We start from the raw sequence: 94,512 nt of genomic DNA, 5'->3' as shown, positions 1-94,512 counted from the left end.
GCAGCAGTCCGCGATGTCCGCATCCGTTTCGACCGGTTGCGGCGCGGGGGCGAGCGCATCCGCCACGGTCTGGAAAATGCGGACGGGAAGGCCCTGCTTGTTCGCCTCGCTCTGGTCCAGCGCATCCAGATTGTCGGCGGTCAGCACGATGTCCGGCGGGGTGGGCGTGCCGGCGCAATAGCCGATGCGCAGGCGGACCACATAAGGCGCGCGGATGACGCTGAGATCGCGGATGATGGTCTGCGTCTGGTCGTCGGGCGGGCCGACCGTGTGGACGCTGACGCGCGCCTCGCCATAATCGCCGCCGACCAGCCGGGCGCGGATCCAGCGGTTCTTGCGCCCGCCCACCTCCGTTTCCTGAAGGTCGGCGGGGACACGGAAATAGACGCCGCCGTCGACCAGCAGATTGCCGGTGCGGTCGAGAAAATTCGACGCCACGCTGTCGAGCGCCCACCAGGAGGAGCCGTTCCAATATTCCCACGACAAGGCGGGATTGGCCGGCTCGTCGGGGCCGAGCGTGGACCAGGCGGTCTGCGGCAAGGCGAGGGTGATGAGCGCGCCGGCGACCTCGTCATGGTCGATGGCGATGGCGGAGACGCCGTTGAACAGTTCGATCGCGGTGACGGGCCGGTCGCCATAATAGGTGCTGAGCGGGCCGGCGGCGAGGCGGGCGTCGAGACGCAGAAGGTCAGCGCTGTCGGGCGCGAAATAGTCGAGCGCGGGGATGGTCGCGAGGCTGCCGTCCGGGGCGTAGCGCAGAAGGGTGAAGGCCGTGGCTGCGGCGGGCAGGGCGGGCGAGCCGGGCGGAAGCGTCCAGCCATTGGCGGCGGTGTAATCGAGCGCCCACAGGCCGAGCGGCTGGCGGTTGGCGTTCGCCAGCGCGAGGATGACGGACCGTTCGACATCGGAGGCCTGGCCCGTCATGACGGCCAGGCTGATGGTTCCGGCGACTTGCCTGATCGAGCCGGTGACGTTCGTGGGCGCAAGGAAGCGGCCGCGCAGGCGGCCCTGCGAAGTGGGGGGGCTGATGTCGCCGATGAGGGGCAGGAGCAGGGCGTTTCCGCCGGCGCTGACGGCGAGGACGAAGCCTTCGCCATTGGCGCCATTGGCCGCGATGAACCATGTCGCGCCGGTCGGGATGTCCGCGGCGGCGACGGCGGTGCGCTTGACCCCGTGGAAGCGATCGACGGCGAGCAGGCCGCCGGCCGGGCTACTGCGGTAGAGAAGGCCCTGATCGGCGTCCTGCACGACCGTCCAGCCCGCGTCGAGAAAGCGGCGCTGGCCGTTCGCGCTGGCGCCGATGCCGGTGACGCCGCCGGCGCGGGTGTATCGGCTTCCGCGCGCGAGGAAGCGGATCGGCTCCGCATCGGCGATGAGGATGGTGGGCAGCGTCCCTACGCCGGCCTCGAAGGAGATCGGCAGCGGCGGGGCGTCGCTGTCGTCCACGGTCGGCCGCGATGCGGGCGCTTCGGCGTCGATGCGGCGGACGGCGAGATGCGTGCTGGCGTCGGTGCGCTTCTCATAGCCGGCGACGACGATCTCCGCCCGCGTCAGGTCGCTCTGCGAGGCCCAGGCGGCGCGCTGGAGGCTGGGGAGCGCATTGGCTTCGAGCGAGCCGAGCGGGTGGAGCGCCGTGACGGAGGCGATCTTGGCCTCCACGGTCAAGGAGCCGTCCTTCGCCGCGCTGATGAGGAGGGCGGCGTCTGCTCCCGGTCCCTGAAGCGGGAGGAGGTCGACGGCGTTCGGGATCGGCGGCCGCGCGGTCAGTTCGCCCCGCGGCCCACGCGTCCAGATGAGGATGCGGTCGCCGACCAGGGCGTGGACGCTGCCCGCGTCGTCCGTGCTGACGAACAGGGCGCGGACCGGCTTGGCGGCGTCGGCCTCCTCCAGCGCGAGGCTGCGCCATGGGATGAGGCCGTCGGTGAAGGGGCCGGCGAAGGGAAATTCGGCGACATGGATCGCGCCGTCGCCCGCGACTGCGAGGCGGACCATGCCGTCGAAGGTCGCGCTGGCGGAGAGCGGGGCCTGCGAGGCGAGGAAGACGGGTTGGCCGGCGAGCTTCGGCCCGGGCATCGGTGCGAAGCTGGGACGATAGGGCGTGAAGCGGGCGAGGTAGAGCTGGCGGTCGGTGCCCACCCCGAAGACGAGCGCGCTGCGGCCGGCGAACACCGCGGTGAGCGCGCCGAGCGAGGCGCCGCCGATGGTGAAGCACAGGCTCGCCTCCGCCCCCGCCTTGCCGAACGCCTCCGCGCAGCCGATGTAGAAGGCGTCGAACAGCCGGGGTTCGCGGCCGAAGGGATAATAAGGCTTGTTGGGCACGACCGGCGTGGTGACGGCGACCGCCTCATAGTCGATCGCGTCGACCTTCGCTGCCTCGCAGCGGTCGTGATGATCGACTTTGCAGACCTCGCTCGCGACCGCCAGGGTGATCTGGCCGACGCTTTCGGTCCGGGCGGGAAGGGAGGTGAGGCGGCCGCGCAGCCAGAGGCCATTGCGCGCGTTGACGTCGGTCTTTTCCGGCTTGCCCTTCGCCTTGGTGAGGCGCCACGCGCCGGCCACAAATTCGGATTTGTCGAAATCCTGCCAGTCGGGCGCGGATCCTTCGGGATCGGTGGCCTTGCGGCCGAACCAGCGCCAGTCGATCGTCTGCGTGCTGGCGACGCCGCCGACGCTGATGGTGAGCGCGGCGGGGACGTCGAGCAGGGTCGGGTGGCTGAGATAGAGGCTGTGCGACTGGCGATCGCGGGCGCCGGGCGCGAAGGGCGCGAAGCTGGCGACTTCGGTGACGGGCGCGCGTTCGGCCACCGCAGCCTCCAGCGCGGGGGTGATGGTGACGACGTCGTTCTCGACCTTTGTGACGTCATATTCGGGCGAGGCCGGATCGGAACCGAAACGCAGGGTCATGCCGGGAGCGAGACCCTGCGCCGGGTCGATCTGGAGCATCGTCGCGCCCGCGCCGGCGGCGCTGCGCACGAAGCGGGAGACGGCGACGGGGCGGGGCAGGACGGGCGTGACGACCGCGCCGGCCGCGAGGAAGATGCGGTCCCCGGTCAGATCGGCGGCGGTCAGCGCCGTCACCTTGCCGCGCGCGAGGGCGATCCCGGCCTGCGTCTCGAAGATCGCCGGATCGCCGCCGACATCGGCGGTCAGCTTCGTGCCGGCCTCCGCGACCAGACCGTCCGGCGCATTGTCCGAAAGCGCGATGGCGACGGGGACGCCGGCCGGCTGCGCAGGGTCGCGGCCGAGGCCCATGGCGGTGTAGAAATTGTCCGCCTGCTTGTCCGGCGCGCGGTCGAGGCGGCGCGTCACCTCCTCGAACAGGCGCGCGGCGCTGGCGATGATCGCGCCGCCGATGCGGCCCGGCTCCACCGGCTCGCCATTGTGGCCAAGAAGCGCGGCGGCGTCGCGCAGCAGCCGCTGCGCGATGTCCGCCTGCGAGCGTCCGTCGAGCTTCGGCGTCATGGCGCTCCGCTCTCCTTGAAATAGAAGGGGTAGACGAGATTGTCGGTCTGGTTGGTGCGCCGGACGCGATAGTCGAGGACGATCAGCAGCACGCCGTCGAGCGCGCCGATCGGGTCCACCGCGACGCTGATGAGGTCGATGCGCGGTTCATAGACAGTGAGCGCGTCGCGCACGGCCGCCTCCACCGCGAACAGCACGGTGGAGCTCATCTCCTCGAACACCAGATCATGTATCCCGCAGCCGAAGCGGGGCCGCATGACGCGCTCGCCGGGCGCGGTCAGGAGGATGATGCGGAGCGCCTCCTTGATGTCGCGCGCATAAGCGGACAGCGCGATGTCGCCCGTGGCGGGGGCGGTCGCCACCGGAAAGCGCCAGCCGACGCCGAGGAAGTCGCGCTGTCCCTGCCGGTCCATCCTCATCCTCCGATCAGCACGGTTGGGGCGCCCATGGCGATGGGATTGGGCGCGCCAGCCTCCACGATCATGTCGCCCTGCCGCGCCGCCGGCAGCCCGGCGATCAGTACGGTCGCGCTCCCCTTCGCCACCACGCCGCCGACATGCGGCTTCACCCCGTCGACCAGCGGGCAGACATGCACATCCGCCGCCGCGCGCCAGGCGGGCATGCCGGCGATCAGCACCGTGGGCGCGCCGGGGCCGGGGCCGAGCGGCGTGCCATGGCCGGTGGTGTCGCCGACGCGGGCTGCGGGCTGGCCCATCAGTTGATCCTCGCCATCAGTTTATCCTCACCACGCCGGCGGACGCGCTGAGGCTCGACCCGCCCTTGAGGTCGAGCGTGCCGGACGCCTCGATGCTGATCTGCGGAGCCTTGAGCGACAGCGAGGTCTGCGCGCTGACGTTGATCGACCCGCCCTTGGTGTCGATGGTGATGCTGTTGCTCTTGTCGGTGATGCGGATGCCGTCGTCATCCACCTCGATCTTCTTGCCGTCGCTCAGCTGGATGGTGATGACGCCCTTCGCGTCGGCGTCGTCGAAGCGCAGCATATGGCCCTTGCGCGACTTGATGACGCGAATGTCGTTCTTCTTGCTCGAATTGGCCTCGGGCGGTTTGTCCGCGTCGCTCCACAGCGCGCCCAGCACATAGGGGTAGCGTATGTCGTCGCGGTCGAAGGCGACGAGCACCTCATCCCCAACTTCGGGCAGGAAATAGGCGCCGCGATCCTTGCCGCCCATGGGGGCGAGGACGCGCGCCCAGTCCGAGGTGAAGCTCTTGTCGCGCCACGGGAAGCTCAGCTTCACCCGGCCAAGCCCCTGCGGATCGTCATTGGCGGTGACGGTGGCGACCGCGACGCCGGCAACCGCGCCGCCGGACTCGCGGTTGACCTCCAGCTCGAAGGCGAGTGCGCTCATGCGACCGGCCTTTCGACGGAGAAGCGCGTGCGATAGCCCGTGGTGTCGTAGCGGTGCACGGTCTTGGCGACATAATAGCAGGTCGAGAATTGCTGGCCGATGCCGGTCAGTTCGATGCAGCTGTCGGGCAGCAGGTCGGGCCGGCCGAAGGTCTCCCCTTCGCCCTTCAGCAGATCGTTGGAGCGGTTGGCGAAGGCGGCGGCGGCGCGCTGGTCCGCCTCCTGCTGGGTCTTCACCGGCAGGCGCAGTTCCAGCACCGCGTCGCGGCCGAAGGCGCTGCGCAGGATGTCGCCGCCGGAGGGTTCGCTTTTCGGACCCGACGCGGTGGGCGCCGTCCCGATGATCTCCTTCTTCTTCACCTCGTCCCAGCCATAGACTTTCACGCTCTGGACCTGATTGCCGAGGTTGATCTCCGGCTTGAAGCTGATGAGGTCGCCGCCCCAGACGAGGGTGAGCAGCGGGCGTTCGAGCGCGGTGCGGGGGCGGACGACGAGCATGTCCCGCCCGAAGGAAGAGCGCGCGAAAAACTCCCATTTCGCGCCCGATTTGGAGAAGATCTCCACCACCTTGCGCAGGAAGTCGAGGTCCGACTGGAGGTTGGAGTCGAGCGTGATGTTGGCGGGTGCATTGCCGGAGAAGTCGAGCGAAAGGCCGTTCTTCTGCGCGACCTCCTGCACCGCGTCCTGCACCGTGCGGTTTTCCAGCCGATGCTCGCTGGTGCCCAGCGTCATCACGAAGGTGGCGTCCATGCCCGTCACCTCTATGTCGGGCGCGCCGCCCTCCGCGAAGCCGGTGGAGACGGCGGTGATGTAGCCGGAGATGAGCGGCGTCGTAGCGCGCAGATCGCCATAGCCCATGCGGATCCAGACCCGCGCGCCCAGCTTGATGAGCGGCATCAGCGGATCGCCCGAGGGGGTGGAGAAGTCGCTGCGTTCATTGTCGAAGGCGCGCGGGATGGTGAAGCGGAAGGTGCCCTGCACGCTCACTTGCAGGTCCACCTCCACCTGCGTGAAATGCATGCCATAGCGTTCCCGCATGTTCGCGCCGTCCATGCCGATGCAGATCGACGCGCCGGGGACGTAGAAGTCGCCGGGGGCGCTATTGCGTTCGGTTAAGAGCATTGCTCACCTCCAGCGGGGGGACGCGCAGCCAGTCGCCCGGGCGCAGCGATCGCGGATCGTCCACGTCGCTGGCGGCGGCTATGACGCGCCAGCGGCGCGGATCGCCGAACTCCTTGTCGGCGATGGTCCAGATGGATTCGGACACGTCGATCTGGCGGCGCTTGGTCTTGTCCGGCGATTCCAGGCGGATGTCGAAGGCGGCGCGAAATTCCTTGAAGGAAATCGAGAGAGAAGCGCGCGCCGGCGTGCCGTCCGGACGGAACAGGCTGGTCTTGCGGCCGATCTTCTCGATCACCGCCTCGAAGCGCAGCGGCCCCCAGACGAAGCGCACCGGCGGCGGCGCGTGCAGCGTCCGGTCGATGTCGAGCAGCGCGATGATCTCGTCTATGCGGTCCTTGACGCTCTTGGCCCCGTCGGCGCCGCCGAGGAGCGGGATGTCGCTGGGCGGGCCGTTGGGATCGGTCCAGTCGTCGAGGAACAGGTCCATCGACAGGGTGGCGGCGTCGCCGTTGACGAACTGGATGAGCGGGCTGCCAAGGCCGGGAAGGGCGGTCGCCTTATAGGCGTTGGCGCGTTCGAGGCTATATTCGGCGGGGTTGAACAGCACCTTGATGCGCGTTCCCTGCCGGACGCCCGCCAGCACCTCTATATAGGCTTTTTCAAGGGATCTTCCGAACATCTAAAGACCCCTTCTCAGCTTTTCGGTGCGGCCATGGCGTTCGATGCGGCGCCAGCGAAGCAGGATGCCCCGGCGCGGCTGGGGTGCAGCGCGGCCGTCCGGCAGGGGCATGACCGGGGTCAGCGGGCGGACGAGGCCGAGGGGCGGGCGCGGCGTCATCAAAAGGCGCTCGTCAGGCTGCCGAGGCCGGGCCGCAGTAGATAGCCATGATGCGCGAACTCTACCGATTCCGCCGCGACCTGCCCCGAATTGGCGTCAAAATCCGCCACCGACCATTTGACCGGATAGGCGTTCAGGATGTTCCAGCTCCAGGCGTCCTTGCCCTGCGGATCCTTGAGCGTGACGGTGATGATCGCGCGCTTGATGACGCCCTCCACCACCGCCTGATGCCAGATGTAGAGAAAGGGGTCGGCGAGGCCGCGCTCCAGCACCAAATTGCCATAGCTGGTGAGCGAGGCGAGCTTGTGCTCATGGTCGTTGACGCCGCCCTCGCGGAAGCTCTCCACCTTCGTCTCGCGGGTCAGGCCGCGCACCTTGGTGAAGCCGCCCTTGACGATCTGGTCCACCAGAACCGTGAAGCGGAAGCCCGCATAGGGATCGTGCAGCGCCATTGCCTACAGCCCCGCGAACGGATCGTCGGGCGCGCCGCCGAGCCGGCGGTTGATGCCGGAAATCTCCCGGCACCAGCGGCGGCGCTCGCCATGCTCCATGGTCATCAGCGTCTCGCTGCTCCAGTGGAAATGCGCGGCGATGAACGCCATTTCCCCGTAAAGTTCGGCCACGGGGTAGGCCATCAGGCTTCCCCCAGCACGGGCATCCCGCCGACGGTGCGGCCATTGGAGGATGCTGCGGCGACGGGCGCGGCGGGGACGCCATCGGGTTCCTCGGCCGAATTGATGTCCTCGTAGAGCTGGCGCAGATATTCGATGTCGCAGGCGAACAGCCCCTCGACCAGCGCGGTGTCGACATGCGGCATATTGCCGAGCCGGGTGATGACGCGCGCGAGGATGATGACGGTGAGATAGGCCGGGTTCGACTGCACGCGCGGATCGCGCAGCGGCAGGATCTCGTCCGCCGCCGTGGCGAGGCGCATGACGCCGCGTTTGTGGAGAAGGCCGGTCTCGTCGATATAGCCCTTGGGCAAAGTGAACTCGACTTCGGTGCGGAAGCCGGCGGCGGATATGCGGTCCATGTCTGCTCTCCTCTCGCGGCCGTCAGCGGGTCCGCTCGATGCCTTCGTTCACCAGCTCGAGAAGCTCGATGAACACCTCATTGCCCTTGGCGTTGAGGTCGCTGGGATCGTATTTGGTGGGCCAGGCCTCCGAGACGAGGAAGCTCGCCTTGTCCGTGCCGGATTCGTCGATGACGATGATCTTCACGGACTTGCGGCCTTCCTTGATGCCGCCGCCGACGATCTTCTTGTGCCACTCGTAGAGTTCCTGCGAGTCCGTCACGCCCCATTTGAGGGTGATGTTGCCGTACTTGGTCAGGCCCGGCAGCTTGCGGACATGGGTGGGGTCGATGCCCTCGCGATAGTCGATCGCCTCGTTGGTGGTCTCGCCGATCATCACCTCGCTGAAATAGGCCTGGGTGATCTGGTCGATCTCCACCCGGAAGCGCATGTTCCGGATCGGGTCGTTGCGTGCCATGCTGCGTCTCCTTGCGCGCCGGTCAGCTCTGGGCTTCGGCGGTGTTCTGGAAGATGCGGAAGATCACGAATTCGGCGGGGCGCACGGGCGCGATGCCGATCTCGCAGATCAGGCGGCCGTTCAGGATGTCGTCCTGCGTCATCGTCGAGCGGTCGCAGGCGATGGTGAAGGCCTGCTCCTCCGTCACGCCCATCAGCGCGCCGGCGCGCCACTGGGTGCGCAGGAACAGGCGGATGGTGTCCTTCACCCGCTCCCACAGGCGTTCGTCATTCGGTTCGAACACCACCCATTGCGTGCCCTCGTAGATCGAGCGTTCGAGGAAGATGAACAGGCGCCGGACGCTGACATATTTCCACAGGCTGTTGGACGACAGCGTGCGGGCGCCCCAGACGCGGATGCCGCGGCCGGGAAAGCGACGGATGGCGTTGACGCCGCGCGGGTTCAGAACCTCCTGCACATTGTCGTCGACCAGATATTCAAGGTCGAAGACGCCGCGCAGCGTGTCGTTGGCGGGCGCTTTCCAGACGCCGCGGTCGGTGTCCGTGCGGGCGTAGAGGCCGAGCGTGTGGCCGCCGGGGGGGACGAGCTTGCGCTGGCCGCTCTGCAGATCGGACACCCAGATCCACGGATAATAGAAGGCCGCATATTGCGTGTCCCACTTGCTGCGCGGATCGACCGAATTGGGGTCACCCATATTCTTGGCGGTGTCGACGACGGCGAAGCGGAACTGGCTCTTTTCGCAATGGGTGATGACGGCGGCGACGACGTCGTCGGGCGCGGCGGGCGCCTGCACCAGCGCGACATCGCGATAATCGTCGAGGTCGAGCGCCGAGAGGCCGGTGCGCAGATTGCTGTCGGCGTCCTCGCCCTTGAACTGGTTGACGCCGGGCGCGGCGCTGGCGTCCGCGCCGCCGGTCAGCTTGTCGAAGCCGGCGGAAGGCAGCGTGGTGAGCGGTGCCGGCGCGGTGACGGTGACGAGCGCGCTGTTGTCCTGAAGCCGTTTCTCGAAATAATCGGGCGAGGTGCGGTCGTCCCAGACGAGATTGTCGAAATCCTCCGCGAGCGTGGGCAGCGGCAGGCGCGGCGGCTGGGTGCGGTCGAACGGATCGGCGTAATTGCCGTCGGGCGAGGGCGTCTGCCAATAGGCGACCTGCAGGCGGAAGCCGATCGGCGTGTCGCCCTTCTTGGTGCTGCTCTCCACGATTTTCACGAACACCCGGTTGCCCCAGGCGCCGGGACCGATCGCGTCGATCTGCAGCCCGCCCGCGGTCCGCGTGGAGACGGTCGCGTCGGGACCGAGGATGCGGCAGATGAAGGCGCGGCGGCCGCCATTCTCGAAGAAGCCGGAGACGGCGTCCGGCATATATTTGCCGTCCGCGAAGACCGAGCCGAAATGCCGGCGATACTCGTTGAAGCTGGTCACGAGCCGGGGCTTGGTCCGCCCGCGCTCCGTCTCGCCCAGAAAGGCGGAGGTGCTGGTCGCGACGCCCTCTATGGGGCGGGGACCACGCTCGATTTCCTCGATAAAGACGCCGGGCGCCAGATATTCTGCCATGTCAGCCTCCGTTCAATCTCAGGATGCGGGAGTGAGCGACGCCTTGGCGTCCTTGATCCAGACGTCGCCTTTCAGCTTGTCCCACGCGGCCTTGAGCGTCGCGAGGTCGTCAGGGTCGAGCTTGAAGTCATAGTCGGCGGCGGCCTGCGTCTCGGCGGCTGCCTTCCAGCCGACGAAGACGTCCTTGCGCTGCTGGTCGAGCGCGTCCGGGTCGATCAGATGGACCGCGCCATTGGCCTGGCTCTTGGCGGGGTCGAGCCAGTCGGCGAGATCAGCATAGCCGGCGGTCTTGAGCGCGCCCGTCACCTTGTCGAGCGCAGCCTTGGCGTTGGCGCTCAAGGTTCCGTCGCTGATCTGAAGATGCTTGGGCGCGACCTCCATCCAGAAGCTGAGGATCGGGGCGTCCACATTGTCCGCAGTGTTGATGGCGGCGCTGAGCGTGTTGATCTGCGGCAGATAGCCGTCGACGATCTTGCCGATCGCGGCTTCGGGCGCGGACCAGTCGGCATGGCGCGCCGCCCAGTCCTTGGTCGCCTGCTGCGCGTCGGCGCGGGCCTTTTCCTTCGCGCCGACGAAGGTGGCCATTTTCGTCGCCAGCGCGGCGCGCGCCTTGAGCAGCTTGCCCAGCGGCTTGGTCGCGTCGCCGATCAGCGGCGTCCAGTTGTTGAGCGCGGCGAGCATGTCGGCCGCCGCGCGGTCGAACTCCTTGTCCGCCTGCTTCATCTTGACGCCAAGCGCGCCGTCGGTCGCACAAGCCGTGCGATAGGATTTGACGATGGCGTCGCGCGCGGCCTGCTTCTCCGGCGCGAACAGGTCCGTCGCCGCCGTTTCGATGGGCTTCATCAGATCGGCGAGCGCGCGGCTGATCGCGATGTCGCGAACATAGTCAGGCGGAGGCGGAGGGGCGGGCGCCGCAGCAGCGCCTCCCCCGGCCGCTCCGGGGGGCGTAACGGCCTGATCGCCGCCCGCAGGGTCGGCGGTCGTTGCGGAGTCGATGGTGTCAGTGTCGCCGGTCATGCGAATTCTCCTCATCGCCTCACGGTGCCGGAGGCAGGGTTGGCTCGGTGGCGGAAAGGGCGGCCCAGCCGAAGGGCGTCGGGGCGCGGAAAAGCTGGTTGCGGCGCATTGGCAGCAGGGCCGAAAAGCGGGGCGCGCCGGCGCGCTCCACGCTGATCCAGCCGATGATCGCGCCGTCCGCGACGCGAGGGTCGGCGGTCGTGGGGACGCGCGGCATCGGCGCGTCGTCGCCCAGCGATCCGACCATCGCGACGAAGCCGCCGCGGACGTCGGTGACGCCGGTATAGGCGCCGTCGAGCGGGCCGGCGTCGCTGGCGGACTGGAGCATGATCTTCACCTTGGCGTCGGCGACGGGGACGGGCGGATCGACGGCCGCATCCTCCACCAGCATGCCCGCCACGCCGAGCCGGCCGGCCGGCGGCTCGTAAAGGCCGGTGGGCGTCAGCGTGGCGCGCTGGACGAGGACGGGAGTCTGCGGCGCGCGCATCGGCACCGCGACGGTGGCGCTATAGGGGGCGAACTGGCCGCGCGTCGCAACCGCCTCTATCGTCACGGTCCGGTTGGCGGGTGGCTCCGGATCGATCCAGACGAACTGGCCGAGTTTCGTGATGGTGGGCGGCCGGAAGCCCGGCGCCGTGACCGTCATCTGCTCGCCGGCCAGCTGGCCGGTGACGGGATCGACCAGTTCCAGCGCGAGCAGCACGCGCCGCTTGACGCGGTCCGCATGCGCGAGGGGGAAGAGCGCGGTCATGCGCTTTCCATCCGGGCGTGGCGCATGTCGCCGTCCGTGACCGGCGCGGCGGACGGGGCCGGCGCGCGCGGGTCAATCCAGACCGGGCTGGCGCGAAAAGCAATGGAGGAGCGGCAATTTTCATTGGGGAACAGGCCCCAGATGCGCGCCATCTCGTCCGAATTAAGCGGGAGGAGCGACAGCCACACTGCCTCCTGAAAGGCGGCGGGCACGGCGAGGGGCGATCCCGTCTCGATCGCGCGCACCGCGTCGGCCAGACGGCCAAGGCCGTCCGCGCCCGCCGGCGCGCCAGCGCCGACGGTGAGCAGATAATGCAGCTCCAGCGGCACGGCGGGTTCGAGCAGCACCGGGTTGTCATTGGCGGTGGGCCAGGGGCGGATGCGCTGCGCGTTGCGCAGGTCGGCGGCGGGCGTCACCAGATAGAGGAACAGCACGAGGTCGGCGTCCGCCGCGCCTTCATTGGGTGAGGCGAGGCTGATCTTATAGGCGCTGGGCGGCACGCCCGGCTGATTGGCGAGCGACAGCCGCAGCATGTCGATGATCGCGGCGGTGACGAGGTCGAGCGCCATCACACCGCCTCCCTGCCGCACGCCGCCTCTACGGCGTCGACGCGGGCGAGATCGGCGAAGCGGCCGAGCCGCACGAGCTGGCTGCGCGCGCCGGCCAGCACGTCCTCCATGCGGATTAGTCGATCCGCCTCGGCGGCGAGCATGGCGGCGTGCAGCGCCATCTGGCGAATGACGCCGCCGGTGACGTCGAGGGCGAGGGCGAGTGGGCGCAGGGCGAGCGGCTTGGCGCGCAGGGGAACGGGGATCGACTGTTCCCAGATCAGCAGCCGGTCGCCGGCCGAGGGCCGCGGAAACTCCACCTTGAAACGCAGGCGGCGGGTGAAGGCGGCGTCGATTGATTCCGCATGGTTGCTGGTGAGGATGGCGAGGCCCGTGAAGCGCTGAATGCGCTGGAGGAGATAGGCGACCTCGATATTGGCGTAGCGGTCGTGCGCGTCGGTGATGCTGCTGCGCTTGCCGAACAGGGCGTCGGCCTCGTCGAACAGCAGCACGGCGCCGGCGTCCTGCGCATCGCCGAAGATGAGGTCGAGATTTTTCTCCGTCTCGCCGATATACTTGCTGACCACCTGGGCCAGTTCGATGACGTAGAGGTCGGCGCCGAGTTCGGTCGCGACGGCGTGGGCGGCGGTGGTCTTGCCGGTGCCGCTTTCGCCGGAAAACAGCGCCGCGACGCCGCGCCCGTCGGTGAGATCGGCGAAACCCCAGTCCTCCAGCACTTCGCGTGTGTGGCGAACATGGCTGACCAGTTCGCGAAGCTGGCCGCGCTGGATGGCGGGCAGGACGACCGCCTCGATTGCCGGCGGGGCGCCCGCGACGCGGGGCGCAGGCTCGACGCGGCGAGCGAGGCTGGGCAGGCGCGCGCCCGCCATGCGGCGGAAGCCGCCGAGCCAGTCATCCGCCTCCGGTCTGCTGGGCCGGCCATTGGCAGCCGCCAGCGTCTGCGCGAGCGCAATCGCCTGGGGAATGCGATCGAGTGCGATGGGGAAGGCGTCAGCAATATGTTCGGCCAGCGCGTCGTCTTCGACATTGTGACTCGACAAGGCGTTGGCGATGACTTCCTGCCGATCATGACGCGTCACCACAGGGAGGTCCGCGGAGACGATGTGGGATTCGGCCATGCCAGCGAGCCGCTCGGTCGCATTGGCGGCGATGAGATAGGGCGGCTGCGCGAACTGCGGCCAGGTAGCATTCAGCGTGCTCCACAACGCATCGCTTTCCGGACTTTTTCCGCCCAGATCGAAGATCAAGGTCCATCCCGCCAGTCGCGCGGCGCTGGCGAGCTCGGCAAGAGTCTCTGCGAGTATTTCGGGCGCGAACGGGCTCGCGGGCGGCGCCAGGACGAGTGGCTTATCGGCGATGGCGGCCGCTTCGACCACTGTCCAGCCGGGCGACGATCCGGTCAGGAAAATCGCGGATACCAGATCGCGGCCGATCAGCGCATGGCGCACGGCCGCACGGATCCGCCGTTTGCGGTCGGCAGAGAGCAAAGCAGCGGCGTCTTCGGGCGCGGGCCGATACAGCCGCCGGATCTCAGCGCCCAGCAGGGCATCGGAATCGCCGGTTACTAGCCAGTCGGCCAAGGCCGGCGGCAGGCGCAGCGGCATGTCGCCCGCCAAAGTGGCCGGCCCGGCACGCGGAACGATGCCGAGCCGGCGCAGCGGGTCGTTCAGCGCAAATGCGCCGCGAATGCTCGCAGGCGTCGTCTTGCGAATGCCCGCGGCGATGATCGCACAGGCCAGCCCGACTGACGGATAACGCCGCGAGAGATCGTCGTGTAGCGTGCCGAACAGGCGGTGGAAGCGAATGTCGAAATCGCTCGCGCCTGCGAGCAGCAAGAATTTGAGCGCCTGCTGATCATCATCGATCTTGCGGAACAGGATAGCGAGCGGCGCTTGAGCGTTCTCGGGGGCACGCAGCGACGCGACCAGCTTACGGAACAGCTTTTCGGGCCGCTCCGGCGCTTCGCCGAACAGGCTGACGAAGCCCTCGAGAAGCCGTTCCATCAGTTCCAGGCCTGGGACAAAGCCGGGTGCCTCATCCTTCCGGGGCGACCAGACATCAAGCAGCACGCGCGTCGCCGCTTCAACCCAGTCGAGCGACTGATCAATCAGGTCCGCGATCCGCCCGTCCACTTCGACGGCTAGTGGGGCCGGGTGATAGGCGGCCGGCGCGGCCTCTTCCGCTTGTTCGGCATCGTTCGGTTCGGTGCGCAGATGAAAGCGAAGGACACGCCCTTCGTTCGCGGGAGCCGCGGGGCGGGCCAGCATGTGAATGATGCGGCGGAGTTGATCGAAACTGAGATTGCGCATCGACAGGTTGGTGATGCCGGTCTCGATGGAAACGGCTAGCATGTGAACGTCGCTACGGGCCGCACGGATGGCCGACGCGATCGCCGGAATGGCGGATTCCTGCCCGATGATGAGGATTACGGCGATCTCGGGCTGCTCCCAGATCATGACGACGGCCTGCTCCACGCTGACGGGGGCCTCGCTCGCCAGGGTGACATTGGGATCGAGCGCAAGTCGTTGCCCGATAGCGTCGAACGGATCTTGCGGCCCATCTTTCACGAGAAGAATGTTGCAGGTCTCCAAGAGCGCGGCCTCCCTGGTCAAGGCTGTCAGGGTAGCGCTCCGGTGCCCAGACGATATGGCTCACGACGGATCAGACCATTCCGGCCCATCCTGCATGGCTGGGCCTCCATCGAAAGGATCAGGACGTAGGCTTGAGGGATGGATCGAAGACAGACCTTTTGGTTCAGAAAAGGTCTGTCCACTGCCTTGCGAGGATCAGCTTGCAGACCGTCAAGACGCTGCTCGCCCGGCTCGTTAACAAGGGCGTTCGCCCATGAGGTGGAGGGGCGGCGCTATCTCTATCGGTCCCTGGTGGCGCGAGGCCTATGTCGCGGGAGAATCCCGGCTGGTCGAAACCCATATGAGCCGACTGCGCACCAAGTTGAACGAGGGTGGACGTGGGGATGCGATCCGCACGGTCCGGGGATCGGGCTATATGGTGTTGAGTAGCGGCACGGCGCAGGGGATCATCGAAGGCGACTATGTCCGCCGGATGCCGGTCGTTGAACGGGCAGCGAGTTCGACCGGATATCGACCATCCTCAACCAGATGCTCGGCCGGCCTTCGACGATGATGGTCGCGGTCTGACAGTGGACCTGCAGGCGGTAGAGGTGCGGGGCGATGCGCAATCGCTCAAGCACCCAGTCGCCAATCTGCTGGAAAACATCCTGGCCCATGCCGGTAAAGGCATGGCTGCGAAATGCCCTTCTTGCTTGGGTTGTCGCGGCAGCCCCTTGATGATCGCGCGCATGGGTGCTTCAGTCTGGCGATAGTCCGACGCATATGTCCAATGGAGAACAGTGCCGATGCGTTGCCGGACCCGTCGCGCCGTCTCGGGCTTGGCGAGCCTGATATCCGCCAGCGCGTTGCGGATCATGGGCCCTGTAATCTCATTGGCCCGCACATGGCCGATGTGCGGGAACACATAGGCCTCGAGCGTCTGGAGCCACTGTTTCTCGTGCTTCTGGTTCCGCCTGTCTTGCTGTGGGCCGCGATCACCTTGGCAGCCGCCTGGCGAAATGTGGGGATGTCCTGTGCCTTGCGCCGCTCGAAGATTGGATCCAGCCCTAGCTCCACCCAGGTTCGGATTTCTCGCGCCCGCTCCCGAGCGGTTGCCAGCGAGACTTTCGACGCGCTCCCCAAACCAAAATCGCCTCGATTCCCATCCTTCTGCGCCCGGCACATCCAGCTTTTCCCACCGCCGGGTTTGATGAAGAGGAACAGGCCATCGCCATCGCTAAGCCGCCCAGGTCATGTTGCTGCTTTCACAGCGGTTGCGGAAAGTTTTCCCATGCCACCAAATCTCCCACATTTCCAATCGGTCACCGGTGGACTGGCAGGGATGAACGTGGATGCGAAGCACGCTGAAAGCCGCAGAAAAGCTGGGCTTTTCTGATTCGAAACGGATGTGAAATAACAGGATGATGGCGGAGCGGGAGGGATTCGAACCCTCGATACGCTTTTGACGTATACTCACTTTCCAGGCGAGCGCCTTCGACCACTCGGCCACCGCTCCGCAGGAACCCCATCGTCGCTGTAAGCGGCGTGAATCGGGTTCATATTCCATCGCACTGGAGGCGGCTCCCTATCGCGCGACAACGCACTAGGCAAGGGGTGCTTTACTTTCTTGCGCAGCAATTGTTTGATCGCGTCATGACCCTTCGCCGCCGTGCCGCGCTGCTTGCGCCCTTCATCGCCATCCTGCCCCTTGCCGCTGCCGATGCGGCCGATCCGCCGGCCACGCCCAGCGCGGTCGTGGCGCAGGCGCCGGCCAGTGCCTGGCGTGCCGTCCCGGCGCAGGATCTGCTGGTGATGACGATCAAGGGGGGCAAGCGCGTGCTGATCCAGCTGGCGCCGCAATTCGGTCCGCGCCATGTCGCCAATATCCGCGCGCTCGCCGCCGCCCATTGGTGGGATGGCACCAGCATCAATCGGGTGCAGGACAATTATGTCGTCCAATGGGGCGACGCGACCGAGAAGAAGCCGCTGCCCGCCGGCCTCGCGCCGACCAGTCCGGCCGACTATGTCCAGCCGCTTGGGGGCATGAAGGCGAAGCTGACGCCGCTGCCCTATCCCGATCCCTATGCGCGCGCGACCGGCTTCATCGATGGCTGGCCGGTGGCGATCGATGGGGACGCCGCCTGGCTGCCGCACTGCTATGGCATGATCGGCGTCGGCCGCAACATGTCGCCCGACGCCGGCACGGGGGCGGAACTCTATACCGTCATCGGTCAGGCACCGCGCCAGCTTGATCGCAACATCGCCGTGGTCGGCCGCGTCGTCGAGGGGATGACCGCGCTCACCAGCCTGCCGCGCGGCAGTGGTGAACTGGGCTTCTATACCGATGCCGAGCGCAAGCTGCCGATCGTCTCGGTGCGCCTCGCAAGCGATCTGCCGCAGGCGGAACAGCCACATGTCCAGGTGATGGATACCGGCTCGGCCGGCTTCGCCGACTATCTGCGGCTGCGCGCCAACCGGAAGGACGATTTCTACGACCGGCCGGCGGGTGGCGTCGATCTGTGCAATGCGCCGGTGCCGGTGCGATTGGCGCCTTAAAGAGGAAGATCGCGCAGCCGATAGCCGCGCCAGTCGCGGATGCGGCGGATGGCGAAGCTGGTGCGGATCGCCGACACGCCCGGCAGGCGGGCGAGGCAGTCGCGATGGACCGCGTCGAAGCCCTTGAGGTCGGCGGCGGCGACCCGCAGCAGATAGTCGGCCTGGCCCGCCATCAGATGGCATTCCAATATTTCCGGGAAGCCCGCGACCGCCGTCTCGAACCGCTCCATCGCCTCGCGGCTCTGGCTGGTCAGCGAAATCTCGACAAAGGCCTGGAGCGTCAGGCCCAGCGCCGCCGGATCGAGCCGGGCGGCATAGCCCTCGATCATGCCGGCATCCTCCAGCGCGCGGATGCGGCGATGGCAGGCGGAGGAGGAGAGGCCGATCTGCTCGCCCAGCTCGTTCATCGACCGGCGGGAATCGCTCTGCAGCGCCTCCAGCAACGCGATGTCGAACCGATCCATGCAATGTCATCCCGATGAAATAAGATTTTGCGATATATCGTCCTGCATGCGGGCGATCGCAAGCGCAAATCAGGGAACAATCGCCACCTGCTTGGCGATATGATGGGGCCACAACCGGCGGGGCTGCGTTGTCCTTTCAGGATGGGCCATCCCGCTGCAAAATGGAGAGCGTCTCATGATCGTCGGCACCGTCAAGGAAATCAAGAATCACGAATATCGCGTCGGCCTGACCCCCGAGAGCGTCCATGAACTGACGGCCCATGGCCATGAGGTTCTGGTCGAGACCGGCGCGGGTGAGGGCATCGGCGCGCATGACGCGCTCTATGAACGGGCCGGCGCCACCATCATCGCTACCGCGGCCGAAGTGTTCGCACGCGTCGAGATGATCGTCAAGGTGAAGGAGCCCCAGGCTGTCGAGCGCGCGATGCTGCGCCCCGGCCAGATCCTCTACACCTATCTCCACCTCGCGCCCGATCCGGAACAGACCCGCGACCTGATCGCCTCAGGTGCGACCTGCATCGCCTATGAAACCGTGACCGATGCCAGCGGCGGCCTGCCGCTGCTGAAGCCCATGAGCCAGGTGGCTGGCCGCATGTCGATCCAGGCCGGTGCCACAGCCCTTGAAAAGGCGCATGGCGGCCGCGGCGTGCTGCTGGGCGGCGTGCCGGGCGTGCTGCCGGCCAAGGTCGTCGTGATCGGCGGCGGCGTCGTCGGCTTCAACGCGGCGCAGATGGCGGCCGGCCTTGGCGCCGACGTCACCATTCTCGACCGCAATCCCGAAGTGCTCGAAAAGCTCGGCATGTATTTCGAGGCGCGCGCCAAGACCCGTTTCTCGAACCGCGCGAACCTGGCCGAATGCGTGGCCGAAGCGGATCTGGTGATCGGTGCGGTGCTGATTCCGGGCGCCGCCGCGCCCAAGCTGGTCAGCGCCGACATGCTCAAGACCATGAAGAAGGGCGCGGTGCTGGTCGACGTCGCGATCGACCAGGGCGGCTGCTTCGAAACCAGCCATGCCACGACCCATGCCGACCCGACCTACATCATCGACGGCATCGTCCATTATTGCGTCGCCAACATGCCCGGCGCGGTCGCCCGCACCAGCACCTATGCGCTCAACAATGTGACCCTGCCGCATGCGCTGCGCATCGCCGAACTGGGCTGGAAGAACGCCCTGCGCCGCGATCCGCACCTGCTCGCGGGCCTCAATGTCTGGGACGGCAAGGTCACCTACAAGGCCGTCGCCGACGATCTGGGCCTGCCCTACACCCCGGCGGAAGACGCGATCGCCTGATCGCGCCGCCCCTGTTTCCCGGCGTCCCCGACAGGCGCCGGGCAAAAGGACGCCAGCCCTCCCTTGCGGGGCTGGCGTCCTTTTATTTTGCGCCGTTTTTCGTCTGGCGCGACGTCGCGTCGCCCGGCTTTGTTTCCCGATTGTCAAATAAACGCCATGGATTCTCTTGCGGGTTCCAAGATCTCGTTCGTCTAGTCGGGCAGGGGGACATGACCACATGCCCCCCATGCATCCTGGTTCCGCCGAAGAGAGGCATGGTTTAACATCATGGTCGATTTCCCCACATTCGCCGCCTTGATCCAAAAAGGCGATCGCTCCATCATGCGCGCCGGTCGCGCACTGCAGAAAGGGGCGTGCTGATGTCCGGTGATATCATGACCTGGCTCGTGCCGCTGGTTGCCATGCTGGCCGCCGGTCTGCTCGCCGGCTTTGCCGCCGGCATCTTCGGCATCGGCGGCGGCTTCGTCGTCGTGCCGGCGCTGCTGGTCGTGCTGCCGCTGCTGGGCGGGACGAAGGACGGCATCGCCCATGTCGCGATCGGCACGTCGGCTGCGACGATCATCCTGACCTCGATCCGATCGCTGCTGGCGCATTCCAAGCGCGGGGCGGTGGAGTTCGACGTCCTCAAGACATGGGCGCCCTGGATCATTTTGGGCTGTGGCGCGGGCGTCGTGCTGGCGGGCCATGTCGATGGCCGCACGCTTAAGATGATCTTTGGCGCAGGCGTCATCCTGATGTCGCTCAACTTCCTGATCCCGGTGCTGAACGGCAAGGTGATCAGCGACCAGATGCCGTCGGGGCTGGCGCGCATCGGCATTGCAGGCGGGTTGGGCACCTTTTCCTCGCTGCTGGGCATCGGCGGCGGCACCATTGCCATCATGACGATGACGCTGTGCGGCCGCACCATCCACCGCGCCATCGCCACCGCATCGGGCATCGGCACGCTGATCGCCATCCCGACCACCATCGGCTTTGCCATCATCGGCTTCCGCGAAGGCGGCCTGCCCTGGGGTTCGCTGGGCTATATCAACATCCCCGCGACGATAGCGATCGCATCGATGTCGATGCTGACCGCGCCGCTGGGCGTGGCCGCCGCCCACAGCCTGCCCGCCGGGCCGCTGAAGAAGATTTTCGGCGTCTATCTGCTGATCATCGGTGCGCTGATGCTGCGCGCGGGGCTCAAGATCTGATAATGATCTGATAATCCGGCTGTTTGAGAAAGCCGGTACCAGCCCGCTCCCCCGCCCAACCGCCCGACAGGATGACACTGGATCGGGTGGTTGGGCGGGGGAGCGGGCTGGTACCGTACCGAAAAATCGCTCTTTCGCGATTTTTCAAACAGGCTCTTAACGGCCGCCAGTGACCGCCTTAACAGGCTTTGTCACTGGCGGCCGTTCGCGCTATCTGACAGGCGGTGAAGATGGCGCAAACCGACCCGATTTCCGTGCTGCTGGTGGAAGATGACCCGGCGGCCCGCGCCAATATTGCCGAAATCCTCGTCCGCGCCGGCATGGTCGTCGACCTGGCCGAGGATGGCGCCGAAGGGCTCAAGCGCGCCGCATCGGGCCGCTATCATGTCATCATCCTCGATCGCACCCTGCCGCATCTTTCGGGCATCGACGTGGTGACGCGCATGCGCGTCGCCGGGATCGAGGCGCCGGTGCTGATGCTGTCCGCGCTCGGCCGCAGCGAGCATCGCGTCGAGGGGCTGGAAAGCGTCGTCGATGACTATATGGCCAAGCCCTTCGAGCCGGACGAACTGATCGCCCGCGTGCGCGCTTTGTGGCGCCGGGCGGGGCGGTTGCAGCAGGATTCGGTGCTGCTGTTCGGCGACCTGGAATGCCATGTAAAGGCGCGCACGGCCCATCGCGCGGGCCGCCATGTGCCGCTGTCGCCCAAGGAATTTGCGCTGTTCCGCTACCTCATGGAACATGCCGGCGAAGTGGTCACGCGCGAGATGCTGCTGCGCCATGTGTGGAAACTCAGCTTCGATCCCCAGACCAATGTCGTCGACGTCAATGTCGGCCGCCTGCGCCGCAAGCTGGAGGAAGGGTTCGATAGCGCCGTGCTGGAGACGGTCTGGGGCACCGGCTATCGGTTGATCGCCGCCCATGGCTAGGTTCGGCCTGCTGCGCTCGGTCTTTGGCCGGGTCACGCTGTCGGCCCTGCTGGTCAGCCTGGCGTCCACGCTGGTGCTGTTCCTGGTGGTCGAACGGATCGTCGAGACTGACGGGCGCGTGATGCTGGGGCGAGAGGTCGATACCGATCTGGCGGGCCTGGCGGACATCTATGTCAGCAGCGGCGAGGCGGAACTGAGGGCGCGGATCGCCGATCGGCTGGCGATGGAGCGCGGCGACAGCGAAAAGGCCTATTATCTGCTCGCCGATGCGGCCGGGCGCCGGGTGGCGGGCAATATCGATCACTGGCCCGCCCTGGCGTCCGAAGTATCCGAAGCGCGGCTGATCCGCCTGCCCGGCGGCGACCGCATGTTCGCGCGGGCGACGCTGCTTGGCCCCGATACCCGGCTGATCGTGGGGCGCAGCAATGTTCGCGCGCGGGCGCTGCAGACCCGGCTCGCCATCGCCTTTGCCATTGCCGGCGCCATCGTTGCCCTGCTCAGCCTTGCCGCCGGCCATTTCGCCGCGCGCCGCCTGCGCCGCCGGGTCGAACGGATCAACCATGTCTTCGACGCGGTGCGTGCCGGCGATATCGGTGTGCGCGCACGCGCCACCGGGGCGAGCGATGAACTGGCCGAACTGGCCGCCAACACCAATGCGATGCTGGATCAGGTGCAGCGGCTGATGGAGGCCCAGCGCTCCGTGTCGGATCAGACCGCGCACGAGATCCGCACCCCGCTGATGCATCTCGACACGCGTATCCTGAAAGCGATGGAACGGACCGATGATGAGGGGCTGTTGCGTACCCTCGGCCGGTCGCGCGACGAGATACGCAGTGTCGTGCGATTGCTCGATTCCCTGCTCGACATTGCCGGCACCCAGGCGCTGCGCGGCGATCGCCGGGGTCTCGCCGATGTCGATCTCAGCGAGATTGCCGACAATCTGGCGGACCTGTATGGCGCCAGTGCGGAGGATCTGGGCATCGCCTTCAACGCGATGGTGGCGCCGGGCATATCCTTCCGCGCCGATCCGATGCAGATCACCCGGCTCTTGTCCAACCTGCTCGATAATGCGTTCAAATATGTGCCGCGCGGCGGCAGCGTGCTGCTCAGCCTGGCGCCAGGGCCGCTGATCATTGTCCAGGATAATGGCCGGGGCATCCCGGCCGACGCGCGCGAACTGGTCTTCGACCGCTATGTCCGGCTCGATCCGTCGCCCGGCAGCGGCCATGGTCTGGGGCTGGCGCTCGCCCGCGCGATCGCCGAACGCCATGGCCTGACCATCCATGTCGAGGATGCCGCGCCCGGCGCCCGCTTCGTGGTGCAGCCGGAGATGGCGGATGATTAGGCTCTTCCTGCCCCTGCTGATGCTGGGCGTCGGCCCGGTCGCGGTGGTCGAGGAGCCGATGCCGACCGATGCGCTGATGCGCACCCTGGCGGAGGGTGATCTGGCGCAGGCGAGGGGCGATCAAGCCGCACTCGCGGCGGCGGCCGACACTCTCAAGCTGCTCGGCGCGCGCCCGGCCGAGGGGCAGGATGACCTGTCCACCCTCTGGTCGCAGCAGGCGCAGGCCGGCGGTGCCGTCCATGCCGGGCCGGTCTATCGCGGCCGCGCGCTCGGCCCCGCCTATCGCCGCGGGTCTCTGGCGGCGGGCGGGCGGGTGACGCTGCGCCAGCTGTTCCTTGCCGGCCAGCGCGCGCAGATTTCGGTGGCACGCGCCACCGGCATCGCCGCATCCCTGTCGGTCCGGGTGCGCAATGCCGATGGCGGCACGCTCTGCGCCAAGCCGGTGGCCGCGCCGCAGGCCGATTGCGCCTGGCTGCCGCTGTTCACCGAACGCTATGCGATCGAGATAGAAAATGGCGGCAGCGCGCCGGCGACCTTCTATCTGGTGATCCGCTGATCTGATCCCAATCACCTGAAAACAGGGCGGAAAAGCCCGATATTAGGCCCTTTTGGGCGCTGCGGCCCACCGCCGCCGCGCCTCGCTTCGTCCATTCTGCACATCCGTTCAGGCGCAAAATGCCGGTCCCGGTGCGTTATTGCCGCAGGTTCGATGAGGAAAGAGGAGAAACGTCATGAACCGTTCGATGCTTCTGACCGCCATCGCCATGGTCGGCATGACCCCGATCGCCGCCATGGCCCAGCCCCAGGCGCGTGGCCCGGCTCCGGGGGAAGGCCCGGTGAGCTATGAGGAACAGCTGGCGTCGGTCGAGGACCAGCTTGTCTATGAAGCGCCGATCGCCGGCGTAGAGAATAATTACTGGTTCAATTACCAGACCGACCTGGCCGAGGCGCGCAAGGAACTGACCAAGGATCTGCGCCATTCCAGCGATGCGGAGGATAATCGCGACGCCTGGGAGGAATATCGCACCGAACTGGCCGATGCCCGTGGCGACTATGCCAAGGAAATGGCCGAGAAGGGCTATCCGGTCGGCGAAGTCCGGGTGCTGGGCAGCAGCGGCCGCTGATCCGCGCGCGCTGACTCGAATATAAAAAGGGCTGGTCCGGTCATCCGGGCCAGCCCTTTTCGCATTACTGGGTATAGGCCTTGGTCAGGCGATAGAGGAAGGCGCGGCCGTCGAGCAGCGACTTCACCCGGATGCGCTCATTGAGGCCATGGACCCCCTGGCCATCGGGGTCGGCGAACATGCCCGACACGCCATAGGTGGGGATGCCCGCCGCATTGGTGAAGCGCCCGTCGGTCGCCCCGGTGGCGAGCCGCGGGATCACCGGCACGCCCGGCCACATCTCCTTGGTCAGCGCCTCGATCGGCGCCATGATCTGCGGCGTCAGCTGCGGCGCCGACGATTTGGGCTGCGGCGGATCGGCCAGCGTCACCTTGACCTTCTCGTCGCCGCCGACCTGCGCCAGCTTCGCGCGCACGGCCTCGACATCCTCGCCCGGAATGATGCGGCAATTGACGTTCGCGGTCACTGACTGGGGCTGGGCATTGGGGGCATGGCCGCCATTGATCAGCGTCGGAATGCAGGTGGTGCGCAGGGTCGCGTTCCAGCTCGGATTGGCGGCCGAGATCGCGGCATAGTCCGCTTCGGTCGCCTGGCCCGCGCCGACCGCCGCCATCGGCTGCGACAGCTTGGGATAGAGCGGCGCCGACGCGCCGAAATAGGCCTTGGCCGCCGGGGTCAGGTTCACCGGGAAATCATAGGCGTTCACATTGGCCAGCGCTTGCGCCATCCAGCCGATCGCATTGAAATGCGGTTCCTGGCGCGAACTATGACCACCCGGCGCGGTCGCGGTGAAGGTGAAGTCCTGATAGACCTTCTCGCCCGCCTGCACGCCATGGCTGACCGGCTTGCCATTTTCGTCCAGCGACCCGCCGCCGCCTTCGTTGAGCGCCCATCCGGCCGCCATCGCGTCGGGCTTGTTCTTCAGCAGATATTCGACGCCGTTGAGCGCCTTCTCCGTCTCTTCGCCACAGGTCAGCGCCATCTTGATCGTGCGCTTGGGCTTATAGCCTTCCTGCTTGAAGCGGATCATGGCGTCGGCGAAGCTCGCCGCCATCGCCTTGTCGTCCGACGTGCCCCGGCCATAGAAATAGCCGCCTTCCTCGATCAGGGTGAAGGGATCGCGGGTCCAGTCGGCGCGCTTGGCCGCGACCACGTCGATATGGGCGAGCAGCAGCAGCGCGGGCAGCTTGGCATCGGAACCGCGCAGCACGGCGGTCAGATTGCCTTCCTTGGGATGAGCGGGATCGACCACGACAGCGATATCGCCATCGGCATAGCCGGCCGCCTTCAGCCGCGTCGCAATCTGTTCGGCGGCCACGGTGCAGCTGCCATTGGGCCAGCTCGAATCGGTCTCCACCAGTTCCTTGTAGAGGGTGCGGAAGGCGGCCTCGCCGGCGCGGGCCTGCGTATCGGCCGCGGTAGCGGCGTGCAGCGGGCTGAGGCTGGCGGCCAGCAGCGCGGCGGCGGGCAAGGCGGCAACTAAGCGACGGGATGGCATGGGGCGATGTCCTTGTTCTGATTGTGCGACGCTTGGAAATGCGTCTCCCTGGCCCGGCTGGGCGGCGCGACTGTGCAGAAAGCCGGGGGCGGCGGCAAGGGGATGATTGATGCCTGCTGGCCCTGTTAGGTTGTGCATATCATGCACAATGGCTGTGCCTTGGGCTCATATTGTTTCGTCACATGGACAGGCGCATAGAGGGTTTGCCTGAAGCTCCAGCAATGCGCGCCCGATCCGGCGTGGCGAGCCGACGCGTCCGGCTTTCATTCTCCCGACCGGCGTCGCCGCCCTGCCTGGCCCCGCCCGATGATGCTGGATGTGCCGCGTGACGCCTGCCTTGCCTCAAGCGCGCTGGATGGCCGATCGCTACGGCGGCCATGACGCGCTGTTCACGCTCAAGGCCTTTCTCGCGGCGATGCTGGCCTATTATATCGCGCTGCGGATCGGGCTGGACCGGCCCTATTGGGCGATCATCACCGCCTATATCGTTGCCCAGCCGCTCGCCGGCGCGGTGTCGTCGAAGGCAATGTTCCGCCTGCTCGGCACCGTCATCGGCGCGGGCGTGGCGATCCTGCTGGTGCCGTTGCTCGGCAATGCCCCCGAACTTCTCTCGCTCGCGCTGGCGCTGTGGCTCGGGCTCTGCACCTTCGTCGCGCTGCTCGACCGGACCCCGCGCGCCTATACCTTCCTGCTGGCGGGCTATACCGCCGGCATCGTCGCCTTCCCGGCGGTCGAGGCGCAGGCGACGATCTTCACCGCCGCCAGCCTGCGCGCACAGGAAATCGGCATCGGCATCGCCTCGGCCACGCTGGTCCACAGCCTCGTCTTCCCGCGCACCGTGTCGGCTCGGCTCCAGGCGCGGATCGACGCGATCATGATCGACGCCGAACGCTGGTCGCGCGATTCCCTGCGGGTCGACCAGCGCGATGCAGTCGTGACCCGCGATCGCCGGCAATTGGCGACCGACATCCACGAACTGCACCAGCTTGCCACCCATTTGCCGTTCGAAAGCAGCGCGCTGCGGCTGAAGGCCGGGGTGCTGCGCGCGCTGGAGACGCAGCTTTGCCTGCTGCTGCCGCTGGCCAGCGCGGTCGAGGATCGCTGTCGCCAGTTGCAGCGGGCCGATGCCTTGCCGCCGGCCGTCCATGTCCTGCTGGACGATGTCGTCGCCTGGCTGGGCGCGCCGGACGGGGAGGGCGGGGCGGCCGAAGCACTGCGCGCCCGCGCTCGCGCCTGCGAACCCGATTGCCGCTTGCCCTTCGCCTGGCATGCGGCGCTGCAACTGAGCATGCTCGACCGGCTGGCCGAACTGGTCGCCGTCCATGCCATCTGCCGCGAGTTGCAGGCGGCGATGGGCGCCGATCGCATTCCCCTGTCACCGCCCGCGCGGGAAGCGATCCGCAACGCCCGCCGCCGCGTCCTGCACCGCGATTATGGCCTGGCGCTGCGTGGTGCGCTGGCGACCAGCCTCACCGTGCTGATCGGCTGCCTGCTCTGGATCCTGTCGGCCTGGCCGGCCGGGGCAGGGGCGGTCGTCATCGCCAGCATCATCTGCGCCCTGTTCAGCAATATGGACGATCCCGCGCCCGCCGCCTGGAAAGTGTGGCAGGGCACCTGCTGCGCGGTGCTGGTGGCCGCGCCCTATGCCTTTGCCATCCTGCCGCGCGTGTCCGACTTTCCGGTGCTGGTCGCGGTGCTGGCGCCGGCCTTCCTGCTGGTCGGCGGGATGATGGTGCGGCGGCGGCTGGCGGCGATGGCGATCGGCATGATCCTCTCGCTGCCCGGCCTGATGGGCCTCGATGGCTATTATACCGGGCAGTTCGACAGTTTCGCCAATGCCGCCATCGCCCAGATGCTGGGCGCCTTGCTCGCGGTCTGGGCGCTCAAGATGGTCCGCACCGTGGGCGCCGAACAATCCGCGCTGCGCCTGCTCCGGGCGGGCTGGCGCGATCTTGCCCTGCGCACCGATCCGCGGCAGCAGCCTGACACGGTCAAATGGATCAACACAATGCTCGACCGTATCGGCCTGCTGACGCCGCGGCTTGCCGAACTGGGTAGCGACACCACCGCGCCGCTGCTCGATATATTGCGCGACACGCGCGTGGGCATGTCGCTCGACGATCTCCACCGCTTCCGGGTGCGCGCCCATGCCCGCGACGACCGGCTGCTCGACGTCGTGCTGGGGCGCGTGCGCCAGCATTTCGATCGGCTTGGCGCCAGGGGGCAGGGCGATCCCGATCCGGCGCTGGTGCGGGCCATCGACACGGCGCTCGCCACGATCGGCCGGAACGGCGCGGTCGATGATCGGCGGCTGGCGCTGCTGGCGCTCACCAGCCTGCGCCGCAACATCGCGCCCGATACTCCGCTCAGTCCGCGTCGGGATCGCGAAAATTCAGCCGCCGCGTGACGGTATAGTCCAGCACGCCGACCAGCAGATAGCTGATCCACTGCTTGATCAGCGTCAGGCCGGTGCGGCTGGCGCGATAGGTTTCCAGCGAAATCTGCCGGCTCTCGCCCGTCCGCTGGGTGATGAAGCCGCGCATCGCCTCGGCAAAGCCGGCATCCTCCACCCTCAGCATCAGCTCCAGGTTGAGGAACAGGCTGCGCATGTCGAAATTGGCCGATCCGATATAGACCGCATCGTCGATCACGATCAGCTTCATGTGCAGCTTGCAGGGCTGATATTCATATATCTCGACGCCGCGTCGCAGCAGCGGACCATAGAGCAGCCGTGCGGCCGCGATCGTCGCGCCATTGTCCGACAGGGCCGGCAGGATCAGGCGCGCGCCCTTGCGCCGGGCAGCGCGGGCGATCCGCTTCATCATGCCCCGACCGGGCGAGAAATAGGCCTCGACCATGTCCAGCCGCTGCGCCCGGTCCATGTCATGCTTCACCACCTGGGCCCAGGGGCTCAGCCGCCGGGTTGGCCCGCCGATCAGCCAGCGGAACGGATCGGCCGGATCATGGTGCAGCGATGGGTGCCAGTGCCGCACCATCGCCCGCAGGGCGCGGAACCTTTGCCCCTTGCTCGTGACCCAGCGCCATAGCTGGCCATACCAGCGCGCCATCGCCTCGGCCTGCGGCCCTTCCAGCAGCAGCCCCAGGTCGCGCCAGCAATCGTCGGCCGGAATGCCGAAATAGCCATCCTCGACATTGAAGCCGCCGATCATCAGCCTTTTGTCGTCGGCCAGGGCGATCTTCTGATGGTTGCGGATCAGGTAGCGGGTCGACCGGCGCGTCCCGAACCGGCCGAAATGGCCGCCCGCCGCGATCAGCGGGGCGAACAGGCTGTCGGGCGTATCGGACGATCCGAAACCGTCGATCATCAGCGTCACGGCCACGCCGCGCGCCCGCGCCGCCACCAGCCGCTCGCAGATCAACCGGCCGCTGCCATCATCGGCGAAAATATAATAATAGAGTTTCAGGCTCGTGCGCGCACCGTCGATCAGTCTGACCAGCGCATCGCGCAGCGCCGCGCCTTCTTCGATGACGGTCAGTCGGTTGCCGTTCAGCGTGACGCTGATCGGGCTGGTCGGGGCTTGCTGTTGTCGCGACGCCATAGCCCCTTCATGCGCCGCTTTGCCGCGGCGCGCCATGGCTTTATGGGCTTTTCATTGACTCGACAGGCCGCCACTGCTAGGCGCCAAGTTCAAGATTCCCTATTGATTTTTCAGGAGGCCCGATTGGCCCGCGTCACCGTCGAAGATTGCGTCGACAAGGTTACCAACCGTTTCGATCTCGTCCTGCTCGCCGCCCAGCGCGCGCGTGAAATTTCCGGTGGCGCCGAGCTGACGCTTGAGCGTGACCGCGACAAGAATCCGGTCGTCGCCCTGCGCGAGATCGCCGAGGAAACCATTCTGCCCGCCGATCTGCATGATTCGGTCGTTGCGTCGCTGCAGAAGGTCCAGATTGACGACGACGATACGCCCGATGAAATCGGTTCGATCGCCCAGTCGGCGGAGGCCCTGCGCCTGACCGCTGCGGCGCCGCCGCGCAACCAGAATATCGGCGGCGATTACGACGGCTGATTTTCCACTTTCCGGTTTGGAGAGGGAAGGGGTCCGGCCCGCGCAAGCGGGACCGGGCCTCAATGATTCTGGGCACCGGATTCTGGTGCGTTATTTCCAGGCCGTCGCAAGCATGGCGTCGAGCATCTGGGCATAGGACCAGCCATCGGCCCGCGCGGCGATCGCCGACAGGCAATCCTGGTCTGCGCGACCCGGCCGGCCCGCACCGGTCATGTTCGGCTTCATGTTGAGGTCGAACAGCTTGAACTGGCCGCTGGCATCCGCGCGGCAGTCGATGCGGATCACCGCGCGCGATTCCACCAGCTCCGCCGCCTTCACACAGGCATCCAGCATCGCCAGCACCGGGGCTTCCTCCATCCGTTCCGGGCTGATCGCGACGCTGTTCTGCGTCACCGCGACATCGCCATTATAGGGCGCGACACCGTCCTTCTGGTCGAAGCGCAGCACCGGGCGCAGCCCCCTTTCGCCTGACGGGCGCGGCGCGGTGGGCGGCAGGACGGTGATGGTCATTTCCTCGCCGTCCAGAAATTCCTCGACCATCAGCAGCGTGCCGAACTTGCCCTCGTCGATCAGGCTGCGGGCCGCGGCGTTCAGCGCATCACCATCGCGCACCAGCGTCACGCCCTGGCTGCCCCGACCGCGCACGGGCTTCACGATCAGCGGGAAGGGGATGGCCATATCGGCCAGAACCTGCCCGACATCGGCCAGCGCATGCACGCCTTCGCTCGGCCGATCAGCCAGCAAAAAGCCGCGCGCCACCGGCAAGCCGGCCTGTTCCAGCATCCGATTGGTGGCGAACTTGTCGTCATATTTCTGCGTGGCGGCCGGGGTCTGGCCGACGATCGCGACCTGGCCCATCACGGCCTCGATCGGATGCCCCTCGAACAGCACGCTATTGGCCCAGATCGTGTCGGCGCCCGCCGCGATCGCGGCTGTTATGCCGTCCGCCGTGTCGGGGAACACCCATTGCATCGCCTGCGCCGGATCGGGCGCGGGCACCGGCGTTACCACCGTGCGGCCCAGCCCCTTCAATGCAAAGCCGATATCGGCCCCACCGTCGGAATAGCCGCCGGGCTTGGCATCCTTGCGCAGCCCGTCGATCACCGGCGGCGGCAGCGCCTGGTAGAGCAGGGCGACCGCCGGCCCGCTCATGCCACCACCTCCGGCAGGCGCCAGTCGATCGCGCCACGCCCCTTGGCCTCCAGAAAGGCATTGGCCTGTGAGAAATGGCGGCAGCCCAGAAAGCCGTTATGCGCAGACAGCGGCGATGGATGGGCGGCCTTCAGCACCAGATGGCGCCCGGAATCGACGAAGCCGGCCTTGCGCTGGGCATAGGCGCCCCACAGCAGGAACACGACCGGCTCCTCCTTCTGCGCCACCAGCCGGACGATCGCGTCGGTGAATGTCTCCCAGCCCTTGCCCTGGTGCGACGCTGCGCGGCCCATCTCGACCGTCAGCACGCTGTTGAGCAACAGCACGCCCTGCCGCGCCCAATGCTCCAGGAAGCCGTGCCGCGCGCGCGGCAGGCCAAGGTCGCTTTCCAGCTCCTTGTAGATATTGACCAGCGAGGGCGGCGTCCGCACGCCGGGCTGAACCGAAAAGCACAGGCCATGCGCCTGGCCTTCGCCATGATAGGGGTCTTGCCCCAGCACCACCACCTTCACCTGGTCCAGCGGGGTCAGGTCCAGCGCCCGGAAATATTCATTCCCCTTGGGGAAGATGCGCTTGCCCGCCGCCTTTTCCGCTTCGATGAACTGTTTCAGGCCCTGCATATGGGGGCTGGCGAACTGGTCGCGCAGCGGCGCGCGCCAGCTTTCGTGCAGCTTGATGGTGTCGTTCATGGCCGGCGTGATGAACCCCCGGCATGCCTGCGTCAACCGCGGGAAAAGCCGATCAAATATCTTGCCACCCGACCCATGATGGGCGACAGACGGGCCATGCCGTCTCTCCGTCAAATTGGCGCCAGCTGCGCCGCCCTTGGCCTGTTCTTTGCGCCCTTGCCGAGCGCCGATGCTTTCGGTCCGCCGCCCCGGCCACAGGTGCTGCTGACGGCGGAGGCGCATCTTCTGGCCGAATTTGACCGCTTCGCCGCTTTGTCGGACGGCACGGTCGGCGTCGCGGTGCAGGATCTGCAGACCGGTGAGGTCCAGTCGCGCAATGGCGACACGCTCTTCCCTATGGCCAGCGCCTACAAGGTCGCGGTCGCGGGCCGTATCCTCTCGCTGGTCGATGCCGGCAGCCTGAGGCTCGACGACCGGCTCGCGCTCGATCCTGCGCTGGCGAGCGAAGGCGGCATCGCCTGGATGTTCTCGCGTCCCGGCGCGACCCTGCCGGTCAGCCAGTTGCTCGACCTGATGCTGACGCGCAGCGACAATAATGCGACCGACGTGCTGGTCGCCCGTGCCGGCGGGCCGAAGGCGGTCAGCGATTTCGTCGCCGGCCTTGGCATCCATGGCCTGCGCGTCGACAGCGATACCGCGCATCTTCTCTACCGCGCCATGGGCATCAATCCCCAGTCCGGCACCTTCCAGCAGAATGCCGGCGCCGCCCGCCGCGCCGATCCGATGATCCAGCGGCGCGACGTGCGCGACCTGCCGAACATGGACTTCATGCTCGATCCGCGCGACACGGCGACGCCGCTGGCGATGAACCAGCTGCTGGTCGCCTATGAATCGGGCAAGGCATTGAAGCCGGAAAGCACGCAACTGCTCTTCACCATCATGGGCCATTGCCAGACCGGCAAGCTGCGCCTGTCGGGCATGTTGCCGCCCGGCACCCCGGTCGCGCACAAGACCGGGTCGCTCAACGGCGTCGGCAATGATGTCGGCATCATCGGCCTGCCTGATGGCCGCCGCTTCGCCATCACCGTCTTCGTGATGAAGGACAGCCGGGGCCATGTCTCGCGCGACCAGATCATGGCCCAGGCGGCCCGTGCGGCCTATGATTATTTCCTCTTTGCGCCCAAGCGGCGCGTGGCGCTTAACAAGTTGAACGTCCACGTATAAAAGATGGGGCATAACAGAGAGGATGCCCCTTATGACCCAGATCACCCGGTTCCGGGACTTCTGGCCCTATTATCTGCAGGAACATGCCCGGCCCGCGACGCGCGCCATGCATTATGCCGGGACCAGCCTGGTGGTTGGCATCGCGGCCACGGCGGCCATTACGGGGCGATGGTGGCTGGCCGCAGCCCTGCCGGTCGCCGGCTATGGCTTCGCCTGGGTCAGCCATATGCTGATCGAGCGCAATCGCCCGGCCACCTTCCGCTATCCACTCTGGTCGCTGCGCGCCGATTTCGTGATGCTTCAGCGCTTCCTGACCGGCCATATGCGCCGCGATCTGGTCCGTGCCGGCATCCGCGCCGACGGCACGGTCGATCCGCAGCGCCGCATTCGCGGCTGAGAGTCCGTTTGAGAAGGCCGGTCCCAGCCCGCTCCCCCGCCCAGCCACCCGACAGGATGATACTGGATCGGGTGGTTGGGCGGGGGAACAGGCTCTAGTCATCGCAAGCGCTTGATTCCCGCCGCCGCTCTGTCACAAGAGGGGCGCGATGGGGCTCACCGCGACATTCTCCCTGCCGACCGACCGGTCGGCGCTGGCCGCCCGCTGGCAGGCGCTGGAGGCGCGCAGCGATGCGTCCTTCTTCCTGCGCTGGACCTGGGTGGGCGCCTGGCTCGACAGCTATGGCGTGCGTCCCGAACTGCTCGCCGTCATCGATGAACGCGGACAGGATGTCGCGCTGGCGCTCGTCGGCCATGCGATGCGCCCGCGCCTGCTGGGGCTGGTGGCGACGCTCAGCCTCAACCAGTCGGGCGATCCGGCGATCGACCGGCCCTATGTCGAATATAATGGCCTGCTCGCCGCGCATGGGCAGGAGGCGGCGGCCGTCGCTGCCGCGATCGACGCCATCGACCGGCGTCGTGACTGGCGTGTGTTGCGGCTGAGCGGCATCACCCCGGATTCGCCGCTGCTTGGCCTGCCGTCCCGGCGAAAATTGCGGGTCGATGCCGCGCCCGTCTATCAGGTCGATCTCGACGCCGTGCGCGCCGCCGACGGCGACTATCTCTCGCTGCTCAGCAGCAATACGCGCAGCCAGATCCGCCGCGCGATGAAGGATCATGGCGGGCCGCTGCCCGACGTCACGGTCGGCACGCTGGATGACATAGGCCCCTGGCTGGACGAGATGGCCGCGCTCAACATGGGGCGCCACGCCGACAATGCCTGGGACGATCAGGGGTTTCGCCAGTTCGTCGCCACCATCGCGGCGCGTGGCCTGCCGTCGGGCGCGGTCGAACTGCTGCGCTTCACCGATGCCGGCGGCGTGGTCGGCCTGCTGGTCAATTTCGTGCAGGACGGGCAGGCGATGAACTATCAGTCCGCCTTTGCCCAGCCGCGCACGGCCAAGGACAAGCCGGGCCTGCTCTGTCACGCCGCCGCCGTCGGCCATTATGCCACGCAGGATTTCCGGCTCTATTCGCTGCTCGCCGGCAAGGATCGCTACAAGCAGAGCCTCTCCACGCGCGAGGAAGCGCTGGAATGGTGGCATGTCGAGCGTTTCAGTCCCCGGCTGGAGGCAGAGGCGCTGGCGCGCAGGATCCTTAAACGCCCAGCTTCCGCATGACCCGATAGACGAAGCGGCGAATGCCCTGTTGCTCGGGGCGTTCGCTCACCGCGCCGGTCGGCAAGCCGCGCTTGCGCAGCAATGCGTTGAAACTGTGCAGTTCGCCTTCCGCCACGCTGCGTTCGGACCGCCAGGTGATCGACAGGCTGATCGACACGGCCGGGCCATTTTCCACGAAATGCGGCGCCTTGACCGGCACATGCACGGCCTCGCCGGGGCTGAGCGGGAAGGGGGTGCCACGCGCCTTGAACCCGTCCTGCCAGATCAGGTTGCGATGGCCGCCATTGTGGAATTCCTCGCTCTTGCGCGCCGGCACCAGTTCCTCGTCGCGCGCCGGGAACACGGTCATCACCTTGGTCCCCATGATCTGCAGCAGGATATTATGCTCCGGGTCCATGTGGAACGGGGTGACGCTGCCGGGGGAGGTCAGGAAGATGAAGGCCTCGCGGTGCAGCATCGGTCCGGTGCTGCGCGCGACGATCGGCTCCAGCTCCGCCAGCGCCGCGTCCAGCAACGCGCCATAGGCCGGGTCGCGCTCGACATTCTTCAGCACCGCCCAGCTGCCATTGCTCTCGATCGTGCGGATCGTCTCGCCCAGGCTCAGCCCATTGGATGGCGTATCCTCCGGCCGCACGCCCAGCGGCAGCTTGCCGAGATTATATTCGACCGCGCTTGCCGGCATCCGCTCGGCCAGCGTCGCCAGCGCATCCAGCGTCAGCAATTCATGCCCGACCAGTTGATGCGTCAGCTTGGTCGGCTGGTCGGGATAGGCGGCGGCGAAGGCGGCGCGGGCGCTGTCCGAAAAATGCGGCGCGTCGGTGGCGGGCGCCAACGGGCTATGCACGGTCATTCCTGTCCTTTCATGCGGCTGGCGATCCGTTCGACCCCGCCGGCCAATGCAAAGGCCGCTGCCCGGCGCAGGCGCGCCGCGCCCTTGCCCTGCAGGGCGATACGATATTGGACGATGCTGCGGCGCTCGGCCCACAGGCTGTCGATCATCGGATGATCGGCGGCGGCGCAACTGTCCATCCAGCCGATCGCCGGATCATCCTGCACCGCGTGCAGATTGGCGATCTCGATCAGTACGCCGGGCGAAAAGCGCCCCATCTCCTCGTCAAAGGCGATCTTGAAGGAAAAGGCGCCGTCGCCATGGCGGAAATTGACCAGCATCGCGATCGCCCGGCCATCCAGGTCGATGCGCAGGAAATGCAGCCGACCCGCAGCAAAGGCCGCGGCGCAGGCTGCACGGAAGAAGGCGATGTCATCCGGCCTGCTCGCCAGTGCGCTGCCCTCGCGGCCCTTCCACCCGGACGCCTCCAGCGCCAGAAAGTCGCCACACCAGCGCGGCAGGTCGGCGCCATCGTCCAGCAATCGCTGCTCGACCGTCCCCAGTTCCGCCAGTCGCTTCTGCAGGCGGCGGATTTCCTTGCGCTTCTTGGCGCGGACATGGGTTTCCCAATAGGCGTCGGCCGACAGGTCGGATCGCAGCATCGCCCGGTCATGGCGATGCACCTCGCGCCGGCCGCGCCCTTGTTCGACGCACAGCGCTTCCAGCGCGGCGGCATTGGCGCCGGCCGCGTCCAGCCCGCGCAGGTGCAGGAAATGCGGCGCCCATTCGGCCGCGTCCAACTGCGCCAGCAGGCTGCGCCACGCCGCCATCTCCTGGCCGCGCCGGATCAGCGGCGCGCCGAAGAAACAATGGTCGTGCATCCAGTTGGCGACGCAGCCGATCGGCAAGCGGCCATGGCGCGCCTGCACCGTCACCGGCAACAGGCCGATCAGTTCGCCATCCGCCTGCGCCTCGATCAAACGCACGTCACCACTGCCGGCCAGATGGTCGATCGCCGCTGCCAGCAGGTCGGGCGCGTAGAAGGCATTGGGTTCGGCCGCATCCGCCGCCAGCGCTGCCCAGCGCGCGCGCGCGTCCGTCAGCGGCAGGCTGTCGGATGCAAAGGGGGGAGATGGGTGCGCTGCCATGTCCATCGCCTCGCCTTAGCCGGGAAAGATTAGGGAATGCCTAAGTATTCCGCCGCATGGAAGCCTGTATCGAACGGCTTATGAGGGAAAGGGCTTTACATCGCGCGTCGGATTGTCTGTGAACCGCCATGGCTCTGGCGGCGACGCGCCTGTCGGCCCGATCAAGGAGGATGACGCTTTGACGATCCTGGTAACCGGCGCGGCCGGCTTCATCGGCATGGCGGTGGCCGACCGGCTGCTGGCCGACGGGCGCGCCGTGATCGGCATCGACAATCTCAACGACTATTATCAGGTCTCGCTCAAGCGCGATCGGATCGCGGCGCTCGAACAGCGCCATGGCAAGCTGTTCACCTTCGCCGAACTGGACTTTGCCGACATGCCGGCACTTCAGGCGCTGCTCGCCGATCATCCGATCGAGGCGATCGTCCATCTCGGCGCCCAGGCCGGCGTGCGCTATTCGTTGATCAACCCCCATGCCTATGTCCGCTCCAACCTTGCCGGCCATGTGAACATGCTCGAACTGGCGCGGGAACGGCGGGTGCGTCATCTGGTCTACGCCTCCTCCTCGTCCGTCTATGGCGGCAACGAGAGCTTGCCCTTCCGGGTGGAGGATCGCACCGATCATCCGGTCTCCCTCTATGCCGCGACCAAGCGGGCCGACGAGCTGATGAGCGAGACCTATGCCCATCTGTTCCGCGTGCCGATGACGGGGCTGCGCTTCTTCACCGTCTATGGTCCCTGGGGCCGGCCCGACATGGCGATGTGGATCTTCACCCAGAAGATCCTTGCCGGAGAACCGATCCCGGTCTTCAACCATGGCCGGATGCAGCGCGACTTCACCTATATCGACGATATCGTCGCCGGGGTGATCGGCTGCCTTGATTCCCCGCCGGGCGATGACGGCGCGCTCAAGGCGGGCGGCAGCCGGGCGCCGCATCGGCTCTACAATATCGGCAATAATCGGCCCGAGGAACTGATGCACCTGATCGCCGTGCTGGAGGAGGCTGTGGGGCGCAAGGCGCAGCTGGACTTCCAGCCGATGCAGCCGGGCGACGTGCCGGCGACCTTCGCCGACATCAGTGCGATTGCCCAGGATATCGGCTTTGCGCCCACCACCGGGATCGAGTCGGGCGTGCCCCGATTCGTCAACTGGTATCGCGACTATCATCGACTGTGAGTGTTGCGACATATGTCGAGTTGTCGAAAAGTTCCTCGGCTTGTCGATGATTTAGCTCATTTCATCTTGTATTTCTGCCCCATTCCCCCTGCCTTCCGACTTCAGTGCCCCTTGCCGCACTTGCGAAATGGATTGCCATAAGTGCCTGAAACGGCGTAGACAGTTGCAGGGTGCTGATTGCGAAATCGGCCTGGGGTCGCGGAACAAGGGATGGACGCTGCGCTGGCAAGGCGCATCGACACCGCGGGCGTCAGCCGGAGCATGTCGGCGGCGATACGCGGAAAAAAGGGCAAGAAGCGTGTCGACAGTTTCGAAGATCGTTCCTTTCGGCTCGGGTGCGCATATTGTGGAGACGGCGTGCAGCAGTCTCGCCCTGGCAGCCAGGGGGCTCAATACACTCGAAGCCAAATTTTCCGACCGGGAATTTTCCGCCGCCTTCCTGCGGCTCGTCGGTATCATCATCAATGTCCGGGGACGGGTGATCGTCACCGGTATCGGCAAGAGCGGCATCGTCGCGCGCAAGATGACGGCCACGCTCACCTCCACCGGTACGCCGGCGCTGTTCCTGCATCCGGCCGATGCCGGCCATGGCGATCTGGGCATGGTGACGCCGGACGATGTCGTGCTGATGCTGTCCCATTCGGGTGAATCCACCGAACTCGGGCCGATCATCCATTATTGCAAGCGCTTCGGCGTCCCGCTGCTGGCGATGACGGCGCAGGCGCAGAGCACCGTGGCCGAGGCTGCCGATGTCTGCATGCTGATGCCGGCGGTGCGCGAAGCCTGCCCCAATATGCTGGCGCCCACCACATCGACCACCTTGCAGATGGCCTTTGGTGACGCACTGGCGATGTCGCTGATGGAAATGCGCGGCTTTTCGGCCGACGATTTCTACAAATTCCACCCCAATGGCCGTCTTGGGGCGCAGCTCGTCAAGGTGCGCGAACTGATGTCGGCGGGCAGCGACGTGCCGCGGGTGTGCGAGGATTCCTCGCTGCTCGACGCCACGATCGAGATGACCCGTGCGCGCCTTGGCGGCACGGCCATCGTCGACCAGCGTGGCCAGCTGATCGGCGCCTTCACCGATGGCGATCTGCGCCGGGCCGTGACCGGCAAGCAGAATCTGACCGATGCGGTCGGCCGTTTCATGACCGTGACGCCGCAGTCGATCGGTCCCGACGAACTGGCGTCGGAAGCGCTGCGCATCATGCACGATCGCAACATCACCCTGCTGTTCGTGTGCGAGGATGGCGATCTGGTCGGCGCGCTTCACATGCATGATCTGCTGCACGCCGGGGTCGCCTGACCATATTGGTGGTCATTCCGGCGCGGGCGGGGTCGTCCCGCCTGCCGCGCAAGCCGCTGCGCCTCATTGCGGGGCGCAGCCTGCTGCATCGCACGATCGCCATGGCGCGCGCGGCGATCGGCGCGCGCGCCGGCGTCGCTCTGGTCGTCGCCACCGATGATGACGAGATTGCGGCCCATGCGCAGGCCGCCGGCTGCGACGCGGTGATGACCGACAGCGCGATCGCCACCGGCTCCGGCCGCGCGCTCGCCGCTGCCCGCGCGCAGGCCACCCAGCCCGACTTCGTCGTCAATCTCCAGGGGGATTCGCCCTTCCAGCCCAAGGGAGCGCTGGGCGCGGTGATCGAGGCGCTGGATGCCGGCGCGCAGGTCGCGACCCCGGTGATCGGGCTCGACTGGGCCGCGCTCGATGCGCTGCGCGAGCATAAGCAACGCTCGCCCTTCAGCGGCACGACCTGCGCGCGCGGCGCGGATGGCCGGGCGCTCTGGTTCTCCAAGACGATCATTCCCGCCATCCGCGATGAGGACCAGCTCCGTGCCGCCGGTCCCATATCGCCCGTCTGGCGCCATGTCGGCCTTTATGGCTATGCCTATGATGCGCTCGCCCGTTTCGAGGCATCGCCGCCCACGGCGCTCGAAAATCTGGAAGGGCTGGAGCAGTTGCGGCTGCTGGAACTGGGCATCGATATCATGACCGTCCCGGTCGATCCGCCCGTTTTCGACAGCAGCGGCATCGATACCGAGGCCGACATCCAGCGGGTCGAGGCGCTGATCGCCGCCCATGGAGACCCGACGCCGGCCCTGTCATGAGCCGGCACATCTTCGTCATCCGCCACGGCAACACCTTCGCTTCCAGCGCCGATGCGCGTCGGGTCGGGGCCGGCACCGACATTCCGCTGGTCGACAGCGGCATGGCCCAGGCGCAGCGTCTCGCCAGCTATTTCGCGGCCCGGTCGCTGGGGCCCGTGCGCCTCTACAGCGGCCCGTTGCAGCGCGCGCGCCAGACCGCGGCGCCGATCGCGGCCGCGCTCGACCATCCGGTTGACGCCATCCTGCCCTGGCTCGACGAGATCGACCATGGCCCGGACGAGGGGCAGCCGGAGGCGACCGTTTTGGCGCGTCTTGGCGAAGCGGCGATCGCCGCCTGGGACCGGGACGGGATCGTGCCCGATGGCTGGACCGTCGACGCCCCTGCGCGCATCGCTGCCTGGCGCACCTGGTTCGCCGCTGAAGGGGAGGGGACGGAATTGCTGGTCACCAGCAACGGCGCCGCCCGCTTCGCCCTGCTGGCGCTGGGCCTCGCCCATGGCCAGCTCAAGCTGCGTACCGGGGCCTTTGGCGAACTGGTCGTCGATGCGCCGGGCCAGGTGCGGCTGCTGCGCTGGGACGAGCGCCCCTAGGGATTATTCCCGGCCGATCTCCGCAAAGCCCGCGATTGGCCCCCGCTCTTGATCGGGTCATTCTGTCCCCGCGCAGAATGTTCGAAAGGGGAAGGCGCTTGGCCATGCAGACCGGATATCATCGCAAGATCGCCTGGCTCGCAGGCCTGGCCGCCATGGCGCCGCTGCCGGCGATCGCGCAGGATGCGGGATCGTCGGCAGCGCCTGCCATCACCAACGGTCCGCCGCCTGCCGGCGGCAGCGACCAGGATCTGGCGCTGCAATTGTCCAACCCGGTCGCCTCGCTGATCAGCGTGCCGTTCCAGGAAAATCTCGACTTCGGCGCCGGGGATGACGGCATCAAGTCGACGCTGAATATCCAGCCGGTGGTGCCGATCAGCGTCGGCAAGGACTGGAACATGATCGTGCGCACCATCGTGCCGGTCGTCGCGCAGAATAGCTATCAGGGACCGGGCACGGATGCCTTCGGCCTTGGCGATATCACCCAGAGCTTCTTCTTCTCGCCCAAGGAGAATAAGGGCATCATCTGGGGCGTGGGCCCCGCCATCCTCTATCCCTCGGCAACCGATCGCTATCTGGGCGGGGACAAGTGGGGCGCCGGCCCGACCGTCGTGCTGCTCAAGCAGATGGGCCAGAACACGGTCGGTTTCCTCGGCAATCATATCTGGTCGATCGCCGGCAAGGATGACCGTTCCGACGTCAGCGCCAGCTTCATGCAGCCCTTCTTCAGCCACACCACGTCCCACGCCACCACCTATGGCATCAATGCCGAAGCGGCCTATGACTGGAAGGGCAAGGACTGGCTGATCCCGGTCAATCTCACCGTCACGCAACTGACCAAGGTCGGCGATCAGGCGGTGCAGGTGGGCCTTGGCGGCAAATATTATGCCGTCTCGCCCGACGGCGGCCCCGAATGGGGCATCCGCATGATCTTCACCCTGCTGTTCCCGAAGAAATAGCGGATTACGCAGCCGCGCAGCCAAAGGCCAGTGTCCCTGGAGCGGAGCAAGCAACATCCGGGGCCATGGGGCGACTGCCCCGGATATGGGAGGGCATCGGCACGATGCCGGCTAAATGGTCAGGATGGGTGGTTGGCGGAAAGTCCGCTTATGGACGCGACTTGTGAAAAGCTGTCCGCATTGATCTACGTATCAAGCGCATAAGAAATATGGGCCAAGTGAGCGCACTCACGCCCCAGACGGTCATGAATGGATACACCAATATGGGCGCGTGCATGGAATGACCGAATTGAAGCATCGCAAAACAGCAGGCGGCAAACGTCGTAGCTGAAACAGTGAACCACATCGCGAGTGCTTTGATCCCCATGGCGACCGCTTGTGGGTGACAGACCATATTCAGTCAACTTCCGCATTTGGTCGTCAGCGGTCAAAACCCGATCCTCGTCATTGCTTGGCTGCACTCGGAATGACGGGGCGGGCCTGCGTCTCTCAGGCGCCTGCCGGGGTCCGGGTAATGCGCATATGCTGACGCTGACGGGCGTGGGCGGGTTCCTGGTCGCCCAATATCTCTTCGGTCAGCGAGACATGGGCGAGGGTCAGCATCATGTCCATCAGCCGCTGCTCGGCCAGCGGCAGGGCGTCGATCGGGTAGCGGTCGAGATGAGCGAGGGCGGCGTCGAGCAGGGGCGCGGCCGTCGCGAAGAAGGCGGCGCGGTCGGCCGGATCGGCGGCACCGCGTCGGGCGGCACGGGTGATCGAGCCGTCGATCGCCCAGCGATCGGCAAAGGGGGCGAGCGCCTCGAAACCAGTGGGAAGGAGCGTGGTCATGCCATTGCCTCCGCCTGCGAGACGGGCCGGGGCGCAGTGCTGGCCAGGTCGGCACGATAAGCCTGCACCCTTTCGTCGACGGCGTTGAAGAGGTGGCGGCACAGCGCCTCCTGCGCCTGGAAATGGATATGTTTGAGCGCGCCGCTGTTGAGGCCGCGCTGCCCCGCCTCGATCACGTCGCGATCCTCGGCATGGATGTCGCGCGCGCTGGCCATCGCATATTCGCGGGCATAGCGGCGGCTGGCGCAGTCATCCTCGCCCTTCCAGTAGAGGCGGATCACGCCGCGCGAGCGGCGGGCGTCGATCGGCCAGACGGTGTGGGAGAAGGGCTGGGCCGGCGATCCGAGGATGAAGAAATTGGGAAAGAGCGCGAGATAGTCGCGGCTGTGCGGGCCGGCGGTGCCGTCGGCCATGGCGAAGCGGGCGGCGCGGCCGAAGGATTGCGCCTGCACCGGCTTGGGCGCGGGATCGGGATTGGTCCAGATCGTCTGGGTGCGATGGGGGCCGTGAAAGCCCATCTTCACCGGATAGCCGAAGGGGTTGTCCTCGCCCACCGCCGGTGCGCCGGAGCGGGGATGGATGAAGCGGAGATGGTAATTTTCCTGGAAATTGTCGTAGGTCAGCTTCCAGTTGGCGTCGATCTCATAGACATATTCGGAAAAGGTGGCGGCCTGCGCCGCCGGGAAGCCGTCGAGCATGGTCGCATAGGGGCCAAGATCGTCGCGCAGGCCTTTGTCCGGCGTGCCGAGATGGACGAAGATCAGCCCGCCGCAGATGTCGAGCGCGACGCGGGGCAGGGCGCAGTCGGCCTTGTCGACGAAGAAACGATCGAAATCGGGGGCGGCGAGCAATGCGCCATCGGTGCCGAACGACCAGCGATGATAGGGGCAGGAGAAGGTGCCGCGCCTGCCGCTTTCCTCCTCGACCAGCTGGGTGCCGCGATGGGTGCAGACATTGTGGAAGGCACGAATCTCGCCATCGCGGCCGCGCACGATCAGCAGCGACACATTGAGTGCTTCGATCTCGCGGCGGATGAAGCTGCCGCTGTCGGGCAGTTCGCAGATATGGCCGAGCTGCAACCAGGAGCGGCGGAACACCGCTTCCCGTTCCAGCTCGAACCAGGCCGGATCATGATAGGGGGCGGCGGGGATCGGCGCGGTGCCGAGCCAGGCCAGACTGTCGTCGCTCATGCCCTGAAAGCCGGGCCGTTCGCCGTGCATCATCGCTCTCCGCTGTCTGTCTTTTCGACAGCATGAGCGGGGCAATCTTAATTTGCAACACTATTGTTGTAAATTTTGTCAGTCGTCGGCGATGCCATCCCGGCGCAGCACCCGCTGCTGTTCCTGGCGGAAGCGGGCGATGGTGGCTTCTGTGTCGAGATCGGGGGCGACCCGATGGCGAAAGACGCGCGGGCCGATCAGCGCGCCGGTGAGCAGCATCACGCAATAGACTTCGGCGTCGATCGGCTCGTCGGGGAAGGCGGCGGCAAGGCTGGTGCCAATGCCCGATACCAGGGCGTCCCAATGCGGATAGCTGGCGCGGATGTCGCCCGGCGCGATGAAATCCTCGATCCACAGCGACATGATGGCGGGATTGTCGAGCACGAAGCGGGTGACATAGTCGATCCGCGCCTGACGCGGCAGTTCCGGGCGGAAGGCGGCGACGATCTGCTGCGAGGACCAGAGCTTCACCGCCGCGACCAGGGCGTCACGATCGGTGAAATGATAATAGATGGTGGTGCGGTTGACCCCGGCGGCGCGGGCGAGGGCGGACAGGGACAGCGCATCGATGCCGCGATCGGCGATCAGCCCGACCGCCAGCTCGATCAGCATCTGGTGGGTATCCTCGAAGGATTTGTAGCGGCGCTGCTGTGCGGTTTCGTCGGTCACGCCCTTCGCCTAGACCGCGCCGGGCGGGGCGGCAAGCGGTGCGTGGACCAGCGCCCGTGTCGCTTGAAATTTTCCCCCGTTCCGCCTATGTTTTCGCCATGGCCATTCTTCCGATCCTTGAGGCGCCCGATCCGCGCCTGCGTACCATCTCGACCCCCGTAGAGGCGATCGACGACGATCTGCAGCGTCTGATCGACGACATGTTCGAAACCATGTATGACGCGCCGGGCATCGGCCTGGCCGCGATCCAGGTGGGCGTGCCCAAGCGCATCCTGGTGATGGATCTGCAGGAACCGGAATCGGATGAGGAAGGCGCGCCGCCGGTCAAGAAGCCGATGGTGTTCATCAATCCGGAAATCCTGAAGGAATCGGATGAGCAGTCGGTTTATAATGAAGGCTGCCTGTCGGTGCCCGACCAGTTTGCCGAGGTGGAGCGCCCGGCGGTGATCCGCGCCAGCTGGATGGACCGCGACGGCCGCATCCACGAGGAACAACTGGAAGGGCTGCTCGCCACCTGTCTGCAGCATGAGATGGACCATCTCGAAGGCGTGCTGTTCATCGACCATCTGTCGCGCCTGAAGCGCGACATGCTGCTCAAGAAGCTGAACAAGGCGCGCCGCGCGGCCTGATCCCGGCTTGACCGCTGGCTGATGGACAAGAAGCGTCCTGCCGCAAGGTAGGGCGCTTCTTTCCTATGCGCGATCGCCGGTTCAGATGTGCTGCAACAGGGCGGCGCGGGTGGCCTTGTTTGCATCCAGCGCGGCATCCAGCAGGGCTATATGAGTCAGGCATTGTTCCCGATCCTTCCCCTTGTTCTGGAAGGCGGCGCTGACCTGATCGAGCGACAGGCCAGACTGGTCGATCACGCGCTGCACGATCTGGCCGGGGATGGAGAAGCTGCCGCCTGGCGGCGGAAGCACCGGATTGTCGGGCATGGCGATGACCAGGTCGGCGACCAGCGCCCGCGCGGGATCCCGCAGATCGGCGGGGATCAGCTCGGGATCGGCAAAGGCGCCATGCTTGGCGGCCTCGGCGCAGGCGTGCCAATGATCGCCCTTGAGCGCGCGTTCTTCCTTCAGCCGCTGGCGCTGCATCGCGATCAGGCTGTCGCCGCCCTTCTGCCGCGCGAGCAGGGCATAGCGATTGCGGATGATGCCGGTCATCGCCTCGACATAGCGGGCGCGGGTCCACCCCATGCCCATGCCGGCGCGCCAGTTGCTGGCGAAGAGCGCATGGACGAGCGGCGCCTGGGCATTGAGCAGGTCGAGCGGAATATCCTTGCCGAAGGCGGCGCGTACCGCCGCCTGCATGTCGGCCGCCACATCGCCCAGGCCGCCGGGCACGCGCGGGGCGGTGGCGACGGGCATTGCAGGCACGGGCTGTTCCAGCGAGATGCGCGAACTGTTCTCGGCGGGATTATAGATGCTCGTGGCGATCCGCGCGATCAACTGGAGGGCGAAAAAGATGCCGAAGGCGACGGTCCACCAACGGATCGGCCGGGCGCTGTGATCTTCCCACAGCGCGATCCGATGCCAGTTAAGGCGCGATTCAATTTCCGGATGATCCCGACGAATGGTGCCGAGCAACTCGTCTATCTTCGCGCCCTGCCACCATAAGGCGCGGCCTTGCCCCGGCCGGGTCGGCTTGGCCAATTGCTGCCAGGCGCGATGGAGCGGGTGGCCTTTCTGCTGCACCTGCTGGGCGAAGCGGTCGGAGGCGAGGCGCCGGTTGATGAAGTCGACTGCCGGTGGCGCGTCGATCTGGCCGTCCAGCGCGTCCCAGCCGAACAGGCGGGCGGCCGGGGCGAGCAGCGGCTGGGCGCGGGGCCAGGAGCCGGCCAATATGTTGGCAAGCCAGTCGTCGACGCGGGCATGCAGGTCGATCGCGCCCTGCTGCGCTTCGGCATGGATGCGGCTGATCAGGGTGGTGCCGTTGACGATGTCCGCCGGATGCATCGGCCGATCCTGCGACGGCGCGTCCGGATCGGGATAGAGCAGGGCATGGAGCGCATGGTCGGCGCGGCTTAGATCCTGGACCTCTGCGCGCGTCACCGTCGGCACGATCAGCGCGTCGGCCCCGTCGGGCAGGGGCAACGCGATCGCATCGCCCCCATCCGCGGCGATCCGGCAATCCGGCGCGATGGGTGGCATGCGCCAATCCGGGGGCGGCGTTGCGGGCGCGATCGACAAGGGGGCGGATGCGATATCGCAGGTGGCCGGAAGGGAGCCACTGAAGGCCATGTCCGGCGACGGGACGATGACCTCCATCCCGTCGGTCATGATGCCGGGGGGCGGCGCATCGGCCACCTCGCCCGATGCCAGCATCAGGGCCTGGTCGCGAGCGTCGCGCAGCGCGGCAAAGCCATCCCGATCCTGGTCCGGATCGATGGCGCGCAGCCGGGCGGCATAGGCACGGCGGATCGCCTTGCTGTCCGCCGTCGCCTCGATCCCCAGCAATTGCCAGGCGGTCGAAGGGCTCACAGCCCATAATCCTTTTCGACCAGGTCCAGATTCTGGAGCAGGAGCCTGCGCTCCTCGGTTATCAGCCGGCTGTCCTGGGTTTCCAGCACCGACTGGAACTGGGTGATCCAGCGACCAATGGCTTCGCGCCGCTCGCCGATGAAGGATTCGTATCCTTTGCGCGCGCGGGCGAGCGCCGCGACATTTTCCATCGCCTCGAGCGGGTGGAATTTGAGTGCGGCGAGGCGCGCCCGGCTTTCGGCCAGGTCGCGTTCGGCGCGCTGCTCGCTTTCGTCGATGATCACCAGATTGCGGCTCTGGCCCGTTTCCGGCACCACGACGTCGACCTCCAGCAGGCCGCTGCTGTCATAGCTGAAGCGGCAATCGACCAGTATCTCGCCGGCCGGGCGTGGCGGCACCGGGATGCTGATCGACCCCAACAGCACGTTGGAGGAGACTTCGCGCGCCTCACCCTGATAGATGCCGAATTCGATGTAGCGCTGATTGTCGGACACGGTGCGATAGGTTTCGACGCGGCTGACCGGGATGGCGGTGTTGCGTTCGATGATCGGCGAGAAGAGGCCATGATGGAAATGGCCGCGCGCGTCGCGCTCCGAATGGTTGACGCCCAGAGTGAAGGGGCAGACGTCGGTCAGCCGGATCTCGTCGAGGGCGGCATCCCTGGCCAGCAACCCGGCCTGAACCGCCGCGCCGAGCGCCACGGCATGATCGGGATGGACCGTGCTGTTGGGGAAGCGGCCGAACATGCGGGTGATGGCACGGCGGACGATGGGCATGCGCGTCGCCCCGCCGACCAGTACGACTTCGCTGAGGGCGCGGACGTCGATGTTGGAATCCCGCAAGGAGCGGAGCACCGGATCGCGCAGCCGGGTAAGGAGGCCCTGGGCCTGTTCCTCCAGCGCGCGGGTGGTGATGCGGGTGCTGCGCTGGTCGCCGCCGATGACCAGCGTGAAGTCAGCTTCGTCGGAGAGGGACAGGGCCTGTTTCGTGGCTTCTGCCGCGACCTGCAGGCGGGCGTCCAGTCGCTGCGGATCCTTGTCGTCCAGCGGCGTTTCAGCCTCCAGCGCGGCGCGGGCCAGTGCGATGATCGCGCTGTTGAAATCGTCGCCACCCAGATGATTGTCGCCCGATGAAGCGCGTACCTCGATGATGCCGTCGAACATCTCGACGATCGACACGTCGAAGGTTCCACCGCCCAGATCGAAGACCAGAAAGGGTTCATGCTCGTCGCGATCGTGGACGCCAAAGGCGAGCGCCGCCGCCGTCGGTTCGTTGATCAGGCGCCGTACGGTCAGGCCCGCCAGTTCGCCCGCGCGTCGCGTGGCCTTGCGCTGACGATCGTTGAAATAGGCCGGCACCGTGATCACCGCTTCGCTGACCGGCTCGCCGCAAAAGGCCTCCGCATCGGCCTTGAGCGAGCGCAGGATGCAGGCGGACAATTCTTCGGGTGAGTAGCTGTGACCACTCATCGTGGCGCGGCGTTCCGTGCCCATATAGCGTTTGAAGCTGGCGACGGTCCCGTCCGGGTCGGTGGTCAGCCGATCGCGTGCGGCGCGGCCGACATGGATCATGCCCATATTGTCCACGCTGACGATCGACGGTGTCAGCAAGTCGCCCAGCGCATTGGGCACAAGCTGTGCTGCGCCATCCTTCCAGATAGCGGCGGCGCTGTTGGTCGTTCCAAGATCGATACCAAGAATCATGATTTCCCCCCGGCCGGCACCTTATGCAAGGCGGTGGCGAAATCCACAGGGCTTTGTTCCTGGAAGACAAAATGCCGTCCACCTAGCATGCGCCAAAGAAAAACCTCCCCAAGCGGTGTGCCGGAGAGGTTCTTTCTGGTCCGCGATGGCGGCGACGATCAGTTCAGGCCGTCGGTGTCCAGCGCATAGCCGGCCGAGCGGACGGTGCGGATGATGTCGTGGCGGCCATCGACATTGATCGCCTTGCGCAGGCGGCGGATATGGACGTCGACGGTGCGCAGTTCGATGTCGCTGTCCTGGCCCCAGACGCTGTCGAGCAGCCGTTCGCGCGAAAAGACCCAGCCGGGATGCTCCAGGAAATGCTTGAGCAGGCGGAATTCGGTGGGGCCGAGCGGGATGACCTGGCCGCCACGGCGGACCTTGTGGCCGACCGTGTCCATCTCGACATCGGCGAAGGTGAGGGTCTCGCCGGCCAGCGCCGGGCGGACGCGGCGCAGCACCGCGCCGACGCGGGCGACCAGCTCGCGGGGCGAGAAGGGCTTGGTCACATAATCGTCGGCTCCGGTTTCCAGGCCGCGCACGCGATCCTCTTCCTCGCCGCGCGCGGTCAGCATGATGATCGGCACATTGGCGGTGCCGTTCATGCGGCGCAGGCGACGGCAGACCTCGATCCCCGACAGGCTTTCGACCATCCAGTCGAGCAGCACGATGTCGGGCGTGTTTTCCTGCGCCATCAGCAGCGCTTCCTCGCCATCGACGGTATGGGCGACTTCGAAATCCTCACGCTTGAAATGCCAGATGAGCAGTTCGGCGAGCGCCGCGTCATCCTCCACCAACAGCATCTTCGCCCGCGCCATGCCTCAATTCTCCTGCTGCTGGGTGCCGCCGCGTTCGCGTTCGGGCAGGGTCTGGCCCGTTGCGGCATAATAGACCATCTCCGCGACATTGGTCGCATGGTCGCCGATGCGTTCGATATTCTTGGCGATGAACAGCAGGTGCGCGCACTCGCTGATCGTCTTGGGATTTTCGACCATATAGGTCACCAGCGTGCGGAACACGCTGTCATAGAAATCGTCGACCACCTGGTCGCGCTCCACCACCGCCAGCGCCAGTTCGGCGTCGCGCGCGGCGAAGGCGTTGAGCACGTCATGCACCATCTCGGCCGCGACCTGGCCCATGGAGGGCAGCAGCGACACCGGTTCCAGCTTGTGCTGGTTGGCGGCGATCAGCGGCACGCGCTTGGCGATATTCTTGGCATAGTCGCCGATCCGTTCGACCACGCTGACGATCTTCAAGGCGGCGATCACGTCGCGCAGGTCGTTGGCCATGGGCGCGCGCAGGGCGATGATCTGCACCACCAGCTTCTCGACTTCCGCTTCCAGCGCGTCGATGCGCTTGTCGTCGGCGACGACTTCGGCGGCGAGGCGCTGGTCCTGGCGCTGGAGCGCCAGCATCGCATTCTCGATCGCCGCTTCGGCGCGACCGCCCATTTCGGCGATCAGGCCACGCAGCCGGTCGATTTCCTCGTCAAATGCCTTGATCGTATGTTCAGCCATGTCTTGTCTCTCTCCGCGCGGGATCAGCCGTAGCGCCCGGTGATATAGTCCTTGGTCCGCTCCTGGCGCGGGTTGGTGAAGATGTCGCTCGTCACGCCATATTCGACCAGTTCGCCTAGGTGGAAGAAGGCGGTGCGCTGCGACACGCGCGCGGCCTGCTGCATGTTGTGGGTGACGATGACGATGCCATAGCGGCCGCGCAGTTCGTGGATCAGTTCCTCGATCTTGGCGGTGGCGATCGGGTCGAGCGCCGAGCAGGGTTCGTCCATCAGGATGACTTCGGGTTCGACCGCGATGGCGCGGCCGATGCACAGACGCTGCTGCTGACCACCCGACAGGGCGGTGCCGCTGTCATTGAGGCGATCCTTGACCTCGTCCCACAGGCCGGCCCGACGCAGCGACTTTTCGACGATCACGTCCATGTCCGCCTTGCCCGCGGCCAGGCCGTGGATGCGCGGCCCATAGGCGATATTCTCGTAGATCGACTTGGGGAAGGGATTGGGCTTCTGGAACACCATGCCGACCCGCGCGCGCAGCTGCACCACGTCCATCGAGGGGGCGTAGATATCTTCGCCGTCGAGCGTGATCGTGCCTTCGACCCGCGCCGAGGCGACGGTGTCGTTCATGCGGTTGAGGGTCCGCAGGAAGGTCGACTTGCCGCAGCCCGACGGGCCGATGAAGGCGGTGACATGGTCCATGTCGACATCGATCGACACGCCCTTGATCGCCTGTTTCTCGCCATAGAAGACCTTGACGTCACGTGCCGTCATCTTCGGATTGGCCACGGCCAGGCTTTGCTGTTCTTCGGTCATGGGTGTGATTACCACCGTTTTTCAAACTTGTTGCGCAGGTAGATGGCGAGGCCGTTCATCGCGAGCAGGAAGGCCAGCAGGACGATGATGGCGGCCGAGGTCTTTTCGACGAAGCCCTTGGAGACTTCGTCGGACCAGAGGAAGATCTGCACCGGCAGCACGGTGGCCGGATCGACGATGCCGCCGGGCGGCGTGGCGATGAAGGCACGCATGCCGATCATCAGCAGCGGTGCGGTTTCGCCGAGCGCGCGGGCCATGCCGATGATCGTGCCGGTGAGGATGCCGGGCAGGGCCAGCGGCAGCACATGCTGGAACACGACCTGGACCGGCGAGGCGCCGATGCCGAGCGCGGCGTCGCGGATGCTGGGCGGCACCGACTTGATCGCGTTGCGGCCGGCGATGACGATGACAGGCATGGTCATCAGCGCCAGGGTCATGCCGCCGACCAGCGCGGCCGAGCGGGGCAGGTGCAGCAGGTTGAGGAAGATCGACAGGCCGAGCAGGCCGAAGATGATCGAGGGCACGGCCGCCAGATTGTTGATCGACACTTCGATGATGTCGGTCCACCAGCTCTTGCGGGCATATTCCTCCAGATAGAGCGCCGTGGCGACGCCGATCGGGAAGCTGAGCACCAGCGTCACTAACATGGTCAGCAGCGACCCCTTGAACGCGCCCCAGATGCCGACCTGGGTCGGATCAGTGCCGTCGCTGGCGGTCAGGAAGCCCCAGTTGATGCCGGTGGCGAGCAGGCCGGCCTGACGCAGGCGCGCGACCTGGGCCTCGGCTTCGGGCGAGCCCTTGCTCTTGGCGGCGAGGTCGATCGCGGTCGCGGCGGGGATGTCGATCGTCTCCGTGCGGGCGAGGATCTTGGGATCGGCCTTGATCGCGTCGCGGATCGAAATCCAGGCGCTCGGCGAGATCATCGCGTCGGCATCCTTGCCCAATGCCTTCTGCGCGATGGTGCTGGTCACCATCGGCAGATTGGCGTTGGCCAGTGCCTCGTCGGTGATGTTGGCAGGATCGAGCAGCAGCGGCGAGGCCGGGAAATCGACCTTGAGGGCGATTTCCGTGCGGGTGAAACCGCGCATGCCATTGCCGACCATGGTGAAGAGCAGGAAGGCAAGGAAGGCCGCGCTGAGCAGCACGGCGGCCATGCCGGCGGCCTTGAAGCGGCGCTCGGCGGCATAGCGCCGGGCGATCCGCTTGCGCATGGCGTCCGACTTCCAGTCGGTGGGGAGGCGTTCGGCGCTCATTATTCGTAAGCCTCGCGATATTTCTTCACGACCCGCAGGGCCACGATGTTGAGCAGCAGGGTGACGATGAACAGCACCAGGCCGAGCGCGAAGGCGGCAAGCGTCTTGGCGCTGTCAAATTCCTGGTCACCGGTCAGCAACTGGACGATCTGGGTCGTCACCGTGGTCACGCTGGCAAAGGGGTTGAGGGTGAGGTTGGCAGCCAGACCGGCGGCCATCACCACGATCATCGTCTCGCCGATGGCGCGGCTGACGGCGAGCAGCACGCCGCCGACGACGCCGGGCAGGGCGGCGGGGATCAGCACGCGGCTGATCGTCTCGCTGGTGGTGGCGCCCATCGCCAGGCTGCCGTCGCGCATCGACTGCGGCACGGCGGCGATGCTGTCATCGGCCATGGAGGAAACGAACGGGATGATCATCACGCCCATGACGAGGCCGGCGGCCAGCGCGCTTTCCGAAGAAGCGCCATGGATGCCGATCATCACCGCAAAGTCGCGCAGGGCCGGCGCAATGGTGAGCGCTGCGAAATAGCCATAGACGACGGTGGGAACGCCCGCGAGCATCTCCAGCGTCGGCTTCATCCACTTGCGCACCGTGGGGCTGGCATATTGGGTGAGATAGATGGCGCTCATCAGGCCGAGCGGGATGGCGACGATCATGGCGATGATCGCGCCGATGAAGATCGTGCCCCAGAAGAGCGGCACCGCGCCGAACGCATCCTCATTGCCATAGCCCATGGCGGCCGACTGCGGGCTCCATTTGGTGCCGAACAGGAAGTCGATCGGGTTCACCATGGAGAAGAAGCGGAAGCTTTCCCACAAGAGCGAGGCGACGATGCCGAGCGTGGTGATGATCGCGATCAGCGAGGCGATCAGCAGCGTCGCCATGACCAGTCGCTCGACCCGTGTGCGGGCGCGGAAGTCCGGACGGACGCGGGTGAAGGCATAGGCGCCGCCGGCAAAGGCGAGCACCAGCGCCAGCACCGCGCCGGCAATGCCATAATGGCTGAGCGCGGTGCGATAGGGTTCGACCAGCGCATTGGCGGCCGGATTGAAGGCGCCGGCCTGCGCGCCGGTCGCGATCGCCCGTGCCTCGCCCAGGATGGCGGAGCGCGAGAAGCCGTCCATCGGCAGGCTCTGCGCCGCCGGGTCGGCCAGAACCGACTGGGTGACGAGGCCGGGCGAGACATTGGCCCAGACCGCCAGGAAGATGCCGGCGGGGATCAGCGTCCACAGCGCGACATACCAGCCATGATAGCCGGGCAGGCTGTGTACCGCGTCGCGGCGGCCGCTGGCGCGCGCCACGCCGGCAAGGCGCAGCGCACGGGCGCGGGCGCTGACCCAGGCGATCGCGCCCAGGCCCGCCAGCAGCAGGAGGATTGCAGGACCGGTCATGATGCCCTTACTTCAGCTGCGAACCGTCGAGGACGCTCAGCGACTTGACGACTTCGGCGCTCTTCTTGCGCACGTCTTCCGGCGCCGCGACCATGCCGCGCTTGGTCAGCGCGCCGTCGGGGTTCCAGTTGGCGGCGAAGGTGTCGAGGAAGCCCTGCAGGCCACGGATCGCCTGCATATGCGCCTTCTTCACATAGATGTAGAGCGGGCGGGCGCCGGGATATTGGCCGGTCGAGACGGTCTCGTAGCTGGCTTCGATACCGTTGATCGGCACGTCCTTCAGCGTGTCCTTATTCTCTTCCAGGAAGCTGTAGCCAAATACGCCGACGGCGTTCGGGTTGGCGCCCAGCTTCTGGACGATCAGATTGTCATTCTCGCCCGAGTCCACATATTTGCCATCCTCGCGCACGCGGGTGCAGGTGGCCTTGAACTCGTCCTCGCTCTTCTTCTTGAGTTCTTCCATCGCCGGGTCGGTCTCGCAACCCTTGGTCAGGATCAGTTCGGCAAGCGAGTCGCGGGTGCCGCTGGTCGAGGGCGGACCGAATACCGAGATGGCGATCGCGGGCAGGCTGGGGTCGACATCCTTCCAGGTCTGGGCCTTGTTCGGACCCTTGCCATAGGGATTGGCGGCCAGCGCCTCATAGACGATCTTGGGGGTGAGCTTGAGGCCGGGGCCCTGCTTGCTCTCAGCGAAGGCAAGGCCGTCGACACCGACCTGGATCTCGATGATGTCCTTCACGCCATTGCTCTGGCACTGATCGAACTCGGCCTTCTTCATGCGGCGCGAGGCGTCGGCAATGTCGGGATGCTGGGCGCCGACGCCGGCGCAGAACAGCTTCATGCCGCCGCCGGTGCCGGTCGATTCGATGATCGGCGACTTCATGCCGGGATTGCCCTGCACGAACAGTTCGGCGACCGCGGTAGCGAAGGGATAGACGGTGGAGGAACCGACCGCGCGGATCTGGTCACGGGTCGCGCCAGCGCCGCCGCCCGACTGGTCGCCGCAGCCGGCAAGCGAAAGAGCGGCCACAGCGGTCGCGGCGAAAAGGGCGAATTGCTTCACGGAAACCTCCAACTAACAGGCCGCGATTCGCAATGTCGCGCCCCTCAGGGAGGCGCCTAGCCGCGGACCATCGCGCCTTTGTGACAGTCAGATTGCATTTTCATGACATAGGGGCCGGATCGCGTCTTCGGCGTGAAATTTTCTTACGCCCTCGTCTTGGTCGCCGTGTCATCGGCCGGGGCGCCGGGCAGCAAGATGCTGACATTGGTGCCTTTTCCAAGGACGCTGGAAATATCCAGCCGACCACGATGCCGTTCGACAATATGTTTGACGATGGCCAGGCCCAGGCCCGTGCCGCCCATCGCCCGGCTGCGGCCCGAATCGACGCGATAGAATCGCTCGGTCAGGCGGGGGAGGTGATCCGGGCCGATGCCTTCGCCTTCGTCCGCGACCGACAGGCGCACCATGCCGCTGGGCCCTTCGCCCAGGGTGACATGGATCGGCGTGCCGGGGCGGCCATATTTGACCGAATTGCCGACAAGATTGTGGATCAGCTGCGACAGCTGGGCGCGGTCGCCCTGGATCGCGGGCAGGCCGGGGGTGATCTCCATCTCCACCTCGCGGCCGCGATCGCCATTGCTGGTGCGGAACACGCCGACCACTTCGGCGGTCAGTTCCGACAGGTCGACGGCGGCTTCGGGCAGGCGATATTTCTCCGCCTCGATCCGGCTCAATGAGATGAGATCGTCGATCAGCCGCTGCATCCGGCGCGCTTCGCCGTCCATGATCTTGAGGAAGCGCTTGCGGGTTTCGACATCCTTGCCCAGTTCCGGGTCGGCCAGCGTCTCGATGAAGCCCAATATGCCGGCCAGCGGGGTGCGCAGTTCATGGCTGGCATTGGCGACGAAATCGACGCGCATCCGCTCGGCCGCATAGGTGCCGCTATGGTCGACCAGATGGACGAGGCGGCGCATGTCGCCGACTGCGCCCACGGAGGCGATGCGCATCTGCCAGCGCTGTTCGCGGGTGCCCAGGCCCACCAGTTCGATCATCACCGGTTCGGCCAGTGGTGCAACGCTGGCCAGCCGCTCGGCGGCGGCGGGGTGGCGGATGGCGATGCGCGCGTCCTCCCCCTCGATATGGCTGCCGAGCAGGCGTTTGGCGGCCTGGTTGGCATTGACGATCCGGCCCCGTTCGACCAGCATCAGCGGATCGGAAATGGCTTCCAGCAGGCCGGGAAAATCGGGATGGGCGAACAGGTCGGGCGCATCGAGCGCGATCGTCGGCACGTCGCGGCCGACCGGCACGCCTTCGGCCGTGATGACCAGCACGATCAGGCCGGCGAGCACCGGCAGGGCGATGGCGAGCGGCGATCCGCCGAGAATCAGCGCGCCACCGGTACCGAGTAGCAGCACGGCCAGCGAGGCTGTAATCTGAGAAATTGTCAGTCGATTCATGGTTACCGTGCTGGATTTTGCGCGCATTTGCTGCGATGGCTACAGAGAATAGCGCCCAATATTTACGCTTTGGCAAGCGCGATAGCGGAACATTGTGACATGAGCGAGCCCATCCCCGGACCGGAAAGCGTGGAGCCTGAAAAGGCGACGAACGAAGCCGTTGTGCCCGATCTGGCCGTCCCTTCGCGGCGCCAGTTGCTGATGGGCGGCGCGGTCGCGGCATCGGCGATCGTGTCGATCCGCCCGGCGCTGGCCAATACGGCAGCGTCTGTTCTCAACTGCACCATTCCGGTGCCCGATCCGTCGCGGTCGGGCAATTATATCGCCCCCAACGGCCAGATGGTGCCGGCGGGAACGCCGGGCGCCTATCCGGCGAGCGGGCGCACCTATACCGGTGAGCAGGTCAAGCAGGCGCTGCGCGGTCGGCCGCTGCCGGGCACCAGCTATGAGCAGAATCAGGCCTATCTGAACTATATTCGCCGCCTCCAGTCGGGACAGAGCGGCTTTACCTGTTTCGCATCGCTGCAAATGCCGCGTTAAGCCCCAAAGCCGGGGTGAACTGAAAGAACCGATTACGGGTCGCCCGCGTTGACGGCGTCGAAGCATCGACATTTCCGTCGAGCGCAAGGGCGACACCATGTTCCATGCACGCCAGGTGGCGGCACATTCTCCATTCGCGGTCGTCTATCTCTATCGCCCCGGTGACGGGGGGCTCGACCGGGTCGCGATCCAGCTTGCCAATCATCTCCACCGGCGCGGGCTGCGGGTCGAATTGTGGCTGGCGCATCTGGACGGGCCGCTGGCCGGGATGATCGACCCGGCCCTGACGGTTCGCCGTGTCTGTGCGCCGCGCTGGGCCCGGCGGCTGTCGATGATCGCGCAATTCCTGCCACTGGCCGCGATGGTGCGGCGCCATCGGCCCGATGTCGTCTATTCGGCTGGTAACCAGAGCAACATGCTGGTCGCCGCCGCGACGCTGGGCACGCAGACCCGTGCGGTCGGCCGCATTTCCAACCCGATCGTCCGGCCGGGACAGCAGGGCCTGTCTGCCTGGGCGCGCAAGACCCGGTTTCGCGCGATTGCCAGGGCCTGCAGCATGACCATCGTCATGGGTGAGACCGATCGGCAGTTGCTGGCCGAGGAGGGGCCGCTTGGCGGTCGCGACGTGCGGCTGATGCCGCGTCCCACCGTCACCCGGCTGATGGAACAGGCCTGCAACGATCGCGGCACCGCTTGTTGCCCGCAGCGCCCGGCGCAATTGCTGATGGTCGGGCGGCTGGCGCCGCAGAAGGACCAGGCGACCGCGCTGGCCGCGCTGGCGCAATTGCGGGGCCGCGACTGGCGGCTGCGCATCGTCGGGCAGGGACCGCTGCGCGCCCAGCTGGAGGCGCAATGCGCGCGGCTGGGCCTGTCGGACCGGGTCGAGTTTCTGGGCTTCGTCGATTGTCCGCACCGCATGGCCAGCCTGTTTGCCGAGGCGGACCTGCTGTTGCAGCCGTCCTGCTGGGAAGGGCTGGCCGGCACGATGATCGAGGCGCTGGGCTGTGGCGCGGGCGTGGTGGCGACCGATTGCACCCGCAATATTCATCCGCTGCTGGACGCCGCCGGCCAGCATCCGCCGGTGCCGGTCGGCGATGTCGATGGCTTTGCCCGTGCGATCGAATGGGCGCTGGCCCATCCCGCGCCGCCCGAGCAGCTGGCGCAGGCGGTGCGCGAGCATGGGCTGGACCGGGCGCTCGACACCTATATGCGCGCGCTGATGACGGTCGGCGCGCGCGAGCTGCCGGTCGGCGTTGCGCTGCAGGCCTTTCCCTGATGCGTTAGGCACTTGGCTACCCTTTTGGCTTTAGGGCAAGAGGGAGCCATGGAGGTGCCGGACGCGTGGTCAGGGAAGAACTATATCGTCGCGAAGGGGCGGAGGCGATCATCGTCCGGCCGCTGGATGATATCGTCCTGCTCTATCATCGCCCGTCGGGCCAGACCCATATGGTGATCAGCCCGGTGCCCGAGATATTGGACGCCATGGCCGATGGCCTGCCGGCGAGCGCGACGATGCTGCGCGATCGGCTGGCCCTGCTCTATGATCTGGGCGAGGGCGATGCGGTGGGCGAGATCGGCCAGCATCTCGCCTATCTCGATCGGATCGGGCTGGTGCGCCCGGCATGAGGCACAGCCTGACCCTGCGCATCGGCCCGGCGACCTTCCGCATCGGTTCCGCCTGGGCCCAGCCGATCGACCAGTTGAAGCGCCTCTATGCCGATTATCCCGATGTCGATGGCGCGATCGCCGATTTCACCGTGCGGTTGCAGCCGACCAGCGCTGTCCGGCGCTGGATGCGACCGTCCATCTTCATCACTGGCGATCATGGCCTGGCCGACGCGGCGCCGATGAGCCTGGCGCATGGGCTGCTGGCAGCGGAAATGGGGATGAACCTGCAGATGGCGCTGGGCTGGCGCCGGCATCTGCTGCTCCATGCGTCGAGCGTCGAGAAGGACGGGCGGGTGCTGGTGATGACCGGCGAGTCCGGGTCGGGCAAATCGACGCTGGCGGCGCAGCTGGGCGAGCGCGGCTGGCGGCTGATGGGCGACGAGTTTGCGCTGCTTGATCTCGACAGCGGCGCGATCCTGCCCTTTCCCCGGCTGGTGTCGCTCAAGAACAAGGCGATCGACGTGATCGCCGGCGAGGTGCCGGCGGCGCGCATGGGGCCGTTGCTGGGCGCGACGGCCAAGGGCGACATTCGCCATATGGTGCCGCGCGCCGATGCGGTGGCGCGGATGAGCGAGGGTGGGATGCCGGCGCTGTTGCTGTTCCCCCGCTTCGGTTCGGGGCCGGCGGAACGGCCGGTGGGGCAGGGGGAGGTGTTCATGCGCCTGACCCAGGCGTCGACCAATTATGTCGCGCTGGGCGAACCGGCATTCGCCGCGCTGACGCGCTTCGTGGCGCAGGTGCCGGCGCGGGCGATCGACTTCCCCTCGGGGGATGCGGCGATCGCCATGGTCGATCGGCTGTGGAGCGAGATCGCATGAGCGCGGCGCTGCTGGTCGGGGCCCTGCGCGATCCGGCGACGGCGGCGGCGCTGGACGCGGCCGGCTGGAACAGCCTGATCGCGATGGCGCGGGCGGAGCGGCTGATCGGCACGCTCGCCTTCCGGCTGGAGGGGCAGGCTGTACCCGATGCGGTGCGGCCGATCCTGACGGATGCACGGGAGGATGCGGCGCGCGAGGCGCGGCAGGCGATATGGGAGGCGGACCGGGCGCGGGCGGCACTCGCGCCGATCGGCCTGCCGGTGATCCTGCTCAAGGGCACGGCCTATGCGGCGGCGGGCCTGGCGGCGGGGCAGGGGCGCTTCATCGGCGATCTCGACATATTGGTGCCGCGCGACCGGATCGATGCGGCGCCCGATGCGCTGATCGCGGCCGGCTGGGAATGGGTCAAGGAAGACCCCTATGACGACGCCTATTATCGGCAGTGGATGCATGAGCTGCCGCCGATGATCCACACCGAGCGCGACCGGATGATCGACGTGCATCATACCGTGCTGCCGCTGACCGCGCGGCCCACGCCGGACGCGGCCGCGATGATGGCGGATGCCGTGCTGATAACCGATGGATTATATATGCTGTCGGCGGAGGACCGGGTCTGTCATGCGGTCGCCCATCTGCTAGCGGACGGCGATTTGCAGGGCGGCCTGCGCAACCTGTGGGATATTCACTGCCTGCTGGCCGATATTGATCCCCAAGCGTTAGAAGCGCGGGCGGCCCGGCATGGGATATTTCCCCATGTGCGGCAGGCGCAGCGGCTGGCCGCGGCGATCTATGGCGCGGGCGGGCGGCTGACCCTGTGGGACCGGCTGGTGCGGGCGCGGCTGCTGGCGCGCAATGGCTGGGGGCAGGAGACGCGTAAAGCGCTGGTGTTCGCCTTCTTCGTGCGGTCTCACTGGCTGCGCATGCCGCCGCTGATGCTGGCGCGCCATCTGTTCACCAAATGGCGCAAGGGGCATCGGCCGCAATAGGTCAGGGTTGGGCCAGGGCCGCGTCCAGCGCGAGACCGGCCATGTCGGCGATGGCGAGCAATCGCTCGACCGGCTTGCCGTCGCGGGCATCGGACGACAGGCCGGACATGACCGTCACCATATAATCGGCGACCGGCAGCGCCTGCTCGGGATGGCCGGGGGCCAGATAGTCCCGGACCCGATCGACGCTCCTGTCCTTCCAGCAGCGCGCCTGTGCCGCGGCGGTGGCGTCGGCACCCCGTGCGGCCTCCAGCACCATGCAGCCCGGCGCGGCCGGATCGGTGGCATAGATGCGGGCGGCGGTCCGCAGCAGTTCGGTAAGCGCGGCCGCCGGCGGCGCACCGGGCACAAGGATATCGTCCACCGGCAGGGCATTGCGGGCGTAGCGCGCCAGCACCCGGTCGAACAGGGACGCCTTGTCACCGAAAGCGGCATAGAGGCTGGGCGGATTGATCCCCATCGCCTGTGCCAGCGCGGCGACGCCGACACCGTCATAGCCATGGTGATGAAACAGCGCCTGCGCCGCAGAAAGGGCGGCGTCCTCATCGAAGGAACGCGGGCGGCCCCGGCTCTTGGCTTTTTCTTTAATGGTCATTACAAAAATCCTTGACGGGCGCGATCGGTGATTTATATAGCGATCATTACAAATTTAGCAAGGAATTGTCCGATGACCGATTTCACTGCCAAGAAAGTCCTCGTCCTCGGCGGCAGCCGGGGTATCGGTGCCGCGATCGTGCGGCGTTTCGCCGGTGACGGCGCCGATGTCGCCTTCACTTATGCCGGGTCGCAGGATGCCGCCACGGCGCTTGCCGCCGATGTCGGCGCCCGTGCCATCCGCTCCGACGCGGCCGATCGCCAGGCGGTGATCGACGTGGTGGCGGGCGAGGGCGCGCTCGACGTGCTGGTCGTCAATGCGGGGACGCTGGTGTTGGGCGATCCGCTGACGCTGGACGCCGATGCGGTCGACCGGATGATCGATATCAATGTCCGCGCGCCCTATCATGCGGCGGTCGAGGCGGCACGGCAGATGAATGATGGCGGCCGCATCATCGTCATCGGTTCGGTCAATGGCGACCGCATGCCGTTCGAGGGCGGCGCGGCCTATGCGCTGACCAAGTCGGCGCTGCAGGGCATGGCCCGTGGCCTGGCCCGCGACTTCGGTGCGCGCGGCATCACCGTCAATATCATCCAGCCCGGCCCGACCAATACCGACATGAACCCGGCCGATGGCCCGATGAGCGCCACCATGCACGGCTTCATGGCGATCAAGCGCCATGCAACGGGTGAGGAAATTGCCGGGCTGGCCGCCTATCTGGCGGGGCCGGAAGCCGGCATCATCACCGGCGCCATGCACACGATCGACGGCGGTTTCGGCGCCTGATCGTCCGTTCGGGAGGGGTGGCTGAACGGCCGCCCCATCCTGTTGCGCCGCCTCTTTTCTTCGCGGCGCGCGATGCTATGATGAGCGCCAACGGGCCGTGCGGGCGCCCGTTCAGGCGATGATCGTCCAAGTTCCGCTCCATGCGCCGCGCCTGCGGCAGGAGCCGATGACGATGACGACACTGGATGATGGTCCGCCGCCGATCCGCCTGTTCCCGCTGTTCCTCAAATTCCTGCGCTTTGGCTGCCTGGCCTTTGGCGGGCCGGTCGCGCAGATCGCGATGCTGCGCCAGACCCTGGTCGAGGAGGAGCGCTGGCTGTCCGGGCCGCGCTTCAACCGGCTGCTGGCAGTGATGCAGATATTGCCCGGCCCCGAAGCCTATGAACTATGCGTCCATATGGGCATGATGGCGCGCGGCCGGATCGGCGGGCTGCTGGCGGGGCTGGGCTTCATGCTGCCCGGTCTGCTGCTGATGCTGGTCGCCGCCTGGCTCTATCGCGACTGGATCGCCGGCGCGGGCTGGGCGCTACCGGTGCTGTTCGGCATTCAGCTGGTGGTGCTGGCGATCATTGCGCGCGCGGTGCAGCGGATCGGCGGCCATGTGCTGGAGGACCGGTTGCTCTGGGCGCTGGCGGTGGGCGCCTTTGCCGCGACTTTGCTCGGCACCCCTTTCTGGATTCCGTTGCTGGCGGCGGGGCTGGTCTATGGCTTTCGCGCGCGGCCGATGGTCATCGGCGCAGTGCTGGTCGGGGCGGTCATGCTGGCGTTGTTGCTGCACAAGGGGACAGTGGCGGTCGCGCCGATCCCGATTGTGGCTGGTGCCGTGCGGCCCGACATGCTGCTGCTGTTCATTGCCGGGCTGAAGGGCGGGCTGCTCACCTTTGGCGGCGCCTATACCGCCATTCCCTATGTGCGCGGCGATACGGTCGGGCGCGGCTGGCTGTCGGACGGGCTGTTCCTCGACGGGGTGGCGCTCGCCGGGATATTGCCGGCGCCGCTGGTGATCTTCGCGACCTTTGCCGGCTATATGGCCGGTGGGCTGGGCGGCGCGCTGGCGATCACGGCGGGCATGTTCCTGCCAGCCTTCGCCTTTTCCCTGATCTTCTATGAGCGGCTGGAGGCGCTGGTCGAAAATCCGGCGCTCCACCACCTGCTGGCCGGGGTCGCGGCGGCCGTGGTCGGGGTGATCGCGGCGACGCTGGTGCAGCTGGGTTGGGCGGCGGCGATGCGGGCGGACCGGCTCTGGGCGGCGGGCCTGATCCTGCTGGTCGGCGCGCTCTGCGCCTGGCGGATCAAGGGGCGGTGGAGCATGCCGGCGATCATCGCGCTGGGCGGTGGCGCGGGGTGGTTGTTGCAGCCCTGACAGGGGCGCCATGCAAAGGTTCATCGCAGCTTAAGCACGGGAGGCGGAAGGGCGGCCTTTCCGCCTTTCTTCCCGGACATATGCGTGATGCCGTCGATCGAAACCTCCTGGCCCCTGGCTGAGCCTGTTGCCGCGCAGAAGGCGCGTCCGGTGCCGATTGTCACGCCACCATTGGCGATCCGGCGGCATTTCCTGACGGCGCTGGGTGTGAGCATGCTGCTGCTCGCCCTGCTGCTGGACATGGCGGACCTGCGCATCGATTTCTGGCAGCCGAGCAGCATCGCCTATGGCGCGGCGGCGGCGCTGTTGCTGGCGCTGCGCTTCGGCCTGCCGCGCAGCGGCTGGCGCCATGCCGGGACGGTGGCGCCATTTGCCACCTATGTCGGCCTGTTCACGCTGATTTCGGTCATGGGGGCGGCGGCCAGCTATCCCGTGGCAGCGCTGACCCATGGCTATGCCGACGCCGCGTTGCAGCGTATCGACGACGCGCTGGGGTTCGACTGGCTCTATTGGTATCGGCTGACGGCATCGCACCGAACACTCCAATTTCTGGAAACGGCCGCCTATCGCAGCATCTATGTGACGCCGGCGCTGCTGCTATGGTGCATGGCGCGGGCGGGTGAGCAGGAACGGGCCTGGCGCTTCATCGCCACCTTCTGGCTGGCGGCGGTCATCACCCTGATCCTGTTCAGCCTGATGCCGGCGGTCGGCCCCTTTTCCTATCTGTGGCACGAACCGATCCACTACATGCCCGAAAGCGAACTGTGGCAGCAGGGGTTGATCCCGGCGCTGCGGACGCATGCGGTCCATGCCATCGATCTGGGGCAGTTGCGCGGCATCGTGTCGGCGCCCAGCTTCCATACCGCGGCGGCGGTGCTGTATATCGCGGCGGGCTGGCGGATCGCGGCGCTACGCTGGCCGATCGTCGTGCTCAATGCGGCGATGCTGCTGTCGACGCCGGTCGAGGGCACCCATTATCTGATCGACATGATCCTGGGGCTGGGCGTGGCGCTGACCGCGCTGGCGCTGATGGACATGCATCGGCGCCGCTGCGCGGTCAGCGTATAAGCTCAATCCTTCTTGAGGATATCCATGGCGAGGACGGTCATCGCCTCGCTGGCGGTGGCGATCACCTTGTCGGCCTCCGGCGCCCAGAACGGACTGTGCAGCGAGGGCAGGGTGATCTGGCCAGCCTGCGCCGCCGCCATCTTGTCGGCCGGCACGCCGCCGACCCAGAAGATGAAGCTGTTGATCGACTTGTCGGCGCGGTAGAAGCGGCCGAAATCCTCGCCGCCCATCACCGCCGGGGTCTTGACCACGCGGCCCTCGGCGAAATGCCCCTTGAGCAGCGCGCCCATCTGTTCTGCAAATTCGGGCGGGTTGTAGGTGGACGGGGTGAACTCGTCCTTGACGCTGACCACCGGCATCTTGTCGTCGGGCACGCCCGCCGCAATCGCTTCGCCACGGGCGATCCGCTCGATCCCCTTGATCAGCTTGGCGCGGGTCTCGTCCGAATAGCTGCGCACGGTCAGCAGCAGCAGCGCCTGATCGGGGATGATGTTGTGCTTGGCGCCGGCCTGGAAGCTGCCGACGGTGACGACGGCGGGATCCTGCGGATCCTGTTCGCGGCTGACCAGGGTCTGCAGCGAGGTGACGATGCGCGAACCCAGCACGATCGGGTCGCGGGTCGTCTGCGGATAGGCGCCATGGCCGCCCAGCCCCTTCACCACGATATCGACGCTGTCGACATTGGCGAGGGCATAGCCCGGCGTATAGCCGACGACGCCGGCCTGGAGATTGGCGGCGTCATGAAAGGCGATGGCATGGGTCGGGCGCGGGAAGCGGGTGTAGAGCCCGTCCTCCAGCATGTCGCGGGCGCCCTTGCCCACTTCCTCGGCCGGCTGGAGGATCATCACCAGCGTGCCCTTCCACTTGTCCTTCTGGCTCGACAGGAGCTTGGCGGTCTCGATGAAGGCGGTCATGTGGGTGTCATGGCCGCAGGCATGCATCACGCCGGTTTCGACTCCCTCGGGCGTCTTGGTGCGGACCTTGGACGCGAAGTCGAGGCCGGTCTGCTCGACCACCGGCAGCCCGTCCATGTCGGCGCGGATCAGCAGCACGGGGCCGGAGCCGTTCTTCATCACCGCGACGACGCCGGTGCCGCCGACCTTCTCGGTCACGTCGAACTTCATCGCTTTCAGGCGCTTGGCCAGCTTGGCGGCAGTGTTCACCTCCTGCAGCGAAAGTTCGGGATTGGCGTGCAGATCGCGATAGAGGGTCATCAGCCCCTCCATGTCCCTGGCGATCAGGCCGGGCAGTTCGCTCTGCGGCGTTGGGGTAGGCTGGACCATGGCCGGCTGAGCCGGCGGCGGCGCAGCCGGGGTTTGGGCGACGGCGATGGACGAAAAGCTGACAGCGGCCAGAAAGGCCGTGAGCGCGTGGCGCATATGATTGAATCTCCCTTGCTGGGCAGGAGCATAGGGGGATTTTACGGGCGTTAAAGGGGGATTGTTACGGTGCTGGCCTGCGCGCGCGGCAAGGTTCAATAATAGTCATAGATGCCGGTATAGGGGAGCTGGAAATAGTTGAGGCCGCTGCCGATCATGCGGCCGACGCGCGACCGGCTGTTCTTGAAGAAGAGTTGCTTGATGTTGAGCGCGACGCCGAAGAAAATGTCGCGTTTCGGGGGGGTGCCGGCGGCGCGGTCGGCGAGGGTGAAATCCTTGCCGCGATAGCCGACCTGCAATTCGACGAGCCGCAAAGGGCTCGCTTCCAATTTCCTGAACCCGGCCAGTTCAAGCGACAGCAGGAAATGCTGCTGTTCATAATGGCGCTTCCCCTTGAAGCTGTAGACGTTGGAATTGGGCACCATCATCAGCCGGAAATCCAGCTTCTCCTCCAGCCCCGGCACGGTGTGCCGCAGCACGGAAAAGGCGGCGCCGGCCGTGTTGAAGACAATGTCCTGGTAGGAGAAGCCGCTGTCGGTCTTATGGCCGTCCCATAATTCGCCGTAGAATTGCAGCGCGGTCGACAGCATAGCGGCCGGCAAGGCGGCGGCAGCCCGGTCATCAGTCTTGCGGGCGATGCGCGCGCCCAGAAATTCGGCGAAGAGATAGGCATTGAAGGCGTGCGTCAGCTTGTCGATGCCAAGATTGTTGGTGTTCTTGCCGAACCATCCTTCATCCTTGAAATGAAAGGATGTCGTGTCGTCGGTCCAATAGGCCTGGGTGGCGGTGATATAGGCGAAAAGCCCCAATGTTTCCCATTTGGCCGCCGCCATCCGGCTGCCGAGCGACCGGTAACGGTCGGGATCGATTGCAGCCGGGCTATCTGTATCGACGGTAATGGATGGGCCGACACTGTCCGGCAGATCGGTCTCCAAAGGCTTTTCCGGCGTGAGGCTGGCGAGATCGAAGGAGATGGCCTCGTTCGCGGTCAGGGCGGCAGGGGAAGCCGTTTCGCCTGAATCATGTACAAGCGGGGAGAGGTCGGCGCTTTCCTGGGCGCTGACTTGCGACGGTGTGACGGTTGCGAGAAGCACCGACAGCATCGACGCGCGTAACGATCGCCCGCTTGGGCCTGCATGGTCCGATTGTCGCGCCAACGCCCCTTGCCCCTGTGAAAAGACAAAGCGACCCTTGTTCTGGAAGGCATATTATCGGACGGGCGGCAGCGGATATATTCGTGTGAAATGCCTATAGGCGGGCAGGAAGCGTGCTGGATGGCCTCGAAGGCGAAGACAGCGCCCGCCCGGTTTTCCGGGCGGGCGGCATCATCATCGCTGCGAGATGAACGCCCGGATATCCGCGCTCAGCTTGCGCAGGTCGTCCGGGCGGACATACATCATGTGGCCGGCATCATAATAATGATACTGGATCCGCGCGGGATCGAAGCCAGTGCGGCTCATCGCATATTCGGCGCCGAAGAAGGGGGTGGCGAAATCATACCAGCCCTGGCCGACGAACACCTTGAGGCCGCTATTCTCGCGCAACGCCTTGCTGAGATAAGGGGCGACGCTGGCGTAAACTTCGCTGTCGCGGTCGCGCTGACCCTGCAGCTTCCAGTCCCAGCCGCTGACCCCGCCGATCGTCACATAGCTGCGCTCGGTCTTGTACTTCAGCTCGTCGCGGGCATAGCTGTTCATCGCGGCGGTATAGGCGCCGTCGATCGCGTAGAAGCTGGGGTCATTGTCCGGCTCCTCACCGGCCGCATCATAATCCTTGCCGGTATAGCGGGTGTCGAGGCGGCCGATGGAAACGCCGCGATCGCGGAGCAATTCCTTGTAGAAACGGCCGGGCGAAATGCGCAGTTCGGCATGGTCGACAAACTGCTCCGACAGGCCGGTGAGGCGGGCCAGTTCGGTGCGGACGCTGGCGCGTTCCTGGTCCGACAACTGATTGCCCTTCAGCAGCGCGGCGGCATAGGGGCCGATCGCAAAGGCGCGGGCCTGCTGGGCGGCTTCGGCCACGGTCGCGGGCGGATTGCCCATCTTCTTGTGATACCAGGCGGTCGTCGCCATCGAGGGGAGGTTGAGGATATAGGGCATTTCATTGCCCTGCACCTCGGCCGAGGCGCCGAAGTCGAGGATCGACGAGATCAGGATGATGCCGTTGACCGCGACGTCGTTATAGCTGCCTTCCAGCTCGTTGATCAGCGCGACCGAACGGGTGGTGCCATAGCTTTCGCCGCCGATGAACTTGGGCGAGCGCCAGCGGCCATTCTCATTGAGCCACAGGCGGATATAGTCGGCGATCGACTTTGCGTCGGCCGATACCCCCCAATAATCCTTGGGATCCTTCTTGCCGATGGCATGGGAAAAGCCGGTGCCGACCGGATCGATGAAGACGAGGTCGGTGACGTCCAGCAGCGATTCGGCATTGTCGACCAGCGGATAGGGCGGCGCGCCGTCATCCTGTGCGTCGGGCAGCACCACGCGCTTGGGGCCGAAGGCGCCCATGTGCAGCCAGAGCGAGCCCGAGCCCGGACCGCCATTATAGAGGAAGGTGATCGGGCGCTTCTTGTCGCCGCCATCCTTGACATAGGCGGTGGCATAGATGGCCGCGAGCGGCTTGCCGTCCTTGTCCTTCAGATAGGTTTCGCCGGTGGTCGCGGTGTAGCTGATCGCCTTGCCGCCGAACACGCCCTTATGATGGGTGACCGAGACATTGGGGGCGGACACGCCAGCTTCGGCGGCCGGTGCCTCGTCCTTCTTCTTGTCCCCGTCCTGGGCCTGGACGGCCATGGGCATGATGGCCAGCGCGAGCGCGGCCAGCGAAATCGTCAAACGCATTAAGGATGCTCCCCTTTCTTTTGTGGCGCATGCGCTAGCGGAGAGAGGGCCATGCGGGAAGGGGGCTCAGCAGGGCTGTTGTCGCTTTGGCGCGCTTTCGGGCAGGCGCCAGAGCACCGGCAATACGCCGAGCGCGACGATCGCGATCAGCCATCCGGGCGCGGACGCCCATCCGCTCGCTTGCGTCAGCTGGTGCGACAAATAGGGGGTGAGGCCGCCGAACAGGGCGGTCGCTCCGGTAGCGCCAAAGGCGAGGCCACTCAGCCGCCCTTCGCCGGGAAACTGCTCGGCCGTGGTCACGGCGCCGACCGCGCTCACCGCTCCGCCCAGCGCCGCCAGCAGGATCGCGCCCAGCAGGGCGCCGCCCAATGCGCTTCCCTGCGCCATCAGGGCAAAGAGCAGGGCCGGCAGCGCCACGCCGGCCAGCGCCAGCGCGACCAGAACCGGCCGCCGCCCGATCCGGTCGGACAAGGAACCGACCAGCGGCGTCACCAGGATCACCACCAGCGCCGCCAGCGTCGAGAGTGTCAGCGCATCGGCCTCGCCCATGCGGCCAGTCCCGATCAGGAAGCTCGGCACATAGACGATGCCGACATAATAGGTGATCGACCCCAGCGCCGAAATGGCAAAGCCGCGGCCGATCGCTGGCCGATAGGCGCGCAGGCTGAGGCGCAGGGGCTGGGCCGGGATGCTGCCACGGGCGCGCTGCGCCAGGAAATCGGGCGATTCCTCGATCCGCGACCGCGCCAGCAGGATGAGCGCCGCCAGCCCCGCGCCGACCAGGAAGGGAATGCGCCAGCCCCAGTCGGCCAGCGCCGCCTCGTCCAGCAGTGCTACGGTGAGGGCGGACAGCGCCACTGCCAGCAACCCGCCGACCTCGCTCGCCGCCGACGCCAGGGATGTGATGAGGCCGCGCCGACCGGGCGGCGCGCCTTCCAGCAGATAGGCGACGACGCCGGTATATTCACCCCCGACCGAGAAGGCCATGACACAGCGCAGCGCCAGCAGCAGCCAGCCGGCGATCGGCCCGGCCTGCGCCTGGGTCGGCAGCAGCGCGGTCGCCAGCATCGCCGCGCTCATCAGCGCCATCGACAGCAACATGGTCGGCCGCCGGCCATGGCGATCGCCGATATGGCCAAAGACGATCGCGCCCAGCGGCCGCATCAGATAGGCGACCGCAAAGCCCGCCAGCACATGGCCCACGCCCGCCGCGCCGCCGCCATAGAAGATGCGCGACAACAAGGTGGCGAGATAGAGATAGAGGGTGAAGTCATACCATTCGACGATGGTCGACAGCCCGGCAATCGCCAGCGATCGCTTCGACAGGCCGGGTGGCTGCCCCATTGGCCGCATCTCCTCATCCATTACGGCCTATCCCCCATCCGTTCGCTTCGAGCCTGTCGAGAAGCGGCAAGCGCCGACCTTCATGTCCCGCTTCACCCCGTTTCTCGACAAGCTCGAAACGAATGGAGGCAGGTAAGTGCCTCATCTGGCTAACCATCGGCAAAGCCGAACGGCGCCCGCGTCCGCCGATAATCGTCGGGCAGCATGTCACGGCCGATCGGCGGGGCGGACCGGGCCATGCACTGGCTGCGGTGGCACAGGCGACAGGTGACGCCGATCGGCGTCGGTGCGGGCGGCGGCGCATCCTGGCTATAGACAAGCCGATGGGCATGGTCGGCCGCGCAGCACAGTGCGATCGCCCGCTCCACCTTGGCCGCGCCCCAGCTGCCGCCGCCGGCGGTGACGGTGCGTGCGATCGAGAAGAAACGCTGGCCGTCGGGCAGTTCCAGCCATTGCGTCACCACCTCGCGCGGCGTCTCGAATACGCGATGCACCGACCAGAGCGGGCAGGAACCGCCATGGCGGGCAAAGGGAAAGCCGGCCCCGTCCAGCCGCTTGGAGACATTGCCGGCCTGGTCGACCCGCAGGAAGAAGAAGGGCACGCGCTCCTGCCCCGGCTTCTGCAACGTCGTCAGCCGATGCGCCGCCTGCTCGAAGCTGACGCCGAACTGCCGGGCCAGCGCCTCGACATCATAGCGCCTGGCCTCCACCGCCTTGGCGAAGGCGGTATAGGGCATCAGGATCGCCGCCGCGCCATAGCCGGCCAGCGCCCGCCGGGCGAGCCGCCGCCCGCTCTCGCTGGCGAACTGCCCGTCCTTGAGCAGCGTATCGAAGCCCTTGCGCATCTCCAGATAGGCGATCTGCAACGCCAGTTGAAAGGCCGAGCTGGCGCCGTCCAGCGCATCGTCCAGCAGCACCGCGTCACGATGCCGGTCGAGCCGCCGCATCGATCCCGCCATCACGTCCGACGGCAATCGCCGCACCCGCAAATTGTGGCGGACCTTGAGCCAGCCCGACAAGCCACCCTCGACCTCCGCTTCCGCCGCCAGCTTCTCGGCCGCATCGTCGAGCAGCGGGAAGCTGTTGCGCCGCGCGGCGATGAAGCGCCGCGCCTCCGCTACCGGATCGGCGCCATCCTCCTGCGGCTCCGCCTCCGCCCCCCGGTCCGCCAGCGCCAGATGCTCCTCGCGATAGCTGGTATAGAGCCGCAGCAAAGCCTCGGTAATGCCGGGATAATTGACCGCAACATCGCCGGTCGCCAGTTGCGGCAGGTCGATATCGGCGAACATCGGGTCTTTCAGCACCGCCTGCAGTCGCGCCGTCTGCTCCGCGCCGCCGTCACCCGCAACCTCGGCCATGTCCAGCTTGTATGTCCGCGCCAGCCGCAGCAGCATGTCGGCCGTCAATGGCCGCTGGTTGCGCTCCAGCAGCGCGACATAGGAGGCGCTGATCTCCAGATCATTGGCCATGTCCGCCTGGGTCAGGCCCAGCTCGCGCCGCAGCCGCCGCAATCGCGGCCCCATATAGACGGGACGATCCTTGGCCATGATACCGACTCCTGTACGCTCTTTACAACTTTACAGCAGATTTTTGTAAAGATCGACAACTGGACTTTGGCAGGGGTGCGCAATGTCCGTTCGACTGTCTACTTCGCTGTCCATTCCCGCTCACCCAAGGATGGACAGATGACCTATCAAAGTGAAATCGCGAAGGCCGACACGCTGATCGGTGGCCAGGGCCATTGGGACGGCATTGCGCCCGAATCCGTCGCCCGCATGCGCCTGCAGAACCGGTTCCAGAGCGGCCTCGACATCGCCCGCTACACCGCGAAGATCATGCGCGCCGACATGGCCGCCTATGATGCCGATCCGGCCAACTACACTCAGTCGCTGGGCTGCTGGCACGGCTTCATCGGCCAGCAGAAGATGATCAGCATCAAGAAGCATTTCGGCACCACCAAGGGCCGCTACCTCTATCTTTCGGGCTGGATGGTCGCGGCGCTGCGCAGCGAGTTCGGCCCGCTGCCCGACCAGTCGATGCATGAAAAGACCAGCGTCCCGGCGCTGATCGAGGAACTCTACACCTTCCTGCGCCAGGCCGACGCCCGCGAACTGGGTGGCCTGTTCCGCGATCTCGACAAGGCTCGCGCGGAAGGCGACGAGGTCCGCGCCGCCAAGCTGCAGCAACAGATCGACAATTACGAAACCCATATCGTCCCGATCGTGGCCGACATCGACGCCGGCTTCGGCAATGCCGAGGCGACCTATCTGCTCGCCAAGAAGTTCATCGAGGCCGGCGCCTGCTGCATCCAGATCGAGAATCAGGTCTCGGACGAAAAGCAGTGCGGCCATCAGGACGGCAAGGTCACGGTCCCGCACGAAGACTTCCTCGCGAAGATCCGCGCGGTCCGCTACGCCTTCCTCGAACTGGGCATCGACGACGGCGTGATTGTCGCGCGCACCGACTCGCTGGGCGCGGGTCTCACCAAGCAGATCGCCTTCACCCGTGAAGCGGGCGACATTGGCGACCTCTATAATGGCTTCCTCGACTGCGATCCGGTCGATGCGACCGCGATCGGCCATGGCGATGTCCTCATCAGCCGCAACGGGCAGTTGATGAAGCCCAAGCGCCTGCCGTCGAACCTCTATCAGTTCCGCGCCGGCACCGGCGAGGATCGCTGTGTCCTCGACTGCATCACCGCGCTCCAGAATGGCGCCGACCTGCTGTGGATCGAAACCGAAAAGCCGCATATCGGCCAGATCGGCGGCATGGTCAGCCGCATCCGCGAGGTCATCCCCAATGCCAAGCTGGTCTATAACAATTCGCCCAGCTTCAACTGGACGCTGAACTTCCGCCAGCAGGTGTTCGATGCCTGGGAAGCGGCGGGCAAGGATGTCAGTGCCTATGACCGGGCGAGGCTGATGAGCGCGGACTATGACGCCACCGACCTCGGCATCGAGGCGGACGAACGCATCCGCACCTTCCAGAAGGATGCGGCGGCGCAGGCAGGCATCTTCCACCACCTCATCACCCTGCCGACCTATCACACCGCCGCGCTCAGCACCGACAATCTCGCGAAGGAATATTTCGGCGAGGCCGGCATGCTGGGCTACGTCAAGGGCGTTCAGCGGCAGGAAATCCGCCAGGGCATCGCCTGCGTGAAGCACCAGAATATGGCCGGCTCCGACATTGGCGACGACCATAAGGAATATTTCGCCGGCGAAGCCGCGCTCAAGGCCGGCGGCGCCCACAACACGATGAACCAGTTTGCGGCCTAAACCCTATCCCCGTCATCCCCGCGAAGGCGGGGATCCATCTCCCGACCTCGCGTCAGGAACCAGCGTTGGGAGATGGGTTCCCGCTTCCGCGGGAACGACGAAATAGAATCTGCCGCAGGCGCCCCATCTTCCCGGCGATATCCCGATGCTTGTCGGGAAGATGGGTTCCGCAAGCGTAACAAGCATGGAAGATTGGAGTTTCGCGGCCGGGGCCGTGAAGACAGCCAGTTCGCGGGGAATTCGACACTCCCTTCGCGATTTGGGTGGAAGGACCCTCGACGGCCCGGTGGCGCACCACCGGGCCGTTTTTTGCATATTGGTTTTAGGCGATCCCCGCCCGCTGGCGCACCGCCTGCTTCAATATGTCGAGCGGCATCGCGCCCAGCGTCAGCACTTCGTGGAACTGCTTGAGGTCGAACTTGTCGCCCTGCGCCGTCTTCACTTGCTCACGCAGGTCGTTCCATACCGTATGGCCGATCTTGTAGCTGCACGCCTGGCCCGGCCAGACGGTGTAGCGGTCGATCTCGCCCTGGCTGCGGCCGCGTGCGATGCCGGTGGTGGCGATGAGATAATCGGTCGCCTTCTCGCGGCTCCAGCGCTTGGCGTGCATGCCGCTGTCGACCACCAGCCGGGTGGCGCGGAACAGCAGCGACTGGAGATAGCCGACCTGGCCCAGCGGATCGCCCTTGTACATGCCCATCTCGTCGGCGAGCTGCTCGGAATAGAGCGCCCAGCCCTCGGAATAGCCGCTGTAGAAGCCGCGGCGGCGGATCATCGGGATCGAATCCGATTCCAGCGCCACCGTCACCTGCAGATGGTGGCCCGGCACCGCCTCATGATGGGTCAGCGTGGCAAGGCCGAATTTCGGCCGGTCGAACGTGTCGCGCAGATTGATGAAATAGATGGCCGGCCGCGACCCGTCGAGCGAGGCATTCTGATAATAGCCGCCCGGCGCGCCCGCCTGGATCGTCACCGGTACGCGGCGCACCTCGACCGGCGCCTTGGGCACGGTGTTGAACGCCTCGCCCAACCGCGCCTGCATCGCCTTGATCTGGCTGTTGAGCTGCGCCAGCAGCGCCTCGCGGCCCGGATCGGTATTGGGGTAGAGCTGGTCGGGGCGCTTGTTGAGCGCGACCAGACGGTCGCCGACCGTGCCCTGGCTCATCCCTTCGCCCTTCAGGATCGCGTCGATCCGCGACGAGATGCTGGCGACCTGATCCAGGCCCATCTGGTGGATCTCGTCGCCGGTCAGCCGGGTCGTGGTCGCGGCCTCGGCGGCGGCGGCATAGAAGGCCTCGCCATCGGGCAGACGCCAGCAGCCGGCATCATGCACCGCCTTGGCGCGCAACTGCTGCACCAGCGCGCGCTGGCGATCGACGGCGGGGAAGACCTTCTCCGCGACGATCTTTTCCGCCTGCGCCGCGCGTTCGGGCGGCAGGCCGGCGGCGGCCAGCTTCTTGGCGAAGCTCGCCACCAGCACGGTCTGGGCGGCGGGCTGGTCGCGCAGCGCCGCCTGCATCTTCATCGTCGTGTCGAGGATATAGTCGGGCGCGAACACGCCCTTGGCCGCGTCCGCCTTCTGCCGCTCCAACTCGCCATCCATGCTGACGGGGAAGGCCTCCAGCCGCGCCAGATAGGCATCGGCATCGGCCGCATCCTTCACCCGGTGCTGGCTGTCGAGGAAATCGGGCGTCTCGCGATAGGAACCGGTCAACTGGCTCAGGATATAGGGTGCATAGCGGCCCGCCGTCTCGCCATAGGCGAAACGCTCGCCACCCACCGCGCGGTCGAGCTGATAGGAGACGACATCATAGTCGAGCTGGCTGGCCGGGCTGAGCGCCGCGCGGTCCAGGCCAGCCAGTTGCTTCGCCTGCGTCTTGGTCCGGGCGAGGTCGCGGGCCGCGCCGGCAGCGCTGGTGTCGCTGAGCTTGCCGCGCAGCGCCGCGCGGGCACCGGTGTCGAGGCCAAGGCGGGTCGCCTGTTCCGGGCTGTCGTCCAGCCGCTCATAGAAGAAGCCGTCCAGCATGGCGCGCAGGCGGGCATCCTGCGATCCCGGCTGCGCAAAGGCGCGCGGGGCGGATGCGGCCAGCGCCGTGGCGCCGCTGGTGGTGAGGAATTGGCGTCGGTTCACGAAATGCTCCCTGTTCTGGCCCTGGCACGAACGGTCGCCCGCCCGCCGGGGCCGCCTTAGTGCCGCGCATGCAACCGCTTGGCTATTATTTGTTTTACCGCGATTTCTTAATCGGCAATCGATGCCGATTGCTTGGAAATCGCTCTAGGGGCGAGGGGGAAATGACGCGACAGTTGAAAGTTTACACCGTCATGCGTCGTGATTTCGGGGCGATTTTGGCGACAACGCGCCTGTCGCGCGCCGGTGAAGCGACAGTGGAGCGACACTGAAGCGACACTGGGGTCACACCGAAGCGACAGTCAGACGACAGCCGGGCGACATTTGCCGGGCGACATTTACCGGCCGATCGGTCCCCTGTGTCGGCGGATCGGCGCGAGCGGATCGGTCAGGCGGGCGGCGTGGAGCGCCAGCGCATTGGCCCAGCAGCGGTCGAAGCCGGTGCCCGCGAGCCGATCACGCAGCCGGTGGGCGCTGGAACGGGACATGCCCACCATCTGCGCGGCATGGCTGATATTGCCGGTTTCGAGCAGCGCGGCGAGGAAGCGGCGCTGACGATCGGGCGTCCATTGGCGGCGAGGGCGCCGGGCCGGCGCGGCGAGCGGAGGAGGAAGAGGCTGGTTCATCCAACAGGATAGAACAGAAAAAGCCCTGTGTAGGAAAGAGCTGCGGCGGGAGGGAGGGATAGCTGTCGGTCTGGAAGCGACCAAAACCGGTCATCGAACTTGCTCTTTGCCGCACTCCAAAGCCGACGCCGCTGAAAATACCTGTTCTCCGACCGTCAATGAATTGCGTGGATTGTCCGCGACCTGACGAGCGGCTCCCCCTGTGACAAAGCGGATGATTTTTTAGCAATATGGTGAAAAGTGATCGGCGCTCAATATTTCTTTCCGGCCAAGCAAGCCCGATCATCTTTGCAGATAGGGTCTATCTTCCGTGCGGCTGCCATAATCGCCCCGCTTTTGTCTGCGGCCTGAAAGGAAGGGTCAGCATTTTGGTTTGCGCGACAATCTAACAGCAGCTTTTGCATGACATCAGTATTATTTTCGTATTTCTTCAGAAGGTTAGCACCAATTTCTTTTGATGTCGTCAATCCTGACGACGGTAGGCGCTTCATTTCAAATAGCGCACGCCCGGTCATTCCGATGGCGACCTTGTAGTCAGGATTATCGCCAGTGAGCATCAATTCTCGCCCATAGTGAAACGCCGCTACGCAATGCGCCGGGTTTTTAGGGTCGGGATTTGCCGCGCTCGTCGAGCTACATGCAGAAAGTATCGCCAGCGCAGCGCTTGAATACAAAAATAACTTCATAATACCTCCGCATTCGAAGGAGGATATCGATCCGAAATATTGCCTTCAGATTAACGTGGAAGCGTGACGTGAAGGCATCGAGTGTCCGAGCACCACTGGCGGATCGAGAATATGTCCGACAACCTCGTTCCCGAGGTTTTCCAGGATATCAAGATGGCTGATTTCGGCCCAACTTTCCCGTTAGCTGACCATCCGCAACCCACCCTCATTCGTCATTCCCGCGCAGGCGGGAATCCATCTCCTGACCTTGCATCTGGCCCCACGCTGGTGAGATGGATCCCGGCCTCCGCGGGGATGGCGGCATAAAAATGGCCGTCCCCTGATCCACCCGTTCATGTTGCCCAGCAGATCGAAATCAGGGTGCCGAAAGCCGCCCAGCCGCAACCGATCAGAAGCGATCATTCCTTCTCCCGCTGGCGGGAGAAGGATAGGAAGCCTTGCCGGCAAAGCCGGCCAGGCGAAGTTGGATGAGGGCCACTTGTTCCAGAAGACCCTCACCCTCCCACGCCTATGGCGCGGGCCCCTCCCTCTCCCGCGAACGGGAGAGGGTAAGCAACCGGTCCGCTTCCCACTCGCTCGTCAGGGGCATGCCGAGCTTCTTAATTCTGCCTGATAAGCTGAGCTTGTCAGACCCGTGGATCGTTCCGCCTGTCGGGCCGTTTCCCGATGCGCTAAGCGGACGCGCACCACGCACAGGGGAGATTGATCGATGGCCTATACGCTCATCACCGCCAACCGGAATTATTCGAGCTGGTCGCTGCGGCCCTGGCTGCTGATGAAGGGGCTGGGGATCGATTTTGCCGATCGCATCGAGCCCTTTGCCGCGCCGGTCAATTACAGCGCCTTTCGCAGCTTTTCGCCGACGGGGCAGGTGCCCGCGCTGATCGATGGCGACCGGACGGTCTGGGATTCGCTCGGCCTCCTTCTCTATCTGGCCGACCGGCATGAGGGCGTCTGGCCCGCCGATGCCGATGCGCGGGCCTTTGCCCAATGTGCGGTGGCGGAAATGCACAGCGGCTTTTCCGCGCTGCGGTCGACCTGCACGATGAATGTCGGGGTGCGGGTGGAGCTGAACCTGATCGAGCCGGCGCTGAACAAGGATATCGCCCGGCTGCGCGAACTCTGGGAGCAGGGGCTGGCGCGCTTTGGCGGACCCTATCTGGCCGGTACGGAATTCGGCGCGCTCGATGCCTTCTATGCCCCGGTCGCCTTCCGGGTGCGCAGCTATGGCCTGGATGTCGGGCCGATCGCGCGTGGCTGGGTCGAAACCATGCTGGCCCATCCGGCGATGCGCGAATGGGAGCAGGCGGCGCTGGCCGAGAGCTGGCGCGAGGAGGGCCATGAGGCGGAGCTGGCGGCGGTCGGCCGCGTGGTCGAGGATTATCGCGCGGCGTAACATTATTGCTTCAGCCTTGCGAAAAACGCACATTTTCCATCGCAACGCCCGTTTCTCCCCCTTTCCCCTGGCGCCTTACGGGTCTAGGGGGAGGGGACCATGGTTAAGCCACGCACCCTCTATGAGAAGATCTGGGACGCGCATGTCGTTGAACGGCGTCCCGATGGAACCTGCCTGATCTATATCGATCGTCACCTCGTGCATGAAGTGACGAGCCCGCAGGCGTTTGAAGGCCTACGCCTTGCCGGGCGCAAGGTGCGCCGGCCCGACCTGACCCTTGCGGTGCCCGACCATAATTTGCCGACCACGCCGCGTCGCGACGCCGACGGTCATCGCGTCCCGATCGCCGACCCGGAAAGCGCGCAGCAGCTTGCCGCGCTGGAACGCAATGCGCCGGAGTTCGGCGTGCGCCTGATCGGTGACGCGGACCCGGAACAGGGCATCGTCCATGTCGTCGGCCCGGAACAGGGCTTCACCCTGCCGGGCACCACCCTGGTCTGCGGCGACAGCCATACCAGCTCGCACGGCGCGCTGGGCGCGCTGGCCTTCGGCATCGGCACGTCCGAGGTCGAGCATGTGCTGGCCACCCAGACCCTGTTGCTGAAACAGTCGAAGACCATGCAGGTCGTGGTCGAGGGTGAGCTGGGCTATGGCGTCACCCCCAAGGATGTGGCGCTGGCGATCTGCGGCACGATCGGCACCGCCGGCGGCACCGGCTATGTCATGGAATATCGCGGGTCGGTGTTTCGCGACATGTCGATCGAGGGCCGGCTGACCGTCGCCAACATGTCGATCGAGGCGGGCGCCCGGTCCGGCCTGTTCGCGCCGGACGAGAAGACCTTCGCCTATATCGAGGGCCGTCCGATGGCGCCCAAGGGCGCCGACTGGGATGCGGCCGTGGCCTGGTGGAAGACGCTGCACACGGATGAAGGTGCGGTGTTCGACAAGACCGTCGTGATCGACGCGGCCGACATCGTCCCCAACGTCACCTGGGGCACCAGCCCCGAGGATGTGGTGCCGGTTACCGGCGTTGTGCCCGATCCGGAAAGCTTCGCCGATGCGTCGAAGCGCGCCGCCGCGCAGAAGTCGCTCGACTATATGGGCCTGTCCGCCGGGCAGAAGATGGAAGATGTCGCGATCGAGCATGTCTTCATCGGCAGCTGTACCAACAGCCGGATCGAGGATCTGCGCGCCGCCGCCGGCCTGCTGAAGGGGCGGCATATCGCCGCCGGCATCAAGCATGCGATGGTGGTGCCGGGTTCGGGCCTGGTCAAGCGCATGGCCGAGGCCGAGGGGCTGGACCGCATCTTCCTCGACGCCGGTTTCGAATGGCGCGAGCCGGGCTGTTCGGCGTGCCTGGGCATGAACCCGGACAAGGTGCCGGCCGGCGAACGCTGCGCGTCGACCAGCAACCGCAACTTCATGGGCCGCCAGGGACCGGGATCGCGCACGCATCTGGTCTCGCCGGAAATGGCGGCGGCCGCCGCGCTGACTGGCCGGTTGACCGATGTGCGCGCATTGATGGGTGAAAAAGAGGGGATGGTCGCATGAAGAAGGTATTCTGGGTGCTGGCGCTGGGTGCGCTGGCCAGTGCGGCGATGGCCGCGACGCTGGGCCGCGCCGAGGACGGTCCTGCGGTGGAGGCGAAGCGGGCGCACTGATGGACAAGCTGACTACCGTCGACGGCCGGGCCTATCCGTTCGGGATGAAGAATGTCGACACCGACATCGTCATTCCGGCGCACTGGCTCAAGACGATTTCGCGCGCTGGCCTTGGCAAGGGCGCGTTCGAGGTGCTGCGCAAGGAACCGGGCAATGTCTTTGACGATCCCGAATATGCCGGCAGCCCGATCCTGATCGCGGGCGACAATTTCGGCTGCGGTTCCAGCCGTGAACATGCCGCCTGGGCGCTTGGCGACCTGGGCATCAAGGTGGTGATCGCGCCGAGCTTTTCCGACATCTTCTCGGGCAATGCGTTCAAGAATGGCATATTGACCGTGGTGCTGCCGCAGGACGCGATCGACCGGCTGATGGAGGTCGCCAAGACCGATCCGATCCATGTCGATCTGGAGCAGCAGAGCGTCACCACCCAATATCAGGATCGCTTCAGCTTCGAGATCGATCCGTTCCGCAAGCATTGCCTGCTGGGCGGCCTCGACGAGATCGGCCTGACCCTGGACGAGGCGGATGTGATCAACGCGTTCGAGGCGAAGGATGCGGCTTTGCGCCCCTGGCTGGTGCCGGCCGTTGCCTAAAGGCGCGGTTCCGCCTATCTCTGAACGCGACAGACGCATTTCAACAGGGCTTCACGCATGACCACTTTCGACGACCGCGAGCGCGCATTTGAAAATATGTTCGCGCACGACCAGGAGATGCAGTTCCGCATCCAGGCGCGCCGCAACCGCCTGCTGGGCGAGTGGGCGGCCGCGAAGATGGGCCTGACGCCTGAGGAAACCGACGCCTATGCCAAGGCCGTCGTGCAGGCCGATTTCGAGGAAGCGGGCGACGAGGATGTCATCCGCAAGCTGCTGGGCGACATGACCCAGGCCGGCCTCGACATCGACGAAGCCGGCGTGCGCACCGCGCTCGACGAGCAGGCGGTGATCGCCCGCCGCATGTTCATCGAAGCGCAGTAAGGCAGGTATCGCCATGCCGATGGCAGCAGACGATATTGCCGAGATGATCAAGACCGCGATCCCGGATGCGCAGGTCGAGATTACCGACCTGGCCGGCGACGGCGATCATTATGCGGCGAAGGTCGTGTCCGAAAGCTTTCGGGGCATGACCCGGGTGGCGCAGCAGCGCGCTGTCTATGCGGCGCTGGGCGGACGCATGGGCGGGGTGCTTCACGCCTTGCAACTGACCACCGCCGTTCCCAACTAACCGCCATAGCGACATATGCGTGCCGCCGCGCGGCGACGCCAGACAAAGAATTGGACCCAGTGAAATGACCGACGCCGTGCAGCAGCGGATCGCCGACATCGTCAACGGTAATGACGTGGTGCTCTTCATGAAGGGCACGCCGCTCTTCCCCCAGTGCGGCTTTTCCAGCCGCGCGATCGCGATCCTGGAGCATCTGGGCGTGAATTACGAGACGGTCGACGTGCTGCAGGACCAGGCGGTTCGCCAGGGCATCAAGACCTTCTCCGACTGGCCGACCATTCCCCAGCTCTATGTGAAGGGCGAATTTGTCGGCGGCAGCGACATCATGATGGAAATGTATGAGGCCGGCGAGCTTCAGCAGCTGATGACCGACAACGGCGTCGCTGCGGCGAACTGATCGCCGTTTCAGGGCGAAAGATCATGGGGCGGTCCGCTGGTCGGGCCGCCCTTTTTCTTGTCTGCAGTGCATGCATATGAAGCCGGCCGGGGACGGTTCAATGTGCTGCAAGCCTGGCTGGCGATAAGGTCTGTGAAAGCTTCGGGAACGGCCACCGGGTGGGGGATGCCTGCGGAGACCGTGCCGGCATCCCCCGGGTAGTTGAACGGTGGGATGCGGAAAGAGAAGCATCCGGCGTGCCAGACGCGGAAAGCCACGCATTCGTGCGTGGTGCAAGGGTTAATGCCGCCAGTCGTCCGCTGTCGTTTGTAAGGTCGCCCGACACTTTCGTCGAAAAGCCATTTGGGCCGACCCGCTTTCCTGATTGACTACATCCGTAATCGATGCGACTACATGTGTAGTTGGAGAGTCGGAACAGGATCGGGATCGGGCAGTGAGCGAGAAGATCAGCGAAGCGGAACTGGTGGTGATGGAAGCGCTGTGGGAACAGGCGCCGGCAACCGCCAATGATGTCGCCGATCGCGTCACCGCCGAACGCGACTGGAGCCTGCAGACGGTCAAGACCTTGCTGTCGCGGCTGATGGCCAAGGAGGTGATCGCCGCCGACCAGGATGGCCGCCGCTTCCTCTATCGCCCGCTGGTGGCGCGCGAAGATTATGTGGCGAGCGAGTCCGGACGGCTGGTCAATCGCCTGTTCGGCGGTCGCGTCTCTCCCCTGGTCGCCCAGCTGGCGAGCCAGGACCAGTTGAGCGCGGATGATATCGCGGAGCTTGAGGAAATCCTGAAGGGGTTGAAATCATGAGCGTCTGGATGGCCGAAACGCTGATCGCCACGACCCTGCTGATGGCGATGGTGATGATGTTGCGACGCCCGGTGGCGCGCTGGCTGGGGGCGGGGGCGGCCTATTGGCTGTGGCTGCTGCCGCTGGCCCGGATGCTGTTGCCAACGCTTCCGCGCGAGGTCGCCGCGCCTTCGCCGCTGCATAATGTCGTGGACCAGGCGGGCCTGCCGGCGCTGCTGGAGATTGCGCCATCGCCCGCGGCACAGGCCGCAGCGACAAGCATCCCCTGGCTGGAAATGGCGATTGGCCTGTGGGCGCTGGGCGTCGTCCTGTTCCTGGTCGTGCAGGCGATCGGCTATGCCCGGTTTCGTCGCGATATATTGGCCGGATCGACGCCGCTGGGCGAGGAAGGGCGCATCCGCCTGATCACCAGTCCGCAGGCATCGGGGCCGCTCGCCTTCGGTATTTTCCGGCCCTATATTGTCCTGCCGGCCGATTTCGGGCTGCGCTATGACGCGCAGGAGCAGGATATGGCGATCGCCCATGAACGCGCCCATCATGAGCGCGGCGATCTGGCCGCCAACATGGTCGCGCTGCTGCTGCTGGCGCTGCACTGGTGCAATCCGGTCGCCTGGATCGCCTATCGCGCCTATCGCGCCGATCAGGAAACCGCATGCGACGCGCGCGTCCTCTCGCTCTACGGCCAGGATCAGGCCCATGCCTATGGCCGCGCCATATTGAAGGCCGCCGGTGGTCGCCAATTTGCCGGCGCCTGCCATCTCACCCGCATCACCACGCTCAAGGGGAGGCTGAAAATGCTTTCGAGCCATGAAACATCGTTGAAGCGCATCAGCTGGGGCATGGCCGCCGTCGCCATGGTCGTTGCCACGGGTCTGGCCCTCACCGCATCGGGCAGCCGCGCCGCGCAGCAGATGGCGGCGATCACCGACAAGGTCGATCAGGCCGATTTCGCCAGGCTGACCAACCTGGTGTCGCAGCCCGTATCGGCGCGGGAGACCCTGCCGCAGGCCGCGCCGGTTCCCGCCGCCGCGCCTATGCCGGCGGCAGCGCCTGCGGCGGTCGCCCATGCCGATCGCGTGCCGCCTGCAGCGCCCGTGCCGCCGGTTCCGGCCGCCGACATCGTGCCCCCGGTTCCGCCGGTCCCGCCCGTGCCGCCGGTGACGGTGCGCAGCGAGCCGGGACGGGTGATCGTCACCCATGCCAATGGCCGGGTCGAAACCCATCGCATCCCGACCGAGGCGGAGATTGCCCGCATGGTGCCGGTGGTCGACGTGCGCGAAGGCTGCGAGGGTGACAAGGTCACCAGCCATCGCGAATTTGTCGATGCCAATGGCCGCCGCAACATCCGGGTGCGCATCTGCGAGCGGGCGATCGAGGCGCAGGCCCGCAAGGCGGAGCGGATCGCCATGCTGAACGCCCGCGATGCCGAGCGCATGTCCCGCAATGCCGAACGGGCAGGGCGCAATGCCGCGCGCGCCGGGCTGACCGCCGCCCGTGCCCAGATCGCCGCCAGCCGCATGCCGGAAAGCGATCGGGCCGAGGCACTGCGCGACATTGACCAGGAACTGGCCGACCTCGATCGCAACCCGGACTGAGGCTTGTTAGACCGCCACCACTTCGGGCAGGATAGCGTCGAGCAGCAACATGCCCGCCGGGCTGACCTGAAGCCGGTTGCCGGTTCGCCAGACCAGTCCCAGATCATTCATCCGGGCGATCGCCCGATCATCCACCAGCGCGCCGATCGGCAGGCCCGACAGGCCGGCGATCCGGGCCAGATCGACCCCTTCGCCCAGCCGCAATCCCATCAGCAGCGCCTCGCGCGCCTTGTCCTCGGCTTGCAGCGGCACTTCCTGTTGCAGGCCGTTGCCGTTGCGATCGACCGCGCCCATCCAGTTTTCCGGCTTCTTGTGGCGCAATGTCGCCATGCCGCCGCGGCGGCCATGGGCGCCGGGGCCAATGCCGACATAGTCGCCATAGCGCCAGTAGATGAGGTTATGGCGGCTTTCCTGCCCCGGCCGGGCATGGTTGCTGATCTCGTAGGAAGGGATGCCGGCCTGCGCGGTCATCGCCTGGGTCAGCTCATAAAGGGTGGCGCCATGATCCGGGTCGACCGGTGTCAGCTTGCCCTGCGCGGCGAGCGTGGCGAAGCGCGTGCCCGGCTCGATCGTTAACTGATAGAGCGACAGATGGCCGGTGCCGAAGGAGAGGGCGCGTGCCAGCTCCGCTTCCCAGTCCGATTCGCTCTGGCCGGGGCGCGCGTAGATGAGATCGAAGCTCACCCGGTCAAAAATGCGACGAGCCGTGTCGAGTGCGCCCAGCCCCTCATCGACGTCATGGGCGCGTCCCAGGAAGGCCAGCGCCTCATTGTCGAGCGCCTGCAGGCCGAGCGACACGCGGTTGATCCCGGCGGCGGCCAGATCGCCGAAACGCGCGGCTTCCACCGAGTTCGGGTTGGCCTCAAGCGTGATCTCTATGTCGTTGGAAAAGCCCCAATGTCTTTCCGCCGCCTCGATCAGGGAAGCGGCGATGCGGGGCGGCATCAGCGACGGCGTGCCACCGCCAAAGAAGATCGAACGGAGCGGTCGCCGGCCGGTTTTTTCCGCCTCATGGGCAAGGTCGGCGAGCAGCGCAGCCTGCCACGCATCGGCGTCGATCCGGTCGCGCACATGACTGTTAAAATCGCAGTAAGGACACTTCGAAACACAAAATGGCCAATGAACATATAGGCCAAGAGCCTCGGTGAAAGCCGGTGGGGCGAGAAGGACTTCGGGTGACATGAGTGGACATATCTTTAGACGCGTTCAGCGCGGCCCGCTAGCGGCTGCACTGATGCTTTTCGGCGGGATGATCGCAGGGGCGGTCGCACCGGCATCGGCTTCGGTCAATCGCGACGTGTGGAATTATTATAATATCCAGCCGGCGCCGCGTTCCGACGCGATGCTGCGCCAGGTGGTGATGGACGTGCATAATCGCGAGCGCCAGTCGCTGGGCGTGCCCGCGCTGGCCTGGGACGATCGCCTGGCGGCCGATGCGGCCGGCTATGCGCGCCAGATGGTGCATACCAACCAGTTTCGCCATTCGCACGGCGGTGAACGCGACGAGGAAATTGGCGAAAATCTGTGGATGGGGACGCACCGGGCCTATGGCTATACCGCCATGCTCGACGCCTTCATGGACGAACGCCGTGCCTTCGTGTTCAAGGCCCGCTTCCCCGATGTCAGCACGACCGGCAATTGGGAAGATGTCGGCCACTATACCCAGATGATCTGGCGCGGCACTCGTCGGGTCGGCTGCGCGCTGGGCGAGGGCGCCCAATATGATTATCTGGTCTGCCGCTATTATCCGGCCGGCAATGTCTATGGCATGAGCCCGTTCGACCGCGACTTTGGCGGCTGGCAGGGCTGAAGACCTTATCCCAGGCGGATCATTTTTCCTCTCTGTCGATTATGCCTTGAAGCGCAGTCGGCAAAAGGGGGGAGGAAAAATGCAGCCCGTTTCAAGAACAAGGCCATGGGCCTGTATCAGCATGACGATCGCGCTGCTGGCTCTGGCCGCGTGCGGTTCACCGTCCCCGACGCCCGATAATCAGGGTGCTGCGCCCGCCGCCGCCGAAAGTGCCTCCGCCAACGCCGCCCAGCCGGACAAGGCACCGGTCCCCCAATCCACCCAGGCCGACATGTCGCCCCTGTCCTGCGCCGCCGAGATCGGCGCGGCTGCCGCCGAGCGCCGCGTCAAGCTGTGTATCAGCGTGTCCCCCGCCACCCATCCGCCCTGCAATGCCGCCAATAGCTGTGCGATGATCGAGGATGAGATTGCGCGCAGTTGCGCCCTGTTCGACGGCCAGGGCGAACCGATGGCCGGATGCACGCCCGAACCCAAGAGTATGGCGGCCGCGGTGGCCGTGGTGCAGCGTTATTATGCCGCGATCAACGCGCGCGACTATGGCACCGCCTGGAGCCAGTGGGGCGAGAAGGGGCCGGCAGGGCAGACGATGGAAAAATTCCAGGCCGGCTTTGCCGCCACCCGCACGACCCATGTGACGATCGGCCGGATGACGCCGGGCGATGCGGGCGCCGGCTCCGTCTACCAGCCGGTGCCGGTGACGATCGACGCGGAGCTGGCGGATGGTACGCGCCAGCATTTTGCCGGCACCTATGTCGTGCGGCGCGTCAATGATGTCGACGGGGCATCGGCCGCGCAGCGGCGCTGGCATATCGATTCGGCGACGCTGCGACCCGTTTCGTCGGAGTGACGTGGACAGGCGATCGCCTGTACTGGACTATTCATCCCTGCTTCACACGATCGGGCGTTTAGCCGCAGCATCGCGTTCCGAACCGGCCGGGCCGGGGGAGAGGCGCGGGTTATCGGGTCGAAAGAACAAAGACGATGCGCGGGTGGAAATGGGGGCTGGCCGTTGCGACGGCCGCCATGATGCTGGGGATTTTCGGTGGCAAGGGAGAGGCGGTGCCGGCGCGGCGTGCGCCCAGCCCGGCCGAACAATATGGCATGGAAGAGGCCGATCGCGACGATGGGCTGCTGCAGGACGTGGTCCTGGGCATGCATAATGACGAACGCAGCCGCTGGGGCCTGACCCCGCTTGCCTGGGACCGGACGCTGGCGGCGGATGCGGCGCGTTATGCGCGGCAGATGGCGCGGACCAACATCTTTGCCCATAGCCCGCGCGCGACCCGCGCGGTGCCGAGCGGCGAAAATCTGTGGATGGGAAGCCGGGGCCTCTATGATTATGAGGTGATGGTCGGCGCATTCCTCAATGAACGGCGCTATTTCCGTCGGGCGGGCAAGATGCCCAATTTCAGCACCACCGGCCGCTGGCAGGATGTCGCCCATTATACCCAGATCATCTGGCGCGGCACCCGGTCGGTTGGCTGCGCGCTGGCCGAGGGCCGCAGCTTCGACTATCTGGTCTGCCGCTATTATCCCGCCGGCAACATGTTCGGCATGGGGCCGCTGGATGCGGCGCCGGTGCTGGCGGGCGGCGAGGAATAGGGGCGGCCGGGACCGCCCCCATCCGATCAGATCACCGCTTTCACCAACTGGGCGAAGGCGTCGGCGCGGTGGCTCATCGCGTGCTTGGCATCTGGCTCCATCTCGCCGAAGCTGATGTCGTGGCCCAGGGGCTGGAACATCGCGTCATAGCCAAAGCCATTGGCCCCGCGCGGCGGCCAGACCAGCAGGCCGTCGACCCGGCCCTCGAACGCCTCGACATGGCCGTCGGGCCAGGCGAGGGCAAGGGCGCAGATGAAATGGGCGCCATGGCCGGCGTCCGGCCCCTTGGCCTGGACCCCGTCCCACACCTTCTGCATCGCGAGCCCAAAATCCTTGTCCGGCCCGGCCCAGCGGGCGGAGAAGAGGCCCGGATCGCCGTTCAGCGCCTCGACGCACAGGCCACTGTCGTCCGCCAGCGCCGGCAGGCCGCTAAGGTCGGCGGCCTGCATCGCCTTCAGCTCGGCGTTCGCGATGAAGGTGGTGCCGGTCTCCTCCGGCTCAGGCAGGTCGAGCGACGCAGCGGAGATCGGCTCGATCCCGTAGGGGCCGAGCAGGGCGGCGATTTCCCGCACCTTGCCGGCATTGTGGCTGGCGATCACCAGCTTGCCGGGCTTCAGCTTGCGGATCGCCTGTTCCTGTCCATAGTCGTCGCTCATCTGGCTCTACCCTGCATTATTTCCGTCATCCCAGCGAAGGCTGGGATCTCCCTTCTTCTTCGGCTTCATGGGCGCAAAAGGAAAGAGAGATGCCAGCCTGCGCTGGCATGACGGTATTTATAAAAGGCTCAGCGACCCGTCGCCACGTCCTGCGCGGCGAAGATCTTGGCGCAGCCGATGCGGGCGAGGCGGAGCAGGCGGAGCAGCTCTTCCTCGTCATAGGCGGCGCCCTCCGCCGTGGCCTGCACTTCGGCGAACTTGCCGTCGCCGGTCAGGATCAGGTTGGCGTCGGTCTCGGCATTGCTGTCCTCGGCATAGTCGAGGTCGAGCACCGGCGTGCCTTCATAGATGCCGCAGCTGATCGCCGCGACCTTCTGGATGATCGGGTCTTCCTTGAGCGCGCCCGACGCCAGCAGCTTGTCCACCGCGATGCGCAGCGCCACCCAGCTGCCCGAAATCGCCGCCGTGCGGGTGCCGCCATCGGCCTGGATCACGTCGCAGTCGATCACGATCTGGCGCTCGCCCAGCTTCTTGAGGTCCACGACCGTGCGCAGCGAGCGGCCGATCAGCCGCTGGATTTCCTGGGTGCGGCCCGACTGCTTGCCCTTGGCCGCCTCGCGGCTGCCGCGGGTGTGGGTGGCGCGGGGCAGCATGCCATATTCGGCCGTGACCCAGCCCGATCCCTTGCCGCGCAGGAAGGGGGGCACCTTTTCCTCGATCGAGGCGGTGCAGAGCACGCGGGTGTCACCAAAGCTGACGAGGCACGAGCCCTCGGCATGGATGGTGAAGCCGGGTTCCATGGTGATGTCGCGCATCTGGTCGGGCGCGCGGCCGGAAGGACGCATAATATTCTACTTCGAAGCGGTCAGGTGGCTGCGCATAGAGCCTGATCGTCCGAGGGGGAAGCGCTTTGCGCGTCCACCGAGGGCGTGAATCAGGCTCTACGAAGATATTATGTGGACCTTGCTTCACGCTTCAGCCCTTTTTGGGCTGAAACGAGCAAGGTCCGGCGCTCGGCGGCATGTCTTGCCAGTGCCATCGGCTAAAAGTTGCGATAAGAGGGGCGCCATGAACAGAGCGATGATGATGGCGCCGGTTGCGCTGATGCTGCTGGCGGGATGCGTGACCGACCGGGAAAAGGTGGAGCTGGAGCCGCCGACGACCGCCGGCGACACGATCCGCTTCACCGCCGGCCGCTGCTTCGGCGCCTGTCCCGCCTATACGCTGACGGTCACGCCCGATGGCTCGGGCCTGCTGGAGCCGGAACGCTTCACCGCCGTGCCCGGTCCGACCCGCTTCACCGTCAGCGCCGCCCAATATCGCCAGCTGCGCACCGGCCTTGCCCCGTGGAAGCCGGCGACCGGCACGGCCAAGCGCATCGCCCACGGCGAGAATTGCACCCGCTTCGCCACCGACATGCCCAGCTACACGATCGAATGGATGCGTGGCGGGGGCAAGGGGACGAAACCGACCCGGCTCGATTTCCAGTCCGGCTGCATGGACAGCCGCTATGCGAAACTCCGCACGACGATCGGCACCATTCCCAAGACGCTGGGCATCGAACCGATGCTGAAGCCCAAGCCGGCCAGCTGAACCGCCGCCCCGCGACGCGACAGCCCGAAGTTCACAGTGTCGCAGGGGTAAATTGCGTCGATTCCGGCGAATGGCGCCTGCCACGCTCCAGCGAAGCGACAGCCGCGCGACACGTGGGTCACGCCGACGCGACGGTCGCGCGTCTCTGACGCGACAGTGAAGCGACAATGACGCGACAGCGACGCGACAGGTTCGCGCGTGGGGCAGGTTTGTTAAGCGGGGCGTGAGAGCGGCCTGTTCCATCGCGCGGGGTAGATCAGAAGAGCGGCGAGTAGGAAAGGGAAGGCGGGCATCATCCATTTCCTGACCTGTTCCCCCTCCCGCTCACGGGAGGGGAATGGCTGGAAACCACCCATGATGGGGTTTCGGGATAACTTCGTCACACTAATCCAGGGCTCAAGCTGGCGGACCGTTTTTTGCCGACCCGATCGGGTCGGGCAGCGACTGCGACCGGTGGGAAGCGGACAACGCCGCCTCCCCACCGGTCGCTCAAACTTAATTAGCCGTTTCGATAAGTTCGGCTTCTGCGTTTTGACCGACCTGCACCTGTCCAAGATGTTTCTTGTAGAATGGGACAAGATGCTCCAGCGCAATGTTCACCGGCTCCGGCTTGTCATAAAGGTCGTAGTGCGACCAGCCTTCAACAACGACCAGTTCCTTGTCCTTGGATGCCGCGCGTTCGATTATCTCGCATCCGTCGCGATATGCCCCAAAGGCGCCCGGCTTATCGCCAACAACGATGCACATCGGTTGGGTTAGAAGCACTTCGGCCAGGTGAAACGCGTCCCATCCGACAGCAGCGGCCTGATGTGATGGAACAGACCGGTTCAGGCCGTTGGGCTTTTGCCCGCGCGGGGTTCGATAATATTCCGTGGCTTCCAGTGGATCGATATCCGTCACGCCCATTTTCTTTGCGTCCTGCACGGAAGGCGCGAGCAAATCGTCAACCTTCACCTCAGCGCCGCGTGCTTCTGCGGTGCGCTGGTGGGCCATCGCGTCAAGTGCGCCAATCGGGTTCAAAAGGCTGAAATTGCCGCGCATCAGCCGCCCGTAATTCGCAGCGGTGATGGTGCCAAGCGCCTTGATCCGCCGTTCGGTCATCGTAGCGTTGATTGCGTAGCCACCACCGCCGCAGATGCCCAGCACGCCAATGCGGTCCGCGTCCACATAGGGCAGCGTGACCAGATAGTCGGTGACTCGGCGAAAATCCTCAACGGCCTGTGTGGGATCTTCGATTGAACGCGGTTCACCGCCGCTGGAACCTTGAAAGCTTCGGTCAAAGGCGATGACGACAAAGCCTTCCTTTGCAAGAGCCTGGCCATAAACATTGCCAGAAGTTTGCTCCTTGCAACTCCCAATCGGATGCGCGCTGATAATGGCGGGGTATTTTATGCTCTCATCAAAACCGGGCGGAAAGTGGATATCGGCAGCGATATCCCAATACATATCGCGATTTCGAAAGGTGACGCTTTGCATTTTGGCCTCCTCTAATATGGCTGGGAAGGTATGCAGTGATCGTCATGGTCACAAGAGGCGCTCTGGGAGTAATGTCCGCAATGGGTGCGACGGTGGTCCACAAGTCCATTCGCCCAGTGGCGAACCGACAGCCCCGAAAGAGGACTGGCAGCCTCGCCCCTCGGTCACTGGGAAGTCGACGTTCATTTGCGGGCATCGCCATCCCGGTTTCGAGCTGGAGGCCATTTCTTTCCTGCTTGAACCAGGAAAAGCGGGATGCCGGGGCAGGCCCGGCATGACGGATAGGGCACCCACGGCCATCTCCCCCGTTGAGCCGGCGCCCAAAGCCGCCTACATCATCGCCATGGCCGCCACTGCCTCCATCGCCGAACTGAATGACCGCGCGCGCGACGTGTTTCGCATGGTGGTGGACTCCTATTTGGGCACCGGATTGCCGGTGGGGTCGCGCACGATCAGCAAGATGGGGCTGAGCCTCTCGGCCGCCTCGATCCGCAATGTGATGCAGGATCTGGAGGAACTGGGCCTGCTCGCCGCGCCGCACACCTCGGCCGGGCGGATGCCGACCGAGACCGGGCTGCGGCTGTTCGTCGATGGGATGATGCAGGCGGCCGAGCCTTCGGTGGAGGAGCGCCGCGCGATCGAGGCGGGGCTGGCCGAGGGCGGGCCGATCGAGGAGGCGCTGTCGGCGGCGACGGCGACGCTGTCGGGGCTTTCCGCCTGCGCCGGCATCGTCATGGTGCCCCGGCGCGAGCCGGTGCTGCGCCAGTTCGGCTTCGTGCCCTTGAATGACCGGCAGGCGCTGGCCGTGCTGGTCGGGCAGGACGGGTCGATCGAGAATCGCGTGCTCGACCTGCCGCGCGGGGTGACGCCATCGATGCTGAACGAGGCGGCCAATTTCATGTCGGCGCGCTTTGGCGGGCTGACCCTGCGCCAGGCCGGCGACCTGCTGGCCCGCGAGATGGAGCAGGAGCGCTCCACGCTGGAGGGCGCGGCGCGCGAGCTGGTGACGCGCGGCATCGCGATCTGGAGCCATGACGCCGATGACCGTCCCGTGCTGATCGTGCGGGGGCAGGCGCATCTGATCGACGATGGCACGGCGGCCGACCTGGATCGGGTGCGGCAATTGCTGGAGCAGCTGGAGGGCAAGCAGGAGATTTCGCGCCTGCTGGAGAGCGCGCTGGCGGGCAGCGCGACCAAAATCTTCATCGGTTCGGAAAACAAGCTCTTTTCCCTTTCGGGTTCATCGGTCATAGCCGCCCCCTATCGCGGCGGGGACGGCCGGGTCGTCGGCGTGGTCGGCGTGATCGGCCCCACGCGCTTGAACTATGCCCGAGTGATCCCCATGGTGGATTTCACCGCACAGACGCTGTCGAGATTGATGAGATGAGCGAAGACAAGCAGACTATCGAAAATACCGAAACCCTGGACCAGCTGCCCGAGGAGGAGACCCCCGTGGACGCCCCTGAAAACGCCAATGCCGAGCGTATCGCAGCGCTGGAAGCCGAGCTGGAAACGGCCAAGCAGGACATTCTCTACGCCCATGCCGACACGCAGAATGTGCGGCGCCGGCTGGAGAAGGAACTGGCCGACGCGCGCGCCTATGCCGCGACCAGTTTTGCCCGCGACATGCTGTCGGTGGCCGACAATCTGGGCCGGGCGCTGGCCGCCATTCCCGCCGATCTGCGCGAGGACGATAAGTTCAAGGGGCTGGTGACCGGCCTGGAAGCCACCGGCCGCGAGCTGGAGGCGGTGTTCGGCCGCAACGGCATCACCAAGATCGAATCGGTCGGCCAGCCGCTCGACCCGAACAAGCATCAGGCGGTGATGGAACTGCCGTCGGCGGACGCCGAGCCGGGCACCGTGCTGGTGGAAATGCAGGCCGGCTACAGCATCAAGGACCGCTTGCTGCGCCCCGCCATGGTCAGCGTGGCGAAGAAGCCGGACTGACAAATATCCGCCCCGTTCGGGCTGGATCGGTCAGGGTCCCCCGTGGGGCCGCGAACGCACCGAATCCTTGCCCGAACGGAGGCCCTTTTGATCCACGACCTCAACCTCACCACCGATCGTCCGACCTTTGTCACCCATCTCGAATGTTCGCTGACCGGCGAGCGTTATGAGGCGGATCGGCTGCATGGGCTGTCGGCGGCGGGCAAGCCGCTGCTGGTGCGCTATGATCTGGACGGCGTGCGGGCTACGCTGACCAAGGAAGCGCTCAGCAGCCGGCCGATGGACCTGTGGCGCTGGCGCGAATTGCTGCCGGTGCGCCAGACCAGCAACATCGTGAGCCTGGGCGAAAATGCGACGCCGCTGATCCCGCTGCCGCGCACGGCCAAGCGGCTGGGCGGCGCGCAACTGCTCGCCAAGGATGAGGGGCGGTTGCCGACCGCGTCGTTCAAGGCGCGGGGCCTGGTGATGGCGGTTTCCATGGCCAAGGAACTGGGCGTGACCCAGGTGGCGATGCCGACCAATGGCAATGCCGGCGCGGCGCTGGCCGCCTATGCCGCGGTCGCCGGCATGGAGTCGGTGATCTTCTGCCCGGCCGATACGCCCGAAGTGAATGTGCGCGAGATCGCGGCGCAGGGCGCACGGGTCTATCGCGTCAACGGCTATATCGACGATTGCGGCGCGATCGTCGGTCAGGGCGTCATGGAACGCGGCTGGTTCGATTTCTCGACCCTGAAGGAGCCCTATCGGATCGAGGGCAAGAAGACGATGGGGCTGGAACTGGCCGAGCAGCTCGGCTGGGAACTGCCCGACGCGATCTTCTATCCCACCGGCGGCGGCACCGGCCTCATCGGCATGTGGAAGGCGTTCGACGAACTGGAGAAGATCGGCTTCATCGGGTCGAAGCGGCCCAAGATGTTTGCGGTGCAGGCCGAAGGCTGCGCGCCGATGGTCCGCGCCTTCGAGCAGGGCGTGGAATTTGCCGAGCGCTGGGAGGACGCGCAGACCATCGCCATGGGCATTCGCGTGCCCAGGGCGGTGGGCGACTTCCTGATCCTGCGCGCGGTGCGGGAAAGCGGCGGCGCGGCGCTGGCGGTGTCGGATGCGGCGATCGCGGCGGCGGTGCGCGATGTGGCGCGCGACGACGGCCTGCTGCTCTGTCCCGAGGGTGGGGCGACGCTGGCGGCCTACAGCCGAGCGCTGGACGAGGGGCTGATCGGGCGGGATGAACGCGCGGTGCTGTTCAACTGCGCCAGCGGCCTCAAATATCCGCTGGAGGATCAGAGCCGCACGCTCGACCGGCACGCGCCGATCGATTTCGCGTCGCTCTGATGCCCTGAACGGGCGGGCTGTGGCCCGCCCGCTTATGATCAGAACCGATAATCCCAGCCCAGGGTGAAGAGCCGCCCGCGACCGGCGAAGAAGGCCAGATTGTCGTTGGGCAGGCGCGTGTCGCTATTATAGTCGATATAGAATTTATCGAACAGATTCTGGACGCTGAGATAGACGCCGCCCAGTGATGCGGTGTCATAGCGGAGATAGGCGTCGGTGACGGCATAGCCGCCGAAATTGTTGCGCCGGTCCGGGTTCGCCTTGCCATGGAAATTGCGCGACAGATAATATTGGGTCTGCAGCCGCGCCGAGATGGCGCCATGGCGATAGTCGGCGGCGACGTTCAGGCGATCGGGCGAGATGTTGGTGCCGTCCAGATCTGTATCGACGATGCCGTCGGGATTGGCGCTGTCGCTGTCATAGCGGCCCTTGAGATGGGCATAGCCGGTGGAGAGCTTGAGCCCCGGCAGCGGCGTCTGCACACCCAGGTTGATTTCCAGCCCTTCGATCTCGACCCGCTGGCGCTGCACGGTGAAGATGCCGTCGCCCTGCGCGATCAATATCTGGCCCTTGTCGCTGGACGACCAGAAATAGGTGGCGCTGGCGTCGATCGGGCCGCGCTTCACCTCCAGCCCGATCTCGCGGTTGTTGGAGACGATCGGGCTGATGTCGAGATAATCGTCGAGGTCGACGCCCGCGACGCCGATCGACCGGGTGACGCGGCCGACATCGGGCATGGTGAAGCCTTCGGCATAGCTGGCATAGGCACGAATGCCCTCAAGCGGCTCGAAGATGAGGCCGCCGTTCAGCAGCGCGTCGGAGAATTTGGGCTTGCCGCCATCGACGTCGACGCCGCCATAATTGGGCGCGGTGGTGGAGGCGAGGGTGTGGAAATCGTCGATCTTCACCTGCACATTTTCCCAGCGCACGCCGCCGGCGACGCGGACCAGCCCGTCGGCGATCTTGAGATTGGCCTGGGCGAAGGGCGCGATGGAACGGAAGTCGCTGGGCGGCACCCAGGTGCGGCCGGTGACCATCAGCCGCTGTTCCGTCTTGTCGAACAGGACGTCGAGGCCGACCGTGGTGGTCAGCGCCTCGAAACCGGGCAGGGCGCGTTCATAGCTGATCTTGCCGCCGATCTTGCGCGACCGGTTCTGCGACTGGTCGAACAGGGTGCCGACCGGCGCGATGGCGGGATCCTGGAAGGTCGCGATCGCGGCAAATTCGCCGCCGAAAATGTCGCGGCTGCGGTTGAAGAAAAGCTGGGTGACGAGGTTGCCGCCGGCGACATCGCTGTCGGTGTAGGAGAGGGATGCGCTTTCGGTGCGGTTCGATCCTGGCGTGCCGGGGGCGTCGCCCTTGACCGCGGTGGTGGGGAGGCCGTTTGCGCGGCTGCCGGCGAGCGGGACATAATCGCCATCGCCCTTCAACTCATAGCGATTGAGGATCAGGTCGAGCCGGCCGGTATCGCCCACGGCATAGCCCAGCCGCGCGAAGATGTCGGTGGTCTGCGACGCCTGGGTCTCGCCCTGGGTCAGGTTGATGCCGATGCGGCGGTTGCGCGCATCATAGAAGGCGCCGCGCTTTTCATAGGAGGCGCCGACCGTGGCATCGAAAGCGCCAGCCTTATACTGGACCAGTCCGGCCGCCTTGCCGCCGAAACCGTCGCCGTCGAAATCGTCGCTGGCCGATCCCTGCAGCAGCACCCGGCCGCTGATGCCCTCCTGCTTGGGCGCGCCGACCGTCACCTGGTTGACGATGCCGCCGGTGCCGCCAATCCCCTGCAGCGCGTTGGAGCCATAGATGAGTTCGACCCGGTCGATGAAGAAGCCGTCGATGGTGAAGCCGTCGCGGCTGCCATCGCGCAGCGGAGTCGACTGGGGGATGCCGTTGATGGCGTAGAGCGGCGAGCGGCCGCGCAGCGTTTCGCCCGCGCCCGA

92 protein-coding genes, 1 tRNA gene and 2 pseudogenes (1 of these 95 running past the window's edge) are annotated in these 94,512 nt (G+C 66.1%); 43 read left to right on the top strand and 52 right to left on the bottom strand.

The genetic code is table 11. The features are described 5' to 3' along the window. The 15 genes from BRX37_RS11305 to BRX37_RS11235 all read right to left on the bottom strand — a co-directional run. Window positions 1-3,462 (bottom strand): hypothetical protein (locus BRX37_RS11305; protein WP_206434155.1); only part of this gene is annotated, 3,462 nt, incomplete at its 3' end. Beyond that, window positions 3,459-3,875: a GPW/gp25 family protein gene (locus BRX37_RS11300; RefSeq protein ID WP_125987013.1), complete on the bottom strand. Its 417-nt coding sequence runs from the start codon at window positions 3,873-3,875 to the stop codon at window positions 3,459-3,461. The genes BRX37_RS11305 and BRX37_RS11300, both read right to left, overlap by 4 nt. 2 nt (window positions 3,876-3,877) lie before the next feature. After that, window positions 3,878-4,177, bottom strand: coding sequence for a PAAR domain-containing protein (locus BRX37_RS11295; protein WP_017498951.1), 300 nt, complete (start codon window positions 4,175-4,177; stop codon window positions 3,878-3,880). A 16-nt stretch (window positions 4,178-4,193) separates the two neighbouring features. Next, window positions 4,194-4,829 carry a phage baseplate assembly protein V gene (locus BRX37_RS11290; protein WP_125987011.1) on the bottom strand — a complete coding sequence of 212 codons (636 nt, stop codon included), beginning with the start codon at window positions 4,827-4,829 and terminating at the stop codon, window positions 4,194-4,196. Then, a complete protein-coding gene (locus BRX37_RS11285; RefSeq protein ID WP_125987009.1) occupies window positions 4,826-5,950 on the bottom strand; it encodes a phage late control D family protein in 1,125 nt (374 codons plus the stop codon). Before BRX37_RS11285 ends, BRX37_RS11290 begins: the two co-directional genes overlap by 4 nt. Continuing rightward, complete coding sequence (locus BRX37_RS11280; protein WP_125987007.1) at window positions 5,928-6,629, bottom strand: CIS tube protein; 702 nt, start codon at window positions 6,627-6,629, stop codon at window positions 5,928-5,930. The genes BRX37_RS11285 and BRX37_RS11280 overlap by 23 nt, the downstream gene beginning before the upstream one ends. Window positions 6,630-6,787: 158 nt before the next feature. Next, window positions 6,788-7,240 carry a phage tail protein gene (locus tag BRX37_RS11275; protein WP_125987005.1) on the bottom strand — a complete coding sequence of 151 codons (453 nt, stop codon included), beginning with the start codon at window positions 7,238-7,240 and terminating at the stop codon, window positions 6,788-6,790. Between the two features lie 3 nt (window positions 7,241-7,243). Continuing rightward, on the bottom strand, window positions 7,244-7,423 hold the full coding sequence (locus BRX37_RS11270; protein WP_017498956.1) for a DUF6760 family protein: 180 nt from the start codon (window positions 7,421-7,423) through the stop codon (window positions 7,244-7,246). After that, window positions 7,423-7,821 (bottom strand): hypothetical protein, encoded by a 399-nt coding sequence (locus BRX37_RS11265; protein WP_125987003.1) that lies wholly within the window; start codon window positions 7,819-7,821, stop codon window positions 7,423-7,425. Before BRX37_RS11265 ends, BRX37_RS11270 begins: the two co-directional genes overlap by 1 nt. Before the next feature lie 22 nt (window positions 7,822-7,843). Then, window positions 7,844-8,278 carry a phage tail protein gene (locus tag BRX37_RS11260; RefSeq protein ID WP_125987001.1) on the bottom strand — a complete coding sequence of 145 codons (435 nt, stop codon included), beginning with the start codon at window positions 8,276-8,278 and terminating at the stop codon, window positions 7,844-7,846. A gap of 22 nt (window positions 8,279-8,300) precedes the next feature. Beyond that, window positions 8,301-9,833, bottom strand: a complete 1,533-nt coding sequence (locus BRX37_RS11255; RefSeq protein ID WP_125986999.1) for a phage tail sheath family protein — start codon at window positions 9,831-9,833, stop codon at window positions 8,301-8,303. Window positions 9,834-9,851: 18 nt separating this feature from the next. After that, the gene (locus BRX37_RS11250; protein ID WP_125986997.1) at window positions 9,852-10,850 is read right to left on the bottom strand and encodes a hypothetical protein; all 999 of its coding nucleotides are present in this window, start codon (window positions 10,848-10,850) and stop codon (window positions 9,852-9,854) included. Window positions 10,851-10,869: 19 nt separating this feature from the next. Then, window positions 10,870-11,601: a hypothetical protein gene (locus BRX37_RS11245; RefSeq protein WP_125986995.1), complete on the bottom strand. Its 732-nt coding sequence runs from the start codon at window positions 11,599-11,601 to the stop codon at window positions 10,870-10,872. Further along, window positions 11,598-12,170 (bottom strand): Pvc16 family protein, encoded by a 573-nt coding sequence (locus BRX37_RS11240; RefSeq protein ID WP_063976147.1) that lies wholly within the window; start codon window positions 12,168-12,170, stop codon window positions 11,598-11,600. Before BRX37_RS11240 ends, BRX37_RS11245 begins: the two co-directional genes overlap by 4 nt. Beyond that, window positions 12,170-14,737: an ATP-binding protein gene (locus BRX37_RS11235; protein WP_206434154.1), complete on the bottom strand. Its 2,568-nt coding sequence runs from the start codon at window positions 14,735-14,737 to the stop codon at window positions 12,170-12,172. The genes BRX37_RS11240 and BRX37_RS11235 overlap by 1 nt, the downstream gene beginning before the upstream one ends. Window positions 14,738-15,014: 277 nt before the next feature. On the opposite strand from BRX37_RS11235, the pseudogene BRX37_RS27280 reads away from it, so the two are divergent. After that, window positions 15,015-15,167 (top strand): annotated as a pseudogene (locus BRX37_RS27280) (winged helix-turn-helix domain-containing protein); the annotation flags it as partial. Between the two features lie 40 nt (window positions 15,168-15,207). Here BRX37_RS27280 and BRX37_RS27275 read toward each other — a convergent pair. From BRX37_RS27275 to BRX37_RS11220, 4 genes and pseudogenes are all read right to left on the bottom strand, one after another. Beyond that, on the bottom strand, window positions 15,208-15,417 hold the full coding sequence (locus BRX37_RS27275) for a hypothetical protein (RefSeq protein WP_017498964.1): 210 nt from the start codon (window positions 15,415-15,417) through the stop codon (window positions 15,208-15,210). Between the two features lie 131 nt (window positions 15,418-15,548). Continuing rightward, window positions 15,549-15,665: pseudogene (locus BRX37_RS27615) on the bottom strand (phage integrase central domain-containing protein); the annotation flags it as partial. Further along, complete coding sequence (locus tag BRX37_RS27270) at window positions 15,614-15,925, bottom strand: Arm DNA-binding domain-containing protein (protein WP_318276670.1); 312 nt, start codon at window positions 15,923-15,925, stop codon at window positions 15,614-15,616. The gene BRX37_RS27270 and the pseudogene BRX37_RS27615, both read right to left, overlap by 52 nt. Before the next feature lie 240 nt (window positions 15,926-16,165). Beyond that, window positions 16,166-16,256, bottom strand: a tRNA-Ser gene (locus BRX37_RS11220). Between the two features lie 137 nt (window positions 16,257-16,393). Here BRX37_RS11220 and BRX37_RS11215 point away from each other — a divergent pair. Then, a complete protein-coding gene (locus BRX37_RS11215; protein ID WP_125986991.1) occupies window positions 16,394-17,296 on the top strand; it encodes a peptidylprolyl isomerase in 903 nt (300 codons plus the stop codon). Here BRX37_RS11215 and BRX37_RS11210 read toward each other — a convergent pair. Further along, entirely contained in the window at window positions 17,293-17,760 is a 468-nt protein-coding gene (locus tag BRX37_RS11210; protein ID WP_069338080.1) for an Lrp/AsnC family transcriptional regulator, read from the bottom strand. The genes BRX37_RS11215 and BRX37_RS11210 overlap by 4 nt on opposite strands. Window positions 17,761-17,935: 175 nt before the next feature. Between BRX37_RS11210 and ald the strand changes: the two genes are divergently transcribed. The 6 genes from ald to BRX37_RS11180 all read left to right on the top strand — a co-directional run bounded on the left by ald (window position 17,936) and on the right by BRX37_RS11180 (window position 23,639). After that, entirely contained in the window at window positions 17,936-19,051 is a 1,116-nt protein-coding gene (gene ald / locus BRX37_RS11205) for an alanine dehydrogenase (RefSeq protein ID WP_125986989.1), read from the top strand. A 359-nt stretch (window positions 19,052-19,410) separates the two neighbouring features. After that, window positions 19,411-20,241: a sulfite exporter TauE/SafE family protein gene (locus tag BRX37_RS11200; RefSeq protein ID WP_004208288.1), complete on the top strand. Its 831-nt coding sequence runs from the start codon at window positions 19,411-19,413 to the stop codon at window positions 20,239-20,241. A gap of 230 nt (window positions 20,242-20,471) precedes the next feature. Further along, window positions 20,472-21,170: a response regulator transcription factor gene (locus tag BRX37_RS11195; RefSeq protein WP_125986987.1), complete on the top strand. Its 699-nt coding sequence runs from the start codon at window positions 20,472-20,474 to the stop codon at window positions 21,168-21,170. Further along, the gene (locus tag BRX37_RS11190) at window positions 21,163-22,515 is read left to right on the top strand and encodes a HAMP domain-containing sensor histidine kinase (RefSeq protein ID WP_125986985.1); all 1,353 of its coding nucleotides are present in this window, start codon (window positions 21,163-21,165) and stop codon (window positions 22,513-22,515) included. The genes BRX37_RS11195 and BRX37_RS11190 overlap by 8 nt, the downstream gene beginning before the upstream one ends. After that, on the top strand, window positions 22,508-23,071 hold the full coding sequence (locus tag BRX37_RS11185) for a hypothetical protein (RefSeq protein ID WP_097384343.1): 564 nt from the start codon (window positions 22,508-22,510) through the stop codon (window positions 23,069-23,071). Before BRX37_RS11190 ends, BRX37_RS11185 begins: the two co-directional genes overlap by 8 nt. Before the next feature lie 175 nt (window positions 23,072-23,246). Next, complete coding sequence (locus BRX37_RS11180) at window positions 23,247-23,639, top strand: hypothetical protein (RefSeq protein ID WP_004208283.1); 393 nt, start codon at window positions 23,247-23,249, stop codon at window positions 23,637-23,639. Between the two features lie 64 nt (window positions 23,640-23,703). Here the strand turns inward: BRX37_RS11180 and BRX37_RS11175 are convergent, their stop codons facing one another. Beyond that, window positions 23,704-25,137, bottom strand: coding sequence for a M20/M25/M40 family metallo-hydrolase (locus tag BRX37_RS11175; protein WP_125986983.1), 1,434 nt, complete (start codon window positions 25,135-25,137; stop codon window positions 23,704-23,706). Between the two features lie 355 nt (window positions 25,138-25,492). Between BRX37_RS11175 and BRX37_RS11170 the strand changes: the two genes are divergently transcribed. Continuing rightward, the gene (locus BRX37_RS11170) at window positions 25,493-27,544 is read left to right on the top strand and encodes an FUSC family protein (RefSeq protein ID WP_125986981.1); all 2,052 of its coding nucleotides are present in this window, start codon (window positions 25,493-25,495) and stop codon (window positions 27,542-27,544) included. Here BRX37_RS11170 and BRX37_RS11165 read toward each other — a convergent pair. Continuing rightward, entirely contained in the window at window positions 27,504-28,733 is a 1,230-nt protein-coding gene (locus BRX37_RS11165) for a phospholipase D-like domain-containing protein (protein WP_125986979.1), read from the bottom strand. The genes BRX37_RS11170 and BRX37_RS11165 overlap by 41 nt on opposite strands. Before the next feature lie 87 nt (window positions 28,734-28,820). Between BRX37_RS11165 and rpoZ the strand changes: the two genes are divergently transcribed. Then, a complete protein-coding gene (gene rpoZ, locus BRX37_RS11160) occupies window positions 28,821-29,165 on the top strand; it encodes a DNA-directed RNA polymerase subunit omega (protein ID WP_004208279.1) in 345 nt (114 codons plus the stop codon). Window positions 29,166-29,255: 90 nt separating this feature from the next. Here rpoZ and BRX37_RS11155 read toward each other — a convergent pair whose 3' ends face one another. Further along, the gene (locus BRX37_RS11155) at window positions 29,256-30,317 is read right to left on the bottom strand and encodes a D-alanine--D-alanine ligase family protein (protein WP_125986977.1); all 1,062 of its coding nucleotides are present in this window, start codon (window positions 30,315-30,317) and stop codon (window positions 29,256-29,258) included. After that, entirely contained in the window at window positions 30,314-31,006 is a 693-nt protein-coding gene (gene ung / locus BRX37_RS11150; protein WP_063976149.1) for a uracil-DNA glycosylase, read from the bottom strand. The genes BRX37_RS11155 and ung overlap by 4 nt, the downstream gene beginning before the upstream one ends. 96 nt (window positions 31,007-31,102) lie before the next feature. Between ung and bla the strand changes: the two genes are divergently transcribed. The 3 genes from bla (at window position 31,103) to BRX37_RS11135 (ending at window position 33,786) form a co-directional block, all read left to right on the top strand. Then, window positions 31,103-32,170, top strand: a complete 1,068-nt coding sequence (gene bla / locus BRX37_RS11145) for a class A beta-lactamase (RefSeq protein WP_235654574.1) — start codon at window positions 31,103-31,105, stop codon at window positions 32,168-32,170. 31 nt (window positions 32,171-32,201) lie between these two features. Beyond that, a complete protein-coding gene (locus BRX37_RS11140; protein ID WP_010338316.1) occupies window positions 32,202-32,567 on the top strand; it encodes an Mpo1-like protein in 366 nt (121 codons plus the stop codon). Window positions 32,568-32,715: 148 nt separating this feature from the next. Then, window positions 32,716-33,786: a GNAT family N-acetyltransferase gene (locus tag BRX37_RS11135; RefSeq protein WP_097384336.1), complete on the top strand. Its 1,071-nt coding sequence runs from the start codon at window positions 32,716-32,718 to the stop codon at window positions 33,784-33,786. On the opposite strand, the gene BRX37_RS11130 is transcribed toward BRX37_RS11135, so the two are convergent. Both BRX37_RS11130 and BRX37_RS11125 read right to left on the bottom strand, forming a co-directional pair. Beyond that, complete coding sequence (locus tag BRX37_RS11130) at window positions 33,764-34,636, bottom strand: cupin domain-containing protein (RefSeq protein WP_097384335.1); 873 nt, start codon at window positions 34,634-34,636, stop codon at window positions 33,764-33,766. The two genes, BRX37_RS11135 and BRX37_RS11130, sit on opposite strands and share 23 nt — an antisense overlap. After that, on the bottom strand, window positions 34,633-35,769 hold the full coding sequence (locus BRX37_RS11125) for a GNAT family N-acetyltransferase (RefSeq protein ID WP_125986975.1): 1,137 nt from the start codon (window positions 35,767-35,769) through the stop codon (window positions 34,633-34,635). The genes BRX37_RS11130 and BRX37_RS11125 overlap by 4 nt, the downstream gene beginning before the upstream one ends. A 172-nt stretch (window positions 35,770-35,941) precedes the next feature. Here BRX37_RS11125 and BRX37_RS11120 point away from each other — a divergent pair, with 172 nt between their 5' ends. From BRX37_RS11120 to BRX37_RS11100, 5 genes are all read left to right on the top strand, one after another. Further along, a complete protein-coding gene (locus BRX37_RS11120; RefSeq protein WP_097385717.1) occupies window positions 35,942-36,940 on the top strand; it encodes an NAD-dependent epimerase/dehydratase family protein in 999 nt (332 codons plus the stop codon). Between the two features lie 298 nt (window positions 36,941-37,238). Further along, window positions 37,239-38,246 (top strand): KpsF/GutQ family sugar-phosphate isomerase, encoded by a 1,008-nt coding sequence (locus BRX37_RS11115; protein WP_037507643.1) that lies wholly within the window; start codon window positions 37,239-37,241, stop codon window positions 38,244-38,246. Between the two features lie 8 nt (window positions 38,247-38,254). Continuing rightward, a complete protein-coding gene (gene kdsB, locus BRX37_RS11110; RefSeq protein WP_125987026.1) occupies window positions 38,255-39,055 on the top strand; it encodes a 3-deoxy-manno-octulosonate cytidylyltransferase in 801 nt (266 codons plus the stop codon). After that, the gene (locus BRX37_RS11105) at window positions 39,052-39,645 is read left to right on the top strand and encodes a histidine phosphatase family protein (protein ID WP_125986973.1); all 594 of its coding nucleotides are present in this window, start codon (window positions 39,052-39,054) and stop codon (window positions 39,643-39,645) included. Before kdsB ends, BRX37_RS11105 begins: the two co-directional genes overlap by 4 nt. A 104-nt stretch (window positions 39,646-39,749) precedes the next feature. Beyond that, the gene (locus BRX37_RS11100) at window positions 39,750-40,604 is read left to right on the top strand and encodes a hypothetical protein (RefSeq protein ID WP_125986971.1); all 855 of its coding nucleotides are present in this window, start codon (window positions 39,750-39,752) and stop codon (window positions 40,602-40,604) included. 489 nt (window positions 40,605-41,093) lie between these two features. Here BRX37_RS11100 and BRX37_RS11095 read toward each other — a convergent pair whose 3' ends face one another. The 3 genes from BRX37_RS11095 to BRX37_RS11085 all read right to left on the bottom strand — a co-directional run bounded on the left by BRX37_RS11095 (window position 41,094) and on the right by BRX37_RS11085 (window position 43,321). Continuing rightward, window positions 41,094-41,432, bottom strand: a complete 339-nt coding sequence (locus BRX37_RS11095) for a hypothetical protein (RefSeq protein WP_125986969.1) — start codon at window positions 41,430-41,432, stop codon at window positions 41,094-41,096. Further along, window positions 41,429-42,622: an aromatic ring-hydroxylating dioxygenase subunit alpha gene (locus BRX37_RS11090; RefSeq protein WP_318276669.1), complete on the bottom strand. Its 1,194-nt coding sequence runs from the start codon at window positions 42,620-42,622 to the stop codon at window positions 41,429-41,431. Before BRX37_RS11090 ends, BRX37_RS11095 begins: the two co-directional genes overlap by 4 nt. Window positions 42,623-42,730: 108 nt before the next feature. Then, window positions 42,731-43,321, bottom strand: coding sequence for a TetR/AcrR family transcriptional regulator (locus tag BRX37_RS11085; protein WP_125986968.1), 591 nt, complete (start codon window positions 43,319-43,321; stop codon window positions 42,731-42,733). Window positions 43,322-43,419: 98 nt separating this feature from the next. Here BRX37_RS11085 and def point away from each other — a divergent pair, with 98 nt between their 5' ends. Next, a complete protein-coding gene (gene def / locus BRX37_RS11080; protein WP_004210855.1) occupies window positions 43,420-43,950 on the top strand; it encodes a peptide deformylase in 531 nt (176 codons plus the stop codon). An 81-nt stretch (window positions 43,951-44,031) separates the two neighbouring features. On the opposite strand, the gene BRX37_RS11075 is transcribed toward def, so the two are convergent. The 9 genes from BRX37_RS11075 to BRX37_RS11035 all read right to left on the bottom strand — a co-directional run bounded on the left by BRX37_RS11075 (window position 44,032) and on the right by BRX37_RS11035 (window position 54,979). Then, window positions 44,032-45,801: a hypothetical protein gene (locus BRX37_RS11075; protein WP_125986966.1), complete on the bottom strand. Its 1,770-nt coding sequence runs from the start codon at window positions 45,799-45,801 to the stop codon at window positions 44,032-44,034. Continuing rightward, window positions 45,798-47,504, bottom strand: coding sequence for an Hsp70 family protein (locus BRX37_RS11070; RefSeq protein ID WP_125986964.1), 1,707 nt, complete (start codon window positions 47,502-47,504; stop codon window positions 45,798-45,800). Before BRX37_RS11070 ends, BRX37_RS11075 begins: the two co-directional genes overlap by 4 nt. Before the next feature lie 158 nt (window positions 47,505-47,662). After that, window positions 47,663-48,361 (bottom strand): phosphate regulon transcriptional regulator PhoB, encoded by a 699-nt coding sequence (gene phoB / locus BRX37_RS11065; RefSeq protein WP_004210860.1) that lies wholly within the window; start codon window positions 48,359-48,361, stop codon window positions 47,663-47,665. A gap of 3 nt (window positions 48,362-48,364) precedes the next feature. Beyond that, window positions 48,365-49,060, bottom strand: coding sequence for a phosphate signaling complex protein PhoU (gene phoU, locus BRX37_RS11060; RefSeq protein WP_004210862.1), 696 nt, complete (start codon window positions 49,058-49,060; stop codon window positions 48,365-48,367). A gap of 23 nt (window positions 49,061-49,083) precedes the next feature. After that, window positions 49,084-49,872, bottom strand: a complete 789-nt coding sequence (gene pstB, locus BRX37_RS11055) for a phosphate ABC transporter ATP-binding protein PstB (protein ID WP_004210863.1) — start codon at window positions 49,870-49,872, stop codon at window positions 49,084-49,086. Between the two features lie 8 nt (window positions 49,873-49,880). Further along, window positions 49,881-51,125 (bottom strand): phosphate ABC transporter permease PstA, encoded by a 1,245-nt coding sequence (pstA, locus tag BRX37_RS11050; protein ID WP_125986962.1) that lies wholly within the window; start codon window positions 51,123-51,125, stop codon window positions 49,881-49,883. Beyond that, entirely contained in the window at window positions 51,125-52,519 is a 1,395-nt protein-coding gene (pstC, locus tag BRX37_RS11045; RefSeq protein WP_004210867.1) for a phosphate ABC transporter permease subunit PstC, read from the bottom strand. Before pstC ends, pstA begins: the two co-directional genes overlap by 1 nt. Window positions 52,520-52,526: 7 nt before the next feature. Further along, window positions 52,527-53,582, bottom strand: a complete 1,056-nt coding sequence (locus BRX37_RS11040; RefSeq protein ID WP_017499005.1) for a substrate-binding domain-containing protein — start codon at window positions 53,580-53,582, stop codon at window positions 52,527-52,529. A gap of 143 nt (window positions 53,583-53,725) precedes the next feature. Continuing rightward, a complete protein-coding gene (locus tag BRX37_RS11035) occupies window positions 53,726-54,979 on the bottom strand; it encodes an ATP-binding protein (protein WP_125986960.1) in 1,254 nt (417 codons plus the stop codon). A gap of 99 nt (window positions 54,980-55,078) precedes the next feature. Between BRX37_RS11035 and BRX37_RS11030 the strand changes: the two genes are divergently transcribed. The 5 genes from BRX37_RS11030 to BRX37_RS11010 all read left to right on the top strand — a co-directional run bounded on the left by BRX37_RS11030 (window position 55,079) and on the right by BRX37_RS11010 (window position 58,991). Further along, window positions 55,079-55,519 carry a hypothetical protein gene (locus BRX37_RS11030; RefSeq protein ID WP_125986958.1) on the top strand — a complete coding sequence of 147 codons (441 nt, stop codon included), beginning with the start codon at window positions 55,079-55,081 and terminating at the stop codon, window positions 55,517-55,519. Between the two features lie 97 nt (window positions 55,520-55,616). Continuing rightward, window positions 55,617-56,795, top strand: coding sequence for a glycosyltransferase (locus BRX37_RS11025; protein WP_125986956.1), 1,179 nt, complete (start codon window positions 55,617-55,619; stop codon window positions 56,793-56,795). Between the two features lie 65 nt (window positions 56,796-56,860). Continuing rightward, the gene (locus tag BRX37_RS11020; RefSeq protein ID WP_125986954.1) at window positions 56,861-57,145 is read left to right on the top strand and encodes an HPr-rel-A system PqqD family peptide chaperone; all 285 of its coding nucleotides are present in this window, start codon (window positions 56,861-56,863) and stop codon (window positions 57,143-57,145) included. Further along, window positions 57,142-58,005 (top strand): HprK-related kinase A, encoded by an 864-nt coding sequence (locus tag BRX37_RS11015; RefSeq protein ID WP_125986952.1) that lies wholly within the window; start codon window positions 57,142-57,144, stop codon window positions 58,003-58,005. Before BRX37_RS11020 ends, BRX37_RS11015 begins: the two co-directional genes overlap by 4 nt. Then, on the top strand, window positions 58,002-58,991 hold the full coding sequence (locus tag BRX37_RS11010; RefSeq protein ID WP_125986950.1) for a nucleotidyltransferase domain-containing protein: 990 nt from the start codon (window positions 58,002-58,004) through the stop codon (window positions 58,989-58,991). The genes BRX37_RS11015 and BRX37_RS11010 overlap by 4 nt, the downstream gene beginning before the upstream one ends. A 1-nt stretch (window position 58,992) precedes the next feature. On the opposite strand, the gene BRX37_RS11005 is transcribed toward BRX37_RS11010, so the two are convergent. Further along, window positions 58,993-59,586: a TetR/AcrR family transcriptional regulator gene (locus BRX37_RS11005; protein ID WP_125986948.1), complete on the bottom strand. Its 594-nt coding sequence runs from the start codon at window positions 59,584-59,586 to the stop codon at window positions 58,993-58,995. A 72-nt stretch (window positions 59,587-59,658) separates the two neighbouring features. Between BRX37_RS11005 and bdcA the strand changes: the two genes are divergently transcribed. The 3 genes from bdcA (at window position 59,659) to BRX37_RS10990 (ending at window position 62,803) form a co-directional block, all read left to right on the top strand. After that, on the top strand, window positions 59,659-60,372 hold the full coding sequence (gene bdcA / locus BRX37_RS11000; protein ID WP_037510644.1) for an SDR family oxidoreductase: 714 nt from the start codon (window positions 59,659-59,661) through the stop codon (window positions 60,370-60,372). 172 nt (window positions 60,373-60,544) lie between these two features. Next, window positions 60,545-61,735 (top strand): chromate efflux transporter, encoded by a 1,191-nt coding sequence (chrA, locus tag BRX37_RS10995; RefSeq protein ID WP_125986946.1) that lies wholly within the window; start codon window positions 60,545-60,547, stop codon window positions 61,733-61,735. 87 nt (window positions 61,736-61,822) lie between these two features. After that, entirely contained in the window at window positions 61,823-62,803 is a 981-nt protein-coding gene (locus BRX37_RS10990; protein ID WP_125986944.1) for a phosphatase PAP2 family protein, read from the top strand. 2 nt (window positions 62,804-62,805) lie between these two features. Here the strand turns inward: BRX37_RS10990 and BRX37_RS10985 are convergent, their stop codons facing one another. The 5 genes from BRX37_RS10985 to BRX37_RS10965 all read right to left on the bottom strand — a co-directional run bounded on the left by BRX37_RS10985 (window position 62,806) and on the right by BRX37_RS10965 (window position 69,916). Further along, window positions 62,806-64,182: an amidohydrolase gene (locus BRX37_RS10985; RefSeq protein WP_069336151.1), complete on the bottom strand. Its 1,377-nt coding sequence runs from the start codon at window positions 64,180-64,182 to the stop codon at window positions 62,806-62,808. Window positions 64,183-64,277: 95 nt separating this feature from the next. Then, window positions 64,278-65,285: a DUF2279 domain-containing protein gene (locus tag BRX37_RS10980; protein ID WP_125986942.1), complete on the bottom strand. Its 1,008-nt coding sequence runs from the start codon at window positions 65,283-65,285 to the stop codon at window positions 64,278-64,280. A gap of 225 nt (window positions 65,286-65,510) precedes the next feature. Next, window positions 65,511-67,025: a S10 family peptidase gene (locus BRX37_RS10975; protein ID WP_125986940.1), complete on the bottom strand. Its 1,515-nt coding sequence runs from the start codon at window positions 67,023-67,025 to the stop codon at window positions 65,511-65,513. A gap of 66 nt (window positions 67,026-67,091) precedes the next feature. Beyond that, window positions 67,092-68,369: an MFS transporter gene (locus BRX37_RS10970; protein WP_125986938.1), complete on the bottom strand. Its 1,278-nt coding sequence runs from the start codon at window positions 68,367-68,369 to the stop codon at window positions 67,092-67,094. Window positions 68,370-68,518: 149 nt separating this feature from the next. After that, a complete protein-coding gene (locus BRX37_RS10965) occupies window positions 68,519-69,916 on the bottom strand; it encodes a helix-turn-helix domain-containing protein (RefSeq protein ID WP_125986936.1) in 1,398 nt (465 codons plus the stop codon). Between the two features lie 138 nt (window positions 69,917-70,054). On the opposite strand from BRX37_RS10965, the gene BRX37_RS10960 reads away from it, so the two are divergent. After that, window positions 70,055-71,647, top strand: coding sequence for an isocitrate lyase (locus tag BRX37_RS10960; protein ID WP_125986934.1), 1,593 nt, complete (start codon window positions 70,055-70,057; stop codon window positions 71,645-71,647). Window positions 71,648-71,969: 322 nt separating this feature from the next. On the opposite strand, the gene BRX37_RS10955 is transcribed toward BRX37_RS10960, so the two are convergent. The 3 genes from BRX37_RS10955 to BRX37_RS10945 all read right to left on the bottom strand — a co-directional run bounded on the left by BRX37_RS10955 (window position 71,970) and on the right by BRX37_RS10945 (window position 75,087). Next, window positions 71,970-73,778: a DUF885 domain-containing protein gene (locus BRX37_RS10955; RefSeq protein WP_125986932.1), complete on the bottom strand. Its 1,809-nt coding sequence runs from the start codon at window positions 73,776-73,778 to the stop codon at window positions 71,970-71,972. Between the two features lie 335 nt (window positions 73,779-74,113). Next, window positions 74,114-74,401, bottom strand: coding sequence for a terminase small subunit (locus BRX37_RS10950; protein ID WP_125986930.1), 288 nt, complete (start codon window positions 74,399-74,401; stop codon window positions 74,114-74,116). Window positions 74,402-74,652: 251 nt separating this feature from the next. Continuing rightward, a complete protein-coding gene (locus tag BRX37_RS10945) occupies window positions 74,653-75,087 on the bottom strand; it encodes a hypothetical protein (RefSeq protein ID WP_125986928.1) in 435 nt (144 codons plus the stop codon). 709 nt (window positions 75,088-75,796) lie between these two features. On the opposite strand from BRX37_RS10945, the gene BRX37_RS10935 reads away from it, so the two are divergent. The 8 genes from BRX37_RS10935 (at window position 75,797) to BRX37_RS10900 (ending at window position 82,159) form a co-directional block, all read left to right on the top strand. Beyond that, window positions 75,797-76,483 carry a glutathione S-transferase family protein gene (locus tag BRX37_RS10935; protein ID WP_125986925.1) on the top strand — a complete coding sequence of 229 codons (687 nt, stop codon included), beginning with the start codon at window positions 75,797-75,799 and terminating at the stop codon, window positions 76,481-76,483. 99 nt (window positions 76,484-76,582) lie between these two features. Further along, window positions 76,583-78,034 (top strand): 3-isopropylmalate dehydratase large subunit, encoded by a 1,452-nt coding sequence (gene leuC, locus BRX37_RS10930; RefSeq protein ID WP_125986923.1) that lies wholly within the window; start codon window positions 76,583-76,585, stop codon window positions 78,032-78,034. 109 nt (window positions 78,035-78,143) lie between these two features. After that, on the top strand, window positions 78,144-78,737 hold the full coding sequence (gene leuD / locus BRX37_RS10925; protein WP_125986921.1) for a 3-isopropylmalate dehydratase small subunit: 594 nt from the start codon (window positions 78,144-78,146) through the stop codon (window positions 78,735-78,737). 57 nt (window positions 78,738-78,794) lie between these two features. Next, window positions 78,795-79,118 carry a DUF1476 domain-containing protein gene (locus tag BRX37_RS10920; protein ID WP_004210904.1) on the top strand — a complete coding sequence of 108 codons (324 nt, stop codon included), beginning with the start codon at window positions 78,795-78,797 and terminating at the stop codon, window positions 79,116-79,118. Window positions 79,119-79,131: 13 nt separating this feature from the next. Next, on the top strand, window positions 79,132-79,365 hold the full coding sequence (locus tag BRX37_RS10915; RefSeq protein ID WP_037510601.1) for a BolA/IbaG family iron-sulfur metabolism protein: 234 nt from the start codon (window positions 79,132-79,134) through the stop codon (window positions 79,363-79,365). 64 nt (window positions 79,366-79,429) lie between these two features. Next, entirely contained in the window at window positions 79,430-79,762 is a 333-nt protein-coding gene (gene grxD / locus BRX37_RS10910; RefSeq protein ID WP_004210908.1) for a Grx4 family monothiol glutaredoxin, read from the top strand. Between the two features lie 433 nt (window positions 79,763-80,195). Further along, complete coding sequence (locus tag BRX37_RS10905) at window positions 80,196-80,564, top strand: BlaI/MecI/CopY family transcriptional regulator (protein WP_125986919.1); 369 nt, start codon at window positions 80,196-80,198, stop codon at window positions 80,562-80,564. Further along, window positions 80,561-82,159 carry a M56 family metallopeptidase gene (locus BRX37_RS10900; protein WP_125986917.1) on the top strand — a complete coding sequence of 533 codons (1,599 nt, stop codon included), beginning with the start codon at window positions 80,561-80,563 and terminating at the stop codon, window positions 82,157-82,159. Before BRX37_RS10905 ends, BRX37_RS10900 begins: the two co-directional genes overlap by 4 nt. A gap of 6 nt (window positions 82,160-82,165) precedes the next feature. Here BRX37_RS10900 and hemW read toward each other — a convergent pair whose 3' ends face one another. Then, complete coding sequence (gene hemW, locus BRX37_RS10895; RefSeq protein WP_125986916.1) at window positions 82,166-83,341, bottom strand: radical SAM family heme chaperone HemW; 1,176 nt, start codon at window positions 83,339-83,341, stop codon at window positions 82,166-82,168. A 52-nt stretch (window positions 83,342-83,393) separates the two neighbouring features. Here hemW and BRX37_RS10890 point away from each other — a divergent pair, with 52 nt between their 5' ends. From BRX37_RS10890 to BRX37_RS10880, 3 genes are all read left to right on the top strand, one after another. Beyond that, the gene (locus BRX37_RS10890) at window positions 83,394-83,969 is read left to right on the top strand and encodes a CAP domain-containing protein (protein WP_010337592.1); all 576 of its coding nucleotides are present in this window, start codon (window positions 83,394-83,396) and stop codon (window positions 83,967-83,969) included. A gap of 121 nt (window positions 83,970-84,090) precedes the next feature. Beyond that, window positions 84,091-84,816, top strand: a complete 726-nt coding sequence (locus BRX37_RS10885; protein WP_125986915.1) for a hypothetical protein — start codon at window positions 84,091-84,093, stop codon at window positions 84,814-84,816. A gap of 134 nt (window positions 84,817-84,950) precedes the next feature. Further along, window positions 84,951-85,571 carry a CAP domain-containing protein gene (locus BRX37_RS10880; RefSeq protein WP_125986914.1) on the top strand — a complete coding sequence of 207 codons (621 nt, stop codon included), beginning with the start codon at window positions 84,951-84,953 and terminating at the stop codon, window positions 85,569-85,571. A gap of 26 nt (window positions 85,572-85,597) precedes the next feature. Here BRX37_RS10880 and rdgB read toward each other — a convergent pair whose 3' ends face one another. Next, a complete protein-coding gene (gene rdgB, locus BRX37_RS10875; protein ID WP_125986913.1) occupies window positions 85,598-86,227 on the bottom strand; it encodes an RdgB/HAM1 family non-canonical purine NTP pyrophosphatase in 630 nt (209 codons plus the stop codon). Window positions 86,228-86,355: 128 nt separating this feature from the next. Further along, complete coding sequence (gene rph, locus BRX37_RS10870; protein WP_125986912.1) at window positions 86,356-87,072, bottom strand: ribonuclease PH; 717 nt, start codon at window positions 87,070-87,072, stop codon at window positions 86,356-86,358. 223 nt (window positions 87,073-87,295) lie between these two features. On the opposite strand from rph, the gene BRX37_RS10865 reads away from it, so the two are divergent. Further along, entirely contained in the window at window positions 87,296-87,820 is a 525-nt protein-coding gene (locus BRX37_RS10865; RefSeq protein ID WP_125986910.1) for a DUF6438 domain-containing protein, read from the top strand. A 495-nt stretch (window positions 87,821-88,315) separates the two neighbouring features. Here BRX37_RS10865 and BRX37_RS10860 read toward each other — a convergent pair whose 3' ends face one another. Then, window positions 88,316-89,296 carry an alpha/beta hydrolase gene (locus BRX37_RS10860; protein WP_125986908.1) on the bottom strand — a complete coding sequence of 327 codons (981 nt, stop codon included), beginning with the start codon at window positions 89,294-89,296 and terminating at the stop codon, window positions 88,316-88,318. 343 nt (window positions 89,297-89,639) lie between these two features. Here BRX37_RS10860 and hrcA point away from each other — a divergent pair, with 343 nt between their 5' ends. The 3 genes from hrcA to BRX37_RS10845 all read left to right on the top strand — a co-directional run bounded on the left by hrcA (window position 89,640) and on the right by BRX37_RS10845 (window position 92,572). Next, window positions 89,640-90,683 (top strand): heat-inducible transcriptional repressor HrcA, encoded by a 1,044-nt coding sequence (gene hrcA / locus BRX37_RS10855; RefSeq protein ID WP_037510582.1) that lies wholly within the window; start codon window positions 89,640-89,642, stop codon window positions 90,681-90,683. After that, window positions 90,680-91,243 (top strand): nucleotide exchange factor GrpE, encoded by a 564-nt coding sequence (gene grpE, locus BRX37_RS10850; protein ID WP_004210939.1) that lies wholly within the window; start codon window positions 90,680-90,682, stop codon window positions 91,241-91,243. Before hrcA ends, grpE begins: the two co-directional genes overlap by 4 nt. An 87-nt stretch (window positions 91,244-91,330) precedes the next feature. Next, window positions 91,331-92,572, top strand: a complete 1,242-nt coding sequence (locus BRX37_RS10845) for a threonine synthase (RefSeq protein WP_125986906.1) — start codon at window positions 91,331-91,333, stop codon at window positions 92,570-92,572. Window positions 92,573-92,610: 38 nt separating this feature from the next. Here BRX37_RS10845 and BRX37_RS10840 read toward each other — a convergent pair whose 3' ends face one another. Further along, window positions 92,611-94,512 carry the 3' portion of a TonB-dependent receptor gene (locus tag BRX37_RS10840; RefSeq protein WP_486056633.1) on the bottom strand. 306 nt of this gene lie beyond the right edge of the window, so only the last 1,902 of its 2,208 coding nucleotides appear in the window; its start codon lies off the right edge, out of view — the gene reads right to left on this strand; its stop codon occupies window positions 92,611-92,613.

Source organism: Sphingomonas sp. S-NIH.Pt3_0716 (assembly GCF_003950715.1).
In the GTDB taxonomy this organism is placed as follows: domain Bacteria; phylum Pseudomonadota; class Alphaproteobacteria; order Sphingomonadales; family Sphingomonadaceae; genus Sphingobium; species Sphingobium yanoikuyae_A.
This window is presented reverse-complemented; position numbering and strand designations above follow the sequence as displayed.

Bases quoted from the DNA above. Each gene is read 5' to 3' on its own strand.
- BRX37_RS11095 (WP_125986969.1), bottom strand. From the start codon at position 41,432: ATGACCACGCTCCTTCCCACTGGTTTCGAGGCGCTCGCCCCCTTTGCC.
- BRX37_RS11275 (WP_125987005.1), bottom strand. From the start codon at position 7,240: ATGGCGCTGCACGATCCCTATGCGGGCTTCCGCTTCACGGTTCTGGTG.
- BRX37_RS11245 (WP_125986995.1), bottom strand. From the start codon at position 11,601: ATGACCGCGCTCTTCCCCCTCGCGCATGCGGACCGCGTCAAGCGGCGC.
- BRX37_RS11300 (WP_125987013.1), bottom strand. From the start codon at position 3,875: ATGGACCGGCAGGGACAGCGCGACTTCCTCGGCGTCGGCTGGCGCTTT.
- BRX37_RS11155 (WP_125986977.1), bottom strand. From the start codon at position 30,317: ATGAGCGGGCCGGCGGTCGCCCTGCTCTACCAGGCGCTGCCGCCGCCG.
- ald (WP_125986989.1), top strand. From the start codon at position 17,936: ATGATCGTCGGCACCGTCAAGGAAATCAAGAATCACGAATATCGCGTC.
- BRX37_RS11015 (WP_125986952.1), top strand. From the start codon at position 57,142: ATGAGGCACAGCCTGACCCTGCGCATCGGCCCGGCGACCTTCCGCATC.
- BRX37_RS11170 (WP_125986981.1), top strand. From the start codon at position 25,493: ATGGCCGATCGCTACGGCGGCCATGACGCGCTGTTCACGCTCAAGGCC.
- BRX37_RS11175 (WP_125986983.1), bottom strand. From the start codon at position 25,137: ATGCCATCCCGTCGCTTAGTTGCCGCCTTGCCCGCCGCCGCGCTGCTG.
- BRX37_RS11250 (WP_125986997.1), bottom strand. From the start codon at position 10,850: ATGACCGGCGACACTGACACCATCGACTCCGCAACGACCGCCGACCCT.
- BRX37_RS10885 (WP_125986915.1), top strand. From the start codon at position 84,091: ATGACGATCGCGCTGCTGGCTCTGGCCGCGTGCGGTTCACCGTCCCCG.
- BRX37_RS11260 (WP_125987001.1), bottom strand. From the start codon at position 8,278: ATGGCACGCAACGACCCGATCCGGAACATGCGCTTCCGGGTGGAGATC.
- BRX37_RS27270 (WP_318276670.1), bottom strand. From the start codon at position 15,925: ATGTGCCGGGCGCAGAAGGATGGGAATCGAGGCGATTTTGGTTTGGGG.
- rdgB (WP_125986913.1), bottom strand. From the start codon at position 86,227: ATGAGCGACGACTATGGACAGGAACAGGCGATCCGCAAGCTGAAGCCC.
- BRX37_RS10880 (WP_125986914.1), top strand. From the start codon at position 84,951: ATGCGCGGGTGGAAATGGGGGCTGGCCGTTGCGACGGCCGCCATGATG.
- BRX37_RS11125 (WP_125986975.1), bottom strand. From the start codon at position 35,769: ATGGACATGGCAGCGCACCCATCTCCCCCCTTTGCATCCGACAGCCTG.
- BRX37_RS11285 (WP_125987009.1), bottom strand. From the start codon at position 5,950: ATGCTCTTAACCGAACGCAATAGCGCCCCCGGCGACTTCTACGTCCCC.
- BRX37_RS10865 (WP_125986910.1), top strand. From the start codon at position 87,296: ATGAACAGAGCGATGATGATGGCGCCGGTTGCGCTGATGCTGCTGGCG.
- BRX37_RS11185 (WP_097384343.1), top strand. From the start codon at position 22,508: ATGATTAGGCTCTTCCTGCCCCTGCTGATGCTGGGCGTCGGCCCGGTC.
- hrcA (WP_037510582.1), top strand. From the start codon at position 89,640: ATGGCCGCCACTGCCTCCATCGCCGAACTGAATGACCGCGCGCGCGAC.
- BRX37_RS10945 (WP_125986928.1), bottom strand. From the start codon at position 75,087: ATGAAGTTATTTTTGTATTCAAGCGCTGCGCTGGCGATACTTTCTGCA.
- phoU (WP_004210862.1), bottom strand. From the start codon at position 49,060: ATGGCTGAACATACGATCAAGGCATTTGACGAGGAAATCGACCGGCTG.
- BRX37_RS11100 (WP_125986971.1), top strand. From the start codon at position 39,750: ATGCAGACCGGATATCATCGCAAGATCGCCTGGCTCGCAGGCCTGGCC.
- def (WP_004210855.1), top strand. From the start codon at position 43,420: ATGGCCATTCTTCCGATCCTTGAGGCGCCCGATCCGCGCCTGCGTACC.
- BRX37_RS11030 (WP_125986958.1), top strand. From the start codon at position 55,079: ATGAGCGAGCCCATCCCCGGACCGGAAAGCGTGGAGCCTGAAAAGGCG.
- leuD (WP_125986921.1), top strand. From the start codon at position 78,144: ATGGACAAGCTGACTACCGTCGACGGCCGGGCCTATCCGTTCGGGATG.
- BRX37_RS11280 (WP_125987007.1), bottom strand. From the start codon at position 6,629: ATGTTCGGAAGATCCCTTGAAAAAGCCTATATAGAGGTGCTGGCGGGC.
- BRX37_RS11255 (WP_125986999.1), bottom strand. From the start codon at position 9,833: ATGGCAGAATATCTGGCGCCCGGCGTCTTTATCGAGGAAATCGAGCGT.
- BRX37_RS10985 (WP_069336151.1), bottom strand. From the start codon at position 64,182: ATGCGCCACGCGCTCACGGCCTTTCTGGCCGCTGTCAGCTTTTCGTCC.
- BRX37_RS11210 (WP_069338080.1), bottom strand. From the start codon at position 17,760: ATGGATCGGTTCGACATCGCGTTGCTGGAGGCGCTGCAGAGCGATTCC.
- bla (WP_235654574.1), top strand. From the start codon at position 31,103: ATGCCGTCTCTCCGTCAAATTGGCGCCAGCTGCGCCGCCCTTGGCCTG.
- ung (WP_063976149.1), bottom strand. From the start codon at position 31,006: ATGAACGACACCATCAAGCTGCACGAAAGCTGGCGCGCGCCGCTGCGC.
- phoB (WP_004210860.1), bottom strand. From the start codon at position 48,361: ATGGCGCGGGCGAAGATGCTGTTGGTGGAGGATGACGCGGCGCTCGCC.
- BRX37_RS11070 (WP_125986964.1), bottom strand. From the start codon at position 47,504: ATGATTCTTGGTATCGATCTTGGAACGACCAACAGCGCCGCCGCTATC.
- BRX37_RS10970 (WP_125986938.1), bottom strand. From the start codon at position 68,369: ATGGGGCAGCCACCCGGCCTGTCGAAGCGATCGCTGGCGATTGCCGGG.
- BRX37_RS11010 (WP_125986950.1), top strand. From the start codon at position 58,002: ATGAGCGCGGCGCTGCTGGTCGGGGCCCTGCGCGATCCGGCGACGGCG.
- BRX37_RS10950 (WP_125986930.1), bottom strand. From the start codon at position 74,401: ATGAACCAGCCTCTTCCTCCTCCGCTCGCCGCGCCGGCCCGGCGCCCT.
- chrA (WP_125986946.1), top strand. From the start codon at position 60,545: ATGACGACACTGGATGATGGTCCGCCGCCGATCCGCCTGTTCCCGCTG.
- BRX37_RS11035 (WP_125986960.1), bottom strand. From the start codon at position 54,979: ATGAATCGACTGACAATTTCTCAGATTACAGCCTCGCTGGCCGTGCTG.
- BRX37_RS10960 (WP_125986934.1), top strand. From the start codon at position 70,055: ATGACCTATCAAAGTGAAATCGCGAAGGCCGACACGCTGATCGGTGGC.
- pstA (WP_125986962.1), bottom strand. From the start codon at position 51,125: ATGAGCGCCGAACGCCTCCCCACCGACTGGAAGTCGGACGCCATGCGC.
- grpE (WP_004210939.1), top strand. From the start codon at position 90,680: ATGAGCGAAGACAAGCAGACTATCGAAAATACCGAAACCCTGGACCAG.
- BRX37_RS10900 (WP_125986917.1), top strand. From the start codon at position 80,561: ATGAGCGTCTGGATGGCCGAAACGCTGATCGCCACGACCCTGCTGATG.
- BRX37_RS11090 (WP_318276669.1), bottom strand. From the start codon at position 42,622: ATGAGCGACGACAGTCTGGCCTGGCTCGGCACCGCGCCGATCCCCGCC.
- BRX37_RS11200 (WP_004208288.1), top strand. From the start codon at position 19,411: ATGTCCGGTGATATCATGACCTGGCTCGTGCCGCTGGTTGCCATGCTG.
- leuC (WP_125986923.1), top strand. From the start codon at position 76,583: ATGGTTAAGCCACGCACCCTCTATGAGAAGATCTGGGACGCGCATGTC.
- BRX37_RS11130 (WP_097384335.1), bottom strand. From the start codon at position 34,636: ATGACCGTGCATAGCCCGTTGGCGCCCGCCACCGACGCGCCGCATTTT.
- BRX37_RS27275 (WP_017498964.1), bottom strand. From the start codon at position 15,417: ATGGGCCAGGATGTTTTCCAGCAGATTGGCGACTGGGTGCTTGAGCGA.
- rph (WP_125986912.1), bottom strand. From the start codon at position 87,072: ATGCGTCCTTCCGGCCGCGCGCCCGACCAGATGCGCGACATCACCATG.
- pstB (WP_004210863.1), bottom strand. From the start codon at position 49,872: ATGACCGAAGAACAGCAAAGCCTGGCCGTGGCCAATCCGAAGATGACG.
- BRX37_RS11140 (WP_010338316.1), top strand. From the start codon at position 32,202: ATGACCCAGATCACCCGGTTCCGGGACTTCTGGCCCTATTATCTGCAG.
- BRX37_RS11215 (WP_125986991.1), top strand. From the start codon at position 16,394: ATGACCCTTCGCCGCCGTGCCGCGCTGCTTGCGCCCTTCATCGCCATC.
- BRX37_RS11180 (WP_004208283.1), top strand. From the start codon at position 23,247: ATGAACCGTTCGATGCTTCTGACCGCCATCGCCATGGTCGGCATGACC.
- BRX37_RS11265 (WP_125987003.1), bottom strand. From the start codon at position 7,821: ATGGACCGCATATCCGCCGCCGGCTTCCGCACCGAAGTCGAGTTCACT.
- BRX37_RS11270 (WP_017498956.1), bottom strand. From the start codon at position 7,423: ATGGCCTACCCCGTGGCCGAACTTTACGGGGAAATGGCGTTCATCGCC.
- hemW (WP_125986916.1), bottom strand. From the start codon at position 83,341: ATGTCACCCGAAGTCCTTCTCGCCCCACCGGCTTTCACCGAGGCTCTT.
- BRX37_RS10980 (WP_125986942.1), bottom strand. From the start codon at position 65,285: ATGCTGTCGGTGCTTCTCGCAACCGTCACACCGTCGCAAGTCAGCGCC.
- pstC (WP_004210867.1), bottom strand. From the start codon at position 52,519: ATGACCGGTCCTGCAATCCTCCTGCTGCTGGCGGGCCTGGGCGCGATC.
- BRX37_RS10935 (WP_125986925.1), top strand. From the start codon at position 75,797: ATGGCCTATACGCTCATCACCGCCAACCGGAATTATTCGAGCTGGTCG.
- BRX37_RS10915 (WP_037510601.1), top strand. From the start codon at position 79,132: ATGCCGATGGCAGCAGACGATATTGCCGAGATGATCAAGACCGCGATC.
- grxD (WP_004210908.1), top strand. From the start codon at position 79,430: ATGACCGACGCCGTGCAGCAGCGGATCGCCGACATCGTCAACGGTAAT.
- BRX37_RS11290 (WP_125987011.1), bottom strand. From the start codon at position 4,829: ATGAGCGCACTCGCCTTCGAGCTGGAGGTCAACCGCGAGTCCGGCGGC.
- BRX37_RS11135 (WP_097384336.1), top strand. From the start codon at position 32,716: ATGGGGCTCACCGCGACATTCTCCCTGCCGACCGACCGGTCGGCGCTG.
- BRX37_RS11295 (WP_017498951.1), bottom strand. From the start codon at position 4,177: ATGGGCCAGCCCGCAGCCCGCGTCGGCGACACCACCGGCCATGGCACG.
- bdcA (WP_037510644.1), top strand. From the start codon at position 59,659: ATGACCGATTTCACTGCCAAGAAAGTCCTCGTCCTCGGCGGCAGCCGG.
- BRX37_RS10890 (WP_010337592.1), top strand. From the start codon at position 83,394: ATGCTTTTCGGCGGGATGATCGCAGGGGCGGTCGCACCGGCATCGGCT.
- BRX37_RS11195 (WP_125986987.1), top strand. From the start codon at position 20,472: ATGGCGCAAACCGACCCGATTTCCGTGCTGCTGGTGGAAGATGACCCG.
- BRX37_RS10990 (WP_125986944.1), top strand. From the start codon at position 61,823: ATGCCGTCGATCGAAACCTCCTGGCCCCTGGCTGAGCCTGTTGCCGCG.
- BRX37_RS11105 (WP_125986973.1), top strand. From the start codon at position 39,052: ATGAGCCGGCACATCTTCGTCATCCGCCACGGCAACACCTTCGCTTCC.
- BRX37_RS11240 (WP_063976147.1), bottom strand. From the start codon at position 12,170: ATGGCGCTCGACCTCGTCACCGCCGCGATCATCGACATGCTGCGGCTG.
- BRX37_RS11025 (WP_125986956.1), top strand. From the start codon at position 55,617: ATGTTCCATGCACGCCAGGTGGCGGCACATTCTCCATTCGCGGTCGTC.
- BRX37_RS11005 (WP_125986948.1), bottom strand. From the start codon at position 59,586: ATGACCATTAAAGAAAAAGCCAAGAGCCGGGGCCGCCCGCGTTCCTTC.
- BRX37_RS10920 (WP_004210904.1), top strand. From the start codon at position 78,795: ATGACCACTTTCGACGACCGCGAGCGCGCATTTGAAAATATGTTCGCG.
- BRX37_RS10975 (WP_125986940.1), bottom strand. From the start codon at position 67,025: ATGCGTTTGACGATTTCGCTGGCCGCGCTCGCGCTGGCCATCATGCCC.
- BRX37_RS11190 (WP_125986985.1), top strand. From the start codon at position 21,163: ATGGCTAGGTTCGGCCTGCTGCGCTCGGTCTTTGGCCGGGTCACGCTG.
- BRX37_RS11165 (WP_125986979.1), bottom strand. From the start codon at position 28,733: ATGGCGCGCCGCGGCAAAGCGGCGCATGAAGGGGCTATGGCGTCGCGA.
- BRX37_RS10965 (WP_125986936.1), bottom strand. From the start codon at position 69,916: ATGGCCAAGGATCGTCCCGTCTATATGGGGCCGCGATTGCGGCGGCTG.
- BRX37_RS10860 (WP_125986908.1), bottom strand. From the start codon at position 89,296: ATGCAAAGCGTCACCTTTCGAAATCGCGATATGTATTGGGATATCGCT.